The 115,343-nt window shown below is 70.8% G+C and carries 86 protein-coding genes and 1 pseudogene (2 of these 87 only partly in view); 43 read left to right on the forward strand and 44 right to left on the reverse strand.

Features of this window, described 5'->3' with window-relative positions; genetic code table 11:
- Both ptsP and K8638_RS07010 read left to right on the forward strand, forming a co-directional pair.
- On the forward strand, window positions 1–168 hold the 3' end of the coding sequence (gene ptsP, locus K8638_RS07005; RefSeq protein WP_223753641.1) for a phosphoenolpyruvate--protein phosphotransferase. Its footprint begins 1,662 nt before the window's first position; only the last 168 of its 1,830 coding nucleotides appear in the window; its start codon lies off the left edge, out of view; its stop codon occupies window positions 166–168.
- Between the two features lie 134 nt (window positions 169–302).
- Window positions 303–596 carry a hypothetical protein gene (locus K8638_RS07010; RefSeq protein ID WP_223753642.1) on the forward strand — a complete coding sequence of 98 codons (294 nt, stop codon included), beginning with the start codon at window positions 303–305 and terminating at the stop codon, window positions 594–596.
- 79 nt (window positions 597–675) lie between these two features.
- Here the strand turns inward: K8638_RS07010 and zigA are convergent, their stop codons facing one another.
- The 7 genes from zigA to K8638_RS07040 all read right to left on the reverse strand — a co-directional run bounded on the left by zigA (window position 676) and on the right by K8638_RS07040 (window position 9,020).
- Window positions 676–1,920, reverse strand: coding sequence for a zinc metallochaperone GTPase ZigA (zigA, locus tag K8638_RS07015; protein WP_223753643.1), 1,245 nt, complete (start codon window positions 1,918–1,920; stop codon window positions 676–678).
- Window positions 1,917–2,039, reverse strand: coding sequence for a hypothetical protein (locus K8638_RS44500; protein ID WP_255662461.1), 123 nt, complete (start codon window positions 2,037–2,039; stop codon window positions 1,917–1,919). The genes zigA and K8638_RS44500 overlap by 4 nt, the downstream gene beginning before the upstream one ends.
- A 104-nt stretch (window positions 2,040–2,143) precedes the next feature.
- Window positions 2,144–2,656, reverse strand: a complete 513-nt coding sequence (locus tag K8638_RS07020; protein WP_223753644.1) for an MgtC/SapB family protein — start codon at window positions 2,654–2,656, stop codon at window positions 2,144–2,146.
- An 11-nt stretch (window positions 2,657–2,667) separates the two neighbouring features.
- The gene (locus K8638_RS07025; protein ID WP_223753645.1) at window positions 2,668–3,267 is read right to left on the reverse strand and encodes an MXAN_6521/LA_1396 family lipoprotein; all 600 of its coding nucleotides are present in this window, start codon (window positions 3,265–3,267) and stop codon (window positions 2,668–2,670) included.
- 54 nt (window positions 3,268–3,321) lie between these two features.
- Window positions 3,322–6,039 carry an RND family transporter gene (locus K8638_RS07030; protein ID WP_223753646.1) on the reverse strand — a complete coding sequence of 906 codons (2,718 nt, stop codon included), beginning with the start codon at window positions 6,037–6,039 and terminating at the stop codon, window positions 3,322–3,324.
- 155 nt (window positions 6,040–6,194) lie between these two features.
- Entirely contained in the window at window positions 6,195–8,336 is a 2,142-nt protein-coding gene (locus tag K8638_RS07035; RefSeq protein WP_223753647.1) for a site-specific recombinase, read from the reverse strand.
- 105 nt (window positions 8,337–8,441) lie between these two features.
- A complete protein-coding gene (locus K8638_RS07040) occupies window positions 8,442–9,020 on the reverse strand; it encodes an ABC transporter substrate-binding protein (protein ID WP_223753648.1) in 579 nt (192 codons plus the stop codon).
- 232 nt (window positions 9,021–9,252) lie between these two features.
- On the opposite strand from K8638_RS07040, the gene metK reads away from it, so the two are divergent.
- Window positions 9,253–10,437, forward strand: a complete 1,185-nt coding sequence (gene metK / locus K8638_RS07045) for a methionine adenosyltransferase (protein WP_223753649.1) — start codon at window positions 9,253–9,255, stop codon at window positions 10,435–10,437.
- Between the two features lie 159 nt (window positions 10,438–10,596).
- On the opposite strand, the gene K8638_RS07050 is transcribed toward metK, so the two are convergent.
- Window positions 10,597–11,361 (reverse strand): penicillin-binding transpeptidase domain-containing protein, encoded by a 765-nt coding sequence (locus K8638_RS07050; RefSeq protein WP_223753650.1) that lies wholly within the window; start codon window positions 11,359–11,361, stop codon window positions 10,597–10,599.
- Between the two features lie 377 nt (window positions 11,362–11,738).
- Here K8638_RS07050 and K8638_RS45130 point away from each other — a divergent pair, with 377 nt between their 5' ends.
- The 3 genes from K8638_RS45130 to K8638_RS07065 all read left to right on the forward strand — a co-directional run bounded on the left by K8638_RS45130 (window position 11,739) and on the right by K8638_RS07065 (window position 15,658).
- Window positions 11,739–14,495 carry a CHAT domain-containing protein gene (locus K8638_RS45130; RefSeq protein ID WP_223753651.1) on the forward strand — a complete coding sequence of 919 codons (2,757 nt, stop codon included), beginning with the start codon at window positions 11,739–11,741 and terminating at the stop codon, window positions 14,493–14,495.
- Between the two features lie 34 nt (window positions 14,496–14,529).
- On the forward strand, window positions 14,530–15,168 hold the full coding sequence (locus K8638_RS07060; RefSeq protein ID WP_223753652.1) for a hypothetical protein: 639 nt from the start codon (window positions 14,530–14,532) through the stop codon (window positions 15,166–15,168).
- A gap of 136 nt (window positions 15,169–15,304) precedes the next feature.
- Entirely contained in the window at window positions 15,305–15,658 is a 354-nt protein-coding gene (locus tag K8638_RS07065) for a hypothetical protein (RefSeq protein ID WP_223753653.1), read from the forward strand.
- Between the two features lie 134 nt (window positions 15,659–15,792).
- Here the strand turns inward: K8638_RS07065 and K8638_RS07070 are convergent, their stop codons facing one another.
- Window positions 15,793–16,263 carry a YchJ family protein gene (locus tag K8638_RS07070; RefSeq protein ID WP_223753654.1) on the reverse strand — a complete coding sequence of 157 codons (471 nt, stop codon included), beginning with the start codon at window positions 16,261–16,263 and terminating at the stop codon, window positions 15,793–15,795.
- Between the two features lie 114 nt (window positions 16,264–16,377).
- Between K8638_RS07070 and K8638_RS07075 the strand changes: the two genes are divergently transcribed.
- Together K8638_RS07075 and K8638_RS07080 are read left to right on the forward strand one after the other, a co-directional pair.
- Window positions 16,378–17,271, forward strand: coding sequence for an undecaprenyl-diphosphate phosphatase (locus K8638_RS07075; protein ID WP_223753655.1), 894 nt, complete (start codon window positions 16,378–16,380; stop codon window positions 17,269–17,271).
- Window positions 17,272–17,285: 14 nt separating this feature from the next.
- On the forward strand, window positions 17,286–17,897 hold the full coding sequence (locus K8638_RS07080) for a CoA pyrophosphatase (RefSeq protein WP_223753768.1): 612 nt from the start codon (window positions 17,286–17,288) through the stop codon (window positions 17,895–17,897).
- A gap of 50 nt (window positions 17,898–17,947) precedes the next feature.
- Here K8638_RS07080 and K8638_RS07085 read toward each other — a convergent pair whose 3' ends face one another.
- Together K8638_RS07085 and K8638_RS07090 are read right to left on the reverse strand one after the other, a co-directional pair.
- Window positions 17,948–19,363: an MBOAT family protein gene (locus K8638_RS07085; protein ID WP_223753656.1), complete on the reverse strand. Its 1,416-nt coding sequence runs from the start codon at window positions 19,361–19,363 to the stop codon at window positions 17,948–17,950.
- Window position 19,364: 1 nt separating this feature from the next.
- Complete coding sequence (locus tag K8638_RS07090) at window positions 19,365–22,115, reverse strand: GDSL-type esterase/lipase family protein (protein WP_223753657.1); 2,751 nt, start codon at window positions 22,113–22,115, stop codon at window positions 19,365–19,367.
- A 165-nt stretch (window positions 22,116–22,280) separates the two neighbouring features.
- Between K8638_RS07090 and K8638_RS07095 the strand changes: the two genes are divergently transcribed.
- Complete coding sequence (locus K8638_RS07095) at window positions 22,281–23,345, forward strand: mannose-1-phosphate guanylyltransferase (protein ID WP_223753658.1); 1,065 nt, start codon at window positions 22,281–22,283, stop codon at window positions 23,343–23,345.
- A gap of 10 nt (window positions 23,346–23,355) precedes the next feature.
- On the opposite strand, the gene K8638_RS07100 is transcribed toward K8638_RS07095, so the two are convergent.
- Complete coding sequence (locus K8638_RS07100; RefSeq protein ID WP_223753659.1) at window positions 23,356–24,828, reverse strand: Tox-REase-5 domain-containing protein; 1,473 nt, start codon at window positions 24,826–24,828, stop codon at window positions 23,356–23,358.
- Window positions 24,829–25,199: 371 nt separating this feature from the next.
- Here K8638_RS07100 and K8638_RS07105 point away from each other — a divergent pair, with 371 nt between their 5' ends.
- The 4 genes from K8638_RS07105 (at window position 25,200) to K8638_RS07120 (ending at window position 30,402) form a co-directional block, all read left to right on the forward strand.
- Window positions 25,200–27,302 (forward strand): serine/threonine-protein kinase, encoded by a 2,103-nt coding sequence (locus tag K8638_RS07105; RefSeq protein WP_223753660.1) that lies wholly within the window; start codon window positions 25,200–25,202, stop codon window positions 27,300–27,302.
- Window positions 27,303–27,528: 226 nt separating this feature from the next.
- Window positions 27,529–28,899: a phosphomannomutase/phosphoglucomutase gene (locus K8638_RS07110; RefSeq protein WP_223753661.1), complete on the forward strand. Its 1,371-nt coding sequence runs from the start codon at window positions 27,529–27,531 to the stop codon at window positions 28,897–28,899.
- A 3-nt stretch (window positions 28,900–28,902) separates the two neighbouring features.
- The gene (locus tag K8638_RS07115; protein ID WP_223753662.1) at window positions 28,903–29,454 is read left to right on the forward strand and encodes an NADPH-dependent FMN reductase; all 552 of its coding nucleotides are present in this window, start codon (window positions 28,903–28,905) and stop codon (window positions 29,452–29,454) included.
- Window positions 29,455–29,469: 15 nt separating this feature from the next.
- Entirely contained in the window at window positions 29,470–30,402 is a 933-nt protein-coding gene (locus tag K8638_RS07120; RefSeq protein WP_223753663.1) for an ROK family protein, read from the forward strand.
- A 455-nt stretch (window positions 30,403–30,857) separates the two neighbouring features.
- Here K8638_RS07120 and K8638_RS07125 read toward each other — a convergent pair whose 3' ends face one another.
- From K8638_RS07125 to K8638_RS07135, 3 genes are read right to left on the reverse strand one after another with little or no spacing between them, the layout of a single operon-like run.
- Window positions 30,858–31,406, reverse strand: a complete 549-nt coding sequence (locus K8638_RS07125) for a M23 family metallopeptidase (protein WP_223753664.1) — start codon at window positions 31,404–31,406, stop codon at window positions 30,858–30,860.
- A 58-nt stretch (window positions 31,407–31,464) separates the two neighbouring features.
- The gene (locus K8638_RS07130; RefSeq protein ID WP_223753665.1) at window positions 31,465–32,463 is read right to left on the reverse strand and encodes a HEAT repeat domain-containing protein; all 999 of its coding nucleotides are present in this window, start codon (window positions 32,461–32,463) and stop codon (window positions 31,465–31,467) included.
- A complete protein-coding gene (locus K8638_RS07135; protein WP_223753666.1) occupies window positions 32,463–33,638 on the reverse strand; it encodes a HEAT repeat domain-containing protein in 1,176 nt (391 codons plus the stop codon). Before K8638_RS07135 ends, K8638_RS07130 begins: the two co-directional genes overlap by 1 nt.
- Window positions 33,639–33,756: 118 nt before the next feature.
- Between K8638_RS07135 and K8638_RS07140 the strand changes: the two genes are divergently transcribed.
- Window positions 33,757–34,851 carry a Gfo/Idh/MocA family protein gene (locus K8638_RS07140; RefSeq protein WP_223753667.1) on the forward strand — a complete coding sequence of 365 codons (1,095 nt, stop codon included), beginning with the start codon at window positions 33,757–33,759 and terminating at the stop codon, window positions 34,849–34,851.
- Here K8638_RS07140 and K8638_RS07145 read toward each other — a convergent pair.
- Entirely contained in the window at window positions 34,841–35,455 is a 615-nt protein-coding gene (locus tag K8638_RS07145) for a PH domain-containing protein (protein ID WP_223753668.1), read from the reverse strand. The genes K8638_RS07140 and K8638_RS07145 overlap by 11 nt on opposite strands.
- A 123-nt stretch (window positions 35,456–35,578) precedes the next feature.
- The gene (locus K8638_RS07150) at window positions 35,579–36,622 is read right to left on the reverse strand and encodes a pectinacetylesterase family protein (RefSeq protein WP_223753669.1); all 1,044 of its coding nucleotides are present in this window, start codon (window positions 36,620–36,622) and stop codon (window positions 35,579–35,581) included.
- A gap of 252 nt (window positions 36,623–36,874) precedes the next feature.
- On the opposite strand from K8638_RS07150, the gene K8638_RS07155 reads away from it, so the two are divergent.
- Window positions 36,875–38,230, forward strand: coding sequence for a porin (locus K8638_RS07155; protein ID WP_223753670.1), 1,356 nt, complete (start codon window positions 36,875–36,877; stop codon window positions 38,228–38,230).
- Between the two features lie 36 nt (window positions 38,231–38,266).
- On the opposite strand, the gene K8638_RS07160 is transcribed toward K8638_RS07155, so the two are convergent.
- Both K8638_RS07160 and K8638_RS07165 read right to left on the reverse strand, forming a co-directional pair.
- A complete protein-coding gene (locus K8638_RS07160) occupies window positions 38,267–39,784 on the reverse strand; it encodes a class I adenylate-forming enzyme family protein (protein ID WP_223753671.1) in 1,518 nt (505 codons plus the stop codon).
- Entirely contained in the window at window positions 39,784–41,460 is a 1,677-nt protein-coding gene (locus K8638_RS07165; RefSeq protein WP_223753672.1) for an isovaleryl-CoA dehydrogenase, read from the reverse strand. The genes K8638_RS07160 and K8638_RS07165 overlap by 1 nt, the downstream gene beginning before the upstream one ends.
- A 282-nt stretch (window positions 41,461–41,742) precedes the next feature.
- Between K8638_RS07165 and K8638_RS07170 the strand changes: the two genes are divergently transcribed.
- Window positions 41,743–42,777 (forward strand): hypothetical protein, encoded by a 1,035-nt coding sequence (locus K8638_RS07170; RefSeq protein WP_223753673.1) that lies wholly within the window; start codon window positions 41,743–41,745, stop codon window positions 42,775–42,777.
- A gap of 72 nt (window positions 42,778–42,849) precedes the next feature.
- Here K8638_RS07170 and K8638_RS07175 read toward each other — a convergent pair whose 3' ends face one another.
- The gene (locus K8638_RS07175) at window positions 42,850–43,422 is read right to left on the reverse strand and encodes a DUF1801 domain-containing protein (RefSeq protein ID WP_223753674.1); all 573 of its coding nucleotides are present in this window, start codon (window positions 43,420–43,422) and stop codon (window positions 42,850–42,852) included.
- A 215-nt stretch (window positions 43,423–43,637) separates the two neighbouring features.
- Window positions 43,638–44,168 carry a YqhA family protein gene (locus tag K8638_RS07180; RefSeq protein WP_223753675.1) on the reverse strand — a complete coding sequence of 177 codons (531 nt, stop codon included), beginning with the start codon at window positions 44,166–44,168 and terminating at the stop codon, window positions 43,638–43,640.
- Window positions 44,169–44,477: 309 nt separating this feature from the next.
- Here K8638_RS07180 and K8638_RS07185 point away from each other — a divergent pair, with 309 nt between their 5' ends.
- Window positions 44,478–47,291, forward strand: a complete 2,814-nt coding sequence (locus K8638_RS07185) for an HAD-IC family P-type ATPase (protein ID WP_223753676.1) — start codon at window positions 44,478–44,480, stop codon at window positions 47,289–47,291.
- Window positions 47,292–47,307: 16 nt separating this feature from the next.
- Here K8638_RS07185 and K8638_RS07190 read toward each other — a convergent pair whose 3' ends face one another.
- Window positions 47,308–48,204, reverse strand: coding sequence for a DUF547 domain-containing protein (locus K8638_RS07190; protein ID WP_223753677.1), 897 nt, complete (start codon window positions 48,202–48,204; stop codon window positions 47,308–47,310).
- A 98-nt stretch (window positions 48,205–48,302) separates the two neighbouring features.
- Between K8638_RS07190 and K8638_RS07195 the strand changes: the two genes are divergently transcribed.
- The gene (locus tag K8638_RS07195) at window positions 48,303–49,346 is read left to right on the forward strand and encodes a Rieske 2Fe-2S domain-containing protein (protein WP_223753678.1); all 1,044 of its coding nucleotides are present in this window, start codon (window positions 48,303–48,305) and stop codon (window positions 49,344–49,346) included.
- Window positions 49,347–49,373: 27 nt separating this feature from the next.
- Here the strand turns inward: K8638_RS07195 and K8638_RS07200 are convergent, their stop codons facing one another.
- Both K8638_RS07200 and K8638_RS07205 read right to left on the reverse strand, forming a co-directional pair.
- The gene (locus K8638_RS07200) at window positions 49,374–49,592 is read right to left on the reverse strand and encodes a hypothetical protein (protein WP_223753679.1); all 219 of its coding nucleotides are present in this window, start codon (window positions 49,590–49,592) and stop codon (window positions 49,374–49,376) included.
- A 130-nt stretch (window positions 49,593–49,722) separates the two neighbouring features.
- Window positions 49,723–51,162 (reverse strand): TolC family protein, encoded by a 1,440-nt coding sequence (locus K8638_RS07205; protein ID WP_223753680.1) that lies wholly within the window; start codon window positions 51,160–51,162, stop codon window positions 49,723–49,725.
- A 320-nt stretch (window positions 51,163–51,482) separates the two neighbouring features.
- On the opposite strand from K8638_RS07205, the gene K8638_RS07210 reads away from it, so the two are divergent.
- Window positions 51,483–51,974 (forward strand): MarR family winged helix-turn-helix transcriptional regulator, encoded by a 492-nt coding sequence (locus K8638_RS07210; protein ID WP_223753681.1) that lies wholly within the window; start codon window positions 51,483–51,485, stop codon window positions 51,972–51,974.
- Between the two features lie 18 nt (window positions 51,975–51,992).
- On the opposite strand, the gene K8638_RS07215 is transcribed toward K8638_RS07210, so the two are convergent.
- The 10 genes from K8638_RS07215 to K8638_RS44505 all read right to left on the reverse strand — a co-directional run bounded on the left by K8638_RS07215 (window position 51,993) and on the right by K8638_RS44505 (window position 60,312).
- Entirely contained in the window at window positions 51,993–52,799 is an 807-nt protein-coding gene (locus tag K8638_RS07215; RefSeq protein WP_223753682.1) for an energy transducer TonB, read from the reverse strand.
- A gap of 16 nt (window positions 52,800–52,815) precedes the next feature.
- Entirely contained in the window at window positions 52,816–53,253 is a 438-nt protein-coding gene (locus K8638_RS07220; RefSeq protein WP_223753683.1) for a biopolymer transporter ExbD, read from the reverse strand.
- 3 nt (window positions 53,254–53,256) lie between these two features.
- Window positions 53,257–53,967, reverse strand: a complete 711-nt coding sequence (locus tag K8638_RS07225) for a MotA/TolQ/ExbB proton channel family protein (RefSeq protein ID WP_223753684.1) — start codon at window positions 53,965–53,967, stop codon at window positions 53,257–53,259.
- Between the two features lie 141 nt (window positions 53,968–54,108).
- Window positions 54,109–54,591 (reverse strand): universal stress protein, encoded by a 483-nt coding sequence (locus K8638_RS07230; RefSeq protein WP_223753685.1) that lies wholly within the window; start codon window positions 54,589–54,591, stop codon window positions 54,109–54,111.
- Between the two features lie 202 nt (window positions 54,592–54,793).
- Window positions 54,794–55,789 (reverse strand): aldo/keto reductase family protein, encoded by a 996-nt coding sequence (locus tag K8638_RS07235; protein ID WP_223753686.1) that lies wholly within the window; start codon window positions 55,787–55,789, stop codon window positions 54,794–54,796.
- Between the two features lie 12 nt (window positions 55,790–55,801).
- On the reverse strand, window positions 55,802–56,284 hold the full coding sequence (locus K8638_RS07240) for a DoxX family membrane protein (protein ID WP_223753687.1): 483 nt from the start codon (window positions 56,282–56,284) through the stop codon (window positions 55,802–55,804).
- 51 nt (window positions 56,285–56,335) lie between these two features.
- Entirely contained in the window at window positions 56,336–57,109 is a 774-nt protein-coding gene (locus K8638_RS07245; RefSeq protein WP_223753688.1) for an AraC family transcriptional regulator, read from the reverse strand.
- Window positions 57,110–57,174: 65 nt separating this feature from the next.
- Window positions 57,175–57,666: a cytochrome c gene (locus K8638_RS07250; RefSeq protein ID WP_223753689.1), complete on the reverse strand. Its 492-nt coding sequence runs from the start codon at window positions 57,664–57,666 to the stop codon at window positions 57,175–57,177.
- Window positions 57,667–57,675: 9 nt separating this feature from the next.
- Complete coding sequence (locus tag K8638_RS07255; protein WP_223753690.1) at window positions 57,676–59,643, reverse strand: alpha-amylase family glycosyl hydrolase; 1,968 nt, start codon at window positions 59,641–59,643, stop codon at window positions 57,676–57,678.
- 543 nt (window positions 59,644–60,186) lie between these two features.
- Window positions 60,187–60,312, reverse strand: a complete 126-nt coding sequence (locus K8638_RS44505) for a hypothetical protein (RefSeq protein ID WP_255662467.1) — start codon at window positions 60,310–60,312, stop codon at window positions 60,187–60,189.
- Between the two features lie 1,152 nt (window positions 60,313–61,464).
- Between K8638_RS44505 and K8638_RS07260 the strand changes: the two genes are divergently transcribed.
- From K8638_RS07260 to K8638_RS07305, 10 genes are all read left to right on the forward strand, one after another.
- A complete protein-coding gene (locus tag K8638_RS07260) occupies window positions 61,465–61,941 on the forward strand; it encodes a hypothetical protein (RefSeq protein ID WP_223753691.1) in 477 nt (158 codons plus the stop codon).
- A gap of 280 nt (window positions 61,942–62,221) precedes the next feature.
- Entirely contained in the window at window positions 62,222–63,814 is a 1,593-nt protein-coding gene (locus tag K8638_RS07265; protein ID WP_223753692.1) for a hypothetical protein, read from the forward strand.
- Window positions 63,815–63,836: 22 nt separating this feature from the next.
- Window positions 63,837–64,835 (forward strand): AAA family ATPase, encoded by a 999-nt coding sequence (locus K8638_RS07270; protein WP_223753693.1) that lies wholly within the window; start codon window positions 63,837–63,839, stop codon window positions 64,833–64,835.
- Window positions 64,828–66,582: a hypothetical protein gene (locus tag K8638_RS07275; protein ID WP_223753694.1), complete on the forward strand. Its 1,755-nt coding sequence runs from the start codon at window positions 64,828–64,830 to the stop codon at window positions 66,580–66,582. Before K8638_RS07270 ends, K8638_RS07275 begins: the two co-directional genes overlap by 8 nt.
- Window positions 66,579–67,562, forward strand: coding sequence for an ABC transporter ATP-binding protein (locus tag K8638_RS07280; protein WP_223753695.1), 984 nt, complete (start codon window positions 66,579–66,581; stop codon window positions 67,560–67,562). The genes K8638_RS07275 and K8638_RS07280 overlap by 4 nt, the downstream gene beginning before the upstream one ends.
- Window positions 67,559–69,085 carry an ABC transporter permease gene (locus tag K8638_RS07285; protein ID WP_223753696.1) on the forward strand — a complete coding sequence of 509 codons (1,527 nt, stop codon included), beginning with the start codon at window positions 67,559–67,561 and terminating at the stop codon, window positions 69,083–69,085. Before K8638_RS07280 ends, K8638_RS07285 begins: the two co-directional genes overlap by 4 nt.
- Before the next feature lie 8 nt (window positions 69,086–69,093).
- Window positions 69,094–69,942 (forward strand): DUF58 domain-containing protein, encoded by an 849-nt coding sequence (locus K8638_RS07290; RefSeq protein ID WP_223753769.1) that lies wholly within the window; start codon window positions 69,094–69,096, stop codon window positions 69,940–69,942.
- Window positions 69,939–71,681, forward strand: a complete 1,743-nt coding sequence (locus K8638_RS07295; RefSeq protein WP_223753697.1) for a BatA and WFA domain-containing protein — start codon at window positions 69,939–69,941, stop codon at window positions 71,679–71,681. Before K8638_RS07290 ends, K8638_RS07295 begins: the two co-directional genes overlap by 4 nt.
- Window positions 71,682–72,642: 961 nt before the next feature.
- Entirely contained in the window at window positions 72,643–75,420 is a 2,778-nt protein-coding gene (locus tag K8638_RS07300) for a VWA domain-containing protein (RefSeq protein ID WP_223753698.1), read from the forward strand.
- 530 nt (window positions 75,421–75,950) lie between these two features.
- Window positions 75,951–77,651 carry a hypothetical protein gene (locus K8638_RS07305; RefSeq protein ID WP_223753699.1) on the forward strand — a complete coding sequence of 567 codons (1,701 nt, stop codon included), beginning with the start codon at window positions 75,951–75,953 and terminating at the stop codon, window positions 77,649–77,651.
- A gap of 137 nt (window positions 77,652–77,788) precedes the next feature.
- On the opposite strand, the gene K8638_RS07310 is transcribed toward K8638_RS07305, so the two are convergent.
- Window positions 77,789–79,159 carry a hypothetical protein gene (locus K8638_RS07310; protein WP_223753700.1) on the reverse strand — a complete coding sequence of 457 codons (1,371 nt, stop codon included), beginning with the start codon at window positions 79,157–79,159 and terminating at the stop codon, window positions 77,789–77,791.
- A 235-nt stretch (window positions 79,160–79,394) separates the two neighbouring features.
- Between K8638_RS07310 and K8638_RS07315 the strand changes: the two genes are divergently transcribed.
- Complete coding sequence (locus K8638_RS07315) at window positions 79,395–80,441, forward strand: hypothetical protein (RefSeq protein WP_223753701.1); 1,047 nt, start codon at window positions 79,395–79,397, stop codon at window positions 80,439–80,441.
- Window positions 80,442–80,494: 53 nt separating this feature from the next.
- Here the strand turns inward: K8638_RS07315 and K8638_RS07320 are convergent, their stop codons facing one another.
- Entirely contained in the window at window positions 80,495–85,213 is a 4,719-nt protein-coding gene (locus tag K8638_RS07320; protein ID WP_223753702.1) for a translocation/assembly module TamB domain-containing protein, read from the reverse strand.
- Window positions 85,210–87,318 carry a BamA/TamA family outer membrane protein gene (locus K8638_RS07325; protein WP_223753703.1) on the reverse strand — a complete coding sequence of 703 codons (2,109 nt, stop codon included), beginning with the start codon at window positions 87,316–87,318 and terminating at the stop codon, window positions 85,210–85,212. Before K8638_RS07325 ends, K8638_RS07320 begins: the two co-directional genes overlap by 4 nt.
- Window positions 87,319–87,494: 176 nt before the next feature.
- Between K8638_RS07325 and K8638_RS07330 the strand changes: the two genes are divergently transcribed.
- Window positions 87,495–87,803 carry a hypothetical protein gene (locus tag K8638_RS07330; protein ID WP_223753704.1) on the forward strand — a complete coding sequence of 103 codons (309 nt, stop codon included), beginning with the start codon at window positions 87,495–87,497 and terminating at the stop codon, window positions 87,801–87,803.
- A 27-nt stretch (window positions 87,804–87,830) separates the two neighbouring features.
- On the opposite strand, the gene K8638_RS07335 is transcribed toward K8638_RS07330, so the two are convergent.
- Window positions 87,831–89,381 (reverse strand): 4-alpha-glucanotransferase, encoded by a 1,551-nt coding sequence (locus K8638_RS07335; RefSeq protein WP_223753705.1) that lies wholly within the window; start codon window positions 89,379–89,381, stop codon window positions 87,831–87,833.
- Window positions 89,382–89,512: 131 nt separating this feature from the next.
- Between K8638_RS07335 and K8638_RS07340 the strand changes: the two genes are divergently transcribed.
- Genes K8638_RS07340 through K8638_RS07355 form a run of 4 tightly spaced genes read left to right on the forward strand, consistent with a single transcriptional unit; the run spans window position 89,513 to window position 92,125 of the window.
- Window positions 89,513–90,097, forward strand: a complete 585-nt coding sequence (locus K8638_RS07340; RefSeq protein ID WP_223753706.1) for a DNA-3-methyladenine glycosylase — start codon at window positions 89,513–89,515, stop codon at window positions 90,095–90,097.
- 35 nt (window positions 90,098–90,132) lie between these two features.
- Window positions 90,133–90,747: an RNA polymerase sigma factor gene (locus K8638_RS07345; protein WP_223753707.1), complete on the forward strand. Its 615-nt coding sequence runs from the start codon at window positions 90,133–90,135 to the stop codon at window positions 90,745–90,747.
- Complete coding sequence (locus K8638_RS07350; RefSeq protein ID WP_223753708.1) at window positions 90,744–91,052, forward strand: zf-HC2 domain-containing protein; 309 nt, start codon at window positions 90,744–90,746, stop codon at window positions 91,050–91,052. The genes K8638_RS07345 and K8638_RS07350 overlap by 4 nt, the downstream gene beginning before the upstream one ends.
- The gene (locus tag K8638_RS07355) at window positions 91,049–92,125 is read left to right on the forward strand and encodes a radical SAM protein (RefSeq protein WP_223753709.1); all 1,077 of its coding nucleotides are present in this window, start codon (window positions 91,049–91,051) and stop codon (window positions 92,123–92,125) included. The genes K8638_RS07350 and K8638_RS07355 overlap by 4 nt, the downstream gene beginning before the upstream one ends.
- A 354-nt stretch (window positions 92,126–92,479) precedes the next feature.
- Here the strand turns inward: K8638_RS07355 and K8638_RS07360 are convergent, their stop codons facing one another.
- The 3 genes from K8638_RS07360 to K8638_RS07370 all read right to left on the reverse strand — a co-directional run bounded on the left by K8638_RS07360 (window position 92,480) and on the right by K8638_RS07370 (window position 101,754).
- Window positions 92,480–92,761, reverse strand: coding sequence for a hypothetical protein (locus K8638_RS07360; RefSeq protein ID WP_223753710.1), 282 nt, complete (start codon window positions 92,759–92,761; stop codon window positions 92,480–92,482).
- Window positions 92,758–99,534: an RHS repeat-associated core domain-containing protein gene (locus K8638_RS07365; protein ID WP_223753711.1), complete on the reverse strand. Its 6,777-nt coding sequence runs from the start codon at window positions 99,532–99,534 to the stop codon at window positions 92,758–92,760. The genes K8638_RS07360 and K8638_RS07365 overlap by 4 nt, the downstream gene beginning before the upstream one ends.
- 558 nt (window positions 99,535–100,092) lie before the next feature.
- Window positions 100,093–101,754, reverse strand: a complete 1,662-nt coding sequence (locus K8638_RS07370) for a putative metal-binding motif-containing protein (protein WP_223753712.1) — start codon at window positions 101,752–101,754, stop codon at window positions 100,093–100,095.
- Between the two features lie 428 nt (window positions 101,755–102,182).
- Here K8638_RS07370 and K8638_RS45135 point away from each other — a divergent pair.
- Window positions 102,183–102,295 (forward strand): annotated as a pseudogene (locus K8638_RS45135) (rRNA methyltransferase); the annotation flags it as partial.
- Between the two features lie 163 nt (window positions 102,296–102,458).
- Window positions 102,459–103,493 (forward strand): SH3 domain-containing protein, encoded by a 1,035-nt coding sequence (locus K8638_RS07375; protein ID WP_223753713.1) that lies wholly within the window; start codon window positions 102,459–102,461, stop codon window positions 103,491–103,493.
- Window positions 103,494–103,525: 32 nt separating this feature from the next.
- Here K8638_RS07375 and K8638_RS07380 read toward each other — a convergent pair whose 3' ends face one another.
- On the reverse strand, window positions 103,526–104,293 hold the full coding sequence (locus K8638_RS07380; RefSeq protein ID WP_223753714.1) for a DUF1003 domain-containing protein: 768 nt from the start codon (window positions 104,291–104,293) through the stop codon (window positions 103,526–103,528).
- Window positions 104,294–104,524: 231 nt separating this feature from the next.
- On the opposite strand from K8638_RS07380, the gene mscL reads away from it, so the two are divergent.
- The 3 genes from mscL to K8638_RS07395 all read left to right on the forward strand — a co-directional run bounded on the left by mscL (window position 104,525) and on the right by K8638_RS07395 (window position 107,934).
- Window positions 104,525–104,941, forward strand: coding sequence for a large conductance mechanosensitive channel protein MscL (gene mscL / locus K8638_RS07385; protein WP_223753715.1), 417 nt, complete (start codon window positions 104,525–104,527; stop codon window positions 104,939–104,941).
- 101 nt (window positions 104,942–105,042) lie between these two features.
- A complete protein-coding gene (locus K8638_RS07390; protein ID WP_223753716.1) occupies window positions 105,043–105,663 on the forward strand; it encodes a DedA family protein in 621 nt (206 codons plus the stop codon).
- Between the two features lie 81 nt (window positions 105,664–105,744).
- Window positions 105,745–107,934 (forward strand): hypothetical protein, encoded by a 2,190-nt coding sequence (locus K8638_RS07395; RefSeq protein WP_223753717.1) that lies wholly within the window; start codon window positions 105,745–105,747, stop codon window positions 107,932–107,934.
- 1 nt (window position 107,935) lies between these two features.
- Here K8638_RS07395 and K8638_RS07400 read toward each other — a convergent pair whose 3' ends face one another.
- Window positions 107,936–111,079, reverse strand: a complete 3,144-nt coding sequence (locus K8638_RS07400; protein WP_223753718.1) for an ABC transporter substrate-binding protein — start codon at window positions 111,077–111,079, stop codon at window positions 107,936–107,938.
- A gap of 111 nt (window positions 111,080–111,190) precedes the next feature.
- On the opposite strand from K8638_RS07400, the gene K8638_RS07405 reads away from it, so the two are divergent.
- Window positions 111,191–112,372 (forward strand): lasso peptide biosynthesis protein, encoded by a 1,182-nt coding sequence (locus K8638_RS07405; RefSeq protein WP_223753719.1) that lies wholly within the window; start codon window positions 111,191–111,193, stop codon window positions 112,370–112,372.
- A 12-nt stretch (window positions 112,373–112,384) separates the two neighbouring features.
- Here the strand turns inward: K8638_RS07405 and K8638_RS07410 are convergent, their stop codons facing one another.
- Window positions 112,385–113,410, reverse strand: coding sequence for an arginine N-succinyltransferase (locus tag K8638_RS07410; protein WP_223753720.1), 1,026 nt, complete (start codon window positions 113,408–113,410; stop codon window positions 112,385–112,387).
- A 347-nt stretch (window positions 113,411–113,757) separates the two neighbouring features.
- Here K8638_RS07410 and K8638_RS07415 point away from each other — a divergent pair, with 347 nt between their 5' ends.
- Both K8638_RS07415 and K8638_RS07420 read left to right on the forward strand, forming a co-directional pair.
- Complete coding sequence (locus tag K8638_RS07415) at window positions 113,758–114,789, forward strand: polysaccharide lyase (protein WP_223753721.1); 1,032 nt, start codon at window positions 113,758–113,760, stop codon at window positions 114,787–114,789.
- A 242-nt stretch (window positions 114,790–115,031) separates the two neighbouring features.
- Window positions 115,032–115,343, forward strand: partial view of a hypothetical protein gene (locus K8638_RS07420; RefSeq protein WP_223753722.1) — the beginning only. 1,041 nt of this gene lie beyond the right edge of the window; only the first 312 of its 1,353 coding nucleotides appear in the window; its start codon is at window positions 115,032–115,034; the stop codon falls past the right edge of the window.

Raw genomic sequence — 115,343 nt, forward strand, 5'->3', positions numbered from 1 at the left:
GCCGTGGAGTTGCTGAAGGGCGCCATGGAGCTGACCACCGCGGAGGAAATCGAGCGCTTCGTGCGCACGGAGATGGACCGCCGCTTCAGCGACACCCAGGAGCCGGAGCGGCCGGAGTCCGCCGGTTCGGGCGAGGGGCCCCCGCCGTCGGACCGCACCACGGGCTGACGCCGCGCGCCTTCCGGTGAGGAGGGAGGCTGGGGCTTGCTCCCCCGGCCACCCTCCCTCCAGGGCATGCCGCGTGCCGCTCCCCATGCCCAGCTTGTCCTTGCACGGGCATACGGCCGCGGCCGGGAGCGAGCATGTTCAATCCAGCGGACATCCAGAGGGACATGGTGGTGAGGGACCGGGACGGTGAGCGGCTGGGCGCCATCACCACCGTGGACGCGGGGGGCTTCTTCATCGAGAAGGGGCCCTACTTCACGCGTGAGTACCGGGTGGCCTTCTCGGACGTGATGGACCTCGACGGGGACGACGTCTACCTGCGCGCGTCCCTGTCGGACCTGCCGGGCATCAACGTGGGTTCCGTGGCCAGCCCCGAGCGGCCCATGCGCCATGATTTGACGGGGGGCCTGGAGCCCGAGGAGGTGGGGTGAAGGGGTGCCTCCACCCGGGCGCCGCTCCGCTCAGCGCGCGTCGAGGGACGGAAGCAGGCACCGGGGTCCGGCGCCCGTATCAGGCGCCTCCCTCGCTGGCGGCGGCGTCCTCGGTGTGCACGAGCCGCCACTCGGGGAACGGGTCCTTGAGCCGGCTCCACCGCTCGGGTCCGCGCGCGAGCTCCTCGGTGGTCAGCAGGCACGCCTCGAGCAGCCGGGCCATCTCCTCGTGGTCCGCGTCCCGGGTGATGAAGACGATTTCCTGCCGCCGGTCCCCATGCGGGCCCGTCATCTCGCGCTCGATTTCGGCGCGTGCCTCGCTGTCGTCCGGCCACTCGGCGCGGGGCACCGCGTCCCACCACAGGCCGCCGGGCTCGAAGCTGCACGCGCCACCCGCCTGGGCCCAGACGCCGGCGATGTCCGTCCGGGTGGCGAGCCAGAAGAAGCCCTTGGAGCGCAGCACGCCCTTCCAGCTTCCGTGGATGAAGCGCCACAGGCGCGCGGGGTGGAAGGGGACGCGGCCGCGGAAGACGAAGCTGCGGATGCCGTACTCCTCCGTCTCCGGCGTGTGCTCGCCCCGCAACTCCTTGAGCCAGCCGGGAGCGCGGCGGGCCCGCTCGAAGTCGAAGCGGCCGGTGTTCAACACCGCCTCCAGCGGAACACGCCCCCGCTCCGCGGTGACGAGGTGCGCGTCGGGGTTGAGCTTGCGCAGCACCTCGCGCAGCCGGGCCACGTCCTCCGCGGAGACCAGGTCCGTCTTGTTGAGCACGAGCACGTCGGCGAACTCGACCTGCTCCACCAGCAGGTCCACCACCGTGCGCTCGTCCTCCTCCGCCGCCGCGAGCCCGCGCTCCGCGAGCCCATCCGCCGCCTCCCAGTCCTTGAGGAAGTTGAAGGCGTCCACCACCGTCACCATGGTGTCCAGCCGGGCCACGTCCGACAGCCCCTGGCCCGACTCATCCGCGAAGGTGAAGGTCTCCGCCACGGGCAGCGGCTCGGAGATGCCGGTGGACTCGATGAGGAGGTAGTCGAACCGTCCCTCCCGCGCGAGCCGGGCGACCTCCTTCAGCAGGTCCTCCCGCAGCGTGCAGCAGATGCAGCCGTTGGACAGCTCCACGAGCTTCTCGTCCACGCGGCTCAGCGCGGCGGCATCTCCCACGAGCTTCGCGTCGATGTTCACCTCGCTCATGTCGTTGACGATGACCGCCACCCGCAGCCCCTCGCGGTTGTGGAGGACATGGTTGAGCAGGGTGGTCTTCCCCGCGCCGAGGAAGCCCGAGAGGACGGTGACGGGCAGCCGCGCGGAAGGCACCTGCGCCGTCATGGCTTGCCCTCCTCGAAGAGGACGTGCGCGCACACGCGCGGGCCGTCCTGCTCGAGCTGGAGCTTCCCGGTATTCGCCGGGGGGACGAGGGGGATGTGGGGGCGGTTGCCCTTGGGCATGGCGCTGCTCCGGGTGCTGCCGGTGCGATGGGGATTCGAGATTGAGATGTAACTGAGTTGCATTTATCAGGCAAGCAAAGGCGCTCGCCCATCGAAGGGGCGGCTCAGCGGGCGTCGCGTGAGTCGTCTCGGGACGCGGCCACGTCCCGGTCCGCCGTCAGGCCGCGCTTCTCGCGGTAGCGGGCGATGGCGCGCTCCAGGGGGCGCAGCCCCACGAGGCTCAGCAGGGCGACGACCACGGTGCCGCCGGCCGCCACGTAGAAGCCCAGGCCCGCCGCGAGCCCCACGGACGCGGTGAGCCACAGGTTGGCCGCCGTCGTCAGCCCCTTCACCTGCCCGCCGTGGCGAAGAATCACGCCCGCGCCCAGGAAGCCGATGCCCACCACCACCTGGCTGGCGATGCGGCTGATGTCCCCCCGTGCCCCCTCGAGGGCGTCAGAGGTGGACAGCAGCACCTCGATGTAGACGCTGGCCAGCGTGAAGCAGCACGCCCCCAGGGACACGAGGATGTGGGTGCGCAGGCCGGCGTCCTGCCCGCGCACCTCACGCTCCAGGCCCAGCACGCCGCCCAGCAGCGCCGCCACGGCCAGCCTCAGGGCAATGGTCTTCTCGTCCACGAGGGACGAGCCTACTCGCCCAGCTCAATCTTCTCGTCGGTGTCCGCTTCGTTCAGTTCGGGATTGGGCAGCGTGCCCAGCGTGGCGGACAGCAGCTTGGCGGTGGGCACCACGTAGGGGGCCACCTCCTCGCCCAGCTCCTGGACGTACTGGGCCACGCGCTGCTCGTAGTCCTCGTCCCTGGAGCCCCAGCTCCCGGCGGCCTCCGCGGCCCAGACCTCCTCACCGTCCCGGCACCGGGTGAGGCGCGCCTTCACCTCGGTCTCCGCGCCGTCGCCCTTGAGCGTGATGTTCGGGTCCAGCCAGAGCACGCCCTCGATGCCCTCCACGCACAGGCCCTTGAAGGACGTGTCCTCCGGCCGCTCGGGCAGCGCCAGGTTGCTCTTCGCGAGGTAGTTGCGGTTCTGGTTCACCCACTGGCGGGCGATGAGGCTCCACAGCTCACCCACCGCCGGCTTGCCGTCCGGCAGGGGTTGCGTCACCACCACCAGCCGCTTCACCTGGTGCTTGTCCACCTGCTCGTAGTCACCGCGCACGCGCTGGCTCTTCACCGTGGCGCACGCGGACAGCAGGCCCAGCCCGAGCACGGGCAACAGTCGCTTTGTCGTCATGTCCCTCTCCCGGCCCCCTTCATGCGGAAGGGGGCCTCCTTCAGTGGCCGCCGCTCAGGCCGCCTTCACGTCGCTGCTCTCGGTGGACGGAGCGCCGCCCGCCCCGGAAGTGCCGCCCGCCTCACGCTGCCGGCGGTCATGCATGAGCTGCATCACCGCGGCCAGCACCGTGAAGGACACCACCAGCGTGGTGATGAGGCCGATGCACGCCACCAGGCCCATGGACCGCAGGCCGTTGTGGGCGGCGGCCAGCAGCGCCGCGAAGCCCGCCACCGCCGTCAGCGTGGAGGACGCCACCGCCGCGCCCACGCTGCGCAGCGCGACGAGCGGTGACGTGCCTTCCAGGAAGCGGTGCAGCAGGTACAGGCCGTGGCTCACCCCGAAGCCCAGCAGGATGGGCAGGATGATGATGTTCATGAAGTTCAGCCGCAGGTCCGTCAGCGACATGATGCCCAGCATCATCGCCAGGCCCACGCCGAGCGGAATCACGGAGGCCAGCGCCAGCTTCACGTTGCGGAAGTCCAGGAAGTGCATGGCCAGAATCCACAGCGCGGTGAGCACCACCGTGAGCTTCCCGTCCCAGAGGACGATTCGCGCCAGCCGCGCGTAGAGCTGCGTGGCGCCCGCGGCGCGGAACTCCTTCTGCGCGGTGGGGCCCGCCGGGTCCCACGCGTCCTTGTCGAACGCGCCCGGCTTGTACGTCGCGGGGATGGAGCGCGTCTCGTCGGCGAACTTCAGCATCTTCTTGCCGTCCATCAGGTCCACGCCCGCGTAGATGTACGTGAGGTAGCCCTGGTTCTCCGGCAGCGCGGTGGGCAGGTTCTTGAACTGGGCGGTGTAGTTGGCCGGCACGCCGTGGACGTCGAAGGGCTTGGCGTCCAGCACCTTCTTGAAGAACTCGGCCTTGTCCTGCATCTCCGGCGGCAGCGCGGCGGTGGTGAAGCCCTCCGCCTCGAGCTGCGCCATCTCCTCCTTCCACTCCGCCAGCACCTTGGCGTTGGCCTGGGCCGTCGCCTCCGGGGGGACGAAGGTGAAGATGCTCACCACCTGGTCGATGGACGGGTACTTCTCCGGGTGCTGCGTCAGCTCCCGGTAGACACCCTCGGCCTCGTCCAGGTCCTTGGTGTAGATGGCCATCGGGTCGCTGGAGATGTTGAAGCGCTCGTTGATTTCATCCTGGAGCACGACGGAGGACATGCCGTCCGGGATGAGCGCGCGGGTGTTGTAGTTGAAGCCCACGCCGTACTTGAGGCGCTCGAAGAAGCCCAGCTTGACGCCCTTGGGCAGCTCCGCGTCCAGGCCGGCCCAGGGCACCGCGGCGGCGCAGATGAGGGCCACGATGGCGGTGCTGACGCCCAGCACCAGGCCCGGGCGGGGGATGCGCAGCTCCTTGCCGGTGGCGGCGGAGTTGGTGGGCGGCGGCTTCATGACGCCGATGAGCTTCTGCGGCAGGGCCGGGTTGATGCGGCCGGCCAGCGCCAGCAGCGACGCGCTCCACAGGAAGAGGGTGAGGCCGAGGATGAGCGTGCCGCAGCCGGCCAGGAAGCCGAACTGGCTGAAGCCGCGGAACTCGCTCACCATCAGCACGAAGAACGAGCCGCCCGTCACCACCGCGGCCACCGCCGCCGGGCGGCCCGCGTTGACGAAGGCGTCGCGGATGGCCACGTCGTACGGCTTGCCCGCGCCCAGCTCCAGCCGGGTGCGGAAGATGAAGTGGATGCCGTAGTCGATGCCGAACCCCATCAGGATGCCGCCCAGGATGGACGTAATCATGTTGAGCTCACCCACCGTCGCGTAGGTGAAGCCCAGCGTGTAGAGCGTGCCAATGACGGTGCCGCTGACCACGATGAACGTGGGCGCCACCTTGCGGAAGAAGACGATGGTGATGAGGAAGATGGTCACCAGCGCGATGATGGTCACCGGCTCCAGCGACTCCTCAATCGCGTACGAGTCGTCCACCGTCGTCTTGTAGGAGCCGGTGAAGCCGTAGGCGATGCTCTTCGCCTTGCCGCCGTTCTCCTGCGCGCCGTCCTTCAGGAAGGAGTCGTGGTGGTAGTCCTCCTCCAGCTTCACCGCGCCGGGGCGCTCGGAGTAGGCCTTCAGGTCGCCCCGGAGCTTCTCCAGGTACGCCTTCGTCTTGCCAATCTCCGTGTTGTCCCACATCGGCTTGATGAGGATGAGCAACATCTTCTTGTCATTGGAGATGTTGTAGTCGTCGCGGATGCTCTTCTTGCCGACGGAGGAGTACTTGTCGACCAGGTCCTGCATGTCCAGCTCGACGGGCTTGGAGCCGCCCAGGTCGATGAAGAACGGGTTGCTGCGCTTCAGCTTGTCGCGCAGGAACGCCATGATGCGGCGCTTGCCCTCGACGAGGTCCTCCGTCTTCACGAAGAGGACCATGTTCTGCTGGATGAACTCGACGGGCAGCTTGTAGGAGACGTTGCGGACGTTCTCCTTGTCCGCCTCCAGCATCTTCGCGATGTCGTCCGCGGTGGCCTTCATGCTGGCCTCGTCGGACGAGCGCAGCGCGAGCATGAGGAAGCCGCTGCCTCCCACCATGTCGATGACCTGCTTGACGTCCTTCACCTCCTGCAGGTCCTGGGAGATGAGGTCGAGCTGGTTGGAGTTGATGCGCAGCTTCGACGTGCCCCAGAGCGACAGGCCCAGCAGGGCGAGCAGCAGCAGGAGGATGGTCCCCGGCCGGCGGACCAGCAGGCCGGCGAAGGCGTAGGCGAAGCGGGAGTGGGAGTTCGGGTTTCGGGCGCCGCTCATGCGGCGGGGACCCTAGCGGCAAACGTCCCTGCCAGGAAGCAGCGCAAGAGTGCCCGGCCGCTCCCCGGCCGCCCGGCACCTGCCGGGCCGTGTCAGGCCCGTGTCACGGCGGGCATTTTCCTGGGGCACAAAGGATGCGGGGAGGCGGCCCGCGCTCAGGGTGCGGGTGGGGGGGAGACCCGGAGCACGTCGCTGGAGGTGTCCCGGGGCGGCAGGAGGAACGAGCGCGGCTCCTTCACCAGGTGGGTGAGGACGGCGCGCAGGAAGGGCAGCGCCTCGCGGGTGGGCACGTCGCGCGCGCGCACGGCCACGCCCAGGGCCAGGGAGAAGGAGACGGCGAAGTTGAGCAGGCCGGTGAGGGCCACGCCCGCCAGCGCGGCGAGGAAGTCCGGCCGGAGCACCGCGTCAGCGCCCAGCGAGCCGCCGGCCAGGGCGAGCTGGCCGAGCGCGAAGGTGACGTGCCGCACGTCCAGCGCCAGCCCGAAGAAGCCGCCCAGCACCGGCACCAGGCCCAGGAGGAAGCCCAGCGTCACGTTTCCGCCCAGGCCGGAGACGGCGTGCTGGAACCCGGAGGCCAGCCGGGCCGCGCCGGCGTCTCCCAGGAGCCGGCGCGGCACGCGGTGGTGCGCGAGCGCCTCCGGCAGCCGCCGGTACACCACGAAGTTCTCCAGCCACCCACCCGCCACGCTGCTCAGCCACAGCAGCACGCCGGTGAGGGCCGCGAAAACCAGGGTGCCGCTCTTCCACGGGTGCAGCGAGGCCACCGTGGCCTGGGCCTTCGCCGGCGTGAGGAAGCCGTGGCCCGTCACCCACTGGTAGCCCACCGCCACCGCCAGCGCCGCGGGCGCCACCACGCCCAGGTTGCCCGCGAAGGCCGCGAGCTGCGAGCGGGTGATGCGGGGGATGAGCTCCACCAGGCTCGCCAGCCGCTCGCCCCGGGCGCCCTCGCCCACCGCGCCCGCCAGCGTGGCCGCCGTCACGGACGGCTGCTTGGTGGCCAGCGTGAAGCCCAACAGCTGGATGAGGACGAAGGCCACCGCGTAGTTGAGCCCCACGCTCAGCGCGACGAAGAAGGGCGCCAGCGTCAGCCCGGACAGGACGAACTTCAGCGCCACCGCCCCGGCCGTCACCAGCCCGCCGCCGGCCGCCGAGTGCACCATGTCGTGGAACTCGGCGCGGGTGCTGGTGATGTAGTGCTCACCCGAGTGGCCGGCGCGCTCGATGATTTTGCGCGCCAGCATCCGCACGTTGCGCTTCACCAGCTCCCGGACGGAGCGGTCCGCGTGCGCCCGCCGCAGCAGGTCCGCCAGCAGCGCCAGCGCCTCGCGCCAGCGGGGCTCGCCGCGGGGCGCGCCCAGCACCCGGGCAATGGCCTCCATGCGCTCCAGGCTCCGGCGGATGCGCTCCAGCCGGTACACCAGGTCCACGCTGACGCCCGCCTCCTCCAGGTGCCGGGACACGCTGCCCACCACCTGCCGGCAGTCCGCCACGCAGGTGGACAAATCCTTCAGCGTGTCCGGCGCCGCGTCGCGCGCGAGCACCGCGTCACACACCAGACGCAGCCGCAGGAAGGGTGAGCCCCGGAAGGCCGTCTCCGGGCTGCGCTCCCTCACGTCCTCGGCCATGCCGAGCGCGGCCGTCTGCACGGCCAATAGCAGCAGCGCGTCCATCAGGTCCGCGCGCACGCGGGCGGCGGGCACCGGCTCGGGTGGACGTGCGTCACCCACCAGCGAGGCCAGCTTCGCCAGCAGCGCCGGGGACAGCGCGGCCAGCCAGTCCGCGTCCCCCGGCACGGGGAACAGCCGCAAGAGCAGCTCGGACAGCTTGTTGGGCTCGGGAGGCGCCGGGAGCAGCGCGCGCGCCAGCCGGTCGGAGGCCTCGGAGAGGAAGCCCTGGCCCGCGGGCAGCCCCACCTGGGCGAAGAGCTTCAGGCCGCGGCTGCCGTCGCACACCGCGGAGACCAGCCGGGTGACGGCGGCGCGCATCCCGGGCTCGCCCTCCATGACGCGCACCATGAGCCGCAGGCGGCTGTCGGCGGGGGACAGCTCGGGCTCGGCGGGGTCCACCAGCGCGTGCGCGGGGATTCGCTCGCGCAGCCACGCCGTCCACCGCTCCACCCACTCCAGCCGCGCCTCCAGGCCGCCCTCGGGCACGTCGCACAAGAGCCGGTACAAGTCCCGGACGGCGGGGTTGCCGGGCGCGCGGGGCGCGTACTGCACGCAGAAGGCGTCCACCTCCCGGGCGGACGGGCCGATGACGCGCGAGGGCGGAGGCTGGGAGGGGGCGGGGGCGGTCATCGTCCAGGCGCTCGGGGGAGAGAGAGCCTATGCGATGACGCGGCGCCCCCCAAACCCATCCGGCGGCCGGGAGCCTGGTGGCCCGGCCGCCCTGCACGGCCAGGGCTACTTCTTCTTCACCTTCGCCAGCTCCGTCCGCATGCGGTTCAGCAGCAGGTCCCACCCGCCCTGGGCGAGCAGCGGCTGCACCTGCGAGTCGCGGATGTCCTGGAGCATGGAGGAGCCGAGCACCGTCACGTCCACCACCTTCCACGCGGCGGTGTCCTTCATGAGGCGGTACTTCAGCTTCATCTCCTGCGTCTTCAGCGGGTGCTTGATGAAGATGGTGGAGGCGACCGTCGCCTCGTTGCCCGTCACCTGGGCGGGCTCGTAGGTGATGGAGTCCAGGTTCTTGAAGTTCTCGCGCACCCGGGGGAAGGCGATGGCGGCGAAGAGGTCCTGGAACAGCTGCACGAACTCCTTGCGCTGCGCGTCGGTGCCCTTGGCCCACGCGTCACCGAGCAGGAACTTCCCCTGCTCCTCGCTGCCGAAGTGCTTCAGGGCGGCCGCGTCGCGCTCGTAGCGCACGGACTGCACCACCGTCTTCACCGGCTTGGCGACGGCGTCGTCCTTCGGCGCGGCGAGCGCGGGGACGGCGAAGGCCATGGCGGCCAGGAAGGTGATGGTACGGAAGCGGGCGTTCATGTCGGGTGGTCCTCCAGCAGGGGGAATTCGTGCCCCATCTGTTAGCGCAAGGGAACGGCTGGGGGCTTGCGAAATTCACGCTCCGAAGGAGGGCAGCCATGCGGCGGGGCACGCCCGCCCGCCGGGCGTCACAGACGAATGAAACAGCCCCTCATGGAGGTTTGACTCCCCTAGGACCGCACGTCTAGTGTCCGTCCCCTCGCGCACTGTCAAGCGCCCCTTTAGAGACGACATGCCTACCGACTTTTTGTTCACGTCCGAATCCGTCACCGAAGGCCACCCGGACAAGATCGCCGACCAGATCTCCGACGGTGTCCTCGATGCCATCATCGCCAAGGACCCGCAGGCTCGCGTCGCGGTGGAGACGCTCGTCAAGACGGGCCTCGCCATCGTCGCCGGTGAGGTGACGACGAACTGCTACGTCGACATCCCGCGCATCGTCCGCAGCACCATCTGCCGCATCGGCTACACCGACAGCTCCATGGGCTATGACGGCAACACCTGCGGCGTCATGGTGGCCATCGAGGGCCAGAGCCAGGACATCGCCCGCGGCGTCGACAACAAGAAGGACCAGGGCGCCGGCGACCAGGGCATGATGTTCGGCTTCGCCTGCGACGAGACGGCGGAGCTGATGCCGGCCCCCCTGCACTACGCCCACGCGCTCACCCGCCGGCTGGCGGACGTGCGCCGCAAGCAGCACGACTGGATCCGCCCGGACGGCAAGAGCCAGGTGACGGTGGAGTACCGCGACGGCCGCCCCGCCCGCATCGACGCGGTGGTGGTGTCCACGCAGCACGCCGAGGAGGTCTCCAACAAGAAGATCCAGGAGGCCATCCGCGAGGACGTCATCGCGAAGGCGCTGCCCAAGAAGCTCATCGACAACAAGACCAAGTTCTTCATCAACCCCACGGGCCGCTTCGTGGTGGGTGGCCCCATGGGCGACTCGGGCGTGACGGGCCGGAAGATCATCGTCGACACCTACGGCGGCATGGGCCGTCACGGTGGCGGCGCGTTCAGCGGCAAGGACCCGTCCAAGGTGGACCGCTCCGCCGCGTACATGGGGCGCTACATCGCCAAGAACGTGGTGGCCGCCGGTCTGGCGCGCCGCTGCGAGGTGCAGGTGTCCTACGCCATCGGCGTGGCCGAGCCGGTCAGCGTGATGGTGGAGACCTTCGGCACCGCCACCGTCCCGGAGGCGCGCATCGCCAAGGCCGTGCGCCAGGTCTTCGGCCTGCGCCCGCGCGAAATCACCGAGCACCTGGACCTGCTGCGGCCCATCTACCAGAAGACCGCCGCGTACGGCCATTTCGGCCGCACGGAGAAGGAGTTCACCTGGGAGCGCACCGACAAGAAGGACGCCCTGCGTGACGCCGCCGGTGGCAACGCCGCCGCGGGTGGCCGCCTGAAGGCGGTCTGAAGAAGGCCCTCGCTCTCGTGAGTGGAAAGCGCGCGCCGGTCCCGACGAGGGGCGGCGCGCGTTTTTCATTTCAGGGGCTCACAGGAGTCCGTGCGCCTTCAGCGCGTCGATGGCGGAGGCGAGCGCGGGGTGCGGCGCCTGTGACTTGCCGGGAGGCGACTACACGGCGCTGACGAAGACGAAGCCTCCACGCGGTGAGGCGACGTGGCCCACCAGCCAGGTGAGTTCCCCGCTGGCATCGGGGTACGTGCCCGTCTTGGCGCTCAGCACCGCGCCGTCCTTCCACGGGCCGCCCATGTTGATGCCGTCGCGGGTGTTGGCCACGGTGTCCGGGCCCTGCACCAGCGTGGCCTTCACAATCTCCAGCGTCTTCGGGCTCACCGGCAGCTCGCCCCGGTACAAACGGGCGAGGAAGTCGAGCTGCTCGTCCGGGGAGACGCGCAGCGGGCCGCCCAGCCAGGAGCGGGTGATGTCGCCGGAGGCGTCCGCGTTGCCGTAGCGGAAGCGCTTCAGCCACTCCTCCATGCGCTGCTGGCCAAGCTGCTTCGCCGTGCCCTGGAAGAACCAGAGGGCGGAGCGGCGCATGGCCGTGTCCAGCGTCTGGTCCTGGTTCCACATCTCCACGCGGTGCTTCGTGCCGTCCCACTTGCGCACTTCGTCCGGGCCGGAGAGGACGCCCGTTTCGAGCGCGATGAGCGCGTGGGGCACCTTGAAGGTCGAGGCGGGCACCATGCGCTTCGCGCACTTCTTCGCGTCGTTGCGTGTCACCTCGCCCGTCTTCAGGTCCATGAGGAGGAAGCAGCCCGGGTGGGCGGGGGCGGGTTTCGGGGCCGGTGGCTTCGCGGCGGCGCAGACGGTGGTGGCGAGGGCGGTGAGCACGAACAGTACGGCTCGTGTGTGCGGGATGCGGAGGCGCTGACGCATGCGGTGGCTCCTGGAACGGTGTGGTCGGCGGACCTCGGTTCCGTCGTGGAGGGTGGGGCCAGAGCAAGGCGTGGGCCAGCGCCGGTGAGGGGGCGGGAGGCAAGGGCCGTGGTCTTCCGGACACGGGCGTGTGGGCCTTCACCCTCACGGGTGTGCGGGCGTGCCCTGGTGCGAGGTGAAGCGCGCGAGGTCTCCGAGGTCGCTCAGGTCCGGTGCGCCCGTGCCTCCAGGAATGGCTCGCGAAAGTGAAACTGCTTGCCGGGCAAGTGAATCTCGCGGCTTCCACTGAAGCGGCGTAGCGTCGCGCGGGGAAGAATCATGGGCGCCGTCGTTGGGTGGGCGTGGGGAGCCACGACACACAGGCAGGGAGCTCGGCAGTGGCGGAGGACAAGCCTCGTTCCTGGAGTCCGCGGCTGCGCTGGGCCGCGCTCATGGTGCTGGCGGCGGCGGCGGGAGTCATCGCGGCCACGGTGGGACTGCCGGCCTGGCGGAGCACGGTGGCGGAGCCGGTGTCCCCGGCCCTGTTCCTGGCCGACGCTCCCACGCGCACGATTGAGGCCCGGGTGAGCTATCCGGGGGCGGACCTCCATCGTCCGTATGGGCCGCTGCGCTCGGGAGATGCGGGGCGTGCGCTGCCGCCTCCGGCGCCCCTGGCGGAGCTGGCGCGGATGGAGGCGGCGGGCGATGTGCATGGGCTCGCGGCGGCGTACCTGGTGCGCGGCAACACGGAGATGGCGGCGCCGTACCTGGCGAAGGCGGGGGATTCGCCGGACGTGGCCAGCGACAAGGCGGTGCTCGCGCTGGACCGGAAGGACCATGCCGAGGCGCTGGAGCTGCTGGAGGGGGTGCTCCGTGTGCAGCCGAAGCATGCGCAGGCGCTGTGGAACCGGGGGCTGGTGCTGACGGAGTTGGAGCTGTGGGCCCTGGCCGCGCAGTCCTTCGAAGCCGCCGCCGCGCTGGGGGAGCATGGCTGGGCGGGGGAGGCGAGGTCCCGGGCGGAGGCGCTGCGGGGGCGGCTGGTGGACCGGTGGAAGGAGACGATGGATGCCGCCAAGGCCCTGGTCACCGACACGAGCACCGTCCCTCCGGAGATGCTCCAGTCCAGACCGGGAGTCTTCCGCGCGTTTCTGTATGAAGCCATTCGCGCGGCGGGCTCGGTGGAGCGGCTCGATGCGCTGATGCCATTGGCCGAGGCGCTCGACACGAGATACGGGGGCTCGGCCGTGCGCGATGCCGTCCGTTGGGCCCGGTCACGAGACTTCCGGCGCCGGGGGCCGCTGGCCGCGCGCTACCTGGAGCTGTATCGCACGCACAAGGTCGCAGGGGGCCTGCCGCGATACCTGGACGAGGTGCTGCGGGCCGGAGAGCGCGACTTGTACATGGGCGCACTCGTCCTCGAGCGAAAGGTGGGCGAGCATCTGGACACCTTCGAGGAACTGGCCACCCAGGCGGGGGACCCCTGGCTCCTGCTGTTGGCCGACCATGAGAAGGCTCTCGCGGCCATCCAGCGCGGCGAGTTCCTTCGGGCCGAGCAGCTCCTGCTGGGCGCTGTGGACCGCTGCGAGGCACAGCCGATTGGCTATCGCTGCATCCTCATCCAGGAGGCGCTGGCCAACCTCTACCGCCAGCTCCACCGCCTGCCCGAATCCAATCGGCACGCGCAGGCAGCGCTCACGGGCTATCGCAACGACAGCCGATGGAGCGAGGGGAGGCAGTTGCTGCAGCTCGGGCAGAACGCGCGCTTCCTGGGGAAGGCCGCACTGGCGAGGGCTTATCTGGAAGAGCCCCTCGCTCGGGCTCCGAAGGACTGCAACATCCGTCACTTCGTCCGGGCGAACGAAGCCCTGGCACGGCTGCAGGAGTTCTTTCTGGTGGAAGCTCGGGCGAGCATGGCGGACGCGCTGTCGTGCGACGCCCCGTTGTCTCTGCCGGGCGCCAAGACGCTGGTGGACCTCGCGCGGATGCATCCCGACCCAGAGCAGGACCGCAAACTGCAGGAGGGGCTTGAGGCTCTGCGAAAGCGAGGAGGCCTCACCCCAGGAGAGCGGGCACTCGCCACGCATATCGAGGGACGATTCCACGTGGAGCGAGAGCGGGCACGGGGCGAGGAATTGCTCCGGCTCGCCATTGCCGAGGCGCGGCAGCTTCCCTCCTATGACGTGAACGCGCGCAAGGCCCAGGCCTATAGCTACACCTCGCTCCTGTTCGCTGCCGGGAAAGCGGGTGAGTCCGAGGGCGCGCTGGCGCTTTTCGGAGAGGAGCTGGGGGGGGCCCTTCCCAGGCAGTGCCTGCTCGCGGTGACGGTGGATGACGAGCGGACGCTGGCCATTAGTCTCGGTCCGGACGGCGGCATGCTCGGTCACTATGACGCGAGCCGCACCGCGCCACTGGGGGAAGAGCTTCGGGGGCTTGTTTCCGAGTCCCTGGTGGCACGGTTGCGTGCGTGCCAGCAGGTAGCCGTCGTGGCGCGTCCGCCGCTGCATGGCCGGGCGGGTCTGTTGCCCGCCGATATGGCCTGGGCCTACTACGTGCCACGGCCGCCTTCCGAATCGCCCGTCTCCGGTCCCTCGAGGCGCCTGGTGGTGGCGGATGTCGTGGCGCCGCGCGCCCTGGGCTTGCCGTCGCTGAATGCGTGGGAAGGCTCGACGGAGCCGGGAACCACGCTCCTCTCCGGGCAGGCGGCCACGCCTTCCCGGGTGTTGGAGGCGATGACGGAAGCCACGGAGGTCGAGGTCCATGCGCACGGACTGGTGAACCCGAACCTCTCCGAGGCGTCACTGCTGGTGCTTTCCCAGGAAGATGGCGGTCGCTATGCGTTGACAGTGGGAGAAGTTCAAGCGCGTCGGCTCCAGGGACAACCCCTGGTCATTTTGGCGGCCTGCCGTGCCGCGCATGGGGCGCCGTGGACGTATGAGCGATTCAGCCTGCCGGTCGCATTCATCAATGCGGGAGCTCGCGCGGTGATCGCCGCCACGGTTGACGTGCCGGATGCGGAGGCGGGCGCGTTCTTCAATGCCGTGCGGGAGCGTATCCGACGCGGCGAGCATGCGGCGGTCGCGCTTCGCGACGTGCGCATGGAGTGGCTCGCGCGCGACTCGGAGAGTTGGGTGCGCTCGGTACTTGTATTCGATTGAGGATGGGGTGGTCCCGTCCTGAGCGTGGAGGGGGATGTCGATGATGAAGAGATTCGTGTTGTGTGTGCTGTTGGCGGGCTCGCTATCGGGATGCCGTATTTTTGGAGAGCCCCGGCCCACGCCGGACACCTGCCCCGAGCCGGGGCCGGTGCCCACGGCCCCACCCGTTGTGGAGTTGCCTCCGGGCGCAACCCCTCCTCCAGGGGCGACGCACGTTGTCGGGCTGCTCTGCCAGGAGACCGGGGCGTTCCATGCGGCGGGCGTCAACACGAAGACCCGGTCCTTCACCTACCTCGTGTCGGGAACCCGGGCCGCGCGGGATTCTTTTCTTGCCGATGCCTACAAGGCGGGCGTGCCGGTCGTGCTCTACACCGCTCCCGTGAAAGTGCCGGGTGGCAAGCGCGTGAGCGGAAGTGCCGCCATGGCCTCCGGAGCCACGACCACGGGAACGACTTCGGGGGAGGATGATGAGACGCTCGACCCCTGCTTCGATGGAACAGAGATTGGCGAAGATCCTCCGCCCGACCCCAAGGACCCGGGCAACGCGAGTCCGAAGCCGATTGACACCTTCACCCGGTTGGCCTGGCTCTCGGCGAATGCGGTCGATGGGGTCAGTGACCCGGCGGCGCTGTCCACTTCACGGCCCGCGCCCGGTACGACCGTGCCCCGGTAGGGCCCACGAAGAGCCGCCCGCAGTGGAGCCATTGAATGATGGCTTCATCATGTCGGGCGGCACGCGTGATGTCAGAGCCCCTCGATATGGTGCATTCGAGACGGAATGGGCCGGCGCGTCTCGTATCGAGGGGGATGTGATGAAGCAACTGCGGATGTTCGTGGTGATGGCGCTGGGCCTGGCGCCGGTGGTGGGGGCCACCGGGCCGCTGGGTCCCATCGTGGTGCCCACGGGGCCCTGGGAGGGCCCAGACTCGACGGAGATTGGCGACGATCCGCCTGACTCCCCGAAGGACCCGGGCAACATCCAGCCTCAGGGGCGGCTGTTGACGCCCGCGGTGCTGACCGTGGGCTCTGCCGGATTCTTCGGGCCCATCCTGTGGCCCACGGGGCCCTGGGAGGATCCGGACTCGACGGAGATTGGCGAGGATCCTCCAGACTTCCCGAAGGACCCGGGCGACATCTGCCCGCAGCCTTCCGGCATGGTCTGACCTCGGGTCCGGAGCACGGGTGAAGTCCCGGGCGCGCTGAGCAACTCACTCCGTGCGCCAGGGCCCAAGCCCTGATGAACCAATGGCCGCCTTCCTCCTCCGAGGCGGGCGGCCACCGCCCCTCGTCCCGCGCGCTACTCCGGGAACGTGGCGAGCGTGAGGGACTCCGGAGGGACGGGCAGCTCCTTCGGCAGCCGCGTCACTCCGGACAGGTAGCGCCAGCCCGTGCCGTCGTGCCGGAAGTCGGAGCGCTCCACGAAGGAGCGGTCCTTCCCCTTCTCGAACACCTTGGCGAAGAAGAGCACCTGCGCCGTGCCGCTCGCATCCGGTGGCAGCGAGCCCATCACCACCAGCTTCGGGAACTGGTGTCCCTGCGCGTAGGCGCGCAAGTCCCGCAGGTACTCGTCCCGGGGCCGCGCGCGGTCCGGGTGGTCCGGGTGCAGCGTCTTCCACAGGTACGCCACGTCGCGCAGGGCGAAGGCGCTGTAACGGCTGCGCATGAGGCGCTCGGCGTCGGGGGGCTCGGCCTCGCCTCGGTGGTAGGGGGCACAGCACTCCCGGTAGCGGAGGCCGGAGCAGCAGGGGCACGGTGGGGCAGGGGGCATGGCGCGGTGTCCAGCCTACCCGGACCCGTGGGCGGTGCGTGCGCGCGCGCACAGAGGTGGACGAACACCCTTGCTGGCGGGGGAGTCCGGGCATACATCCGGGGGCCGCGCCCTATGAGCCTCCTCGAAGCCATCGTCCTGGGCCTGGTCCAGGGTCTCACCGAGTTCCTCCCCATCAGTTCCACCGCGCACCTGCGCATCGCGCCGGAGCTGTTCGGCTGGAAGGACCCGGGGGCCGCGTACTCGGCGGTCATCCAGCTGGGCACCGTGGCCGCCGTGCTCATCTACTTCCGCAAGGACATCGTCGCGCTGACGGCCGCCTTCTTCCGGGGGCTGGCGCGGCGCGAGCCCTTCGGCACGCTGGAGTCCCGGCTGGCGTGGTTCGTCCTGGTGGGCACGCTGCCCATCGGCGTGTGCGGCCTGGCCTTCAAGAAGCTCATCGAGAACGAGTTCCGCTCGCTCTACGTCATCGCCGGCAGCCTCATCGTCCTGGCGCTCATCCTCTTCGTGGTGGAGCGGGCCGCCTCACACAAGCGGACGCTGGCGGACATGACGTGGAAGGACGGCATCCTCATCGGGCTGTTCCAGGCGCTGGCGCTGATTCCCGGCTCGTCCCGCTCGGGCACGACGATGACGGGCGGGCTGGCGCTGGGCCTCAAGCGCGAGGACGCGGCGCGCTACTCCTTCCTGCTGTCCATCCCCGCCACGACGCTGGCGGGCATCTTCGAGCTCAAGCACCTGCTGGAGGCCACCGAGCGGCCGTCCGCCCTCTCGCTGTGGGTGGGCACCCTGGTGGCGTTCGGCTCGGGCATGGCGGCCATCGCCTGGCTGTTGAGCTACCTGCGCTCCCGCACCATGCTGGTGTTCGTCGTGTACCGCGTGGCGCTGGGCGTGCTGCTGCTGGTGCTGCTCCAGATGGGGAAGCTGAGCCCGCGGTCGGGCCTGGAGAACATCGACGTGCAGCCCGAGCCGGGCAAGCAGCAGATTGAGAAGCAGGTGACGGACTAGAGAGGGACGTGGCCGTGAGCGTGGAGGCGCTGTTCCAATCGCTGGAGTCGCGGCTGTCGTCGCGGCCGGCGCGCGTGGTGGACCTGCCGGGGCTGGTGCTGCGGGAGGCCGCGGTGCTGGTGCCGGTGTTCGAGCGGGACGGTGTGCCTCACGTGCTCTTCACGCGGAGGCCGCCCACGCTGCGCACCCACGCGGACCAGTACAGCTTCCCCGGAGGCGGGCGGGACGCGGAGGACGCCACGCCGCTGCACACGGCGCTGCGGGAGACGGAGGAGGAGCTGGGAGTCGACCGGCGGCGCGTGCGGGTGCTCGGCATGCTGGACGAGGTGCCCACCATCTCGCAGTACCGCGTCAGTCCCTTCGTGGGCGTCATCCCCGGAGACGGCCAGTACCGCCCGAGCGCGGACGAGGTGGCCTTCATCCTCGAGGTGCCGCTGGTGAACCTGCTGGACCCGGCCATCCTCCGCGTGGAGCGCAAGGAGGTCTTCGGGGCCGAGCGCGAGCTGTACTTCTATACGTACGGCACGCACGTCATCTGGGGCGCCACGGCGCGCATCCTCCGGGACTTCCTCAACCACGTGACGCAGGTGCCGGGCATGGCCGCGGCGCTGGGGTTGAGGAACTGAGCCCCTTCGCTCGGGGTAACAAAGCGGCGTGGCACGCCCGTCCGCTCCGCCTAGAACTGCAGGTACACGTACGGGCGCGTCTCCACGGCGGACAGGTGGCGGATGCCCAGGCCGAGCAGCACCAGCGCCGCGGCGCGCACCGGCACGGGCAGCCGCACGAACAGCTCCGACGACACGGTGTAGAGCTTCATCGGCACGGCGTGGAAGAACACCGCCGCCGCCAGCATGCCCCACACCAGCGGGCTGACGTTGGCGATGCCGGGCACGCCCGCCATCATGCGCGCGTAGAACTCCCCCGCGTGCGTCATGTCCGGCGCCCGGAAGACGACGCGGGTGAGCACGACGATGACGAACGTCGCCAGCATGCCCGTCGCGACGCGGGGAATGCCCGGTGACTGCGGCTTGCCCACCGTCCACTCCCAGCAACGGGAGATGCCCAGCGCCACGCCGTGCACCGCGCCCCAGACGGCGAAGCGCCAGTCCGCCCCGTGCCACAGGCCGCCCAGCACCATCACCGTCATCAGGTTGAACAGCACGCGCGGCTTCGACACGCGGTTGCCGCCCAGCGGCCGGTACAGGTAGTCCCGCAGCCACGTGGACAGGCTCATGTGCCAGCGGTTCCAGAACTCGCCGAGGTTCTTCGCCAGGTACGGCCGGTTGAAGTTCTCCGGGAACTTGAAGCCGAACAGCGCCGCCACGCCAATCGCGATGTCCGAGTACCCCGAGAAGTCGTAGTAGAGCTCGAAGGTGTAGGCCACCGCGGCGACGATGCACTCGGCGGAGGCGTACTTCTCCGGCGCGCCGAACACCGGGTCCACGATTCCGCTGCCCAGCACGTCCGCGATGACCAGCTTCTTCACCAGGCCCACCGCGATGCGGAACAGCGCGTGGCCGCCCTGCTCGGGCGTGAGGCTCGGCACCTCCCGGAAGTGCGCCATCAGCTCCGACGCGCGGACGATGGGGCCGCTCACCACGCGCGGGAAGAAGAGCATGTACAGCAGGTGCTCGAGGAACGAGTGCTCCGAGCTCGCCTTCCCCCGGTACACGTCCACCGTGTAGCTGATGGCCTGGAAGACGTAGAAGGACAGCCCCACCGGCAACAGCAGGTTGAAGGGCTCCGTGCGCACCGCGACGCCCAGCGGCGCCAGCAGCGACACCGCCGTCTGCCGCAGCAGCTCCAGGTACTTGAAGCCCGCCAGCAGCCCCAGGTTGGAGACGATGGACAGCGTGACGAGCGCCTTGCGCACGCCCTGTGATTGCGCGCGGGCCATGCCCTTCACCAGCAGGTGGTCCACCGTGACGCCCACCAGGAAGATGATGAGCGGGAAGGGCGTGAAGGCCGCGTAGAAGAAGAGGCTCGCCACCAGCAGCACGGCCATGCGGGCCCAATACTGGCGGTGCCCCGCCCAGTAGAGGGCGAACACCGCGATGACGAAGACCAGGTACTGGAGGCTGTGGGACAGCACGTCAGTTGTCCTCCACGCGCGCGGTGGGCTGGCCCTTCTTGTGGGCCTCGTAGGCACCGAGGAAGTCGCGCGCGAAGGCGCCCGCCAGCCGCGCGTAGCCTTCCGGCGTCAGGTGTACGCCGTCCGGGTGGCCCAGCGCCGGCTGAGCGCGCTGCCAGCGCAGCATGGCGCGCTCGCCGCCCATGGCCGCGCGCGGAGACCAGTACGCGCAGCCCGCGTCCTTCGCCACCCGGGGCAGCGTGTCCAGCACCGACGCCAGCGCGGGCGCCTCCTGCCACCGGCCCTCCGCGTCCCGGGCCAGCCGGTCCGTGGGGCCCAGCAGCAGGCACTCGGCGTTGGTGGCCTTGCGCAGGCGGGTGATGAGCGCGGTGTAGTCGCGGCGCAGCTCCGCCGCGTCCAGGTCCGCCCGGTGGGCCTCGTTGGTGCCGTACCAGAAGACGAGCAGGTCCGGCCGCCGCGAGGCGAGCTGCGTGTCCACCGCCGCCGCGTCCATGTCCCCCAGCGTGAAGGCGGTGGCGCCGGGCAGGCCCAGCGCGTCCAGCACGACGCCGGGCGTCTCGTGCTCCAGCGAGGCGCCCAGCACGGTGACGCCGCCGCCCTCCGGCGCGGCCACCTGCACGGTGTGCGCGGGGCCGGTGACGGGGAAGGAGCGCACGCGCACCGTGGGCGCGGCGAGCGGCTCGGGCAGCGGCGCGTCCGGCGGCATGGGCTCGCCGTCCACGGTGATGTCCGGCCCGCTCACGCCCGGCATGTCCAGCGTGTACAGGTCCAGCCGTCCCGGCGGCGTCTTCGCGTCCGGGCAGCCCTTGCAGAACTGGATGCGCAGCTTCGCGCCGGGCCCTCCCACCGCGCGGATGCCGGTGAGACCCCAGAGACCGCCGGGAGCCGCCTCCAGCGCGTCCTCCACCGTCCACTCGCCCTCCAGCTCGCGGGCCACGCGCGCCGCCTCCAGGCGCGGGGACGGCTTGCCCGCGGCGATGAAGCCCCGGCCCGCGTCGCCGAAGCGCTTCACCAGCACCTCGCGCACCGCGTCCGTGAAGTAGTGCGAGGCCGTGTGCGACGCGCCGAGCTGGGAGATGCCCACGCGCAGGGACTCGCCGGCCTCGCGGCGGCCCAGCCGGGCGAAGGTCTTCACCAGCGCCGCGTCCGCGCCCTGGAGGCCCGGCGGGTCATGGAGGTTCAGCAGCGGCGAGTGGGCCTTCGCGAAGGCGCGCTGCATCGCCAGGTCGAAGAGGTGGCCCAGCAGGTCCGAGCCCTTCGCGCGCGGGTGGACGAGGTCCTCCAGCATCAGCCCCTCGTCCAGCCAGCGCAGCGCGGAGCCCTCGCCGCCCATGGCGGTGAAGGCGTCCCAGAAGGCGCAGCCGCCCGCGCGGGCCTCCTCGCGGAAGATGTCGCCCACTTCCTTGGAGCCCCGGCGCGGAATCGCCTCGCCGCTCATGGTGCGCACGCCCGCGTCGATGGGGGACATCACGAGGCACGCGGAGTCCGGCACGTTGGCGCGCACGCGGGCCACCAGCTCCTTCATCTGCTTGCGCACCTCGTCCAGGGTGGTGCGCTCGCGTGAGTAGAAGAACGCCTCGTTGCCGCCCACCATCAGCACCACCAGCGACGGCTTGCGCTGGCGGAGCTGCGCGCGGAACGCGGCGGGCTGGGCGCGCAGGTACACCTCCGCCATGCCGCCCAGCAGGCCCACCGCGTCGTAGACGACGCCGGGCGTGCCCGTCTCCAGCGACACGCCGTGCAGCTCCACCTTGCCGGACGTGGTGAGGGACAGCGTCTTCGCGCCCTCGGGGAGGGACACGCGGGCGAAGGCGGCCTCGGACTTCGTCTTGGAGAAGCCGCGCGTCTGGACGCGCTGCAGCGCCTTGCCGTCCACGGAGAGCAGCACGGAGCCGCTGGTGGGCTGGGCCAGGAAGAACAGCTCCGCCACCCGCGAGCCCTCCACGTCGTAGCGCGTGCTCTGCGAGCCGCCGCCCGGGGTGAAGGCCACGCCCGTCCAGCCCACCCTGTCGCGGGGCCACTTCGTGTCCACCAGCCGCTCAATCACCCACCCGTCGGAGCCACGCCCGGAGCGCGTCCAGCGGCCGGCGCTGGCCGGGCGGGTGATGAAGAGGAAGCCCTTGCCGCCCGTGCCGAAGCGCTCCTGGAGCCGCTCACGCACCGTGTCGGTGATGTAGTCGGACGCGATGAGCGAGTCGCCCAGGTGCACCACCCGCACTGGCGTGCGCCGGGTGTCCGCGCGCAATTCGGCCAGGGCGCGGGTGAAGGGGGCGAGCCCGTCCTCCAGGCAGGTGCCGTCCGCGGCGGCCTTCCGGCAGTTGAGCTCGATGTCCACGTGCTGGGCGCCCATGCGCTCACGCAGGGCCTCCAGCTCCAGCGCGCGGGCCAGGGTGGGGGCGCTCAGCTCCTCCAGGCCGATGCCGGGCTTCGTGGGCACGGCGGGGAGGGCGGGCACGGTGTCCGCCACGGCGGAGCCGGCGTCGGGGGACTCCTCCTCTTCCTCCGGGGGAAGGGTGGGCGAGCCGGGGGCGTCCGCCACCATCGTGTCCGAGGGCGGGCGCGCGGGGCGCTTTCCCGTCAGCGAGGCCGGCAGCACCAGCGCCGTCAGCTTGGGGCCGAGGGGGCCGCTCCGCTGAAGGCTCGGGATGGGGCGCAGCGATTCGGGGACACCCGGGGCAAGCGAGAGCCCCAACGCCAGCGCGACGGTGAGGAGGAGCGTCAGCCCGGTGGATCTGGCCTTGAGGAAGTCCAACAGCGCGGCATGAGACTGGCTTTTTGGGGGCGGGTCAAAACTCTCACCCGTCTTCGGCGGCTCCCCGGGCGAAGGGCGGGCGGGCGGCCTGGAGCCGGAGGGTCCTATGCCCCCCAAGCAAGCCCCCCCTTCCCCGAAAAAAGCGAGGCGGTATGGTGCGCCGCCATGCCCCTCTACCCCGTCATCATGGCCGGTGGTTCCGGCACCCGCTTCTGGCCGCTGTCCCGCCAGGCGCGCCCCAAGCAGTTCCTGCCGCTGGCCTCGAAGCAGCCGCTCATCACCGACACCGCCGCGCGCCTCAAGGGGCTCGCGTCCGTGAAGGACACCTTCATCGTCTGCGGCCCGCTTCACGCGAAGACGGCGGCGAAGCTGGTGAAGGGCCTGCCCAGGGGCAACATCCTGGTGGAGCCGGTGGCGCGCAACACCGCGCCCGCCATCGCCCTGGCCGCCGTGCAGGTGGCCGCGCGCAACCCGAAGGGCATCATGGTGGTGCTGCCCTCCGACCACCACGTGGCCAACGTGCCCGGCTTCAAGGCCACGCTGGCCGAGGCCGCGAAGCTCGCCGAGGCGGGCCACATCGTCACCCTGGGCATCAAGCCCGCCCACCCGGAGACGGGCTACGGCTACATCCAGGTGGGTGAGCCCCTGGAGGGCGGCGGCCGCAAGGTGCGGGCCTTCAAGGAGAAGCCCGACCTGGAGACGGCGCGCAGCTACGTGTCCTCCGGCGACTACCTGTGGAACGGCGGCATCTTCGTCTTCCGCGCGGACGTCATCCTCGAGGCCTTCGACAAGCACATGCCGGAGATGAAGAAGGGCCTGGACGCCCTGCGCAAGGCCGCGGGCAAGCGCACCTTCGCGTCCGTGCTGAAGAAGGTCTTCCCCAAGCTGCCGTCCATCTCCATCGACTACGGCGTCATGGAGAAGGCCGCCAACATCGCGGTGCTGCCCGGTGACTTCGGCTGGTCCGACGTGGGCTCGTTCGCCGCCATCCCCGAGGTGCGCCCCGCCGACGCCAACGGCAACGTGGTGTCCGGTGACTCGGCGGTGGTGGTGGACTGCAAGAACTGCGTGGTGCTCGCCGACAAGCGCCCGCTGTCCGTCGTGGGCCTCACCGACATGGTGGTGGTGGACTCCGGCGACGCCGTCCTCGTGGTGCCCAAGGACAAGAGCCAGGACGTGCGCAAGGTCGTCGAGGCCCTCAAGGCTCGCAAGATGACGAAGTACCTGTAGCCGCGCCGCTTCAGGGCAGCGCCGGCGTCTGGACGACCTCGACGTCGGCGAGCCGCGGGTCCTCGAAGAGCTTCCGGAGGGCCCGGGCCGCCTTCTCCTCCGCGACGTGCCAGCGGACTCGCACCCCGGCCGCCTGGGCGGCCTCGTGCTTTCGCAGGGCCTCGTCGAGGAGCGCTCGCGCTCCGCTCGCGAACCACGGCCTGGGCGTGAGGTCGTCGTTGAACCGGCTCTCGAGGCCGGGGCCCCGGACCTCCAGCAGCACGCCCTCCTCGAAGCCGTCGAACTTCAGGACGTCCGGCTGGCCCGGCTCGCCCAGCCAGTACGCCTCGCTCGCGGGGCGGCCGGAGAGCTGCTCGTGGTAGCGCGCCGCGCGCGGGGACCGGGACTCGCGGGCAGGTCCCCACCGGCCGGGGCCCCTGGCGGTGGACGTGCGGAAGGACTCCGCCTGCGACACCGCCGTGTGCGGGATGACCGTGGCCCCCGCGCCCGTGCCCAGCACCGTGAGCGTGCGGCCCACCGGCACCGCCACGCGCTCCACCGCCAGCGAGCCGTCCGCCGCCAGGGAGAGCACCGGCAGCCGGTTCGGCTCCCAGTCGCGGCCCCGGGCCGCCAGCGTGCGGGAGGTGCCCACCGCCGTGCCCCACGTGGCCAGCAGCGTGGTGGTCAGCCTCGACAGCGCGTGGATGCGCTCACCCCGGGTCATCTGCCGGAAGCGCTCCAGGTACCCGGGCGAGGAGGCGATGAGCGTGGCGAGGCCCTCGGGGAGCCGTGACAGCGTGGTGGCGCTGTCCTCCTCCCCGGTGACGAGCTGCCCCAGCGCCAGCACCAGCTCGATGGACGTCTCCTCGCCGCCGTTCAGCTCGCGGCCGGGGACGCTCGCGTCGCCGCGGACCTCGGCCAGCACCGGGCTGTCGAAGCCGAGCTGGAGCGCCGAGTCCACGGGCCGCCACACGCCCGTCGCGCCCGAGTAGAAGGCGCCCACCTCGAAGGGCCCCGCGTGGAAGGAACCTTCATTCCACCGCACCTCGCCCACGCGCTGTCGCGTCGCCCCCGTGAGCGCCATCGCCAGGTAGCCATCCGGACGCAGCACGGCCAGCCGCTCGAAGCGCTTCAAACGCTCCAGCACCTCCGCGCGCGGCAGCTCCTCGTCCCCCTCCACCACCTCGCGCAGCAGCCGCGAGGCGACGAGCCGGGGGCCGAAGCCCGCCACCGTGACGGGCCGCTCCAGCAGCGCGTCGAACAGGGCCGCCGCATCCTCGGGAGACAGCGGCGCCTCCTCCGGAAGCCGCGTGTGCGCGTCCGCGAGCCCGGCCCGCAGCAGCACCTCCACGAAGGCGTCGCGCTGTGCCAGCGGGCCCTTCACCCGCGTGGCGCCACCGTCTCCCCTCGCGCTCGCACGGGCCTCCCCAGGCGGTGCACTGAAGGACGGCGGTGAGGCGGAGCGGTAGCACATGGAGCCGCTGTCCAGCTCGCTCAGCGGCATCTCCTTGAAGCTCGTGCACGCGGAGGAAAGGACTCCGAGCGCGAGGAAAAAAGCGTGAGGCCGGCCGCTGTGCTTGTGAGTGCTGCAGCCGCGGCGGCCGAGGTGACGGACGGACATGAAGGGACCTCCCCGTCAGACCCGAAGTAGCAGGCGGGGGTGACAGTCCCTGGACGCGCCCGGAAGCCCCAGTGTGAACGGGAGAATCTTCCGAGGGCCGGTCTGGAAGTTTTACGGGTGGGCTCGGACCCGGTTGCGCACGCGCTCGCTCCCCCGGGAGGTTGTGCTGTCCGCTCATGGACGAAGGGCCGCTGCACGGAGGTTGCAGAGCCGATGCCGCCGCCCCAACCCGGGGCGCACGAGGGGTGGCGTCGATGGCATGCAAGCACTGCGCGGTGAACCACGCGGCCGGAGCCTGCCCGGCCGTCCCCCAGGCGCGGGAGCAATCCCTGGAGGGCCAGCGGCACGGGCCGCTCGTCCTCAAGCGCCGCCTGGGCGCGGGGGCGCTGGGCACGGTGTACCTCGCCGAGCATCCGCCCACCGCGCACCGCTTCGCGGTGAAGGTGCTGCACCCGCACCTGGCCGCGCGGCCCGAGATGCGCAAGCGCTTCTACGTGGAGGCCCGTGCCCTGCGCGAGCTGACGCACCGCCACGTGGCCCGCGTGCTCGACGCGCGCGCCGGGCCCGCCGGCCTGCCGTGCCTCCTGATGGAGTACGCCCACGGTGAGCCCCTCTCGCGCCTGCCCATGCCGCTGACGCCGGTGGAGGCGGTGGAGTTGCTCGGACAGGCGCTGGAGGCGGTGGAGGCCGCGCACGCGCGGGGGCTGGTGCACTGCGACCTCTCCGCGGACAACCTCGTCCTCACCCGCGACGCGCGCGGCGAGCGGCGGGTGAAGGTGCTCGACTTCGGCGCCAGCGCCATCCTCAGCGCCAGCCTCTCCGAGGAGGAGCGCGCCTGCGGCATGGTGGTGGGCTCGCCCGCCTTCATCGCGCCCGAGCAGTGGGCGGGCGAGGCCGTGGACGGCCGCGCGGACCTGTATGCGCTGGGCGTGGTGGGCTACCTGCTCGTCACCGGGCGCCTGCCCTTCGGCTTCGGCCGCGTGGGGGAGCTGGCGCCGCCACAGCCGCACGTGCTCAACCCCAGCGTGCCCGGGGCGCTCTCCTGCGTGCTGCTGCGCGCCCTGGCCCAGCGCCCCGAGGACCGCTTCCCGGATGCCCGCGCGTTCCGCGAGGCGCTCGCGGTGAGCCTGGGGCCCGTTGCCCTGGCTGAGTCTCCGCTCGCGCCCTCCGAGGATGCGCAAGAGCCGTTGGAGGACATCGAGGTCGTGGTGGGCGAGCTGGTGGAGGAGGCTCCCGCTCCTGTCGTCACGCCGTCGCCCTCCGTGGCCTTCCCGGGCGGGGGCGTGCCCTGGGACGCCATGCCCCGGCCCATCCCCCTCGTGGGGAATGTCACCATCTTCGGACATGTCGTCCCGGAGGACGGCGCCACGCCGCTGTACCTCGCGCTGAAGGAGGCCGCCCACGAAGCGGCCCCCGCTCCGGTGGTGGAGGTCTCCGCGCCGTGCGTGCCCGCGCCACCGGGCCTGGGCGTGCGGCTGGGGCTCCCCGTGTCGAAGGAGCTGGTGGCCGTGAAGGCCGGCGACGTGACGACGGACGGCTTCTTCGCCGCGTGGGGCGGGGCTCTGCCCCCGCTCGCGGCGCGGCTGCCGGCGGAGCTGTCCTTCGCCGGCCGGACGGTGGCGTGCGAGTGCGACGTCGTCCGCCACGTCACCCAGGACGAGGCGCGCCTGTGGAACGTGGAGGCCGGCGTCTTCGTCCAGTACGCCGAGCCCGGCGAGCCGCTGCGCCAGTTCCTGGCCCAGGCGCTCGCGGGGGAAGCGAAGCCGCGCGGCGCGGAGCCCCGGCCGGATGGGGAGCTGGCCCGCCTGCTGTCCCGCGCCGCCACCGTGGTGGATGACCCGTACACCCTGCTGGGCGCGCCGCCCGGCGCGGGCTTCGACGAGGTCCGCCGCCGCGCCGGCGCCGCGCTGCGCCGGCTGGAGGCCTTCCGCCAGCGCGCGCTGCCCGCCGAGCAGCGCCGCGCGCTGGAGTCGCTGCGCCAGCGCGTGGAGGCCGCCCGGCGCACCCTGGGCGAGCCGCTGAGCCGCGCGGGCTTCGACGCCGTCCGGGGCAACCTCGCCGGGCTGTCGCGCTGCGTGGAGGCGGGCCTCACGGAGGCGTCCGTGGAGCCGCTGCGCCGCGCCTTCCTGTCCGCCCGCCCCGCCGCGGAGGCTCGCGCGCGCACCCTCTTCACGCAGGGCCACGCGCTGGAGGTGCGGCGCGCCCTGCGCGACGCGCTCTCCCGCTACGCCGAGGCGCTCTCGCTGGACCCGCTCAACGTGCCCTGGCTGCGCCACTACGAGGCGCTGCGCCAGCAGGGCCATCACGATGTGGCCCCGGCAACCCGCGCCCTGTCCCCAGAGGCCATGAGCCCGTGACGCTGGCCGGCCCGCGCCCCTCCCGCGGCACCCGGGTACCCTTTGCCCCCCAACTTCCCGCCAGGACGCTGGCACGAGGGGCGGCCTGCCGCCAGCGACCTTGGGGAACAGAGTAGTTCAGCAGTCAGCCCGGCCCATGAGGCGTATGCCGCGCCGCCCCGTGCTCGTGTAGAGTCCGCCGCCCTCTGCCATGCTCCCCGTCATCCCGGGGGGCGGGGACACCTTCATGAACACCCATATCTTTCGCGAGTACGACATCCGGGGTCTGGTCGACAAGGACCTGACCACCGACGTGGTGGAGCTGCTGGGCAAGGGCCTGGGCACCATCATCCGGCGCCAGGGCGGCCGCTCCATCGTGGTGGGCCGGGACTGCCGTGAGTCCTCCACCCGCTTCCGCGACGCGCTCTGCGCCGGCCTCACCTCCACGGGGCTCAACGTGCTCGACGTGGGGGTGGTGCCCACGCCGCTGACCTACTTCGCCGCCAACACCCTGCCGGTGGACGGGCTCGCCATGATTACCGGCAGCCACAACCCGCCCGAGTACAACGGCTTCAAGGTTGGCGCCGGCAAGACGACGTTCCACAGCCACGAAATCCAGGCCCTCCGCAAGCTCATCGAGGCGAAGGACTTCGAGGTGTCCGCGAAGAAGGGCCGCGTGGAGCCCTACGACATCATCACCGCGTACAACCACTTCATCCACCAGACGGTGAAGATGGGCCGCAAGGGGATGCGCATCGTCATCGACGCCGGCAACGGCACGGGCGGCGCGGTGGCGGTGCCGCTGTTCAAGGCCATGGGCTTCGACGTGGTGCCCCTGTTCTGCGAGATGGACGCCAACTTCCCCAACCACCACCCGGACCCGACGGTGGTGGAGAACCTCCAGGACCTCATCGCCGCCGTGAAGCGCGAGAAGGCCGAGGTGGGCATCGCCTATGACGGCGACACGGACCGCATCGGCGTCATCGACGACCAGGGCAACATCCTCTGGGGCGACCAGCTCATGGTGCTCTTCAGCCGCTACGTGCTGAAGGAGAGCCCGGGCGCGGCCATCGTCGGTGAGGTGAAGTGCAGCTACACGCTGTACGACGACATCGCGAAGCACGGCGGCAAGCCCGTGATGTGGAAGGCGGGCCACTCGCTCATCAAGTCGAAGATGAAGGAGGAGCACGCGGAGCTGGCCGGCGAGATGAGCGGCCACATCTTCTTCAAGAACCGCTACTTCGGCTTCGACGACGCCATCTACTCCACGGCGCGCCTGCTCGAGATTCTCACGAACGAGCCGAAGCCGCTGTCTCAGCTCCTGTCGGACGTGCCCAAGACGTACGCCAGCCCGGAGCTGCGCTTCGACACGAAGGAGGAGAAGAAGTTCGAGATGGTCAAGCGCGCCACGGAGACGCTGCGCGCGGCGGGGCACAGCATCATCGACGTGGACGGCGTGCGCGTGACGTTCCCCGACGGCTGGGGCCTCATCCGTGCCTCCAACACGCAGCCCATCCTGGTGCTGCGCTTCGAGGCGAACACCCCGGAGCGGCTGAAGGAAATCCAGACCCTCATCGAGAGCACCGTGGCCAGGGTGCAGAAGGAAGTCGGGGGCTGAGCGATGGCCGGCCCGCGCATCCTCGCCGTGAGCGGAAGCCTCCGGACCGGGGGCTTCAACCGCATGCTCCTGGAGGTCGCCGTGGCCCACGCCCGCTCGCTCGGAGCGGAGGTGGACGTGGTGGACCTGAAGGCGCTGAACCTGCCCTTCTACGATGGAGACGTGGAGGCCCAGGGCGTGCCGCCCCCGGTGGCGGAGTTGCGCGAGCGGCTGGGGAAGGCGCAGGGGCTGCTCATCGCCAGCCCTGAGTACAACTCGTCGATTCCGGGCGGACTGAAGAACGCCATCGACTGGGTGTCCCGCCCGCCGGGCCGCCTGTTCCAGGAGAAGTGGGTGGCGATGATGGGGGCCACGCCCGGCATCTTCGGCACCGCCCGCATGCAGCCCCACCTGCGGCAGGTGATGTCCGCCGTGGGGGCCCATGTGCTCCCCACCCAGGTGCACATCCCGAAGGCCGCGGAGGCCTTCACCCCGGAAGGCAAGCTGAGGGACGAGGCCCGGCGGAAGGAAGTCGAGACGCTGGTCGCGACGTTGGTCTCCAGGCTGAAGGGCTGAGAAAGGACATCGCCGATGCCGACGCTGGGAATCGACCTGGGGGGCACTTTCGCTCGCGCCGCCGTGGTGGACGGGGCGGGGAAGATGCTCGCGTCCGCCAAGGTGGCGCTGGCCGAGCGCAGCCCCGCCGGCGTGGTGGAGACCATTGCCCAGGCGGCCTCCGAGGCCGTGAAGGCCGCCGGAGTCCCGGTGTCCGGGTGTGGCGTCGGCGCGGCCGCGCAGATTCACAAGGACTCGGGCGTGCTGTCGGTCGCTCCCAACCTCGGCTGGCGCAACGTGCCCCTGGGGGCGCTGCTCAAGGAGCGCCTGGGGCAGCCGGTGCGCGTGGTGAACGACTTGTCCGCGGCGGCGTGGGGCGAGCTGCACGCCGGGGCGGGGCGCGGGGCGCAGGACTTGCTGGTGGTGTTCGTGGGCTCGGGCGTGGGCAGCGCCATCATCGCCAACGGGAGGCTGCTGGACGGCGCGGGCGGGGTGGCGGGCGAGCTGGGGCACATCAAGGTGGTGCCCGGCGGGCGGCGCTGCGGCTGCGGCGAGCTGGGGTGCCTGGAGGCGTACGCGGGCGGCCACAACCTCATCGCGCAGACGCGCGAGCTGCTGGCGAGCGGGAACGCCCCGAAGGTGGTGGAGCTGACCGGCGGGGACGCGGCGCGCATCACCCCGGTGACGCTGGAGCAGGCGGCGGAGGCCGGGGACGCCGAGGCGCGCGAGGTGTACGAGCGGGCGGCCCGGTTCCTCGCGGTGGCGGTGGCCAACCAGGTGACGGTGCTCAACCCGGCGCGGCTCCTCCTGGGCGGCGGTGTGCTGACGCACTGCCCCGGCCTGCGGCGCCACGTGGTGGAGGGCGTGCAGGCCTGGGCGTCCCAGACGGCCCGCGAGGGACTGCTCATCACCGAGGCCGAGCTGGGCGACGACAGCGGCCTCATTGGCGCGGCGCTGCTGGCGGGGTAACGACACGGGGGCGTGTGTCGGCCCCGGGCGCGCATGGGCGAGCTGCCTCCAGCCCCTAACTGTTTTTCAGCGAGAGGCACCTTTCCTAAGCGTTTTCACTCAAAGCTAACTGGTCTTGAGGGCGCATGCCCGAGCCAACTTCCAGCGCGTCGACCTCGAAGCCTTCGAGGCAGAGCTCGTCGCCGCCATTCGCGCCCAACCCCTGGGCCAGTACCTCCGCCGCCTCTGGTTCCTGTACGAGTGGCTCACGGAGCGCGTGCTGCCTGTGCCGGACCTGACCCGGGGAAACTACGTCCCGCTACTCGACCCCGAGGCCTATTACACCGGCCCACGGCCGAGCTGCTGCGCAGAATCTCCTCGGAGGGGCAGCCTCCGGATGCGTGAGCGGGACGCCTGAAGAGAAACGACCCCGCCCCGGCGCGTGAAGGGCCGGAGCGGGGCGTGGATACGGTGGATTACAGCGTGGGGGTGCCGACGCGGTTGCTGCAGTAGGCGCTGGAGCCGCAGGTGGTGCCGACGCTCGTGTACCAGGCCGTCTTGCGGGTGCCGTACTGGCGGTTGTCCGCGTGGACGTGGGCGCCGGTGGAGTTACCGGTGGAGCCCACGAGGCCCAGCGCGCAGCGGTCGCACGTCTTGGGGCCGGACGACGCGTTGGAGTTCAGGTGGAGCTGGCGGAAGTCCCAGCCGCTGGCGCCCGTCACCACGTAGTAGTTGCCCGCGCCGCCGTTGCAGGTGGTGCCGCCGCTGCAGTTGTTCGCGCAGCCGCCGTAGTAGGCGTAGTAGCGGCTGACGTTGATCATCCCGCGGTGGTTCCACACGCTGCACGTGCCGTTGCTCATGTCGAGCGCGTTGTGGCTGCTGCCCGAGCACGAGTAGTAGGTGGTGGAGCCCACGCGCGCGGCGGTGTCACAGATGGGACCCACGGCCGTCGCCGCGGCCACCGTGGTGGCCCAGCCGGCCGCCACGAGGGCCACGACGGCCATCGTCAACTTCATCGTCTTCATGAGGACTTCCTTCGTTGGGGGTTACGCTGCGGCACTGCGTACTGCGGTGATGCAGGGGTCACCTCCGCAGCCGCTGCTTCTCCCTCAGCAGCAGCTCCCACTCCTGGAGGTTGAGGCTCAGGGCGGACAGCCACGCATCGATTTCCGGGTCCATGGCGCGGTCCACGCCGCGCAGCGACTCCAGCACCGGCCGCGAGCCGGACATGCCCAGCCGGGCAATGCCCTGCAGCGCCGCCTTGCGCACCGCCGGGTCCTGGTCACTCTTGTAGAGGTCCACGAGCGACTGCATCGCGAGCTGCGACGACGCGCCGGGCACACCGCCCATCGCCGTGGCCGCCGAGGCGCGCAGCGCCGGGTCCTCGGCGCGCAGGTGCTTCATCACCTGCTCCACCGCGCCCGGGCCCACGGCCTCCATGGAGACCTCGCCCAGCAGCTTCGCCGCCACCGCCGGGTCCTCCGCCGCCGTCGCCGTGGCCACCGCCGCCTCGGACACGCGGCGGTCGTGCCCGCTGTAGACGTCCGCGCTCTCCGAGACGAGGTTCTCCGCCACCGCCGCGCGCACCTCGGGGGAGGCGTCCCGCACGAGCTGCTCGTACGTCACCACGCCGCCGTTCTTCTCCATGAACTCCACGGAGGGCACGCCGCGCAGCCCGCGCACCGCCGCCGCACGGATGGCCGGGTCCGAGTCCCCGCTGGCCCGAGCCAATAGCGGCTGCACCAGCGCGGGGGACTCCGCGTTGCTCGCCTTGGTGGCCAGCGCGCCGCCCAGCGCCTCCAGCACCGCCGGGTCGCTCTCACGGGCCAGGGCCGCCTGGAGCGCGTCCGCCGGCATGGCGAGCGCGGCCTCCCGCAGGCGCCACTTCACGTACCGCCGCAGCGCTGGCGAGCCGCCCTTCAGCGCGCCGCGCACGTCATCCAGCATGGACTCCACCGTGCAGGTGGCCGGCTCGAGCACCGTCGCCCGTGGCTCCGTCGCCAGGGCGGAGGAGGGGAGCAGGGAGATGAGCGCGGACACGAGCGCCGCGCGCTTCAGGGCCTTCCTCGTCGTGGAGTGCATCAGTGCGGCGCTCCTTCCTCGACGAGGCACGAGTGGTGCTCCGCCTTGCCGAGCCAGATGCGGGCGAAGTCCACCGTGCCCGACGCGTAGAGGTCCTTGAACTCGGTGTAGTCCTGGACGAAGCGGGGGTCCTTCGCGGCGAACTCCGCCAGCAGCGGCAGCGCGCCCGCGCCGGCCACGCGCACCGCGAAGCGGAAGATGGCCCAGCGCACGCAGACGTCGTGCTCCTTGTCGAAGGCCTCGCGGTAGATGTCGAGCGCCTTGTCCGGCGAGCGGGTGACGCCCAGCCGGAAGGCGGCCATCTCCCGCACGTCCCGCTCGCGGTCGCTGGAGAGGATGCGCTTCAGCTCGTCGAAGGAGTCCTCCTCGAGGAGCGGGTTGGAGTACGACGGCATCTCCAGCGCGAGCAGCCGCACGGCCATGTCGTCCGACCTGCCGCTGACGTCGAGCAGTTCCTTCCAGTAGGGTTTGTAGTTGCCGGTGCGCTCGTAGTCCTCCTTCATCACCCGGCCCAGGGTGCGCGTGGCCACCCAGGCCACCGAGTCCACCGTCTCGTCCAGCGCCACGGCCTTCAGGCGCTTCAGCTCGGACGGGCCCAGGTGCTTCTGCGTCTCCAGCGCGTCCAGCGCGGCGGAGCGGGCCTGCAAGCTGGCGGCCTTGTCCTCGCCCATCTTCAGGAGCTGGCCGGACACCTTCGCGTCATGCACGGCGGGCGCGGCCTTCAGCGCCTCCATGTAGATGCCCAGCTCCGGATGGCTGGTGCCCTTCGACCACTCGAGCACCTGGAGCGCGCGGCTCGCGTCGTTGCCCACCAGCTCCGTGAGGCGCTCCTGGAGATACGCCGCCAGGTACCGGTCCTTGTTGGTGATGGCCGCCAGCAGCGCCGCGCGGAACGTGTCCATGGACACCGTCCGGTCGAACTCCTGGAGCCCGTCCCAGCACCCCGGCATCGGAATCTGCTCCACGGCCGGCGGGGGCTCTCCGGGCACGGGCGTGGCGCCGGCGCCCGTCTCCGAGCCACCCGCCGTGCTCACCTCGGTGGAAGAAGTGGGCTCGGGCGGGGCGCCGTCGCCAGGGGTGGGAGGGGAGGCGCCAAACGGCCACAGCAGCGCCACGGCCGCCGCGAGGAGCAGGGCACCTGACACCGCGGTCCAGCGAAGGTTTCTGGAAGTCATCAGGAGGTCTGTTACCCAGTGAAAGCTGCGAATTCTTGAATACTTGGAATCCAGCACCGCTGGCAATGGGGCCGGGAGGACCTCAGGCTGGTGGGTGCGTCAGCTCCTAGGAGGGCTCATGAGCGCCGGACGTCTCATTCGAATCGGGGTGCTTGGCGCGGGCTTCGCGCGCACCACGCAGGTCCCCGCGTTCCGGGCGCTTCCCGGGGTGGAGGTGGTCTCCATCGCGAGCGCTCGGCGGGAGAAGGCGGAGGAGGTGGCGCGGCAGCTCGGGGTGCCGCACGTGGCGGCGGACTGGCGGGAGGTGGTGGCGCGGCCGGACGTGGACCTGGTGTGCATCGCCACGCCGCCCGCGCTGCACCGGGACATGACGCTGGCGGCCCTGGAGATGGGCAAGGCGGTGCTGTGCGAGAAGCCCACCGCGCTGGACGCGGCGGAGGCGGAGGCGATGTGGCGCGCGGCGCGGCAGCGGGGCGTGCTGGCGCTGCTGGACCACGAGCTACGCTTCCTTCCGGCGCGCGAGCGGATGCGGCAGGTGCTGCACTCGGGCGAGCTGGGCCCGGTGCGGCACGCGCACGTGTACTACCGGAACGACAACCGCGCGCCCGCGGACCGGCCGTGGGACTGGTGGTCGGACGCGGCGCAGGGTGGGGGGCTGCTGGGCGCGCTCGGCTCGCACGCGGTGGACGCGCTGCGCTTCCTGCTGGGGTGCGAGCCGGACGAGGTGCTGGGCGAGCTGGCCACGCACACCACGTCACGGCCGGACCCAATCACCGGGCAGGTGCGGCCGGTGACGAGCGACGACGAGGCGCGGCTGCTCCTGCGCTTCGGGAAGGCGACGGCGTCCATCGACCTGTCCTCGGTGGCGCCGGGCAGGCCGGTGCACGGGCTGGAGGTGTCGTGCGAGCGCGGCGGGCTGCGCGTGGAGGGGCGGGAGCTGTGGCGCTCCACGGTGGGGGGCCGCGCGTGGGAGCGGGTGGAGCTGCCCGCGGAGGAGGTGCTGCCCCACGGGCTGCCGGACAACGAGTGGGCGCGCGGCTTCCTGCGCTACGCCCGCGCGCTCACGGAGGCGCTGCGCGCGGGGCGTACCACCGTGGAGGGCGCGGCCACGCTGGAGGACGGCTGGCGCAACCAGCGGGTGCTGGATGCGGCCCGCCAGTCCCACGCGGCGCGCCGGTGGGTGCGGCTGGACGGGGAGGGGCTCAGTTCTTGATGTACTTCTCGAACACGGAGCCGAAGTCCTTCACGTGGTACTTCTGCTGCGCCCCGGCGAGCCAGGCGAAGGCGGCCTGGTTGAGCTCCTTGAACGCCTCCACCGTGGGCGTGGCGCCCGCCTGACCGCGGCCCAGCGTGGCGGAGGCGACGTCGAGGCTCGCCTTGGCGTGGCCGAGCGCGATTTCGTTCTCCACCATCAGCTCGGAGATGCGGAACAGCGCCTTGTAGAGGTCCTTCACCTGCTCGAGCTGCTTCTTGTGCACGTCGATGGAGAAGTCCCGCGAGCCGAGGCGGAACTTGATCTCCACGTCCATGTCCATGTTGCCGGCCGTCTCCAGCATCACGTTCGAGATGGGATGGGAGCTGTAGCTGTAGCGGCGCAGCATGCGCTTCTTGCTGGCGGCGCTGGTGCCGTCCAGGTGGATGAGCGCCTTGTTGGTGAAGCAGTACTCGTCGGACTTGGACTTGATGAGGAAGAAGATCTTCTCCTGGTCCTCGTGCATCACGTAGTCGTCGGAGTCCACCTTGTCGTAGTCCGCCGGAGCGATGACAGTCCCGATGTCGCTGAGCCCGAGGGCGTCCGCGGCGAGCTTCCCGAACATTTCGTTCTCCCTGGAGGGTGCTGTACCCGTTGTGGTGGGCCCGAGGCCCACACCCGCATAGGCGGGGCAGGCCCTTCATAAGCGCGCCCCCGGAGCGGCGAAAGTGGCCGGAGCGCCCCCGGCTCAGGGCTCCAGCACGTTGTTCAAGGCCGGCGCCGCCTCGACCCACTGCGTCAGCCAGTCATCCAGGGCCACGCCCGTGGTGCTGGTGACGGTGTCGAGGCTGCCCAGGAACGTGTGCTGCGTCCCCGCCTTCAGGAAGTACCGCGCGTTGCCCCGCCCGTCGTACGCGGAGGTGAGGAGCTCGCGCGTCAGCGTGTCGTACGTCTGCGCGGGGTGCGCGAAGAAGGTGCTGAGCACGGCGTCCTGGTCCCAGGCGAGCAGGGCGAACCGCGAGCCCGGATATGTGTCCGCGAGGGATGCGGGGATGCGCGAGAAGTCGCTCTCGCAGCCGGTGCACGCGGGCGGAACCGCCACTCCCCAGCTCGTGAGCCAGGTGCCGTAGAGCGTGCCGGCGGGGTTGACCATCTGCCCCGAGTCCGCGAGGACGTGCACCTCCGCCCCGGGGAACGCGGCGGCGACCCGCTCGTAGTTGAGCTGCGCCCCGAACGCGCCCGCGCTGCTCCCCGCGAGGAACACGCGCTTCACGGCCGGGAAGGTCGCCACCAGCCGGGGCAGCCAGGCCGCCACGTTGCTCGCGCCCTTGTGGTGCACCTGCTTGGAGCCGTAGGTCCGCACCGCGTCGCCCGCGTGCACGTCGCCCGTGCAGTAGGGGACGAAGACGAAGGACATGTCCCGGAAGGGGTTCGTGGCCAGACTCCGGGTGAACATGGCGGAGCTCCGGACGGTGTCCGCCTGGAACTCGGCCGCCTGGTAGCCCGTGCTCAGGTTGTTCGCGGTCCGCAGGGTGAAGCACGTCCGCTCGTCCCAGCAGGCGCCGCCGCCTTGCAGGTAGATGTAGAGGTCCGTGCTCGCGTCGGTGGGGTTGACCCCGATGCCCGTCTGCTCGCCGTTGCCGCACGCCGTGCCGGCGACGTCGACCCAGGTCCAGGCGCCGAGGTCCGCGTCGATGTCCGGCCCCTCGTTGGAGGGCGGGTCGTCGTCACCGCACGCGGCCAGCCCGAGCGGGACCGCGGCGAGGAGGAGCATCAGCAGGGACTTGCGCATGGTGACGGGAGTGTCACCTCGGCCGGCTGCTCCGGCAATGGCCCGTTGCCGGAAGGCCCATGGGGCCGACATCGCCGTGTTTCGACCTTGTCACCCACATGTGACAGTGGATTCGTTTCGGAAATGTGACTCAGGGGCCGCTTGCAATGGCGGAGTTGCTGCACAGCGTGCGCTCCGCTCACCGACCGAGTGGGTCGAGCCTGCCCGAGGTACGTAACCGTGACGAACCAGACATCCCAACGCACTGTTCCCGTGACGCAGCGTCCACTCCCGGCCCTCCGGCGGTGGACGGCGGTGGTGCCGGCGCTCCTGCTGCTCGGCGCCGCTCCGGAGGTGGCCGCCGCGGAGCAGGCGCCGGAAGCGGAGCAGGGGAGCGCGGGCGGCGCGGAGGCCCCCAAGCCCCCCGCGCCGGAGAAGCCGAAGGCTGATTCCGACAGCCCGGCCTCGAAGGTGCGCTGGCGGCCCGGCAAGGGGCTGGAGGTCAACAGCGAGGATGGCCGCTTCCAGCTGGTGACGCGCCTGCGCGGGCAGTTCCTGTACCAGGCCGACGACAACTTCGTGTCGGAGGACGAGCGCGAGTTCGTGCACGGGTTCATGCTCCGCCGCGCCCGCGTGGCCTTCTCCGGCCACCTGTTCGGCAAGCACAACAAGTACAAGATGGAGCTGGCCTTCGCGCCCCGGGACCAGGCCTTCACGGACCTCTCCGGCGACACCAGCCCGCCGGTGACGGACCGTGACAACGTCCCGACGCTGTCCGCGCTGCTCGACCTGTACATGGAGTTCGACTACCTGCGCGACCTGACGCTCCGGGTGGGTCAGTACAAGGTCCCCTTCAACCGGCAGCGGGTCATCTCGTCGGGTGACCTGATGATGGTGGACCGCTCCATCGCGAACGCCGAGTTCAACCTGGACCGAGACCTCGGCCTGGACCTGCGCTCCAAGGACCTCTTCGGCCTGGACCTGCTGCGCTACTCCGCCGGCGTCTACATTGGCGGAGGCCACAGCTACAACGCGCTCGCCGCCCCGAGCCTGATGACGCTGGCTCGCGTGGACGTGCTCCCCTTCGGCACCTTCGATGACTACAGCGAGGTGGACTTCAAGCGCTCCACGAAGCCGGGCCTGGCCGTGGGCGTGGCCTTCGCGCACCTGGAGAACGCCCGGGGCACCCGGGGCATCCTCGGGCGCACGCCTCGCGACGGGGGCACGACGGACTTCAACGTCCTCACCGCCGACGCGATGTTCAAGTGGCAGGGGTTCTCCGCCCAGACGGAGTTCTTCCTCCGCGACGGCTCCCGCAACCCCGGGGACGCGGTGGATGACGAGGGCGTGCCCGTTCCCACCGAGGCCGCCCGCAACGGCTATGGCGCGTTCCTCCAGGCGGGCTACCTGCTGCCCACCACGGACCTGGAGGTCTCCGGCCGCTACTCCATCATCCGCGGGGATGACGACGACACCAGCCTCTCCGACTCGAACGAGGCGGGCCTGGGCCTGAGCTACTACTTCCACGAGCACGCCTTCAAGCTGCAGGGCGACTTCTTCCGGCTCTGGGGTGAGGAGTTCGACGAGGGCGACAACCAGTTCCGCATCCAGCTCCAGACGGCGTTCTGAGGACCCGGCCGAGAGGGGACTCGCCGGGTCCCCTCTTCACGGCCGCGCCGCGTACTGCTTCCGCAGCTCCACCTTGATGACCTTGCCCGAGGGCGTGCGCGGCAGGGACTCCACCACGTGGAAGATGCGCGGCGACTTGTATTTCGCCAGGCGGGCCTCGCAGTGGGCCCGGACGCCGGCCTCGTCGAAGGTGGCCCCCTTCTTCAGGACGAGGATGGCGGCGACCGTCTCGCCCCAGTCCTTGTGCGGAATCCCGATGACCGCCGACTCGGCGAGGTCCGGGTGGCTGGCGAGCGCGTCCTCGACCTCCTTCGAGTAGACGTTCTCTCCGCCGGTGATGATCATGTCCTTGATGCGGTCGACGATGAACAGGTAGCCGTCCTCGTCGATGCGGGCGACATCCCCCGTGCGGTACCAGCCGTCATGGAACGCGGCGGCGGTCGCCTCCGGGTCGCGGTGGTAGCCCAGCATCATCGACTGGCACCGCATCCAGATTTCGCCCACCTCGCCCGGCTTCGCCTCGGTCCGCGTGTCGCGCATCACCTTCACGTCGCAGCCGCTGACGCCGTACCGGCCGATGGAGCCCGCCTTGGCGACCTGCTCCTCCGGGCGCAGCAGCGTGCCCGTGGGGCCCGTCTCCGTCATGCCGAAAATCTGGAAGAAGCGCTCGGTGCGGTACCGCTTCGCGAGCAGGCGCGAGGTGTCCGCGTCGATGGGGCCACCGCCATACAGCCACGTCCTCATGCTGCTGAGGTCATAACGCTCGAAGTCCGGCACCACGCGCAGCGGCATGAGGAAGGCCACCGGCGCGCCGAAGAAGAGCGTGCACCGCTCGCGCTGAATCGTCTCCAGCATGCCGAGCGGGTGGTACTCCGGCATCATCACCACCGTGGCGCCGACGTAGAGGCTGCCGAGCAGCAGGTTGTTGAGCGGGAAGCTGTGCCACACCGGCATCGCCAGGAGGACGCGGTCGGTGGGGTCCAGCCCGTAGGCCAGGCTGCTGGCGATGCCCGCGAGCAGCACGTTGGCGTGCGAGTGCAGGCAGCCCTTGGGCAGCCCCGTCGTGCCCGACGTGTAGAGAATCTCCGCGACGTCGCCGGAAGAAGAGGCGCGCGTGGAGGGGGCTGGAGCACCGGCGCCGAACAGCGTCACCCCGTCGAGGGTGTCATCACCCCCGAGCAGGAGCACGCCGCACTTCTCGCGGCTGCTGTCGGGCACACCGGCGGCCAGGTCCGCGTCCGCCAGCACGGCGCGGCTCTCGCTGTGCCCGAGGATGAAGGCCAGCTCCGGCGGGGCCAGCTTGTGGTTGAGCGGAACCGTCGTTCCTCCCAGCCGCAGCGTGGCCAGGAAGCCCACCACCCATGAAACCGTGTTGCGGCCGAGGACGGCGACCTTGTCGCCCGGCCCCACGCCACGCTCCCGCAGGTGGGCGGCCATCCGGGTGACGGCCGCGTCCAGCTCGGCGAAGCTCACCCGCCGGTTCGCGGTGACGAGCGCCTCGCGAGCGCCGAACTTCCGCGCCGCCGTCGTCAGCACCTCGTCGAGGGTCCACATCACTTCGTCTCCTCGGCGAAGGCGCGCTCGATGAGCGCCTGCATCGGCGCGTGGGCCGGCAGCGTGCCGAGCATCTGCCCGTGGGCGCCGCCCAGGCGCGACTCGCAGAAGGCGTCCGACACCATCGTGTTGCCCGCGCGGATGAGGAGGGACGCCTGCAGCGCCAGGGCGAGCCCCTCGACGATGAAGCGCGAGCGCGTCTCCAGCGCGTCCGTGTTGGCCAGCTCCTGGTGCAGGCGCGCCGTCGCCGCGTCGAAGGCCGCGTGGCCGCCCTTCGCCGCGAGCAGCTCCTCGAAGAGGGCCTCGCGGCTGGCCGGCTCGCGCGAGGCCGCGCGCAGCACGTCCAGGCACTGGATGTTGCCGCTGCCCTCCCAGATGGAGTTCAGCGGGGCCTGCCGGTACAGGCGCGCGAGGTTGGCCTCCTCGACGTAGCCGACGCCGCCCAGGCACTCCTGCGCCTCGTTGACGAAGACGGGCGTGCGCTTGCACACCCAGTACTTGCCCACGGAGGTGGCGATGCGTCCGAAGGCCGCCTCCTTCGTGTCGCGCTTCGCGGCGTCCACGGCCCGGGACACGCGCGCGGTGAGCGCCACGTGGGCCTCCAGCTCCAGCGCCAGGTCGGCGAGCACGTTGCGCATCAGCGGCTGGTCGATGATGCGCTTGCCGAACGCGGTGCGGTGGCGGGTGAAGTGGATGGCCTGCACCAGCGCCTGCCGCATCTGCCCGCTGGAGCCAATCATGCAGTCCTGGCGCGTCATCGCGACCATCTCCAGGATGGTGGCCACGCCGCGGCCCTCCTCGCCCACCATCCACGCGAAGGCGCCTTCCAGCTCCACCTCGGAGGAGGCGTTGCTCCAGTCGCCCAGCTTGTCCTTGAGCCGCTGGACGCGGATGGCGTTCAGCTCGCCGTCCGGCGTGAAGCGCGGCATCAGGAAGCACGACAGCCCGCCCTCGGCCTGCGCGAGCACGAGGAACGCGTCGCTCATGGGCGCGGAGAAGAACCACTTGTGGCCCACCAGCGCGTACGGCTGCCCGGGCCCGCGCGCGCTTCCCAGGCGCTGCGCCCGCGTGGAGTTGGTGCGCACGTCCGAGCCGCCCTGCTTCTCCGTCATGCCCATGCCGACGGTGATGCCCGCCTTCTGGGACGCGGGGACGAAGCGGCCGTCGTAGGTGGCGGAGATGACGCGCGGCAGCCACTCGCGCGCCAGCTCCGGCTGGTGGCGCAGCGCGGGCACGCACGCGTACGTCATGGTGAGCGGGCAGCTCGTGCCCTGGTCGGCCTGGTTGTGCAGGTAGAAGAGGCCCAGGCGGGCCACGTGGGCGCCGGGCTTCTCCTCGTTGCGCCAGGCGAAGCCGGACACGCCGTGGGAGACGCCCAGCTCCATCAGCCGGTGATAGGAGGGGTGGAACTCGACCTCGTCGCGGCGGTGGCCATAGCGGTCGAACGGCTTGAACTTCGGCCGGTTCTCGTTGGCGAGCACCGCGAGCTGCATCATCTCTCCGGACACCACGGAGCCGTACTTCGCCAGCTCGGCCTCCGCCCAGCCGCCGCCCTCGCGGGCCACGGTCTCCCGGAGCACGGTGTCCGTCTTCCAGGCGTCGTAGACGAGCGGCGGGGGCTGGTTGGTGACTTCGTGGGTCACGAAGCCAGCGGCGATGGCGTTGCGTTCAGTCATGGTGAAGGTCCTCCCGCGGGCCCGGGGCCCATGCACGCCCCCAGGATTACCGTGAATGGACGGACCAGACCACCGGCCCGGTGTGGGGCCGGGCGGGCGCGGAGCAGCCGCTTGGGAACCTTCCGCGCACGCGGAAACGGCCGCGGGGCCGCGCGAAAAATATGCGCGTGGTTTCGCCCGCAACCATTCTCCGCGGAGGGTGTTGAGGCCACCGGCGCCTCATGCGGGCGCCCGTGCCGGAGGGGGAATCCGCCGGCTGACGCACATCAAGGAGATGTCCGCTTGAGCAGGCCGAGCATGTGGATGAAGTGGTGTGCCCCGTTCGCACTGGGGCTGGGACTGGCCGTGATGGGTTGTGGAGCCGGGCAGGAGCCCGCCGGGGAGGCCGGGACGGCTCCACCGGCCCAGACGGTCGAGCAGGGCGTGAGCGCGTGTGCCGGCCCCTCGGGCGCCATCTGCCGCTACGTCACACCCGCGGAAGCGGGGACACCGGGCTCGGGGCAGTACGCCGACCCGCACGTCGTCATCCGTCCCAATACTCCGACGAAGGCGGAGCTCGTCGTCTTCCTGCCCGGCACCGGCGGCCGGCCGCAGAACCTGCTCAGCACCGCCTTCGCCGATGCCGACCACAGCCTGTACGCCAGCGCCTCCTCCAAGGGCTACCGCGTCATCGGCCTCACGTACCAGAACGAGCCCGCCATCGCTCAGCTCTGCGGCGGTGATGACGCATGTTATCTCGCCACTCGCCGGACGCTCATCACCGGCGACGTGCAGCCGGGGAGCGCGGTGACGAGCATGGCCCGGGGCGACGCCATCCTCCCCCGGCTCACCCGGTTGCTCGTGTATCTGCGGGACACGGTGGACCCCGCGGGCGGCTGGGGCAGCTACTTCGTCAATCCCTCGTGCAACCTGGACTGCCGCCTCAACCCGCTGAAGATCATCATCTCCGGTCACTCGCAGGGCGGTGGCCATGCGGGCGTCATCGGCAAGGACTACCGCGTGCGCCGCGTCGTCACGTTCGCCTCTCCCTGCGACTCGCTCGGCACCCTGGGGCCCGTGGCGAGCTGGACGCTGCCGCCGCTCACCACGCCTCCGGGCGCGGACACGTACCGCGGCCTCATCGCGCGCGGGTGGAGCGCGAGCGGCTTCACGCTGGACATCTGTGACTCGGAGGCCGTCCAGCACTGGGCCCCGGACCGGCTGAATGCGCAGTGGAATCGCATCACGAGCGCCACCGGCCTGTGCCCCTCGGACCCGCACGCCTGCGTGGTGAAGGACGCGCAGTTCTTCGCGAACTGGCAGGCCCTGTGGCCGTGAGGCACGGGTGACACGGGGCTCGAGGATGGCGGTGCCGTCGTCCTCGGGCCCGTGACCTCCGGGCGGGCGGAGCTACTGCCGCCCGGTCTTCCCCTTCGCGGGAGCCTTCCTGTTCGGGGATTTGCGCGTCGCCGGCGCCTTCCTGGCCGCGCTCTTCCGGGCCGGAGCCTGCTTCGCCGCGCGCCGCGTGCGCGCGGAGCCCTTCACCCGCTCGTATTGCGCGATGTATTCGTCGACGTCCACCTTGGAGACGGCCTCGCCGATGAGCTCCACGGGCAGGGTGTCCAGCGACTTGAACCGCACGCACGACTTGCCCATATCGAGCTTCTTCCCCGCCGCCGCATACGCCTTCTGGAACCAGGCGGCGAGCTTCGGGTCGCCGTAGACGGTCATCAGGTACACGCTCATGTACTGCTTCTGCGATGCGAGCGCCGCGAGCATCAGCGGCTGGCCGTTGTACGTGTCGGGATAGCGGGACAGCGGGATGCAATAGCCAATCATCCCGAAGTGGATTCCCTCCTCGTACCCCGCGGGGAGGTTCCTCAGGATTTCGCGCCGCACCGTCTCCAGGGCCGTGCGGCGGTCGGCGGGGAGGGAGGCGAGGTACTCGGCGACGGTGTTGGCGGGCATGGCGCCGCACAGCATGCCATGTGAGTCTCCGTGAGCAGGCCGCGCCGCCGATGGGCTTTTCGGGAGACCCAGGAAGGGAATTACAGCCAGAACCGATGATGCAGTGCATCCACGGCCGAGGACTTCGAGGCGTATGCGAGCTTCCCGGCGGGAGGGTGGACGAACGCCAGCGGAAACGGGAACTGGGCCGTCGTCACGGACGGACGCGGGCGGCCCGGCAGCAGTCCTCCTCAGGCGCCCTTTCCAGGAGGCTTGCGCTTGCCCAGCCAGAGCGTCACGCCGATGAGGAGGATGCCCACGCTCAGGTAGAGCAGGTCCAGTGGACGGTCGACGTCCTGGAGCAGGGCGCGCTGGAAGAACTCGATGACCAGCACCAGCAGCAGCAGGTTGGCGATGCGTCCCTTGAGGTCTTCCAGGTCCGCCAGCGGCAGCCACTGCGAGGCAACGGGCGAGTCTCGCGCCACCTCCAGCCGGCCCATGACGAGCTGGTACAACCCCAGCGCGAAGATGATGAGGACGGCGGTGATGATGTAGCCGTCCACCGCCTTGACGATGAGCGTCAGCACCCGGTTACGCAGGTCCGTCCGCGCCTCGACGGTGAGGTCCGGGTCCATGTAGCTGGCGAGGTAGCGCGGGAGCTGCAGCGCATCCAGCGTGGCCAGGAGGAAGGCCCCCAGCGCCATCAGCATGCTGGACACCACCCCCAGCACCAGCAGGAAGCGGCTGCCCCACAGGGTGTGTTCGAAGAGCCTGCGCAGCATCCGCCCTCCACCCGGCCGGACTCGCGCTCAATCTCCGTTCCTCCGCCCGCGCCCGCCAGGGCCCCGCGAGTGCGACACCCACCGTGGCACACCCGCCCGCCCGCTCCTCCCCTGGCCAACCTGTGCTCCCCGCGCCGGGTGTCGCTCATTCCAGGACGGAAGGAACCCCATCCTCACCCCAGAGGGCGGTGATTCTGTTTTCTCTGGGAAATGCGACGTAATTTTCGTGTTTCGGGAGTCGGTTTTCCTCCTTGAGAAGCGTGGATGCGGACGCATCCATCACCAGATTCCTCGCGGAGGAAGAGAACCATGAGTGCCCAGCCACCCAGTGACTCCCTGGCGGCCGCGCCGCCGCCCGCCGGCACGCCCGCCAGCCCGGCGCCTGCCTGGCATGCGCTGCCGCCGGAGACGGTGCTGTCACGCATCGGAAGCCGTGAGGAGGGGCTTACCGTCGAGGAGGCGGGCGAGCGGCTGGCCCGCTACGGGCCCAACGTCATCCAGCGCGAGAAGGCCGAGGGCCCGCTGAAGCTGCTCTGGCGGCAGATCAACAACCCCCTCATCTGGGTGCTCATCGCCTCCGCGGTGCTGGCCATCGCCATGGGCAAGGTGACGGACGGCCTGGTGGTGGCGGCGGTGGTGGTGCTCAACACGCTCATCGGCTTCGTGCAGGAGTACCGCGCGGGCAAGGCGATTGAGGCGCTCAGCGCCATGGTGCCGGAGATCGCCACCGTGATGCGCGGAGGGCACAAGGTGTCGGTGCCGGCCGCGAGCCTGGTGCCGGGAGACGTGGTGCAGCTCGCCTCCGGGGACAGGGTGCCCGCGGACATGCGGCTGCTCGTCTCCCGCAACCTCCACGTGGAGGAGGCCGCGCTCACCGGCGAGTCCGTGCCGTCCCACAAGTACGTGGCGGCGGTGGCCGAGGACGCCGAGCTGGGAGACCGGGCGAGCCTCGTCTTCGGCGGCACGCTGGTGACGTCCGGCACGGGCTCCGCGGTGGTGGTGGCCACCGGCGGCGCCTCGGAGCTGGGCCGCATCTCCACGCTGCTCAGCGAGGCCACGGACCTGCAGACACCGCTGACGAAGGCGCTGGCCACCATTGGCAAGTACATCACCATCGCCATCCTGGTGGTGTCCGCGGTGCTGCTGGGCGTGGGGCTGTGGCGTGGCTACGAGGGGAGCGAGGCCATCCTGGTGGCGATTACGCTCGCGGTGGCCGCCATTCCCGAGGGCCTGCCCGCCATCGTCACCATCGCCCTGGCCATTGGCGTGCAGCGCATGGCGGCCCGCCGCGCCGTCATCCGCAAGCTGCCGGCGGTGGAGACGCTGGGGAGCACCACCGTCATCTGCTCCGACAAGACGGGCACCCTCACGCGCAACGAGATGACGGTGCAGGCGCTGTGGACGCCCGCGGGCCGCTACGCCTTCAGCGGCGTGGGCTATGCGCCCCGGGGCGAGCTGCGGCGCGAGGGACAGGTGCTGGACGAGCCGCCCGAGGACGTGCGCGAGCTGCTGCTGGCCGGCGCGCTGTGCAACGACGCCGCGCTCCAGGGCCGGGACGGGAAGTGGGAGATGACCGGGGACCCCACCGAGGGCGCGCTGGTGGTGTCGGCGGAGAAGGCCGGCCTGCGCGTGGAGGAGGTGCGCCGGCGGCACGCGCGCGTGGACGCCATCCCCTTCGAGTCCGAGCACCAGTACATGGCCACCCTGCACGAGGCCGGGCCGGGCCGGCGGCGCATCGTCCTCAAGGGCGCGCCGGAGGTCGTCCTGCGGCGCTGTGCCATGGGCGGTGACCACGAGGTGGAGGCCGTGCTGGGCGAGGTGGAGCAGCTGGCGCGGCAGGGCATGCGCGTGCTGGCGGTGGCGCACCGCGAGGTGCCCGCCTCCCACGCCTGCCTGCGCGCGGAGGACGTGGAGGGCGGGCTGGAGCTGCTGGGCCTGCAAGGGATGATTGACCCGCCTCGCGAGGAGGCCATCGCCGCGGTGAAGGCGTGCCACGAGGCCGGCATCATCGTGAAGATGATTACCGGCGACCACCACGCGACGGCGGAGGCCATCGGCGCGCAGCTCGGCCTGCATCCGGAGGGCAGCCGGGGCGTGACGGGAGCGCAGCTCGCGGCCATGGACGACGCGCGGCTGACGGAGGTGGCCGGCACCACGAACGTCTTCGCGCGCGTGGCGCCCGAGCACAAGCTGCGGCTGGTGCGGGCGCTGCAGTCGCGCCAGCACGTGGTGGCCATGACGGGCGACGGGGTGAACGACGCGCCCGCGCTCAAGCAGGCCAACATCGGCGTGGCCATGGGCATTACCGGCACGGCGGTGTCCAAGGAGGCGGCGGACATCGTGCTGGCGGACGACAACTTCGCCTCCATCGCCGCGGCGGTGGAGGAGGGGCGGCGCGTCTACGACAACCTCATCAAGTCGCTGGCCTTCGTGCTGCCCACCAACCTGGGCCTGGCGCTCATCCTCATGTTCGGCGTGGCCTTCTTCCCCATCCAGGACATCAACGGGGACCTGGTGCCGCTGATGGCCATGCTGCCCACGCAGCTGCTCTGGATAAACCTGGTGGCCACGGTGTCGCTGGCGCTGCCACTGGCCTTCGAGGCGCGCGAGGCGGACATCATGCGCAGGGCGCCCCGGGCCCCGGACGCGCCGGTGCTCAACCGCTTCGTGGTGATGCGCACCGCCCTGGTGGCGGTGCTGATGGCGGCGGGCGCCATCGGCCTGTTCCTCCACGAGTACCGGCTCGAGCTGCCGCGCGTGGGCCACGAGGTGGCGCTGGCCGAGGCCCAGACGATGGCCGTCAACACCGTCATCAGCTTCCAGATTTTCTACATGCTGATGTGCCGCACCCTCACCGGCTCGCTGTGGAAGGTGGGGCTCTTCAGCAACCGCACCGTCTTCGTGGGCGTGGGCGCGCTGGTGGCCTTGCAGGCGGCCTTCATGTACGTGCCCTTCATGCAGCGGGTGTTCGACACCGCGCCGCTGGGCGTGCGGGCCATCGGCCTGTCCGTGCTGGTGGGCGCGGTGGTGCTGCCGGTGGTGGGGGTGGAGAAGTGGCTGCTCCAGCGCAGCGGCTACTCGGTGGTGACCCAGGTGCGGCGCCAGGGGCGGCTTCCGGCGTGACGGCGGGCGCGGGACTTCAGGGACGGGGCTCCCGGGCGGCGGCGTCCGGGAGCGTCCAGTCCTCCTCCGTGTAGACGACGCGGCAGCGGTCCAGCCTGGGGCCGCAGGCGCGGTCCAAATCACTCCGCGTGGCGCAGCCGGGCCGCTCCTCGCAGGTGTCCGGCAGGAAGGCCCAGACGAACTGGAGCACGTTGCCGCCGCGCCCCTCCGGCAGCGCCGCGAGGAAGTCGTCGCGGTAGGTGTCGAACAGGCGGGACAGGTGGACGGTGCTCCCGTCCACCTCCACGTGGCGCTGGTCCCCCACGAAGCGGCGGCCGGCCTCGTTGAGCTGGGCGTCCAGGAACTCCGGCTGGTAGTGGGCGCCGTCCAGCCGGGGCCCTCCGCGCGCGGCCTGGAAGAGGGCGAAGTGGATGCGCGGGTCCGCGAACTCGGTGCGCAGCACGCGGTGCCGCAGCGCCCACAGCGTCAGCCGCTCGCCTCCCACCGGCCACGCGCGGCCCCAGAAGAAGCGCCCCAGCCAGGGCTGCTGGACGGACTCCAGGTAGGGATAGCCGTCCACCACCTGCTGGAGGACGAGCGCGTTGTAGGCGTTGAGCCAGTAGGCGAGCGCGTCCTCCGGGGTGGGGAAGACGTCCGGCCTGTTGTGCGGGGAGAAGGACGCCAGGGACTGCACGAAGGCATCCAGTTCCTGGCGCTCGCGGCCCACGGAGGCGAAGTCCACGTCGCCGCCGGAGCGCACGTGCCGCAGCACCTTCGCGTAGCCGTGGTAGTGGAAGGGCTCCGAGGCGGACGGCACCGTCGCGGGCAGCATCCCCCGCACGTGCAGCACCCCGGCGGTGGCCAGCAGGGCCGTCACGGCCAGGAGCACGGCGGGCAGCCGGAAGCGGCGGAGGGGCGAAGGGGGCGCGTCCACGGAAGCGGCCATCCTAGCCCAGGGCGGCGGGGTTCACCCGTCGTGACGGCGACCCCACTGGTGGGGCCCCGGTGGAGCGCCGCTATACTCGGTGTGTCATGGAGCCTACGCCCGACGTCATCCGTCACTTCCATCCGGTGCTCCCCTCCCGCTCGCTCGGCAAGCAGCCGGTGCGCGTGGAGGTGGCCGGACGCGCCTATGTCCTCTTCCGGGATGCCGCGGACCGGCCCGCGGCGCTCCTGGACGCCTGCCCCCACCGCTTCGCGCCGCTGTCCAAGGGCCGGGTGCGCCCGGACGGGCGGCTCGAGTGCCCGTACCACGGCTGGCGCTTCGACTCGGAGGGGCGCGGCGCCAACCCCGCCCAGCCGGAGCTGCGCCACTGCGACACGCGCAGCTTCCAGGTGGTGGAGCGCTATGGCTACCTCTGGCTGGCCGAGCGCGACACGCCGCTGTCCGCCTTCCCCGACATGGGAGGCGACGGGTATGTCTTCGGCGGGGCCTTCTCCACGCTGTTCGAGGCGCCGCTGCACGTGGCGCTCGACAACTTCAGCGAGGACGAGCACACGCCCTACGTCCACACCCGCCTGGGCTGGGACGACCCGCACGCGCACGTGGTGGAGTTCGAGGCGCGCAACCTGGAGGACCGCACGGAGGTGAGCTACCGCGCGCCCCAGCGGCCCGCGGCCCTCATGAAGGTGCTGGGCGTGCGCAATGGCGACATCTTCCACAACAACTGGGTGATGCGCTTCGACCCGGTGCGCGGCCAGTACACGGTGAGCTGGGCGGCCCCCACCGGCGAGCTGCGCCCCTTCATCACCCAGGCCAACATCTTCTTCGTGCCGGAGACGGCGCGGACCACGCGGCTGCACTCCTTCTCGTTCCTCAAGTGCACCGTGCCGGCGATGCGTCCGCTGCTCTCCGTGGCGGCCCGGGCCGCCGCCGCGCTGACGTGGTGGGAGGTGCGTGACGACTCGCGCTTCATCCCCACCGTCGCGGACACGCCCTACAGCCACAAGGGCATGCGCCTGGACCGCTTCGACAAGCCGCTCGTCCACCAGCGCAGGCTCATGGAGCGCATCTACTACCGCATGGGCGCGGACGCGGCTCCGGTGCCGCTCGCCCGCGAGGCCGCGGGGGGCTGAAGGGCTCTTCGGTGATGGCGCCCCCGCTCAGTGCACGGAGGGGGCGGGCTCCTGGTAGGGGCTCACCGTGCCCGAGACGCCGGTGCGCGTCTCCCAGGCGTTACAGCCGCTGTCGCCGGAGACCTGGAGCTCGTACTTGCTCAGCTCCGGCTGCCTGCACCGGCTCTTCTCGTCGCCGCTCGGCTGGGGATTCTGGCTGCCGAAGTACTTGCAGCCCTTGCAGTTGCCCCACTTTCCGTCCGCCATGACGTGCTCCTCTCTCTCTTTCGAGGGTGGGGCTGGTGGTGGGGGCTCACAAGCGCCGCTCGCCACCCGCGCTCCCGGGCGGGCGGCCCGGCGCCTGGGAAGACAGGCGCCGGGTCCGTGAAGCCACCGGCTACTGCTGGGGCGCCGGCGCCGGCTGCTCCGGAGCCGGGGACTGCTGCGCCGGGGGCGCCGGCTGGAACGGCGCTTCCTGCTGCGAGGCCGGCTGGCCCGGCAGCGGCTGGAGGTGCGGCGGCACCACGCTCTCGTCCTTCAGGTCCGAGTCCAGCGGGCGGGCCTCGAAGGAGCCCACGGCGCGCAGCAGGCGCAGCGCGGCCACGGCGGCCTGGAGGCGCTCGCTCACGAAGCCAATCTCCGCGCTGGTGAGCGCGGTGTTGGCGTCGGCGACCTCCAGGTAGGTGGCCACGCCGGCCTTGAAGGAGACGTCGGTGAGGCGCTGGGACTCGCGCGCCAGCTCCACCGTCTGCTCCGCCTTGAGGCGGTTGGCCAGGGCGCTCTGCAGGTCGAGCTGCGCGCGCTTCACTTCCTCACGCGCCACCAGCTCGGCCTTGCGGGCGCTGGCCACGCTCTCCGCGATGCGGGCGGAGGCCTCGGTCAGGTTGGCCTCGCGCAGGCCGCCGTCCCAGAGGGTCCAGCTCGCCGCGAAGGTGACGGCCCAGGTGTCGTTCTGCCCGGTGAAGCCGGCCGCGTTGGCGATGCGCCAGGCGGCGGAGACACCCAGCGTGGGCAGATAGCTGAACCACACCCCGCGCTTGTTGATGCGCGCCAGCTCCACCGTCTCACGCGCGGCGGCCACGTCCGCCCGCTGCTCGAGCGAGCGCTGCAGGAGCAGCTCCGTATCCGTCTTCGGGGAGACCTCCGGCTCGGGGGGCGGGGCCAGCTCGAAGTTCGCGTCCTCGAGCGCCAGCAGGGTGGCGAGCACCAGCTTGGCGGAGGCCGCCGCGTTCTGCGCGCGGATGAGGTCCTGCTCCGCGCGGGACAGGTCCTGCTCGGCGCGCAGCAGCGCCACGCGCGTCACCGTGCCCGCATCGAAGCGCGCCCGGGTGTCCTTCTCGCGGGCCCGGTTCAGCTCCACCAGCCGCTCCTGGACGGTGACGGCCTGGGCCTGCGCGGCCGCGCCGTAGTACGCCTGCGCCACGCCGAAGAGGATTTCGCGCCGCGCCTGCTCCACGTTCAGCTCCGCCACGCGCTCCGAGGAGTAGGCGGCCTGGATGGCGGCCCAGAGCTGCGGGGCGATGATGGCCTGGCGCGCCTCGATTTGCGCCTGCCGCTGCACCAGCGGCTGGATGGTGATGGACACCGGGGCGAGGGTGCCGGGCGGAATGACGGCCGAGTTCGAGTTGCGGATGATGGCGCCGCTGGCGGTGATGGTGGGCAGGTACCCCGCCCACGCCTTGCGCGAGGCCGTGTCCGCCTGCCTCAGGCGGGCCTGCGCGGCCTGAAGGTCCAGGTTCTCCTTGCGGGCCCGGGAGAGCGCGTCCTCCAGGGTCAGTACGGGCGGCGGTGCCGCGGCCAGGGTGGCCGCCAGGGTCAGCGCCAGAAGTGAGCTCATACCGCCTCTACCTCCTCAAGGGCCCGCGCCGGCGCGGGCCCACGACGTCCAAGATGGACTTGCTACGGGTTGTCTCTGCACTCCGAGGGCCCGGGCTACTCACCCCGAGGCTCGGGAAACGACACGAAAAAGGCGCCGCGCGTCATGCCGGGGCTAATAGGACTCATCCACCACACGTTGCTCATCCACCCGCCGCCGTCCTCCCGGCCCCGGAGGCACATAGGCCATGTCGTGCGAAATTGGAAGCTCCGGAATGTATTAGTCATCAAAGGTTGATGAAGTCAATTGTTTAGGTCCTCCGGAGGAATTACAGTAGGGGTATGAGCGGCGAGCACCTGGAGCGAAAGACGAAGTCGACGGACCCGCGACGACGGGGCGACGCGGCCACGGAGCCGGAGGCGAGGGACCTGCCCAGGCAGGCGTGGGCGCTCCTCTTCGAGCTGATGCACGCGCACATGCGCAACTTCCCCGCGCTGGCGGCGGAGTTCGAGCTGTCGCCGGTACAGGCGCACGTGTTGAGGCAGCTCGGGGAGGCTCCGCTGGCGATGAGCACCCTGGCGGGCTACCTGTCGTGCGACGCGTCCAACGTGACGGGCCTGGTGGACCGGATGGAGGCGCGGGGGCTGGTGGCGCGGCGCAGCTCCGAGCAGGACCGGCGGGTGAAGATGCTGGTGCTGACGGACGCGGGCGCGGCGCTGCGCGAGCGGCTGCTGGAGCGCATGGCGGAGCCCCCGGAGGCCATCGCCGGCCTGGCCGACGAGGACCTGCGGGCCCTGCGCGACATCATGCGCCGGGCGCTGAAGCCGCAGTGAGCGTGGCGGGCGGCCCGCTCAGTCCAGGAGGAAGGTGTACGAGTACTTCATCTCCGTGGAGACGGGCTCGCCACCCTTGATTGCGGGCTTGAAGCGGAAGCGTTTGATGGCGTCGCGCGCCGCCTCGTTGAGGCCGTAGCCCGGCCCGTTGAGCACCTTGACGGAGACCACCTTGCCCTCGTGGTCGATGGTGATGGAGAGCGTCACCGTGCCCTCGATGCCGGCGCGGCGCGCCTCCTCCGGGTACGGAATCTTCACCTCGGAGGCCACGGTGGGCTCGGAGTCCACCTGGTAGATGGGCGTGTACTTCGGCGCCGAGTACCCCTTCACCTCCTTGGGGTCCTTCGCGGTGCGGTCCACCTTGCCGTAGGACGTGTTGCCCACGGGCGCGGCGAAGGTGCCGGCGCTGGTGGTGGACGACATCGTCATGCCCACCACGAGCGGCGGCGGTTTGGCCTGCGGCTCCGGCGGGGGCGGCTCGTTGGGCGGAGGCGGGGCCTGCTCGGGCGGAGGCGGCTGGGGCTTGGGGGCCTCGGCGACCTTGATGGGCGGAGGCTTCACCGGCTTCGGCTTGGGCGGAGGTGGCTTGGGCTCCTCCTTCTTCTCCTCGGGCGGGGGCGGCGGAGGCGGCTTCTGGACCTCCACCATGACCAGCTCCACCGGGCGCTGCGCCACGGGACGGGGCCGGTCGGCCATGCGGCCGAGCATCCAGAAGCCTCCGCCGTGAATCACCAGCGACACGAGCAGGAAGACGCCCACCACGACCAGGGAGCGCTCTCTGCGGTGGGGAGGCAATGACGAGCTGTCGAGGACCGCCTGGCTCATGTGCTGACGCCTCGCTTCAGGGCGCGGCGGGCGCGGCCGCGGGGGCCACGTCCTTCTCGATGTTGAGGGCGAACTTGGCGATGCCCTGCCCCTTCACCACGTCGATGAGGCGCATGACGCGGCCGTAGGGCAGCGACTGGTCGGCGCTGATGATGGCGCGGGTGTCCTTGTCCTTGGCCACCATCTCCGCGACCCTGGCAATCAGGTCCGCCTCGCTCATCTCGGTGCCGTCGAAGAAGAGCTTGCCGTTCTTGTCCAGCACCACGTTGACCAGGCCCTGCACCGTCTCACCGCCGTTGGCGGCGCGGGGCAGGTCCACCTCCACCGTCTCGCGGACGATGAAGTTGGCCGTCACCATGAAGATGATGAGCAGCACCAGCACGATGTCCACCAGCGGCGTGACGTTGATGCCGGTGATTTCTTCCTCGTTGTCCTGCTGGGCGCCTCCCGCCATGACCTAGCGGCCCTCCGCGGCGCGGGCGGCCGTCTCGGAAGCCGGGCGCTCGGCGCGCATGCTGCCCACCAGGGCGTAGCCCAGGGCGTTGGCGCGGCTGGTGAGCGTCTTGAGCTGGCGGTTGAAGATGTTGAAGGCCACCACCGCCGGAATCGCGACGGCCAGACCCACCGCCGTGGCGACGAGCGCCTCGGAGATGCCGGCCATGACGGTCTGCTGAATCGCCGCGCCCTTCACGTTGGCGGCGCCCAGGTCGTGGAAGGCCTTGATGATGCCGAGCACCGTGCCGAACAGACCGATGAACGGCGCGTTGTTGCCCAGCGTGCCCAGGAAGGACAGGAAGCGCTCGTACTGGGGACGCTCGCGGGACATGGTGGAGGCAATCACCTGCTCCACGGTGTCCGCGCCCTGCGCGGTGGACGCCAGCGCCTCGCGGACGACGGCGGCCTCCATGCCGCTCCTGCCTTCCACCGCCTTGCGGGCCGCCTCGAAGTCACCCCGGGCCAGGCGCACCGCCAGGCCTTCCGAGTCCGGCAGCCGGTTGCGGGCGAAGTACACCGTGCGCTCCAGCATGATGGCGATGGAGAGCACCGAGAGGATGACGAGAATCCAGAGCACCCACTCGGCGGAGGTGAGCGTCACGCCGAGCAGCTTGCTGCTGAGCCAGCCAAGCTCGGGTTGGCTCGTCTGGGAGAGGAGGAGGATGGGCGTCATGAAGGGAAGCCTGGGTAAAGGTGGGTTACGGGTCACACGTAACCCGATTACCAACTTGCGCGCCCATCTCTTGTTCCCCTGGCCCGGAAAGTCAAATGGAACGGCTGTTTGGGAACTGCTCCGCCCGCTTGGAGACAGGCGTCAGCGGACGGCGGGCTCCGCGGTGTCCCGCGGCTTCACCGATTCGTGGTTTCCGGCGGGTGCGTGCCTGTGTGGCACCACCAGCACCGGCTTGCTGCACTGGCTCACCAGCCGCATCGCGACGCTGCCGAGCAGCGCGCGGGCCAGGGGGCCGCGCTCCCGGGTGCCCGTCATCACCAGGTCCACGTCCTCGGCCAGGGCGGCGGCGCAGAGGACCTCCACCGGGTCTCCGTGTCGCACCTGCAGGTCGGCCTGGGGGTGGGGGATGCCGGTGAGCTGGCAGGCTTCTTCCAGGAGCTGGGCCGCGCGGGCCTCGCAGGCGCGCTCGAAGTCGGCGAACTCGGGGACTTCCAGCGAGCTGTCGGGAGGCAGCACGTGGACGAAGGTCAGGCGGGCGCCCAGGCGCTCCGCATACTCGACCGCCATTCGCGCCGCGTCGCGCGAGGCCTCGGTCTCGTCCACCGCCACCAGGATTCGTCGCATCAGGTGCTCCTCCACACCTGGGGCATCCATCTCCCATGCCAAACATGGTGACGCTGGAAGCGGCGTGAGCAGGCCCCGCAACGGGTGCGCGGGGACGGGCCCGGCGCGCAGTGGATGCGCGGCCGGGAGGTGACCGAGGCGGGGGGCTCATCCCCGAGGGCAGGCCAATGCATCCTGGATGCCGGAGGCATGGCGGGTGGGCTCAGGGGCGCTTGCTGGGGCTCTCGGTGAGGGCCGCGTCACTCTGGACGACGGGGCCGAGCACCGCGTCGATGCGGCGCAGCAGCTCCGCCTCGAGCTTCACGCCCGCGGCCTTGACGTTGTCGTGCACCTGCTCCGGCCGGGTGGCGCCGATGATGGCGGAGGAGACGCTCTTGTTCTGGAGCACCCAGGCGATGGCGAGCTGGGCCATGCTCAGGCCCGCCTCCTTCGCCAGCGGCTGGAGCTGCTGCACGCGGGTGAGCACCTCGTCCGCCAGAAGGCGCGTCATGAAGCGCGAGCCCATGGGGTCCGTGGCGCGGCTTCCCGCGGGCGGCGGCTTGCCGGGGAGGTACTTGCCGGTGAGCACGCCCTGGGCGAGGGGAGACCAGACAATCTGCCCGAGGCCCTCGGTGTCCGAGGCGGGGATGACCTTGGACTCGATGACCCGCCACAGCATGGAGTACTGCGGCTGGTTGGAGATGAAGGGCACGCGCAGCTCGCGGGCCAGCGCGGCGCCCTGGCGAATCTGCTCCGCCGTCCACTCGGAGACGCCGATGTAGAGCGCCTTGCCCTGGCGGACGAGGTCGGCGAAGGCCAGCATCGTCTCCTCCAGCGGCGTCTCGAAGTCGAAGCGGTGGGCCTGGTACAGGTCCACGTAGTCCGTCTGGAGCCTGCGCAGCGAGCCGTCGATGGACTCCAGGATGTGCTTGCGGGACAGGCCCCGGTCGTTCTTCCCCGGGCCGGTGGGCCAGTACACCTTGGTGAACAGCTCGTAGCCGGCGCGGCGCTGGCCCTTCAGCGCGCGCCCGAGCACCTCCTCGGCCTTCGTGCCCGCGTAGACGTCCGCGGTGTCGAAGGTGGTGATGCCCACGTCCAGCGCCGCGCGCACGCAGGCGAGCGCGGCCTCCTCCTCGACCTGCGAGCCGTGGGTAATCCAGTTACCGTAGGAGATTTCGCTGACGACCAGACCACTGCGACCGAGATGGCGGAAGTGCATGGGACGGCGAGACTAACCGTGGGCCTCCTGCCTCGCACGGCCCATGACGCGCCAGAGTCCACCGGCCCACGCCACCCAGGCGACGTAGACGAGCTGGAAGGGGATGCGCAGCCAGAAGTACCAGTCCGGGAAGGGCAGCACGTGCGAGGCGGAGTTGGAGGCTGCCTCGTGGATGTTGGCCGGGAGGATGGCCAGGAGCAGGGCGATGAGCCCCCACGCGGCGGGCCGCCGGGTGCGCCGGAGCAGCATCCCCAGCCCGCCCGCGACCTCGAACACGCCGGAGAGGAGGACCCAGAAGCGCGGAGACGGCAGCTGCGGGGGAATCATCGCGTCGTAGCGCGCGGGCATGAAGAAGTGCATGAGGCCGGCGCCGATGAAGAAGAGGCCGGCGGCCACTGCGGCGCGGTCCACGGACGTGGCGAGCGCGGGGAGACGGCGCAGCGGCGGCAGGTGCAGCAGCGCGAAGAGGGTGAGCAGGACGAGGGCGAAGGACATGACGGCGCTCCTTGAGGGCGGGGGCGGGGCGGGGTGCCCGCCGTGTTGCCTTCAAGATGCGGCGCCGGGCCGGGCCTTCGCTTGAACGAACTGGCTACGGCGTTGGAGCGACGAGGGCGTGGTGCCGAACATGCGGCGGAAGGTGCGCGTGAGGTGCGCCGCGTCCGAGAAGCCCGCCGCGTGCGCCGCCTCTCCCAGGGTGCGGCCCGCGGCGATGGCCCCCGCCGCGCGCTGGAGCCGGAGCCAGAGGAGGTAGGGCCGCAGCGGGACACCGAGGGACTCGGTGAAGGCGTGCATCAGGCGTCCGGGGGACAGGCCGGCCACCTGGGACAGCGCTTCGAGCGAGGTGTCCTCCGGGGCGGGCTCCGAGCGCAGGTGGCGCAGGAGCTTGCGTACGCGCGGGTGGACGCGCCGGGGCGGCTCGGGCGTGCCGGAGAGGGACTCCAGCGTGGCCTCCATCCACGGGCCCACGGCGTCGTGGGGAATGGGGCCGGTGTCTGGCAGGGAGGCGAGCAGGGCGTCGCGCTGGGGCTCGTCGAAGAGGCGGACGGGGCCTTCCAGGGAGGCCTGGAGGCGGGCGCCGTCGTGGCTCTCCGGCTCGATGAAGAGGAGGAGGACCTCGCGGCCTCGCGCATCAAGGGCGTGGGGGACGTCCGGGCCCACCAGGGCGGCCGCCGCGTGCTCGGTGGCCTTCATGCCCTGGGCCCGGACGGCGAGGGTGCCCCGGCGGCAGAGCACCAGGTGCATGGCGTGGTGGGCGTGCTTCGTGGACTGGTCGCCCGGGCCCCACATGGCGAGCGCGGCGGGCCAGACCACCAGCGGCATGTCCGGCCACGGTGCGCGCGGCGCGAGGTCTGGAGGACGGGCGAGGAGCACGCGCTCGAAGGTAGTTACTTGCGGTGGCTGAGGTAGGCGGAGTGGCAGCCGACGCACGTCTCCGTCAGGCGGCCGAAGGACTCCGCGAGCGCCGCGTCGTCTCGCTTCTGGGCCGCCGTCTGCACGGCCTGGGCGCGGGAGCGCGCCTCGTCCTGGTATGTGAAGAAGCGCTCGGGCAGCAGCGTGTTCAGCTCGTCCGCGCCGTCGGGCACGGGGCGGGAGAGCCGGGGCTCGTTGACGATGCGGCCGGCCGCCGCGCTGGCCACGTCGTACTGGAGCAGCGTCACGCCGAGCATCAGGTCCGTCATCGCCTGCCCGTGGCGGGCCATCTTCTTGCGCAGCGCCGCCCGGGCCTCGGCCGGGAGGTAGTCCGGCGCGGGCAGCGACGTGGCGGGCTTGGGAGCCTTCTTGGGCTTGGGGCTCGCGGGCTCGGAGGCCTGGGCGTGCATGACGAGGCCCAGGGACAGGAGCAGCACGGGAAGGCCGATGCGGAGCGTCTTCATCATGGGTTCGTTCTACCACCGGTCCTTGGAGAGGATGACCGCGCTGTAGCTTCCCAGGGCCAGGCCACCACGCGCGGGCATTCCGTCGCGCCCGCCCCACGAGGCCCAGACGTCATGCGTGGGCGTGTTGCCGAAGTCCGGCGCGTAGCCCTGCCAGTCGCTGTTGAAGCGCACCCGCCAGAGGCCGTCCGAGGGCAGGCCCAGCTCGTACCAGGAGAAGGCGCGGTGGCCGAGGTTCACCACCACGACCACGTCGTCCCCGGGGCCGCCGTGCTGCCAGCGGTGGAAGGCCAGCACCTTGTCGGCGTGGTTGAGGTGGAAGACGTGGACGTGCTCGCCCCGGAGGCCCGCGCTGGTGTCGAACCAGTTGCGGCGCAGGCGGATGAGGTCCCGGTACGCCTGACGGATGCCGCTGAACCAGCCCGCCCGGTTCCAGTCGAGCGGGCGGCCGTCGTCGAAGTGGCCGTCCTGCATGAACTCCTGTCCCATGAAGAGCATGGGGATGCCGGGCGCGGTGAGCGTGAGCGCCGCGCCCAGCAGGGACTTCTTCTTGGCGAGCCGGCCGCCGGTGTCGTGCGGCGCCACCTCCGAGGGGATGCGGCTGCGGCCGTTGGCCACCTCGTCATGGCTCTCGGTGTAGATGACGCGCTGGGTGGCCTGGCCGTTGTAGCGGGCGTACAGCGCGTCCCGGATGGCGTTCAGGTCTCGTGACTCGTCGAAGGGCGTGGTGAGCGCGGCGCGCACGGGGTGGACGAAGGACGGGTCCCACTGCGAGTCGAGTCCGGCGCCGTGCGGGTGGGTGAGGGCGGGGTCTCCGCCCATGTCCTCGGCGATGATGAGCTTCCAGGGGAACTCGCGCTTCACCGCCTCGGTGATGGAGCGGAGCAGTTCCCAGCCGGCGGGGTTGTCCACGCCGTTGGCCGTGCGGATTTCCTTCGTGGCGTCCAGGCGCAGGCCGTCCATGTGGTACTCGCGCAGCCACATGAGTGCGTTGTCGCGCAGGTAGTCGCGCACCTCGTGGCGGCCGTAGTCGGGGCGCGTGTCGCCCCATGGCGTGCTCGCGCGGGCGTCCGGGTAGAAGTAGACGCCGCCCTTGCCGAAGGTCTCTCCGTCGAAGTCCCAGTGGGGCAGGTCGCTGGGGCCCAGGTGGTTGTAGACGACGTCGAGGATGACGCCGATGCCTCTGCGGTGGGCCTCGTCCACGAAGCGCTTGAGGTCGTTCGGCGTGCCGTAGGAGCTCTCGGGCGCGAAGGGGTAGGTGGGGTTGTAGCCCCAGGAGAAGTCCCCGGCGAACTCGGAGGAGGGCATCAGCTCCACCAGGTTGACGCCCAGGTCGCGCAGGTCATCGAGCTTGTCGATGGCGCTCAGCCAGTGGCCCGGGCCCCAGCCCGGCGCGTCGTGGAAGGTGCCGATGTGCAGCTCGTACAGCACCACCTCGTTGAAGGGCGGCATGCGGAAGTGGTGGTCGTAGCGCCAGAGGAAGTCCCGGTGGTCGACGATGACGCTGTTGCCGGTGGAGCTGGTGACGTCCGCGGCGCGCGGGTCGTTGCGCCAGCGCCAGTCGCCGTACTTGCCCTGGATGATGAACTGGTACTGCTGGCCGTTACGGGCGCCGGGGACGTCACGGGAGAAGTTGCCGGACGGTTCGCGGGCGAGCTCCACGGCGTGCCAGTGGCTGAACTCGCCGACGACCTGGACACGCTGGGCGTTGGGGGCCCAGACGCGGAAGGTGGTGCCGCCGTCGTAGGGAATGGCGCCCATGCCGGCGCGCCAGGAGGGCTGCGGCCAGGGCTCTGCGGGGACGAAGGCCGTGAGGTTGGAGGGGGCCTGGAGCTGCTCCGCGGGGCCGAACAGCTCCGGCGCCGAGCGGGCCCGGGGACGGCGCTGGAGGACTTCGTTGCCGCGTGCCTTGCAGACCGATTCGAAGAAGTCCTTGCGCGGCTGTCGCACCTCGTTCGGCTTCACCGTCTTCGTCGTCATGGCGCCCCCCGGGGTCCTGCCTGCTCTCCGTGGGGCGGCATTCCGACAGCGGGGCGGGCGGGAGGGCAAACCGCCACCGTGGAGCCGCGTTCAGTTCAGGGCAGTGGGAGTGGGCTTCTTGGTGGCCCCCGGCCCAGGGGGCCCGCACATGAAGAAGGGCGGTTCGCCTTTCACTCACTGCCGGCACGCAGCCCCTCGAAGGCTTCCCATCCTCCTGGAGGCACCGGGACTCCCAGCGCGTCCAAGCACTCGCGGGCCTGGGCGCTCCATCCGGGATCCATGAGGTTACCGGAAGGAGCGGCTGCCAGGGACTCAGCGAGAGTCTGCACCCTGGGGGCTGCTGACCGGAAGCGCTCCGCATCCGGGCTCCCCCACGCCTTCGCACAGAAAACCGAGAGCGCCGCCATGCGAGACTGGAGCACTGTACGCAATTCCTCCGCCGGGGCTTGGGTGCACCACCGCTCGTAGAGCCGAGGTGCGGCCAGTACGGTCAGGAGGTTGAGCGCCTCGACCACCAGGGTCGCCTCCTGCTCCCACGAATCCTCAGCCACAGATGGGCCCCAGGCGAGCGTTGATGGGCAGCGTGTTGAACAGCAGCGCCTTCCCCGTCACGGCGTCGCCGCTCATGCACGTGTAGACCGCCCATCCCGTGAAGACGAGGTTCTCCATGCCCTCAATGAAGCAGTAGGGACACTTTCCTTCGCCACAGCTCGAAACGAAGCACGCCGTGCCTCCGCATGTGACGGTCGCAGGCCATCCACGCTTGATGCACCCGGGGGCCTTCGTCAGGGGAGGCTCCGCATGGGCTGTCGGTAGCTGCAAGGAGCCCAGCATTCCGAGTCCCAGCAGCAGGCTCGTCAGCGTCTTTCGCGCATGTCGCGGCACGCAGCATTCCTTCGCGCAAGCAAGCGTCAGGAGACTACCCCATCCCTGCATTGGGCCTACCGCTCGGAGGCAGGGGCATTTGGGGGTCTTGACGTCACCAACATGGGAAGGGCCGGCCGACCGCATCTCACGTCCACAGCGCGTCGGGTACGAGTCCGCGAGCATCCACTGGACTCAAGCCAGGCGCCCCGCTCTTCCTCCTTCTGGGCGGATGCGCTGGCTTCCACTCCACCCTCTATCACCGCTCCCGACGCGGAGATTGCGCTAGGGCCGTGGACGGAAGTGCCCGCCGTGGAGATGCCCGCAGGGGATGCTTCCATCCCCATAGGCATCCTGCGGGATGTGGCGGAGGCGCTGCTGAAGCTTCCCGGGGCGAAGGCGTGTGACCCGGGGACGCGGCGCCCCATCGTGGGGTTGTCCACGGAGTACTGCTCGACTGTGCACGTGGCGGGCAGCCGTGACTCCCTGTTCTGGCGGGTGGCGGAGCCCGTCCGGGGTAGCCACGAGGCCCGCAAGCCGCTCTTCGCGGTGAAGGATGATGACTTCCCGTCTTCGCAGGTGTGGGTTGTAGGCTACGTCCACAATCATCCGTGTGCCGCGGCTTCCTCGTCGCAGGTCCTCAGCGTGTGGCCTACAGACGCGATCAAACCCTTCGTGGCCATGGCGGAAGTGCGCCTGATACCTGGCAACCCCGCTCCAGCAGTCTTCAAGAGGTCTGCCATCGAGATGGCATCGGCGCTGGTGGCGGAGCGTCAGGATGGGACGCGCCTCTTCCTGCGCTACTTTCCAACGGGAGAGGTCCAGCAGTGGAGCGAAGCCTGGGCTTGCTGGGTCCCGCTGGGCGTCTGTGCTCCACGCAGTCCGCGCCCGCCTTTCCGGAACATGGCGCCCCAATGTAGCGCCGGGGGGCAGTTACTCGGTGATTAGGTGTGGGAAATGATCAAGGCATTGACGCTGGCAGGGGCTATCGCGGTACTGCATGGATGTGCTGCACCTGCCGCGGCCTGGAAGGGCGAGGTGACGTGGCCGGACGAGCATTCGGCCAGAACCGTTGTCGAGCCCATGGAGGCCGGTGCCGCGCTCGCCGCAGCGGGCGCGATTCGCGAGGTGGTGAGAACCAACCCGTTTCCGAACCTGTTCGCGGGTTGCTCCAGCCCGGAGCAGGGGCTAGATGTTGCCGTCTTTGCAGGCCCGACGCCGGGCTTGTACTTCGTGATCGTGGACCAGCGCTTTCACCGCTGCGGCGGCCCAAGCGGACGTGTCCTCGATTGGTGGGAGGTGTATGCGGTGACGTCGCAGGGAGATGTGGTCGCGAAGGCCCCGCCTCCGGCTGATGAGGACCCTTCGGCGTCACCCGCCGCCCCGGAGCCGGTGCCACCGGCGCCAGCGCAGCCCCACCCGGAAGGCCCGTGAGGGTTTGCTCCTCTCAGGGCGGGCATCCAATGCTCACCCGCTGCCGGTAGGCCACTCCTCGAGGTTTTCCCATCCTCGGCCACGAGGTTGCGCATCTCGGCGACCAGGGCCGCTCTCTAGTCCCACGCGGCTTCAGTCATGGGAGGGGGCGAGCGTTGGAGGTCATCGTCCGGAATCGTAGCTTCAGGCCCCGGCTTCGACCGTTCGCGGTGGGTCCGCGACGCATCCGCCGGGCGTCGCTTGTAGGCGTGGGCGGAGTATCCGACACTGTCCCCCCTACATGGCTGCCAGCGAAGAACGCCGCTTCCAGGCCCTGGTGCTCGCGCCCGTCCGGCGCGTGCAGCGGCGTCTCAATGCCGTGGCCTGGGCCGAGGCCGGCATCGCCCCGGTGTGGGCCACCGCCACCGCCTGTGTGCTCGCGCGCCTGCTCCTGCGCGGCGCCGTGGTATGGGCCCTGCCCCCGCTGCTGGCCGCCGGCCTCGGCTGGTGGTTCTGGCGCGCCCGTTCCAAGGGCGTGTCGCTGGAGCAGGCCGCGGTGCTCGCGGACCGCTCGGCCAATGCCGGGGGCCTGTTGCTCACGCGACTGGAGCGCCCCGTCGGTGAGTGGGAGCTCACCGTCAACCAGCTCGCCCGCGCGGTGAAGCCTCCCGAGGTGAAGTGGCGCCGCCCCGTGGGAGCGCTGCTCGGGGCGCTGCTCTTCCTGGTGGCCGGCTTCCTCCTGCCGCTGCCGGCCCCGCGCGTCCGCCCCTCGAATGCCGCCGCCGCCGCGAAGGTGGCCACCGTGCAGGCCCAGGCCGAGGCGCTCGCGAAGGAGGAGGTGCTGGAGGAGTCCGTCGAGGACGAGCTGCGCCGGCTGGCCGAGGAGGTCGCCGAGGGACGCTTCGACTCCGGGGACTGGGAGGCCGCCGATGCGATGGAGAAGCGGCTCGCCGAGAAGGCCGCCGAGGCCGCCGCCGAGCTGTCCCGCGCTGCCGAGGCCGCGCGCGAACTGGAGGACGCACTGGGCGCCGCCGGTGGCGCCGAGGCCGCCTCCCGCGAACGCGAGGAGCTGGAGCGCGCGCTGATGGCGCTGAGCGAGGGCGACCCCAACGCAGCGGAGGAGGGCGACGGCGACTCCGAGCAAGGCTCGGGCGAACAGGGCCAGGGCGGCGAGAACGGTGCGTCCCAGCAGGGCGAAGGGCAGCAGGGGCAGCAGGGGCAACAGGCCCAGGGACAGCAGGGACAACAAGGTCAGCAAGGCCAACAGCAGGGACAACAGGGCCAGGGGCAGCAAGGTCAGCAGGGCCAACAGTCCGGCTCCGCCCAGGCGCGGGCTCGTTCGCAGGCCTCGGGTTCTCCGGAGCAAATCGCCAGCCTTCGTGAGTCGCTGGAGCGCCGGCGTCAATCCCTGGAGAACCGCTTCGACCCGCAGAAGGCCCAGGCCCGGCAGCAGCGCTCGGGCGAGGGCCGCAACGGTGGCAACCGCTCGGGACAGGGCAGGTCCGGCCAGGGGCGCAACGGTTCGGGCAACGGCGAGCAGGGCGATGGGCAAGGCCAGCAGGGCTCCCAGGGCCATGCGAGCCGGAACGTCCGGCAGGGCTCGGGTGCCGAAGCAGGGCGAGGGGGCGAGAGCCAGCCGCTCGTGTTCGGTGACGAGGCGGAGATGGACCCGGAGCGGCTCGCGTTCGAGCCTCTTCCTCCGGGCCAGGGCGGCGACGAGGCCGAGGAGTTGTGGGGCCTCAAGGCCGCGAACCCGCGGCGGCGCGCGGGGCCGGCGGGGCCGGTGGATGCGCAGGGCACCCAGGCACGAGGGGATGCGACGGCGGGGCCCGGTGCGGCGCCGCTGCTGCCTCGCAACCGCGACCTGGTGAAACGGTATTTCGGGGGCGAGTAGTCGTCCGGAAGGGGAGAAACACGTGGCAGCAGAGCTTCTCAGTCCCGTGGAAGCACAGGGCGCGGCGGAGGTGGCGGCACGGCTCAAGGACGGGCTGAACACCGTGCTGCTCGACCAGGAAGCCGTCGTCGAGCAGGTGGTGGTGGCGGTGCTCGCGCGCGGCCACGTGCTCCTCGAGGGCCTGCCCGGCCTGGGCAAGACGGAGCTGTGCAAGTCACTGGCGAAGCTGCTGTCGCTGCCCTTCCGCCGCATCCAGTTCACTCCCGACCTGCTCCCCGGCGACATCACCGGCACCTACGTCCTGGAGGGCGAGGGCCGCCGCGACTTCGTCTTCCGCGAGGGCCCCCTCTTCGCCAGCCTCGTGCTCGCGGACGAAATCAACCGCTCCAGCCCCAAGACGCAGTCCGCGCTGCTGGAGGCCATGCAGGAGCGCAGCGTGACGGTGCTCGGGCAGACGCGCCCGCTGCCGGACCCCTTCTTCGTGCTGGCCACGCAGAACCCCATCGAGCTGGAGGGCACCTACCCCCTCCCCGAGGCCCAGCTCGACCGCTTCCTCTTCCGCATCCAGGTCCCCCCCGTGGGCGCGAAGACGCTGCGCACCCTGCTCACCACGCGCGTGCGCGGCGCTCCTCCGGAGCTGTCCCCCGTGCTGGACGCGGGCGGCCTGTCACGCCTGTTCGCCGCGGTGGACCGCGTTCACCTGCCCGGCCCCGTCGCCGACTTCATCGGCCGGCTGGTGGAGGCCAGCGACCCGCGGCAGCCCTCCGCTCCCGACGCCGTGCGCCGCTTCGTGCGTTATGGCGCCAGCCCTCGCGCGGCGCTCGCGCTCGCCGCCTCCGGGCGTGCCCTGGCGCTGCTGCGCGGCCGTCCCAACGTGGGCTTCGATGACGTGGTTGCCACCGCGCCCGCCGCACTCAACCACCGGCTGGTGCTCGCCTACGAGGCGTCGCTGGAGAAGGTCACCGCCCCTGACGTGGTGCGCGCCCTCCTCCAGGCCGTGCCCGAGGTGCCCCGTGCGTAGTGTGCTCGCGGCCGCGGTGCTGCTCCTGCTGCTCGGGGCTCCGCGCGCCTTCGCCACCTCTCCCGCCGCCGCCGTCGCGGAGAGAGCGCCGGACGAGCGGCCCCGCTCCGGCTATCGCGAGTCCTCGGGGAAGAGCGAGGTCTTGAAGGAGGGAGACCTGCGCGTCTCCATCCGCACCGGACTGCTGAAGCCTCCGCGTGGCTACACACCGCTGGAGGTGGTGCTCCAGAACAGCGGCCCGGCGCCGCTCCAGGCCCGGCTGTCCTTCCAGGGGCACTACGGCGCGGGCACGCGCGTCACGGAGCGTCTCGTGGAGGTGGGGCCGCGCCAGCGCGTCGTCGCCTGGCTGCCGGTGCCCGCGACGCTCCCCGCCGGCAACGTCGAGGTGCAGGTGCTCGGGCTGCCTCGGGTCGTCCAGCCCGTGTACCTGGACCACGCGCAGTACGGAGCCGTGCTGGTGCTCGGCACGACGGATGACTTCGAGGCCGGCACCGGGCTCCAGGAGGCGGAGGAGAACCAGGAGCCCCTCTTCGCCGCCCGCTTCCTCGAGGAACGCGAGGCCCCTCGCGAGCTGGCCTCCTACGTGGGCTACCCCGTGGTGCTCGTCTCCGATGTGGCCGCCGTGCCCGCGGACGTGTGGGCCATCCTGGAGGCCTACGCCGTCTCCGGGGGCCGGCTCGTCCTCACCCGCCCTCCGCGCGACCTGGGCGAGCGCCTGCCGCTGCTCGCCGCGGGCGACACCCGCTCGGAGGTGCTCTACGGCTTCGGTCACGTGCGGCGGTGTGGCCAGCCGGCCGAGTGCGCGCAGGCCGTGACGTCCCTGCTTGCGGAGGCCACCTCGGGGCCGGTGAGTCCCATCGGTCCGCCGCCTCGCTGGGAGCGGGGCAACACGCTCCAGGGGGGAGAGCTGCCCCTGCTGGAGAGCGCCCGCGCTCCGGTGGGCCGCTTCCTCATGCTCATCTTCGCCTTCGCGCTGGCGGTGGGCCCGGGCGGGTTGGTGCTGGCGCGGCGCAGGGGGCCGGTGGCGGTGCTGGTGGCGGTGCCGGTGGTGTCGCTCATCACGTGCGTGGCCCTCATCGCCTGGTCGGTGCTGGTGGACGGCTTCGCCGTGCACGCCGCGCGCTACAGCCTCACGTGGCTGGACGGGCAGCGCTCCCGCGCGGTGACGCTCGGCGTGGCGGCCTGGTACGCGAACCTGTCTCCGGGAGAGGTGAAGTTCCCCGCCTCCAGCGCGCTGCTGCCGCCCGACGAGCAGGACGAGTCGCTGGTGGACCTCGACTGGACGAATGGCCTCACCGTGACGCGGGGCTTCCTGCCGCCGCGCACCTACCGCGAGTGGGGCGAGGTGGCCGTGCTGCCCACGCGCGCGCGGCTGGTGCTGAGGGACGAAGGGGGCACCGTGCGTGTGCAGAACGCGCTGGGCGCTCGGGTGGAGAAGGGCTACCTGCGGCGGGGCGGCGCGCATTACCGGCTGCCCGCGCTGGAGGACGGGGCGGAGGCCGTGCTGGACGCGCCGGTGCCGGAGGCGGAGCTGCCCCATCCCGTGGGGGACCTGCTCCAGGACATGGGGCCCACGCTGGACGAGCGGCTCGTGCGGGGCAATCCGGGCTTCCAGTCGGACCTGCCCGACGGTGGCTTCGTGGTGCGCGTCGGAGGGCCGGGCCTGGCGCCCAGCGCGGCGCTGCCGGTGGAGTTGGAGGCCGGCGTGCACGTGGTGCGCGGCCAGGTGGAAGAGGTGAGGCCATGAGCCTGCTGCGGGTGAACGGGCTGCGGCGCGACTTCGGCGCGCTGCGCGCGGTGGATGACGTGTCCTTCACGCTGGAGGCCGGCAGCATCCTCGGCTTCATCGGGCCCAACGGCGCGGGGAAGAGCACCACGCTGCGCATCCTCGCCACGCTGGACGTGCCCACTTCCGGCGAGGTGTTGCTGGACGGGCATTCACTGGTGGACGCGCCGGACAAGGCCCGGCCGCTCATCGGCTACATGCCGGACCGGTACGGCACCTACGACGACGTCACCGTCTTCGAGTTCCTGGACTTCTTCGCGCGTGCCTACGGGCTGAAGGGCGCCCAGCGGCGGCAGCGGGTGGAGTCCGTCATGGAGTTCACCGGCCTCACCCCGCTGGCGCAGAAGCTCACCACGGCGCTGTCCAAGGGCATGCGGCAGCGCGTGGCGCTGGGCCGCACGCTGCTGCACGACCCGCGGCTGCTCTTGCTGGACGAGCCCGCGGACGGACTGGACCCGCGCGCCCGCATCGAGCTGCGCGAATTGCTGCGTGCCCTGGCGGACCAGGGCAAGGCCGTCATCATCTCCAGCCACATCCTCACGGAGCTGGCCGAGATTTGCGACACGTGCGCCATCATCGAGCAGGGCCGCCTGCTGGCCACGGGCAAGGTGCAGGACATCCTCCAGCAGGGCGGTGGCCTCGCCGTGGCTCCGGAGCTGACGGTGCGGCTGGCCACCGGCGCGGAAGGAGAGGCACTGTGGGCTCGCGCGGAGCGGTTGCTCCTGGAGCAGCCCCGGGTGGCGCACGTGGCTCGCGAGGGTGAGTCGCTGCGCGTGCGGCTGGAGCTGGAGACCGGGGCGGGGCCCGCGCAGGTGGACGCGGCGGCGGCGGTGCTGCTGACGGCGCTGGTGTCCTCGGGCCTGCCGGTGTGCTCGTTCAGCGCCCGGGAGCGGAACCTCGAGGATGCGTTCATGACGGTGACGAAGGGGAGGGTGGCGTGAGCTCGCCCGTGGACACGGCCGCGAGCGCGGCCCCGGAGACGGCGGCGCCTTCCGCCGGAAGCGTGACGGCCGGCGCGGCCCCGTGGTGGGAGCGGTGGGGAGACCGGCTCAACCCGCTGGTGGTGAAGGAGGTCCGCCAGGGCCTGCGCACGCGCATCTTCTGGGTGTGCTTCGGACTGATGCTGCTGGCGTGCGTGGTGCTGTCGCTCATCGCCTACGTGGACACGCGTGAGGCCGCGTACGCGCGCAGCGGGCGGACGTTCTTCTTCGCCTTCTTCGTCTGCCTGGGTCTGGTGCACTTCTTCGTCATTCCCTACAACGCGTACCGCTCCCTCGCGCGAGAGCGGGAGGACGAGACGTGGGTGCTGCTGGTGCTCACCGGCCTGGGGCCTCGCCGCATCCTCCGTGGCAAGGTGGCCTCCTACCTGGTGCAGGCGGCCCTGTACGCCTCCGCGGTGGGGCCCTTCCTCCTCTTCAGCTACTTCCTCAACGGCATCGCCCTGCCCACCATCCTCGCCGTGCTGACGCTGGGGGGGATGTGGCTCGTCTTCCTCACGGTGGTGGGCGTGTGCGCGGCGACGCTGGCGGACGGGCGCCTGGCCCGCGCCTTCGTCCACTTCGTGCTGCTGGGCGGGCTGGGCCTGTCGGTGATGTACGGGCTGGTGGCCGCGTTCGCGATGACGGAGTCGGGCGACCGGATGCTGGGCGACAACGACTTCCTCTACGCCGCGGGCGTGGCGCTGGCGCTGATGCTCACGGACGGCTGGCTGTTGTTCGAAGCAGCCGCGTCCCGGCTCGCGCTGCCCACGGAGGACTACACCCGAGGCCCCCGGCGCGCGCTGGTGGTGCAGGTGCTGCTCGCCATGCTGGGCGGCGTGGGCGTGTGGTGGGCCGAGGGCAAGGACCACACCGTGCCGGAGGTGTTCGGCATCGTGGGCGCGCTGCACCTCATCGCGGTGGGGCTCTTCGTGGCCACGGACGTGGACGGGCTCGCGAGGCCGCTGCGTGCGGCCCCCCGGTCCTGGTCGCTGCTGCGGCCGGGCGCGGTGCGGGGCTTCCGGCTGGTGGTGCTCCTGCTGGCGGCCTGGGCCCTGCTGTGGGTGGGGCTGGAGCTCGTGTCCTCGGACCTCCCGATGCGCGGGCAGTCGATGCGGATGGCGACGGTGGCGATGCCGACGTACGGCATCCTCTTCCTGTCGGTGGCGGTGCTGCTGGGGCGGATGTCTCGCTCGGACCGGCTGGCGTCTCCCGCCGCGCTGCGCCTGCTCTTCGTGGCCGCGGTGGGGTTGGCGTCCGCGCTGCCTCCGCTGCTGGCCGTGCTGGTGGACCTGGAGGCGGATGACGGCCTCTTCAACCTCCTCAACCCGATTGTGGGCCTCGTGAACTTCGCCACGCACGAGTACGACACGGGGGCGAAGATGTCGTGGGAGCTGCTGTCCTTCGTGGTGGGCGTGACGGTGCTGGCCGCGTTCGCCGCGGACCGGGTGCTCGTCGAGCGCGAGAAGCGGGTCCACGCCTCGTGAGCACGGGGATGGACGAGGCGGCCGTCGCGCGGCTGGTGCCGGGGCTGGGCCTGGCGCTGCCGCGGGTGCCCCACCGGGGCCGCGTGGGCGAGGTGCGCGCCACGTCCGCCGGCAGCTCTCTGGAGCTGCACGACTTCCGCGTGTACCAGCCGGGCGATGACCTGCGGCAGGTGGACTGGAACGCGGTGGCTCGCACGGGGGAGCTGATTCTGCGCATCCGGCAGGATGAGGTGTCTCCGCGCGTGGAGGTGGTGCTGGACGGCTCGCGCTCCATGGCGCTGTCCCCGCGCAAGGCGGCGTGCGCGCGCGAGCTGGCGCTGCTCACGGCGGAGGTGGCCTCGAGGCAGGGACTGTCGCCCACGCTGCTGGTGGCGGGCGCACGGCCGGAGCGGGCGCAGGGGGCGGCGTGCCGGGCGGCGCTGCAGGCCACGGCGTTCGATGCCCGTGATGACCTGTCGGCCTCGCTGGCGAGGTTGCCTCCACCGCGGCCCTGTGGACTGCGGGTGGTGGTGAGCGACTTCCTGTTCGAGGCGGACCTGCCGGCGCTGTGCTCGCGGCTGTCGCGCGGGGCGGCGGGGCTGTTCCTGGTGCAGGTGCTGGACGCGGAGGATTTGGACCCGTCGGGGGGAGAGGGCGCGCGGCTGGTGGACGCGGAGAGCGGCGCGGCGCTGGAGGAGCTGCTGACGGAGGACGTGCTGGCGGCGTACTCGCGCCGCTTCGAGGAGCACCAGCGCGCCTTGAGGGCCGCGGCGGTGCGGGCTCGGGGGGCGTTGCTCACGGCTCCGGCGTACGAGGCGCTGGCCGGGTTGGTGGCGGGGCCGCTGCGGCCGCTGTTCGTCGCGGGAGGTGGGGCGTGAGCTTCGGCTTCCCTTGGGGGTTGCTGGCGCTGGGGGCTCTCGCGCCGCTGGTGGCGGCGTATTTCCTGCGGCGTCGGCAGAAGCCGGTGGTGGTGAGCGCGCTGTTCCTGTGGCGCACGCCGCGACCTCGCGCGGAGGCGGGGCCGCGATGGGAGCGCTTCACGCGGGAGGCCTCGCTGCTGCTGGAGGCGCTGGCTGTCATTGCCGCGGCGCTTTTCCTCGCGGACGCGCGGCTGGGCGAGGCGGCGCGGACCCGGCACCTGGTGCTGGTGGTGGACGGCAGCCTCTCCATGTCCGCTCGCGGACCGGATGGAGTCACGGTCCTGGAGAAGGTGCGCCAGGAGGCCGCGAAGCGGGTGGAGGAGGCGGAGGCGACGCAGGTGACGGTGCTGGCGTCGGGCATCGCGCCGCGTGTGCTCGCGGGGCCCGAGGCGGAGCCGTCCCGGGCGCTCGCGGCGCTGGAGTCCTTCCAGGCGCTGGGCGCGGACCATGACGTCATGCCCACGCTCATCTGGGCGCAGGAGCTGGCCGGCTCTGGCCGCAGGGTGGTCTTCCTCACGGACGCGCCTCCGGAGATCGCGGCGCTCGTGCCTGCCTCGGTGCGGTGGATGGCATTCGGGACGGGGCGCGACAACGTGGCGCTCGTCTCCGCGCAGCGGCGGGACGAGGGCGCCACGGCCACGGTGACGCTACGGGTGGCCCGCTTCGGCGCGGGGCCGCAAGAGGTGGAGGCGCGGGTGCGCGCACAGCCCGGCCCTGGTGCGAAGGAGGGCACCGAGCGCGTGGAGCGGGTGCGTCTGCCGGACGAGGGCACCGCCACGGTGCGCCTCACCTTCCAGGGCGCCGGAACTGTGGAGGTGTCCCTGCCGGAGGATGCGCTGCCCGAGGACGGCCGCGTGCGACTGCCGCCCTCGCCTGTCCGCCCGGTAGCGGTGGGGCTGGCTGAGGGACTCGCGCCTCCCGAGCGGCAGTCCTTGGAGCGCTTCCTCGCGGTGGCGCCCGAGGTGGCGCGCGACGGCGCGAAGGAGGGCACGGCTCCCGCGGAGGTGCTGCTCGTGGGGCCTCGGGGGACGGATGCGCGCGTCACGGTGGGGGCGCCGGGGACGCTGCGCACCTTCGTGGGGCCGTTCTTCTCGGAGAAGGGGCATCCACTGCTGGACGACGTGCAGTTCGCGGGCGTGCGGTGGACGGCGGGAGACAATCCTCCCGGGCGTCCGCTGGTGACCGCGGGCGAGGCGGTGCTGGTGTCCGAGGAGGAGGGCGGCCGGGTGCACCTCAACGTGGACCTGACGCGCTCCAACGTGCAGCGCGTGGCGGCGTGGCCGGTGCTGCTGGGCAACGTGGTGCGCGAGGCGCGGCGCACGCGGGAGGGATTTCCTCGACGGCAGCTCACCCTGGGCGAGCCCCTGCCCGTGGTGACGGTGTCCGGCGCGCGCTACACGCTGGTGGGCCCGGGAGGAAGCCGCCCGGTGTTTGGTGCCGGAGCGGTGGACCTGCCGCCGCCTGCCGGGCCCGGGCGGTACGTGCTGGAGCGCGACGGAGACGAGGTGGACGCGGCGGAGGTGCTGGCGCTGGATGCTCGCGAGTCGGACCTGCGCGGGCGTGGCGCCGCGGACGTGCCGGCGCGTGAGTCCTCTGAAGATGATGAGCGTGGCACCGCACCGAGCAGGGCACGTTGGCCTCTGGTGCTGCTGTTGGTTGCGCTCGTGGCAGACTTTTACGTCACGCGGCGGGCCTGACAAGCGCGAGCGCCAGCATGCTGAATGCGCTCTTTCTGTGCGCCTGAATTGCAGTTGCCAATGGACTTCATGGGGTTGGAGTGAAAATATTTGTAGATGCGGCGCGAGCGCTGTGTCCGCATGTCTGAGCTCCACTGATTGAGAGGATTCTGTGTCTGTAGAATATTTTGCAAGGACTGCTGTCGTTGTGAGCGCTTTCTTCCTCGCGGCGTGCGGAGCCGAAGAAGAGCAGCACCTGGAAACACTCGGCTCCGAACTGGAGTCCTCGCATCAGGATGATGTGACCACCGCGAGCGCGCTCGATTGCGAGAACCGGATTATCGGCCCCGGTACGATCTGTTATGAATGGTCGACGCTCAGAGCGAATGAGGAGGCGAGCTGTGTCGCAGCAGGGGGAACCGTTGCGGCTTGGTCGGCGGATTCTTGGTGTGAGGAGGTCAATACCTACTGTGACGTTGGTTTCGTTTGCTACTACGGACTCAGATGCTGCCTTTAGCGCCTCAACACCCTTCCGGGAGCTGTCTTGAGGCTTCACGTTTCGAATCACTGAAGGCTCATCGCTAGATTGCTGGTCAATGTTTCTCCGGTCAGCATCCCCGTCCGGAGGGATCGTCAGAACTCTCCGGACGGGAGGACCTGCGCTGGCAGCTCAATGGAGGTCTTGAGGCCGCCTTCATTGCCACGTGCTATCCTCCGTGCTCGGACGGCGGGCCGCTTTCTTTCCGAGCGGGGACGCCGGGAGATTCTGGGGGCATCGCCGAGCCAGAACGTCCCATCTCACAGGTTTCCAGAGAGACCTGACCATGTCCCTGTCTCCGTCCAACGGTTTGTAGACCAGTTCCTGCCGGGGAGAATCAGCAGCACCACGGGCGCGTCCTCCCCCTCTGACCGGCAGTGAAAGCTGGCAGTGTCGGTGAGCGCTCCGGAAATCGATCGCACAAGGCGCTAGGCTCCGGGAGTGATGTCCTTCTCCCTCCCCCAGGCGTGGGTGCTGCTGCTTCCGCTGGGCCTCTTCCTCTGGAAGTACGGCCGGCGGCCGGGCCCGCCCATGTGGCTGCGCGCCGCGCTGCTGGTGCTCATCGTGGGTGCGCTGTCCGGGCCCGAGCTGCGGCTAGCCGATGCGGGCAGTGACGTGGTGGTCGTCGTCGATCGTTCCGCCTCCATGCCCCGCGACGTGGACCGCACCGCGCAGGAGCTCGTCACCCTGCTGGAGAACCAGCGGCGGCCGGGTGACCGCGTGGGTGTCATCACCTTCGGGCGCGAGCCCCGCGTGGAGCAGCCGCTGACCGCCACCGGCCGCTTCGGTGGCTTCACGCGTCCCGTGGACGCGGAGGCCTCCGACTTATCGGCCGCGCTGGACGCGGCGGGCGCCCTCATTCCCGATGAGCGCACCGGCCGCGTGTTGGTGCTGTCCGATGGACGGGCCACGGGCGTGGACGCGCGCGGCGCGGCGCGGCGGCTGGCGGCACGGGGCCTCGCGGTGGACTGGCGCCACGTCGCCCGTCCCGAGCCGCCGCTGGACGTGGCCGTCGTCTCGCTGGACGTGCCCGCCTCCGTGGCCGTGCGCGAGCCCTTCCAGTTCTCCGCCGTGGTGCAGGCCTCCGCGCCCGTCACCGGCACGGTGCGCCTGGAGCGCAACGGCCGCGTACTGGTGAAGGGGCCCTTCGACTTCGCGCCCGGTCCCAACGTGCTGCCGCTGCGCGACCTGGTGGAGGAGCCAGGCCTCGTGCGCTACCAGCTCGTCGTGGAGACACCGGGTGATGGCGTGGTGGAGAACGACAAGGGCCTCGCGGTGCTGCGCGTGGAGGGCCCGCCGCGCGTGCTGCTGCTGACGAACCAGCCCCGGGGCACGCTCGCGAAGGCGCTCGGGGACACGGGCATGCAGGTCGATGTGCGCGCGCCCTTCCGGCTCTCGCTGGACGAGCTGGACGGCGTGGGCTCGGTGGTGCTGGAGAACGTGGACGCCAACGCGCTGGGCGAGCCGGGCCTCAACGCGCTGGCGGCGTACGTGGAGCAGGCTGGCGGCGGGCTCGTGATGACGGGCGGGCGCTCCAGCTTCGGCGAGGGCGGCTACCGGAGCTCACCGGTGGAGCCCTTGCTGCCGGTGTCGCTGGAGATGCGCGAGGAACAGCGCCGCGCGGCCGTGGCGCTCAGCGTGCTGATGGACTGCTCGTGCTCCATGGGCGCCACCGTGCCTGACGGGCGCACGAAGATGGAGCTGGCCGCCGAGGGCGTCGTCGCCGCGCTCACGCTGCTCAACCCGAAGGACGAGGCCTCCGTCCACATGGTGGACACGAAGGCCCATGAAATCTTCCCGCTGAGCCCCGTGGAGTCCGGGCTGCCGCTGGACGAGGTGGCGCGCGGCTTCAGCGGAGGCGGCGGCATCTACGTGGGCGAGGCGCTGCGCGTGGGACGCGGCGAAATCCTCCGCAGCGAGAAGCCCACCCGCCATGTCCTGCTCTTCTCCGACGCGGCGGATTCCGAGGAGCCGGACGACTACCAGCGCACGCTGTCCGAGCTGCGCGGCAAGGACGTGACGGTGTCCGTCATCGGCCTGGGCACGCCGAAGGACCCGGACGCGGACCTGCTGAAGGAGGTGGCCGCGCGCGGCGGCGGGCGCGTCTACTTCGCCGAGGATGCGATGAGCCTGCCGCGCATCTTCAGCCAGGAGACGCTCACGGTGGCGCGCGCCACCTTCGTGGACGAGCCCGCGTCCGTGGAGGCCGCGCCCGACCTGCCGCTGCTGGGGCGGCTGCCCTCGGAGGGGCTTCCGCAAGTGGGCGGCTACAACCTCACGTACCTCAAGCCCCAGGCCAGCGTGGCGCTGCGCACGCTCGATACCAACGCCGCGCCGCTGCTGGCGATGTGGCCGCGCGGCGCGGGGCGCACGGTGGCCTTCACCGCGGAGGTGGACGGGCCGTACACGGGCGAGCTTCGCCAGTGGAGCGCGCTGCGCGCCGCGCTGGAGGCCATGGTGCGCTGGACGCTGGCGGGCTCGGCGCCCATGGGTGAGGCGGTGGTGCGCTCCGAGCGGCGGGGGCACCTGCTGCGCGTGACGCTGGACCTGCCCCCGGGCGAGCCGCTTCCGGGCGCGCTGCCCACGCTGGTGCTGCTGCCCGGGAATGGAAGCTCCGTTCCGCTGGAGCGGCCCATGCGCTGGGAGGACGAGGACCGGCTGGTGGCCGAGTACCCGCTGGAGGGCAGCGGCACGTGGCACCCCGTGGTGCGCCTGGGCTCGCGGGCGCTGCGCGCTCCGCCGGTGACGCTTCCGTACGCGCCGGAGTTCGAGCCGGGCAGCGCGAAGGAGGGACTGGAGTTGCTGCGCGCCGTGGCGGCGGTGGGGGGCGGCGTGGAGCGCCTGTCCATGACGGGCCTCTTCATGGAGGCCCCCGAGTCCGAGGGCCGGTGGCCCCTGGCCCCCTGGCTGGTGGGACTGGTCCTGGCCGTGTTGCTGGCGGAGGTGGCCGTGCGCCGCTTCCTCTCCGCGCCCCGGGTGCGGAAGGTGAGCACGGCGGTGGCTGGGGCTCAGGCTCCGGCGGTGGGTGTGGCTCCCTCTCGTACGGCTTCGCAGGTGAGTGCACCTCGGGGACCCGAGCCTCGGAGCGACGCGAAGGGAGCTCCGGAGCAGGGCACGGCGGCTCCCACCGCGGAAGCCGAGGCCGCGAAGCCACGAGAGGGTGGCGTGGACTCCGCACTGGAGGCTGCGCGCGCCCGCTCACGCCGGCGGCTGGACCGGTGAGAGCGCGCGCTGATGCGGTCGGGCAGTGGCGACCCGATAGGGATGTAGCGAGCGGAAGGTGAAGGTGCGGGCCGCCGCGGTCTCGGATGTGGAATCACGGCTGAGCGGCGGCCCGCGGGTGAAGAAATGCGGGTCGCCTCGAACTTGGATGTGCAGTCACGGCTGAGAGGCGGCCCGCGAATGAGGAAGTGCGAGCCGCCTCGGTCTTGGATGTGCAGTCACGGCTGAGAGGCGGCCCGCGGTGAAAAGTGCAGGCCCGCCCCGGAGTCGGGATGAAGAATCGCTGCTGAAGGGGCGGCCCGCGGTGAAAGTGCAGACCCGCCCCGGACTCAGGATGGAGAGCTCAGGTGAGGGGGCGGTCTGCGGTGATGCACGGGTCACTCCTGACTCGGAGGGGAGAGCACAGATGAGAGGCGCGGCCCGTTGCCCGTGAGTGTCACAAGGCGAAGGGAAATATACACCGCAACTGTGGCGAATGCAACAAAGCCGGAAAGTTTCCCGTATATGGAAATATGGGAGGGAGTGGGGGGATGAGCAGCCCCTGGAGGGGACGTATCGCGAGGTGGGGGCTGGTCCTGGCCCTTGGGGCCCTGTCCATCCAGGCCCTGCGCCTGGCGCTGCACAAGGCGTTCAGCATCGACGAGTTCCAGTACGCGCACGCCGCATGGCTCGTGGCCCAGGGGCAGGTGCCCTACCGGGACTTCTTCGAGGTCCACTTCCCACTCGTCTACCAGGTGCTGGCGCCTCTGTTCGGCGTGCTGGGGGACGACCCGCTCAACGTGCTCGCGCTGCGTGCGGCCATGCTCGTTCCGCTCGCCGGAGCCTGCGCGGCGGTGGCGCTCATCAACCGTCGTGAGGGCCGGGCCACCGCGCTGCTGGCTCCCGTGCTGCTGCTGGCGCAGCCTTCCTTCGTGCGCTTCGCGACCGAGGTGCGTCCGGACGCGCTGGCCATCGCGCTCTTCCTGGGGGCGCTCGCCGCGCTGTGGGGCCGTCCCGCCACGCCGGCGCGAGGCTTCGTGGCGGGGGCGCTGCTCGTGGCCTCCGCGTGGGGCTCGCAGAAGGTGCTGTTCCACGGAGGCGCGGTGGGCGCCGTGCTCGCGGTGGACCTCGCCCTGCGGCGGGGGAGGGCGCCCGCGCTGGTGCCCTCGCCGCGCGCCTTCCTCTCCGGCGCTGGCGCGGTGCTCGCGGCCGTGGCGGCGTATCTCACGGTGAGCCGCTCCTGGGCCGCGTGGTGGCAGTGGTGCTTCGTCTGGGCCGCCGGGCACCAGCGCGGCTATCCCGGCTTCTCCCCGGGCAAGTACCTGCTGCCGGTGCTGGAGGAGCAGCCGTGGCTCTTCACCCTGGCGGCGCTGGGGTACTCGGTCTCGGTGCGGCGGTGGTGGCAATCCGGCCGTGCTCGCTGGAGCGACGCGGAGTTGCTGTTGCTGCTCGCGGTGCCGGTGACGTTCGGCTCGTACGCGCTCCAGCGGGCGCCGTATCCCTACAGCCTGCTGCCCTTCCTCGGCGTGCTCGCTCCCTTCATGGCGCGCGGCGTGGCGGAGGTGTTCGGGTGGGTGGGTTCGCCGCTCGCGCGCATGGCGGGGGCCGTGGCGCTGGCGGTGCTGCTGGCCGTGCAGGGCATGCGCCTGGAGGCGCTGCTCGACGGAGGCGGCAACACGCGGCAGCGGGAGGTGCTCGCGCGCATCGCCACGCTCACCGGGCCGGAGGACGTGGCCTACGACAACTCCGGCGGTTACGTGAGCCGCCCGCACGCGCACTTCTACTTCTACACGGACGCGTACCTGCGCGGCGCCATCGCGAGCACGCTGGCTCGCGAGATTCCCGAGGCCCTGGTGGCCAGCGGGTGCGTGCTGCGCGTGGAGGACCTGCGCACCTCCGGCCTGCCCCCGGCGCTGCGGCGCTTCCTCGACGAGCACTACCAGCCCCTGGACGGCGACATCTCACTCTGGGGCCAGCGCTACGAAGCCCCCGAGGGCCGCGCGCTGGAAGGCCGCTTCCTCGCCGTGCGCGACGGCCGCTACTTCGTCGAGCCCGAGGCCGTGCTCACCCGGGGCGCGCTGTTCATCGACGGCACACGCGTGACGGAGCCTGAATTCACGCTGCCGAAGGGCGAGCACTCCGTGCGCTACGAGGGGCCGGGTGGCCCCTTCCACCTGCTCTGGCTGCCGCGTGACGGACGGCGGTGGACGCCCCGGCCGGGATTGCCTCCCACCTACTCGCGCCTCTTCTGAGGAGGGAGGCCCCGGGGCAGGGCGCGCGCGGAGCTTCCGCACGCGTTGGCCGCGCACGCCGACGCTGTTGGCGCCGCCCGGCCGCTCACCGCGACGTCATGTCCCCGGCCGGACGGGCCGGGGCGCGGGCCCGAAAATCACTGCGCGCACAGCCGCTGGCCGCCGGCCTGCTTGTAGGCCCGCACGCGGTTGACGAGGTTGCCGTTGTCGGACTCCGGCGTGGTCGTCTCGCCATTGCCGGCGCCGAACGCGAAGCCCACGGAGTGGGCCGCGGCCAGCTCGGAGGTGTGCGTGAAGTAGTAGTCCACGCGGTTGTCGCGCCAGCTCGTGCCCGAGTTCGGCAGGTTCGGATTGCCCACCGGGAGCTGCCACCAGAAGTTCGGCTTGTTGAGCCGCTCGGAGATGGCGCGGACCCAGGTGAAGGCCTGCTGGAAGTTGGGTCGGGTGGCGTTGGTGGCATCCCACCACGTGTCTTCGCCCCGCATGACCTCATACCAACCCGCGTCCCGGTCCGATGCCTCCACCACGATGAAGTCCGTGTCGGCCGCCCCCAGCTTCAGGAGGAAGTCGGCCACCTTCCGTGCCTCGCCCGCTACGTCGAAGGAGGCCTGCGTGTTGAGGTACACGTCGATGCGCGTGGACCAGGGGCTGGCGTGCAGGCCCACCTTCGCGTTGGGCGCGTACTTGCGCGCCATGGCAACCATGCAGCGCGCGAAGCCCGAGGCGTTGTTCTCCTGCCCGGCGCAGTCCGTGGCGTTGGCGGTGGCCACCTGCGCCGGCACCGTGCGCGGGTCTCCGTTCGAGTTGAACTGCAGGTAGCCCCAGAGGTCCGGCTCGAGGTGGAGCAGCGCCTGCGCGGTGCCCACCTGCTGCAAGGCGTAGCGCCAGTCACTCAGGTAGCGCCGCATGAAGTTCACGTCGTTGAGCGCCTGGAGCTGCTGCGCGCCCTCCCCAAGCCCGCTCCCCAGGAGCTGCATGTAGTAGGTGATGAAGGGGAGCTGGCCGCGCCCCCGGGTGCTCGTCACGAAGCCCCGCACGTAGTCTCCCGGCGTCCGGGACAGGTCCTGCCAGCAGCCCCACCAGTTGCAGGCGCCGTTCGCGCATGACACGCCCCCCGAGCTGCAGCCCGAGGTGCACGAGGTGCAGACGTTGGTCGAGTCGACCATCCCGCTCGCCAGGTACAGGTAGTGGACGTCGAAGGGCGCGCTGCCCGCGGTGGCGCTCTCCATCTGCGCGCCCACCAGCAGCCGGTCCTTCCCCAGGGATTTCAGGAACGCATCGCCCAGGCACGCCTCGGGTTGCGTGCCCGCATCCGTGTTGCCGCCGGTGCCCGCATCCGGGTTGCCGCCGGTGCCCGCATCCGAGCCCGGAGTCGTTCCGGCATCCGTGCCCGCGTCCGCGCCGGGTTGCTGTTCGTCATCGTCCGAGCTGGAGCATCCCGCCAGCACCAGCAGGCCGAGGGTGAGAGGAAGGAGTCGCGTCATCCGCTTCAGAGGGAAGGTCCGCATGGCACTCCGGACGCTACTCCCGGGCCGCGCGGTGGCCTCAAGCGGAGGGCTCCCCAGGTCATCAGTCCGCCTGCTGGCCCTCCCCAGCGCCGGGTCCAGTCAGAGGCCAACAGTCCGTCATTCTTCAAAACCAAGAAATTCTTGAGTATCGCGCGGCGTCCCGGCTACACGCACGGGCTCCCCCCAGGCCGCACACCGTCCCACCGGCGCGCGGCCTCATCCCCCCGAGGACGTGATGAAGACGCGATTGTGGTTGCTCCTGGTGCCCGCGCTGCTGGCGGCCGGCTGTGGCCCCGTCGAGGACACCGAGGCCCCCGTCATCGACGAGCTGACCGGACAGGTGCTGCTGGAGGCCACGACGAAGTACGACATGCACCGGCTGATGGAGGACGCGGACATCATCGGCGGCCAGTGGATTACCACCGCGCAGGTGCAGGCCTTCCTGCAGCAGTACAACTCGTACCTGGCCACCTACAAGGACCCGGCCTGGGGCAACAAGACGGCCGCCGCGCTCATCGTCGAGCGCTCCAGGGCGTACAGCATCAGCCCGCTGTACATGCTGGCGCGCATCCAGGTGGAGTCCAGCCTCGTGCAGAGCGGCACCTCCAACAACCTGAGCAAGGCCACCGGCTGCGGCTGCCCGGACGGCAGCGGCTGCGACGCGCAGTACACGGGCTTCGGCAACCAGATTGAGTGCTCGGCGAAGAAGATGCGCGGCTACTTCACCGACCTGGACGCGGGCCGGACCACCATCGCCGGGTGGAAGGTGGGGCTGGCGAAGTCCACGCTGGACCCGTGCTCGGTGACGCCCGTCACCAAGGCCACGGCGGCGCTCTACACGTACACGCCCTGGGTGGGCGCGTACGCCACCCAGTGCGGCCGCACCACGGTGGGCGGCTCGTCGCTGGTGCGCGTCATCTTCGAGCGCTACAAGGCGGCCTACGCGTGGGGCTCCGGCGGCTGCTTCTCCGAGACGGCCGGCGCCACGCTGCCGGTGGACGGCTGCGTGCAGAGCTCGTCGGACGCGCTGTGGCGGCAGTGCCTGTCCACCGGCGCCTTCACCGCGGGCAGCACGGCGAAGCCCTCCACGTGCACCGTGTCCTATCCGTGGTGCTCCTCCGCCACGCTGGGCCGCTCCGTGCCCGCGCGCACCTGCGTGCAGTCCGCGGGTGACTCGCAGTGGCACCAGTGCGCCGTGGAGGGTGCGTGGCAGAGCGCGCCCTCGGCGCCCACCACCGGCTCGGGCCCCGCCGGCACCTGCTACGCGATGTACGCGCTGTAGCCCGCGCGCGCCCAGGCTCCCGTCCCGCGTGCGCGCCGGACGGGAGCCCTGGGTCAGTACTCGTTGCTCCAGATGAGGTCCAGGCCGCCCGAGCGCGCATCGCCGTACTGGCCTTCCAGGCTCCAGCGCGGGCCGAACTGGTACTCGAAGCGCACGGCGTTGGCGTTCTCCCCCTGCTGGAGGTTGGCGCCGACGCGGCCGGTGTAGCCCACGTAGATTTTGTCCGTCACGTACGTGCCCACCTCCAGCTTGGCGCCGGCGATTCCCGACTCGCCGGCCTCGATGGAGAGCACGTCCAGCGGCAGCTTCTCCGATAGCGCCTTGCGCGCCTCGTTGGCGACCAGCGAGCCCACCACGGAGGCCGCCTGCGCGCTGGCCGTCATGGACGCGCCCGAGCCGCGCTCCAGCGTGCGGCGGCCGGTGGCGAGCAGCGTGTAGATTTCCGACTCCGGCAGCGGCGGCTCGCTGGTGGGCTTGAGGGTGATGTCCCGTCCCTGGCCGCGGATGGTGACGTAGACGGTGACCTGGGCGCTCTCGTTGCGGTGCTCGGCGGTGACGTTGATGTACGGCACGGCCGGCGGCCCGGTGAAGCGCACCTGGCTGTCGCGCTGGACGTCGAAGCGGCGGCCCAGCACGTCCACCCGCCCGCGCAGCACGCGCACCTCGCCGAACATGCGCGCCACGTCCGAGTACTCCACGCGGAAGTCCTCGGACAGCCCCAGCTCGACATTCACATCCGTGCCCTTCACCCAGAGGTTGCGCGGCGCGTTCACGTTTATCCAGTACGCGCGCGGCGGCTCTTCCTCGTCCCCCTCCACGGCCGCCTCGTCCGGGCGGGCCTCCGTGCCGCTGCCGTCCGTGGCGGTGCGGGTGGGGACGCTGGCGGTGGGCTCGGGAGCGGCGGGAGAGGGTTGCTGTTGCTGCTTGCGGCGGCGCCGCTCCACGGGCACGCCGTTGCGCACCAGGACGACGTCGTCGGGCCGCTCCAGCGGCTGCAGGTCCTTCCGCTTCAGCTCCGGCAGGACGATGGTGGCCTGGGGGATGGAGACGTTGCGCAGGTTGACGAGCCGCTCGGACAGCGTGCCCTCCACCTTCCCGCGCAGGCTCACCAGCGCCAGGAGCTGGTCGTCGTAGATGATGGGGAAGTCGGTCGTCACCAGCGGGTGCTCGGCGCCCTGGGGGCTGGACAGCTCGTACTCGCCGTCGCGGGTGCGCACGGCGGTGAGCGGCGCCTCCAGCCGCAGCGAGCCGTTGCCGGCCTTCGCCGACAGCGTCCGCAGCGCGATGGTCTCTCGGGTGGCCTCCAGGCCGAGCTGGATGTCGCGGTACTCGCCCAGGCCCATCAGCCCCAGCCGTCCGTCCTTCCACGCCAGCGTGCCCTGGAAGGTGGGCGCCCCCAGCGTGCCGGCGAGGTTGGCGTCCGCCTGCACCAGGCCACCCAGGGTGCGCACCATCTCCGTGGCGCCGGAGAGGAAGGACGGGTCGAAGTTGCGCGCCTTGAGGGCCACCTCCAGGGGCGCGCGCGACGTCTGGAGGCCCTGGCGAATCGCGGGCAGCGACACGTCCAGGTCCACGCGGCCGCTCACCACCAGGGTGCCGCCCGCGGGCGCGGTGAGCAGGGCGTCGAAGCTGGAGCGCGCATCATTATATGTGTAGTGCAGGCGCACCTGGCCGAGCCCCAGGTCGCCCACGCCCAGCTTCTGCACGCCGGCGGTGAGGTCCACCTGGGGCGTGTCCAGCGTGCCGCGCGCGGCCACCTCCACCGCCAGCACGCCATTGAGGTCCTCTCGGCGGGTGCCGGGAGGCGGTGGCGCGCCCGACTCGGTGGCGCGCGCCAGGAGGGGCAGCTCCTGGAGTGCCACCGGCATCAGCCGGCCGCGAATCCGGAAGGGGATGTGGCCGTAGACCTCGCGGTCCTGCAGCGCGCCCAGCGGCGCCAGCAGCAACGCCTCGAGCTGCGCCAGCGGGCCCTGCTCGCGCTGCACCGCCAGCGTCACCCGCACGTCCTTCTCTCCGCCCACCACGGTGAGCTGGCCGTTCTGTGGCGGCACTCCGTTGATGGTGGCGCCCTTCGCCTGCACGCCCAGCCTGCCCTGGGGCACCAGCACCGAGCCGCTCAAGTCGAGCTGCGCGGACACCGTGCCGCCCGGCTGCTCCACCCCGCTCAGGCCCTCCAGCAGCGTGAGGGGCAGCTCGGCCACGCGGGCCTCCACCTGCATCACCGCCGCGAAGAGCTCGTCCGCCGTGGGAGGCTTCGCCACCAGCCGGCCTGGCGTGAAGGGCGTGCGCAGCGCCACGTACGCCTCCGACGCGAGCCCCTGCACCTCCAGGCGCGCGCCCAGCGTGCCGTCGTCCTCCTTCGATGCCGCGCGCAGCTCGAAGCCCAGCGGCTGGTTCAGGGAGAAGCCGGGCTTCGGCACCTGGTAGCGCAGCTCGCGGCCGCGCAGGGTGAGGTCCAGCCGGGGCTCGCGCGCGGGGCCCACCAGCTCCAGCGTGCCCGCGAGGTGGCCGCTCGCGCCCTCCGGCTGCTTCGCGAGCTTCAGGGCCCCGGCGATGTCCAGCTCCTCCAGCTTCACCTTGAGGGACATCGCGTCCCGGCGGCGCTTCAGCACGCCCTGCACCGGCACGTCGAAGTCCGCGGCGAGCCGCGCCACGGGCAGGCTGGCGGACAGTGTCCCGGTGGCGCGGTCCTTCACGTAGCGCCCGTCCAGGGCCGCGTGGAGGCCTTCGTAGCCCTGCGCGCGGCCGTTGTCCCAGCGGAGGTTGGCCTCCGCCTCCGGCCGGGGCAGCCGCCCGCGCGCGGCCACGTGGCCCGTCACCGTGCCACCCAGGCCCAGCGACTCGGGGACGAAGACGCGTGGCAGCTTCGCCAGGTCGAACGCGCCCAGCTCCACGCGCGCGGCCACCTGCTCGCCCTTCATGGCACCGCGCACGGACAGCGACTGCGGCCCGGAGGCCAGCGCCAGCGCGGGCTCCACCTCCACCCGGCCTCCGCCGAAGCCCACGTGCGTGGGGCGCTGGAGCGTCCAGGTGGCCTCCGGCCAGGACAGCGTCAGCGCGTCGACGGCCAGCCCCTGGCCGTCCTCGTCCACCAGGCCCCCCAGCTCGAGGCCGAGCTGGGCGTCGCCCTGCGCGCGCACGGTGGCGTCCAGCCTCCGCTCCCGCGTGGCGACGGTGGCCGCCAGGTCCTTGAAGGTGCGCCCGCCCGTGCGCAGCTCGGCCACCACCAGCGAGGCGTCCGTGTCGAGCGGCCGGGTGACGTCCGGCAACTCCACCCTCAAGGTGAGGTCCTTCAGCGCCAGGTCCGCGCCGTACGCCAGCGAGGCGAAGCCGCCGTGCGCCTCCAGGCCCGGCGTGCGCAGCGGCCCCTCCACGATGAAGTCCAGCGAGCCGCTGCCGGCCATGGGCGGCACCGTGCCCGGCAGCAGCCTCGACAGGGCCCGGGACAGCAGCGCGAGGTTGCCCGCGGTGAGGCCGCCATCCACGCGCATCCGCTCCCGGGTGCCCTGGCCCTTGGCGCGCAGCGAGGCGCCCGGCAGCAGCACCTGGAGCCGCGACAGCGCGTATTGGCCATTCTTCGCGCTCGCCTCCAGCTCCACCGGGCCCAGCGGCTGGCCGAGGTACTCGGACGGGGAGACGGTGAGGTCCACCTCGCCCTCCAGCGTCTCCAGGCTCGTGCCTCCTCCTCGCGCGACGAGGTCGGCGTGGAGGTTCGTCCTCGGCCCCTCCGCCACCAGCTTCGACAGGTCCACGCCGCGCGCCTTCGCCGTGAGGCCGGTGGTGCGCAGGTGCTCCAGGTCCAGGTCGCCTTCCACGTCCAGCGTGGCCTCCGCCGCCTTCGCCAGCGCGTCCACGCGCACCACGTCCCCGTCCAGGCCCGCGGTGCCCTCCAGCGACACGGGCACCACCAGCGGCCACGTGGGCACGAAGCCCTTCAGCAGGTCCGGCGGCGCGACGAGGCGCCGCACCGCGACCTGCGTCCGCAGGTTCCCCTCGGGCTGGCCCGGAGGCACTTCCGGCGGCAGCTTCAGGTCGCCGCTGGCGTCCAGCACCAGCCCCGCGGCCTCGAGGTCCACGTCCGCCTGGAGCGCGCCCTCCTCGCCGCCGCCCTTCAGCGACAGGCGCACCGGCCCGGCCACGGGCAGGGCCAGTCCACCGGTGGCCTCCAGCGTCGCTCCGAAGCCCTGCGTCGCCGCCGCGTAATGCCCGGAGCCGCGGGCGTCGAAGTCCTCCAGCCGGGCGTGGCGCCCGGGGCCGTCGTCCTCCACCTCCTGACGGAAGTCGACGTAGCCGTCCTCGAGCACCAGCTCGCGCAAGTCCAGCCGCAGCTTGCCCCGCTCCTGGGGCGGCTCCTCCGGCTTGGGGGTGCGCGGCTCCAGCGCGCGGGACAGGTTGAGGCCGCGCTCGTCCTGCGCGAGGTACAGCCGGGGCCGCTCCACCTTCGCGGAGGTGATGTCCACGTGCTGGCTCGCCAGCGGGCCCAGGCGCACGCGCGCCTCCACCCGGGCCACCTCCGCCACCAGCTCGCCCTCCGGGTCATACAGCTTCAGGTCCGTGACGACGGCGCCGCCCGGCCACAGGTCCAGGCCGCCCACCTCGAGCCGCCCGGAGAGCTGCTCGTTCGCCAGCCCCACGCCCTTGCGGACGAGCCACGACTCTCCGCCGGAGCTGGTGAGGTAGAGGAGCGCACCCACGACCACCAGCACCAGCACGCACACCAGCCCGAGCAGCCCCCACAGCAGTCGGCGACCCCAGCGTGCGGGATGACTCAAAACGCCTCTCCAATCGACAGGTGAATCGCGCACAGCCCTTCCGGGGAGCCCGCGTAGGTGGCCCCCGGCGTCGTCGGACCGGCAGGCGTCCACCTCCTGCCAATGCCAAAGCAGCCCCCGGATTCGGGGTAGATGTACCCCGGCGTGAGGACGGGCAATCCCCGGCCGATGTTCAACCGGCGCGTGATGTCCAGCCGGATGGGGCCCACCACCGTGAGGTAGCGCAGCCCCAGCCCCACGGCGTGGTAGTGGTCGGGGCCGAACAGCCTGGGGCCCTTCGCGGAGAAGTTCTCGATGCCCACCAGCCCCGAATCATAGAAGGCCGCCGCCATCACGCTCTCCGTGAACTGGTAGCGCAGCTCCACCGAGCTCTCGAAGAGGCTGTTGCCGCCCACCGGCACCGTGTCCCACTGCTCGTCCTGGACGTCGCCGGCGTCCTCGGGGGGCACGGCTGTCATCGGGGACAGGCGCTGGCCGTTGAAGCCGCGCATGGAGGTGGCGCCGCCGGAGAAGAAGCGGGTGACGATGGAGGTCTGGGTGTCGTGCACCGGGTTCAGCGTGCCCATCCGGACCTTGACCGCCAGGACGAGCTGCCGGTCCTGGTCCAGGGCCTGGTAGTAGCGCACGTCCGGCAGCAGGCGCACGTACTCGTACCCGCCGCCGAAGAGGGGGCCGCCGCCCTTCTGCACCGACAGGGCCAGGTAGTAGCCCTCGCGGGGCTCGATGGGGTCGTCCCGGCGGTCCCATGCGATGGCCACCTCCAGGTAGCTCAGCGCCGTGTCGCACCGCGTGGCCTCGCCCGCGCAGCCCAGGACGATGGGGGGCACACGCGCGTCCGCGCTGACGCGGCCCGTGAGCCGGTACAGCTCCAGGTTGTAGGAGGGGAAGATGGAGAGGTTGCGGTGCGGCTGCCAGATGACGCCGGCCTGGAGCCTTCCGCCCCAGAAGTCATAGGCCTGCTCCAGGCCCCGCTCCGCGGTGAGCGACGTCTGCAGGCGCAAGTCACGGAAGAGGAAGCGCGGCTGCTCGAACTCGGTGGTGATTTCGAAGACCGGGCCGTGTTTGTCCCGGCTGAAGACGCTGGGGATGAAGGCGTAGCCCGCCCGGCCGCGCACGGTGAAGCGCCGCAGGCCGCCGCGAAAGTTGCGGTGCGTCCACTCGCCCAGCACGCGCACCTCCTGGCGCGCGGCGTCCACGCCCACGCCGCCGCCCAGCCGCACCGAGCGGAAGGGCGCCTCGCGCACGTCCACCACCACCGGCACCGTGCCGGACTCCCGGTCCGGCGCCCCGCGGTTGACCTTCACCGCGCCGAACACGCCCATGCGGAAGACGCGCGCCTGGGCCTCCGCCAGCGCCGTCTCGGTGTACCAGTCCCCCTTCTGGATGGAGCCCTGCACCTGCTCGATGATGCGCCGCGGAGGCACCTGCGGCCTGGCGTCCGTGGCCACGAAGATGTTGCCGAAGCGGTAGCGGCGGCCCGGCCGGATGCGCAGGGCCACCCGGGCCTCCTTCGTGGCCAGGTCCACCTGGACCTCGCCGCCCACCTCCGCCTCGGCGTAGCCCAGCTCGTGCAGCCGGTCCGCGACGAGGGCCTTCGTCTCCTCCCAGGCCGCCTCGCGGAAGATGTCCCCCTTCTTCAGGGGCAGGTCCGCCATCACCTTCTCGCTGTGCGCCTTCCGGAACTCCGCCGGCAGCGCGTCCAGGCCGGAGTCCTGGAGGTCGGCGATGCGGGTGGGCTCACCCTCCTTCACGTTGACCTGGAGGGACACCTCGTTGGTGCCCTCCGGCTTCACCTCGGCGGAGACGACCTCCGCGTCGTAGTAGCCCTGCGCCTGGTAGTAGCGCTGGATGCGGCGCAGGTCCGCCTGCCAGGCGTTGGGGTCGAAGTAGTGCGGGCCGCCAAAGGGCCAGAAGCCCCACCAGGGCGTCTCCGAGGTGAGGATGCGCTCCTTGATGTCGCCCTCGCTCACCTTGTCGGTACCCTGGATTTCGAGGTCGTTGACCTTGGGGCCCGGTGGACGCTCCTGGGTGGTGGCGCAGGCGGCGGCCAGCAGGAGCGCGGCGGTGGTGGCGAGGCGGAAGGTTCGGGGAAGGGCGGCGGCCACGGGGTGTTCATAGCCGGAAGGCCGGCGGCTGACTCCCTCCTTGCAGGGGGAGCGGACACCAATGTCGCATTCAGGGAGTTGCGCGAAGTCAACAGTGTCGGGTGCCTCGCGCCCGTCATCCCTCGAAATCCGCCCGCGCGTGCAAGCCGGCCCGAGGTGCGCCAGATTGGGCCTCTATGTCCCTGTCCTGGCGAAAGAGAATCCTGGTGTTCTCCGCGCTGGCGGTGCTCGGCTCCGCATGCGGCGTGGATGATGACGAGGTGGTGCGGCTGAAGGAGGGCGAGAGCTTCGCGGACGCGCCCTACTGCGGCTCCTTCGGCTGCGAGGACGTGTACCAGTTCTGCGCCGAGGTCTTCCTCGAGTTCGGCCGCTCTCCGCCCATCTGCGTCAGCGACAACATCTGCGAGCGGCTGGAGTGCGCCAACCCCAACCGCCAGTGCGCCGTGTTCGACGGCTTCCCCGGCCAGGTGAAGTGCATCGACTGACCGGGGAGCGGGGAGGGGCCGGGACGTCTACCGGCGCGCGGAGGCGGTGAGCCAGGCGAGGCGCTGGGCGGCTTCCTTCGTCTGCGGGTCCGTGAGCAATTCGTTCGCGTTCTGGGTGATGCGGTAGGCCCAGTTCGCGTCGCTCATGGAGCCCGGCAGGTTGATGCGGTCCCTCGTGCCGAGGATGTCCTGCCAGGGCAGCACGCACAAATCACTGCCGGAGTTGAGCGCCGAGGCCAGCATGCCCCGGTGGACCTCCGGGGTGAACTCGCGCGTGACGGGCACGCCGTTCATCTCCGGCCAGGCACGGGCCGCCGCGTGGCGCTCGTCATCGCGGGCGCCCTCCCACCACTCGGCGACGGTGTCCGTGTCATGGGTGCCGGTGGTGACGAGGGACACCGCGGGGAACTGGTGCGGGTCTCGGTAGGTGTTGCCGTCGCGCTCCCAGCGCATCACCCGGTAGCCGGGCAGCTTGAGGTCCGCGAGGATGTGGCGCACGAAGGGCGGAATCACGCCCAGGTCCTCGGCGACGATGCCGGCGCCCTCCGACAGCAGGCGGAAGTGCTTCTCGCCCAGGCGCTTGTGGCTCTCCTCGTCCGGGGGGATGAAGCGCCCGGTGGGCGTGTGCTCGTCGCGAATCCACTGGCGGAAGTAGCCCACCGCGTGGTCCACGCGGCGCAAGTCATAGTAGCTGGCCGCCTTCTTCGCGCGCTTCTTGAGCCACGCGTAGTCGTCCTTCTCCATGGCGGCGAAGTCGAAGTAGGGCAGGCCCCAGTCCTGGCCGGTGGCGGAGAAGTCGTCCGGGGGCACGCCCAGGCGCGCATCGCGCCGGAGGATGTCCGGGTGGGCCCAGCAGTCCGCGCTGTCCTGGCCGATGATGAAGGGCTCGTCGCCGCACAGCAGCACGCCGTGCGCCCGGGCCTGCTCGCGCACCGCGTCCCACTGCTGCTCCGCCACCCACTGCAGCCACGCGTGGTAGCGCACGCGGCGCTCCAGCTCCATGGACTTGGCGGCCAGCGCCTCCGGGTGGCGCTCCTTCAGCCCCTGGGGCCACTCCCACCAGGCCCGGCGCTGCTCCTGCTCGCTGATGGCGGTGAAGCGGGCGTAGCTCTCCAGCCACTCGCCCTGGGCGTCACGCCACTGGCGGAAGGCCCTGGCCCGCTCGGACTGGGGGCCCCAGTGCTGGGCCTCGAAGGTGTCGAAGGCGCGCGCGAAGGCGGCGTCCTTGAGCGGGAAGACGAGGTCGTAGCGCACGCGCGGGGCGGCGCGGGCCTCGGCGAGCTGCTGGCGCTGCTCCTCGGAGAGGGCGGCCTCGCCCCCGGAGGCGGTGAACTCCGGCAGCCGCTGCAGGTCGATGAAGAGCGGATTCAGCCCGAAGGCCGAGCGCGTGGAGTAGGGAGACGGGTCGCCCGGCGCGGTGGGCAGCAGCGGCAGCAGCATCAGCAGGCGCTGGCGCGCGGCCTTCATCCAATCGAAGAGGCCGTCCAGGGCGCCGAAGTCGCCGATGCCGAAGTCCGTCTGGGAGCGGAGCGAGAAGAGCGGGAGCAGGAGACCGGAGAGCCGGCCGGGGGTGGACATGGTGCGCGCAATCTGCCCCAGCCCCGCCCCGGTGTGAACTGCTCCGACACCTGGAATGGCTCGGGGGCTCCGCTGCCTGACGGAAGGGACTCCAGGCGGCGATGTCAGCCGTCCGTGGGTACAATCCCCGCGTGAACTGTTTGCAGGAAGCGTTCTACGCGCGCCCCGCGCTGACCGTGGCCCGGGAGCTGCTCGGCACCCTGTTGGTGGTGCAAGAAGGCGGGGACCGGCGGGTGGGCCGCATCGTCGAGACGGAGGCCTACATCGGCGAGCACGACCTGGCGTGTCATGCCGCCAAGGGCGTCACGCCCCGCACGGAGGTCATGTTCGGCCCCCCGGGGCGGGCCTACGTCTACCTCATCTACGGCATGCACAATTGCTTCAACGTCGTCACGGACACGGCCGGGGTGGGGGCCGCGGTGCTGATTCGGGCCGTGGAGCCCGTGGAGGGCCTGCCCGAGAGGGAGCGCACGGACGGGCCCGGGCGGGTGTGCAAGGCCCTGGGCATCACCCGGGAGCACAACCGGCTGGAGCTCTTCTCGCCGGGGCTGCACCTCCTGCCGGGGACGCCGGTGCCCGAGTCCCGGGTGGCCCGGGGGCCGCGGATTGGCGTGGACTACGCCGGGGTGTGGGCGGCGGAGCCCTTCCGGTTGTGGGACAGGGAGAGTCAACACGTCAGCAGGCCGCCGTCCGGACGGGGACGCAAGTTGCCTTGACGGATGCGCTCCCGGCTGGTTGGGTGCGCCCCGCCATGTCCGACGAGGCCGCCAGGGAAGAGGACCGCCAGCTCCTCGCTCGCGCACAGGATGGGGATGTTTCCGCTTTCGAGGCCCTGGTGGATGCCCACCGGGACAAGGTGTACGGCCTGGCCCTGCGGATGACCCGCTCGGAGGCCGACGCGGCGGAAATCACCCAGGATACCTTCCTGTCCGCCTACCAACACCTGAAGGACTTCCGGGGCGACGCCGCCTTCGGCTCCTGGGTGCACCGCATCGCCGCCAACCATGCCCTCATGCGCCTGCGCCACCGGCGGGTGGCCCAGGCGGCCGAGCAGGAGCTCCAGGGGCCGGAGTTCACCGAGCGGGGCTCCCTGGCCGAGTACCCCCAGACGGACTGGAGCCGCGACGCCGAGGGCAAGGCCCTGGACGCCGAGCTGGGCATGGCCATCCAGCAGGCGACCGACCGGCTTCCGGAAGGGTACCGGGAGGTCTTCCTCTTGAAAGACGTGGACGGCCTCAGTTACGAACAGATTGCAGAGGTGACGGGGGACTCCATCCCCGCCATCAAGAGCCGCCTGCACCGGGCCCGGCTCGCGCTCCGTGAAGCCATCGATGATTTCTACAACCGGGATAGCCACGGGGCGTGAAACGCGACGGGGCGCTCGGCATCTTCGACAAGGACGAGGGCGCGCCGCAGTCAGCCGAGGTTCGGATGTACAACTGTAAAGATTCCATCAACCTCCTGCTGGAGTTCCTCGACGGCGAGATGTCACCCGAGGAGGCTCAGCACCTCAAGGAGCACCTGCGCGGGTGTAGCCCCTGCGTGGACTTCCTGCGCACGTACCGGGCCACGCCCGGCCTGTGCAAGAAGGCCCTGGCGGCGAAGATGCCGAAGGAAGTCTCCGAGAAGCTGACCGAGTACCTTCGCTCCAAGATCAAGTCCGCCTCGTGAACCTGAAGCAACTGTCGCTCCCCGAGCTGGAGGCGGTGCTCTCCCCGCTCGGTGCTTCTCCCACCGTCGTCCGCAAGGTGTTCGCGGCCGTCTTCGCCCACGGCGCGCGGAGCGTGGACGAGGTCGCCAGCGCCCCACAGGTGCCTCGCCGCGTGGGGGACTACCTCAAGGCCCACGCGGAGCTTCCGAGCCTCCAGGTGGTGGAGCGGCGGAAGGCCGACGACGGCTTCGTGAAGTACCTCTTCGACTCGCCCCTGGGCGGGCGCGTGGAGGCCGTCCGCATCCCCATCTTCGACGAGAAGTACGTCATCTGCGTCTCCAGCCAGGTGGGCTGTGCGCTGGCCTGCGACTTCTGCATGACGGGGAAGCTGGGGTTCAAACGGAATCTCCAGACGTGGGAGATTCTGGACCAGGTCCTCCAGGTCAGGGCGGAGGCGGACCGGCCGGTGCGGGGCGTGGTGTTCATGGGGATGGGCGAGCCGCTCCTCAACTACAAGGAGACGCTGCGCGCGGCGGACGTGCTGCGCAATCCGTCCGGGTTCTCGATTGCGGGTGACGCGATTACGTTCTCCACGGCGGGGCACGTGCCGGCGATTCGGCGGTACACGCGCGAGGGGCACCCGTACCGGCTGGCCTTCTCCGTGACGAGCGCAATTCCGGAGAAGCGGGCTCAGGTGCTGCCGATTGAGAAGACGCACCCGCTGCCGGAGCTGATTGAAGCCATCCGCGAGTACAGCACCGTGCGGCGCGAGCGGGCGATGATTGCCTACGTGGCCATCAGCGGCTTCAACCTGGGCCGGGAGGACGCGGAGGCGCTGAAGGCGGCGTTCGAGGGCATCCCCATCAAGGTGGACCTCATCGACGTGACGGACCCGACGGGGAAGTACCTGCCGCCCACGCCCGAGGAGCTGAGCGCGTTCCGGGACCACTTGCAGATTCTCAAGTCGCCGGTGGCGCGGCGGTACTCGGGCGGCAAGGAGATTGGAGCGGCGTGCGGCACGCTGGCGGCCACGCAGTACGGGGGCACGGTGGTGCCGGGGCCGGCTCGCGAGCCGTCTCTGTCCGGCACGTAGGAACGGCTCCGGGCCGGGGCGGCTGAGCCGTCAGCGCGCGGTCCACTCCCTGTGAGCGGTCCCGGGTCATTTCCCGGGAGCACCCAGGTTCCGGGGCTGCCGAGTTGGGGGCCCGGCTGGCGCACCTGCACGACCGCAGCCTCGACTCGCGTCTGCGCACCCGGCTGTGAAGGGGGAGCCAGGTGTCATGTGGCCTGGAGACATGGGGTCGTGAGGCATTCCGTGAGTTCACGGGCGACCGCTGTTTCCAGCCCGGGCGGCCAATGGTCTACCTCCTCCCTCCCTGGTACCCATTCCTGGCTCGGAGTCGGCCACCCAGTCCGCCCCTGCGCGCTGAACGGCTACCTTCTGGTGTCACGAGTTTTTCCTGTCTGGCTCGTCACACCACCGCTCTGGATACACATCTACTTGTCCCACCTCGCCAGTGATGCTGTTGACCGCGACCCGGGCAAGAACAATGGCGTTCTCAGGCCTCTCTGCCGGGACATAGAGCTCAAAAATCCTCACTTCGCCGGAGAACTGGACTCCCAAGGTCAAGTTCTGACGAATTCGATCCGGAATCGGAGGATGCCGCGCAAGTGCCTCGCGCGTAGCCGCACGTGCCTTCTCTTTTAGAGTATCCAAGTGGATTGTCATGGTAGCCAACCTGCCAAGTTGTCACCGGCCGCCGAGAACAAACGTCGCTCGCCCAGCGAGTTCAGGATTGCACTTTGGGATCCATCCATGGCCTCCAGAACCGCACGATCACCAACTGACGAGCGAAGTACATTGGTAGAGATCCCAGGATGTGTATGTGCAGACCACCTCCACCCTTTTGCTCGTAGCTGTGCCGCGATGGCTGGACTGATGGGGACGGAGTCAGCTGTACCACGCACGAGCAGGCGTCTGCCACCCGTTGTGAACATTGCGAACTCATCCCCGGTTGCAGCCGTGAGTGCCGCAAGGTCGTTGCTCCCGAACAGTCGTTTGCTGATGAGCGTTTGCGTCCCAGCATCATTCAACTGAGTGAGGACCGAGTGTTGTATCGGACTCAACTCGCCCATTCCGCGCACGATGGCTGCTGGGTTCCCTGTGGTGCTGGCCGAAATGTTCTTTGCGGTACTGAGGCGCTTCCTCAATCGACCGAACTGCTCGCCAGCGAACTCCAAGGCGCGAGTTCCCGCCTGTGCCCCCCAGCGCCACGGCCTGGTCCCCGCCAGCGCCCGGGCTCCCAGCTTCAGCCCCTGTGCGAGCGCGAACTCCCCCGCAGGCCCTGTCACCCAGAGTTCTAGCGTGAGATCCCGGCTTTCGCACGCCTCCTGGCTGCCCGCCATGCACGCGCGGTTGATGGTGGTGAACTCCCTGATGCGGCGGTCCATTGCGGGGCTGTCACCGCCACCCCAGGAGTCACGGAACGGCACCGTGGCGCCATCCTGCCCGAGGTTGGGTTGCGGCCCCGGTGAGGAGGAGGCGCTGCTGCCGGAGTCGTCCTTGTACTGGTTGGGAAGGTGGGTGCCGTCATCCACCGCCCAAGCAGGAGCCTGGGGGATGGCGCTCGCGTCGAGGACCGGGTCGCGTCGGGAGGTGCTCGGAGACGAGCCTGTGGGGAAGACGTGGGCCGTCCATCCGCCGCCGTAGTCGTAGGTGGAACTGACGTTACCGACAGGCAGACCGTCGCCCTCGGGCGTCAATCCGCTCGGGTCCGTGTACTTCAGGGGGTTGTTGAGGACGTACGCGTAGGGGTGGAAGGCCTGGCTGCGCGAGGTGTCCACGACCACTGGATCCGGACTGAGGAAGCGCGCCAGACGCGCATCGTACAGTCGGCCGCCCATGTGGGTGAGGCCGCCTTCCACCTCCTCATGGCCCGTGAAGCCCGTGCGCACCGTAGCCCTCCCAGCGGGGCGCTGCAGCAGGTTGGAGGCGCTTCGGCGCTCACCAAAGGGCTCGTACTTGATGCGCTCGACGACCGCGCCCTCCTGGCTCACCACGGTGTCGGGGCTGCCCTGCCTGTCGGACAGCAGGAACAGGGAGGAGAGTGGCGTATCCGACTTCCATGTCACCTCCGCGACGGTGCCGGTGGGACCCTGGACGCTCAGCAGGTGTGTCACCTCGCTGCCCTGGCGGCGGCGCTGATAGACACGGTCGACGAAGACGACCTCCTCGGTGCCGTCATTCACGGAGGTGCGCACCCGGGTGCCAAAGGCATCGTAGTCGTAGGTCCAGGTTCGGCCCGTAGCCACCTCGTGAATCGCCGTGGGCAGGTCGAAGGACGTGTAGTCCACGCTACGCAGGGGCGAGCCGTTACTGTTTCGCGTCCCCACCTGATTGCCGCGGGCGTCGTACTCGTAATGAAAGAGGGTGCCGTCCAGGAAGGCCGAGGCGACGGCATTGCGAGGGAAGGTGCCGACGGGCGTGGGCAAGTACGAAGCCCAGACCTGGCCGGCGCTGGTGCGCGTCTTCAGGTTGCCCGCGTCGTCATAGGTGTAGTCAACGGCGGTGGACGTGCCGCAAGTGCCCTGGGTCACCTCCCAGCGCTTGAGCCTGTCGAGCGCATCGTAGGTGAAGGACTCGGAGGCGGGGGTAGGGCCCAGCACGTCATGGCGCGCGGTGAGATTGCCGCCGGGAGAGTACTCGTAGGCCAGACGCTGCACGGGCGTCGTGCCACGTCGGGCGTCGAGGAAGCGCAGCCGCCCCAGGCTGTCATAGCGATGCGTGCGCTCCACCGCGGCGCCAAATCGCTCCCGCGTCAGCTGGCCCGCGCCGTTGTAGGCAAGGGCCGTCCAGTACGTCTCCCCGGTGTGGGCGTTGCGCAGCGCTTGGACGCCGCCCTCGGGCGCATACTCGTAGGCGACAGTGAAGCGCGGCAGGCCCGGCACCTCGGGGTACAGCAACCGCGAGGGGCGCCCGAGCGTGTCGTACTGCTGCTCCGTGGTGAAGCTCTCCTCCCCCACCATCAGGGTGGTGGTGGCCATGCGCCCCAGGCCGTCATAGGTGTAGCGTGTCTCGACAACGGGGTGAGCCGGTTGGGCCGCCTCGGAACCCACCTCGCGCCGGGCCGCCGCCAGCAGGCCCCGTGCCTTGCTGCCGGTGGTCCCCAGGTCCGCGGTATCCCAATCGAAGGTGACGCGCTCGCGGAATGCGTCCCCTGTGTGGTGGGGAGCCCGCACCACCTGCTGGGTGACGCGTCCCAGAACATCGCGCATGAAGACCGTCTTCGAGGTGTACGTCGCTGGCGGGAGCGTTTCGGGCAGCGGCTGGGCCAGCGGCCTCCACGCCCCTTCCGCCTGCCACTTCACCTCGCCGAAGGCGTTGTACGCCAGGAAGCGCTCACCCGCGGACTCGTCCGACGTCCATTCGGTGCGGCCCAGCACGTCATGTCGCTGCTGGGTGCGCGCGCCGTCCGGTGCCACCGTTGACGTCAGCCGGCCGAAGGGGCCGTACTCGTAACGGGTGGTGAGGCGTTGTCCGCCGTCGCCCACCTCGCTGCTCTCCGCCAGCAAGCCACGCCTGTCCGTCAACTGCTCGCGCCGTCGGCCGTCCGCGTCCGTTACCGAGGTGCGCACGCCCTCGGGAGTTGCCACATAGTCATACGTCGTGGCACTGCCATCCGGTTGCGTCTGCCGCACCAGCCTGTCGAGACCGTCATACAGGAAGGTGACATGGCGCGGCATCTCCTCTGCCTTCCTGGGGAGCGATTGGGTTTTCACCCGGCCCAGTTCGTCATACGTCGTGTCGACGAAGATGCGCGCGCCTCCGAAGCCGCTTCTCTCCAACTGCACCACGCGTCCATGGGCGTCATAACGGATGTGGCTGTCTCCACCGCCCTGCTCCTGCGAGTGCACCACCGGCAGCCGCTCCGCCCAGGCGTACTCCACCGACTGTCCGCCTCCGGCGGCCGTGGTCTCCCCTCGCGGACGGCCGAAGCCGTCGTACTGCATGTGCTTCCACGCGCCATTGGCATCCTCCACCGCCGCCAGCACCCCCAGGCCCGGCACGAACGCATAGCGCGCCCCGTTGCCCAGGCTGTCGTAGGTGTGACGCAGGGTGGTGGCGTCGAAGTCGTCGTAGACGTACGACTCCGCGCGCACGGCGCCCAGGCCGTCCGTGCGCACCACGCGCGTCACCAGTCCGCGTACGTCGTACTCGTATGTGGTCTTCAGGTAGAGCGCCGACGTCTTCTCGTCGGACCCCTCTCCCGCCCTGCCCGGCATCAGCTCGGTAGCGGTGACTTCGCCCCCGCTGCCATACGTCGTGTGGGACACCTGACTCAGGAGGGCAGAGGGCTGCACGCCGTCGCACGCTCCCATCGTCGTGCGCGCACACTCCACCCAGCCCGTCCGCGTCACCCAGGTGCCACGAGGCAACCACAGGGTGATGTCGAACAGGGGCCCATCCCCCTCGAGCGGCTCTACCGTCTTTCTCACCTCCTCCACCTTGGTGCCGGTGAAGAGGCGCGAGAAGGTCGCGGTGACGACGCCGTCCGCGTTCCGGGTCTGTCCCGTCTCCCTGTCCGAGAGCGTGACAGTCTGACCGTCCGGGCGGCTCTCTGTCACCACCTCGCGAGTGCTGGAAACGTACTGTTGGTAGCTGCCCGGGCGCTCAGAAGACGTGGCTGGTGTTCTCGGCGTCTCCCGGTAGGTCCACGTCACCTCGCGCTTGCGCACGGTGCCGTTCCCCGCCTGCACCGTCTCCACCTGAGACGTCGGTCGATGCGCCCGTGCCGCCCAGGATTGTCCCTGCTTGCCCGCCTCGGAGAAGACGAGGTAGTTGCCATTGTCCCTTCCTTCCTCGTCGTGGTGTTCGTTGTTGAAGCGAGTGACCGTCGTGGCATTCGTCAGAGCGTCCGTCACGGTGCGCTCCGCGAAGCCCAGCCATCCCCGGCCGTGCACGTCCACGCGCCCATCCTTGTAGGAGTACGTCCACGCGCGCTGCGACAGGCCGTCATCAAGGCGCTTGACGACGAGCATCGTCTCCGAGGCGCGTCGCAAGTGCTGCAGCGCTGCATCGAAGCTCTCAACGAAGCGCGTCGTGTAGACCGACGGGTCCGCGAGCGGTGCATAGGTGAAGCGGACCTCTGGCCCCGTCCTGCCCTGCGCGTCAGGGAGTTGCGTGCCCGGCCTCACGGACCGAAGTACGTCGAGCCTGTTTTTCCGGAAGGCCACGTGCAGCAGGTTGCCCTTCCGGTGTGTCACGTCCAGCATCCCGTCATTGTCGACGTCCGCCACCTGTACCCAGGCCGGGTCACTGCCAGCGGGCACATCCAGCTCCTCCACGCGTGAGAAGGTGCCCTCCGCATCCGCCAGCAGGACGCGCATGGGCATGTCCGGCGTTACCAGCAGTACGTCCTGACGACCATCCCCGTTGAAGTCACCGCTGCGCACCTCGCTGCCTATCCGCGTGTACGGGTTGAGCCAGGTGAAGCGCTGCACCTGGGCGGGCAGGAAGGAACTCTCACCCACCGCTCGCCCCTCCTGGGTCGCATCCTCCTTGAGGCCCGAGTTCACCTGGAAGTCCAGGCGGGTTGCGTTCTGCTCGTAATCATACCCGAAGGTCACCGCATCGCTGAGCCCGTCTCCATTCACATCCGCGAAGAAGAATTCGTGCGGGTGAGTAATCAGCGACAGGCTCGACTGCGTGTGCCAGAAGGGGCGCTGAATGCTGGTCTTCACCGGCACCAGCGCGTGCCCCCGGTAGCCATCATATGCGGACCAGAGTTCGTACCGGTACGCGTAGAGGGGAGGCTGCTCGACGATCGGTGTTCCGGGCGCTGGCGGGGGTAGGCGTGCCTCGCCAACGACCGCCATCTTCCCGTCGCCATACAGGTCGACGACTCGGGCGCCGAACTTGGTTTCGGTCAGGCCGGGACTCACTGTCAGGTGCGTTCTGGGGGTGATGAGATGGAGCTCGCGCCCACCGCCCGGCGTGGCGAGGTTGTATGCGAAGTCGTTCAGGTGGTCCCCGTCCATGTCCAGCCACAGGGCCATCTTGGAGACTGTTCCGATGTTGATACTCCGGTTCGGAAGGCCCCGGATGGCTCCAATGAACAGGTGGGTCCAACCTGTCAGCTGCTCTGGAGTTGCGTACGCGATGCAAGACAATGCTGCCAGCGACGACTTCCCGTAGCCGTCCCAGTCCACCACCTGCGGGTGGTAGTCGCGCCACTCCATTGCCTGGCAGTTGGGGTGGTCCTCGTCCCAGATGGAGGTTCCGCTGCTGACGTGGTAGGTGCTCTCGAAGATGCCTCCTGGCCTGAAGGTCAGGAGCCGGTGCCAATACTGGCGCCAGAACTCGCACGGCACGGGCTGGTTCGGGTCGCACGCGTCTTCGGCGGCACTGGTGTGTGTGAAGAACGAGAGCCCGGTGCGGCCGGCACCGAGACCGAAGGCGTGCACTCCCACACCCGATCGAGCGTCGAAGAGTTCCGTCACGGGCTTGTCGATGAATTCCCAACTCCCCAGCTCCCAGTCGAAACGTACTGGCGGCTTGCATACAGCGTGAATGTCGCACTCCTGCACAGAGGACAGGAGGCTGCGTCCACTCACGCTCGTGTTGATGTACGAGAGGAGGTAGCGCCGCAGGACAGCTGTCGTCTTCGAGAGCCCCGTGCCATACGCAGGGCCAGACATGACTATCTGCGACAGACGGTGGGCGCGCCCGATGCGCGCTCCCTTCTGGTAACCCAGGAACGTGTCAGGACGCACCTCGTAGATGAAGTTCACGGAGCGTTGAGCCGCCATGCCCGAACCCCACATGTCATCCCGCACAAGGCGCGTGTAAGTGATCCGCGCCGGCCGATGCCAGGAACTGTATCCGTCCTCCAGGGGCGAGGACTCATAGAAGACGTCCATCCGGTTATTCCAACTGTCGCGCACGCTGGAGAGGCGCCAGGCAAGCACCGTCTGTTCGTAGGTCGGGTACTTGCGAGCACGCCAGATGGCATCCTCGCGTGTCCCGTCCTGTCCGTACGTGAGGATGCGACCGTCCGGTGTGCGTACCTCGAAGCCCGACGGTGTCGAGCGCACCTGGGTGTGGGAGTCCACCTCGAGGCGGTACTCCCCTGTCGCTACCGGCACCAGGCGCATGCCGTCCAGGCACAAGGGCGTGGCAGGGTGGGCGTTGATTCCGTCCTGCGCGGTCGTCTGCGGGCAGCCAGCAATTTGGGACAGGCCCGTCAATTGGAAGCCCACGCCCAGCCAGCCGTCCCCACCTCGGCTGTTGTAGGCAAGGGAGAGGCTCGGCTGGAGGCCTCCGCGCCCAGGCGGTACCCATAGAGGGAGCACCACGGAGGCGGCTCCATCCGCTGTCACGTCCGTTTGAACAGGGGTGGTGCCCGCCGCCAAGCTTTCGGCGGGTGCGGAGGGTAGCAGCGTTTCGGATGGCACCGACAGCATGGGAGAAGTCGCGTCGAGCGCGCCGAGACTGCGACCCATCTCATTTCCGCCTGGTTCCTCTTCGGCGTGTGTCATTACGCCGCTGGGGCCACAACTCACGAGCTGCATCCAGTACACCAGGGCCATTATTCCCGCAGGCCACCTGCGCCGGGCCTTTCTCATGTCCGAGCAAAGAGAACTATTCAAGAGCGACACTGATGCGTACCTCATGAGAGAGATTTGAAAAGAAAGGAGGAGGGGGCGTGTGCTCCCAGCGAGGGTCCGCCTCGTACCCCCCATGGCACTGCCGTCCGCTTCTCGTTGCCCCCACCGGTGCACTCCATGTGGTTGCACCCGGGGGCAGTTGTCGTTCCACGCGACGCAGAGGCAATTGCCTGCGGCGCCACGCGGGCTGTCATCGGACTGCGACAGACAAATCTGGTTCGCTGCGCCGTTACATTGCGCCGACACCACCGGGGTGCCATTGGCCATGCCGGCCCCTGAATCGACGGCAAGCCATGTGTCCCCACTGCCCTCCGTCCGCATGGAGCGACCAGCGCTGGCCGGTGCCTCCGTGACAGTCCCTCAGCAGGAATGGGCGTGCCGTCGACCAGGCCGTCATTGCTGACGTTCAGGCACTTGATCGCGCCCCCCCGCAGTTACGCCAACTGGTTCGCCACACGCCACGGCGGCACGGCATACAGCCTCTTCGTCCACCTGCCCGTCGCAGTCATTGTCCTGGCCGTCGCACACGTCGGACAGCCCTGGCCCTACGTCCGCTGCCGCGTCGTCGCAGTCCCCTGTTGCCAGCGACGAGCCCGGGGGACGCGAGCATGCGCGTTGAGACTCCCAGGAGGCACCATGACCGTCACCATCCCGATCGGCGAAGAAGGTGCGCCATGCCAGGGGGTTCATCGAGTCATCCACGACGCCGGTACAGTCCTCGTCAATGCCGTTGCCGCAGATTTCGGAGACCGGCTCTCCCGGGATGCAGACGCCGTATTCCCCCCACTCGCAGCGCTCGACGGGTGGCTTGCCATCCCTGGTCTCCTCCAGCCAGCAGAGTTCAGCGCATACGGGGGCGGTGCGTGCGCAAGCGCCTGTTCCGCAATGAAGGGGGGGAGGATCGTCGACCTGGTTGTTACAGTCGTTGTCGACTCGGTCGCACGTTTCGGCTGTGGGGAGGCCGGGCTTACACGGTTGTTCTGCCCCATCGATACAGGCGGGAACACTGGTGGTGCATGCACCCACTCCGCATGTCTTCATCACGCCCGGTTTCACAGCCGCGTCGCTGTCATTGCAATCCTGGTTGTTGGGGGCCTGACCCGCAGGGGGGCTGCAGCCAAGGCCCAATGCGGAGCCTTTGCCGTAGCCATCGCCGTCTCCGTCTCGGTAGAACGTCAGGAGAGCGCCGTCATCCACGGCACCGTTGCAATTGTCGTCAATGGAGTTGCAGGTCTCGGACTTGGGCGTGCCAGGAATGCACTGGTTGGGTCCCCACTCGCAGACTGTTCTTGGTGGCTTGCCGTCTTGCGTCTCTTCCTCCCAGCAGATGTTCGTGCATGCAGGGACCACGCGTACGCAGGCACCCACACCGCATTGAAGATCCGCGAGTTCGTCGATTTGCCCGTTGCAGTTGTTGTCACGATTGTCGCACACCTCGGACGTGGGAGTTCCCGGTACGCACGGTTGCTCAATGCCGTTGATGCAGGCAGAGATGCTGGTGGTGCAGTCTCCAATCCCACATGTCTTCATTGCGCCCGGCTTCACTGCTGCGTTGAGGTCGTTGCAGTCGGAAGCATTCGTGACGAAGCCGGCGGGCTGGCTGCAGGCGTCCGTCGAGAACGCGGCATTTCCGTAGCCGTCGGCGTCCGCGTCCCTGTAGTAGCGGACCCACTGCCACAAGGACGCGTCGTTGTCGTTGCAGTCGTCCTTGTTGTAGACATAGCCGATCGGTGCAGCGCAGCCCTTCTTGGCTGCCCCAGCGCCCTTGCCGTCTCCGTCTGCATCCAGGTAGTAGGTGCGCTGAAGGCCTTCGTCGGTCAGTCCATCGCAGTCGTTATCGCGCCCGTCGCACACCTCCAGGATGCAGCCATCCTCTGGCGGTGGCTCGCAGCCGTTGCATACCTGAGGATCCGGTTCTCCCTCCCCTCCCGCATCGTCAAGCAATGCGACCGTGCCAGCTGAGAACGCCAGTGGCGCTGCCACGACGGCTATCAAGATCAGCCAGGGACGGGCTCGATGCCATGGACGCATCGCGACGTTCTTGTTGTGAGGCATAGGAGGCTTTCGTGCTGATGGGGCGACATGCGCCGAGATGCGGGTAAATGCTCATCCCAGAGTGTCGAACTCATCGAAGTGGCCCGCGCGACCGGCTCCGGAGCGAGCGTCCACGGTCGGCATGATGACTTGGAACTTGCTTAGGCGGCGCAGGTGGTCAGGTTGGGAAAGGCGGATGAACCAGTTGGAATGGATGAGAGACTGACGTGTGCAACGGTTGGGCCGTCTGCCGTCGTGCTGTCCAGAGAGGCTGCGAACATTCAACAGTCCGCGCGGCGTCTACGCGTTTGGATGGGAGTCCAACTTTGCGGATGGCGCCCATGCTGTCCGACTGTCCGACCATGGGCGCGGCATCACAGGTTTTTGTGCGCGTCCACGAGCCTTCCTGAGAGGCGTGTGCTAGGGTGGGTTGGTGTGTGTTGTGCGGGCGGGCGATGATTGCCTGCGTGGCCATCAGCGGCTTCAACTTGGGGCGCGAGGACGCGGAGGCGCTGAAGGCGGCGTTCGGGGCATCCCCATCAAGGTGGGCCTCATCGACGTGAACTAGGGTGATGCCGGGGCCCGAGCCTGTCCCGTAGTCCGCCTCCGCGACGCCCGGTCCAACAGACGGATGGTGTCTCCCTGACTCCGGGTGTGAGCTGGGTTCCGCACGCGCCTTGGGGGCGCGTGGACGCGAGGTCCGCGCCTCGCCAGGGGGACACACCATGTCGAAAGTCGGGGGACCGAAGTTCCCGTACATTCCGCCTCCTCCACCTCCGCCGGCGAAGTCCGCGCCACCCGCGGCCAGCCCGTTGCTCCGCCACTCGCGCGGTCCGGGGGGCATGGAAGTGCACGTCAGCACCTTCGAGCCACCCCGGAAGGCGCCCTCCCACCTCCTGGGCGCCTTCGGCGACGTGCCCGACAAGGAGGTGCGGAACCTGGGGGAGGTGAACTCGGGGCTGGAGCAGGAGGCGCCGCCTGACAACCAGCCCTGGGTGGTGCGTGTGACGCCGACCGCGTCCGGGGGCAACGACGCGCTCAACCTTCGCTCCGACGCGGGAACGGGCAACGGCATCGTCACCACGCTGGAGGTCGGCACGGAACTGGAGGTGACGGGCCAGAAGTACATCCAGAACGACGAGGGCCGGCTGGAGCTCTGGTACCAGGTGCAAACGGAGGACGGCCAGACGGGGTACGTCCGCGCGGGCCGCTTCGAGACGGTGAGCGGCGTGGCGGCCTTCGAGCCGTACGTGCTCGCTGATGGGCGCGACGGCAGCTCCGACTCCGCGATGAAGCACGCCAGCGGCCTGGTGGGCGGCGGGACGGAATACGGGGAGCCCGCGGACGGCGGACCGCCGCGATGCCTGGGCTTCGTCAACGACTGCTTCGGCATCACCCAGGCCGCGGACCGCTGCCCGGAGATGTACAACCCCTCGCCCTACGACGAGAGCGCGTGGGGCGCCTTCCAGAAGCTGAGTGACAGTGGCCTCATCCTGAACGAGCGGCCCATTCCCGAGGGGGCCATCGTCTTCTTCGAGCCTTCCGAGCAGAACGAGGGCTACGGCCACGCGGCCATCGTCACGGGAGAGATGGCACCGGACGGGACTCCCTACGTGCTCACGTCCGGGTGGGAGGGCTCGCCGGAGGTGAAGCGGATGTCGCTCGCGGAGCTGGAGGCGGAGACGGGCGCCGTCGTGGGCTACACCACGCCGGAAGTGGCCTTCACGGAGGGCACCTACGGCGGCGGCTCACAGTCCTGATCCTCGCACGCGGGGCCGGGCCCCTTCACGGCTCAGCCCCGCGGCTCGTGCGGCCTTTCGCGGGCGAGCCGCTCGGTGAGCATCTCGAGCTGGAGTTGCTGGAGTTCCAGCATGCGCTCCCACTGCATGTGCATCAGGTGGTCGAGCTTCTCGTGCAGGGTGGCCACCTCGATTTCCGCCTTGAGGTTGACGCGGTAGTCCTGGTCCGCCTGGCGCCTGTCGCGGAGGGCCTGGCGGTTCTGCGACATCATGATGATGGGGGCCTGCAGCGCCGCCACGCACGACAGCACCAGGTTGAGGAGGATGAAGGGATACGGGTCGAAGGGGCGCGCTCCGAGCCAGTGCGAATTGAGGAGGACCCAACCCAGGAGCATGGAGAGCCCGCCCAGCACGAAGCTCCAGGAGCCACCGACTCGGGCCACCGCGTCCGCGGCCCGCTGGCCGAAGGTGAGGGTGCGCGCGAACTCCCGCTCCAGGTCCTCCGCGACGGTGGAGTGCAGGGCGGCGCGCCGTGCCACGTCCGCTTCCACGGCGGTGAGCTGGCCGCGCTCCTCCTCCAGCCGGGCGGTGACGAGGGCCAGGCGCTCGGTGTCGCGGCAGCTCCGGCAGATGAGGGCGCCGGGGGCACCGGCATCCGGGTGGCGCTGGATGATGAAGTGGGACAGCTCGACGCGGATGGCATCGATGCGCAAGCGCTCGCGGACCGGACGCACTCGGTGGCACACGCTGCACGTGAAGGTGGGCGGGTGGCCGTGGTGGTGATTCCGTCCCGTATGCCCGCCTCCGGTGTTCGTCGTCATGGGTTCTCCCGTCAGGGCGGAGTGAGTGTCGGGCCAACGTTACTGGACCGCGAGAACATGATGGGCTCCGAGGCATTTCGCCCTCCGCGCGACGCGGCCTGACCACCACGTGACACCGGCCCTCCGAGGCAGGGCCTCCACCCGGGTGCCCCAGGTAGGGTGCCTCCGCTCGGGGCCGGGCCGCCGGCCTTCGCCGGACGGGACAGGGCCGTCCGCGGCGGAGGGCCTCTCGTGTCCGTGCTCTCGGAGTTCAAGCAGTTCGCGCTGAAGGGCAACGTGGTGGACCTGGCGGTCGCCGTGGTCATCGGCAATGCGTTCACCGCCATCGTCAACGCGGTGGTGTCGGACCTGGTGATGCCAGTGGTGGGGCTGGTGCTGCCCGGGGGCGACTGGCGCGAGGTCACCGTGTCACCCTTGCAACTGCGCATCGGTCACCTCCTGGGCGCGCTGCTCGACTTCATCATCATCGCCCTGGTGCTGTTCCTCGTGGTGGTGAAGGTGGGCGCGCTGTGGCGCCGCAAGGAGGCGGCGCCTCCACCGCCCGCGACGAAGGTGTGCCCGGAGTGCCGGGAAACCGTCCCCATGGAGGCGCGGCGCTGCCGGGCCTGTACGTCCGTGCTGGAGCCCGTGGCCCCCTCGCGCGCCTGACGTGTTCACCTCCTGGAGGCGGGGAGCGGATGTCGCTTTCCCTTCGCGCCGTCCCGGCTTAAGTCTGGTGTGGGCCGGGTCGCCGGAGGTCGCACGCGCGGATGGTGGAATTCATCGACCAGCTCATCTCCACGCTGGGGCCCCTGGGGCTGCTGGTGCTGGGCGTCGCGGCGGCGCTGGAGTACATCGTCCCGCCCTTTCCCGGAGACACCGTCACCCTGCTGGGAGGCGTGTACGCGGTGCGGGGCACGCAGCCGTGGCCGCTCGTCTTCCTGGCGGTGACGGCGGGCAGCGTCCTGGGCGCGGCCATCAACTACGCGGTGGGCCACTGGCTGGCGCACCGCTTCGCCGCCCACCCCGAGTGGAGCTTCTTCGGCATCACCCACGCGCGGCTGGAAGAGGTGCAGGCCCGGATGCGGCGCAACGGGCCCTGGCTGCTGCTGGTCAACCGCTTCATCCCCGGCATCCGCGGGCTCATCTTCGTGGCCGCGGGCGCCGCGCACATGCCCCGCTTCAACGCGATGGTGCTGGGCGCGCTGTCGGCCATGGCCCACACCGGGTTGGTGCTGGGGTTGGGCGCGGCGGTGGGCGGCAACCTGGAGCAGCTGTCGGCGCTCGTCAGCCGCTACCAGTACGCGGTGATGGGGCTGGTGGGGGTGGGTGTGGTGGCGGTGCTGGTGCGCATGCTGGCCCGGCGGCGCGCGCCGGCCCCGGAGCCCTGAGCGACGAGGCCCGAGTCCAGGGCACGACGACACGGCAGGCTGGGATTGCGCGGCCCCGGCCGGCGCGCTTGAGTCCGGCCCATGCTCTCTCCTGTCCGCTCGTGGAGTCCCCTGCTCGTGGCGCTCGTACTCGCCGTCGGCGGGTGCCGGTGCGGTGACGAGCCCGGCCTGGGCGGCACGCGCGAGGGCTTCCGTCCCCAGGAAGACGCCGTGGACTTCGGCCGCGTCCTGGAGGGCGAGCAGGCACGCCGCCAGGTGACACTCCTGGCCACGGCCCGTGGGGGCATCACGGTGAAGGCGGCCGCGGACGCGCCCTTCTCCGTGGCGATGCCCGAGGTGACGGTGCCGGGCAGCGGCACGGCCACGGTGGAGGTGGTGTTCACCGCGGGCAACGGGGAAGCGGAGGGGACGCTGCTGCTGGAGGGCAGCGGCGACACGGAGTCCGTCCGCCTCACCGGCACGGGCGTGCGTCCCAAGCCGTGTCCCGTCCCCCAGTGCCGCCAGGCGCGCTTCGACGTGGAGTCCGGGGAGTGCATCGAGTCGCCCCAGGAGGACGGGGCCGCCTGCATCCCGGAGAGCCGCTGCCAGGAGAACGGACGCTGCGCGTCGGGCGTGTGCGTGGGCACCCCGCGCTCATGTGACGACGACAACCCGTGCACGGTGGACTCGTGCTCGCCCACGGAGGGCTGTGTGACGTCGCCCGTGGCGTGCCCCGCCCCCACGCGCCCGTGCAGGGTGGGCCTGTGCGACCGGGAAGAGGGCTGCACGGAGGTGGACGCGGCCGACTTCACCCCGTGCGGCTCCTTCGACTGCAAGGAGTCCAACGTCTGCTTCAAGGGCTCCTGCATCAAGGCCCCCACGCCGGAAGGCACCGTCTGCGCGCCCGCCACGGCGTGCCAGGGGGAGGGCACCTGCCAGGATGGCGAGTGCGAGCGCCCGGACGCGGGAGACCTCGAGTACGTGTTCCGACAGGAGCTGGGCGGCGAGCCTGTGGCCGAGGACGGCGGGCCCGTGCTGCTCGTCCAGGACGGGGCCCTCTTCGCCTCCGTGTGCGGCGGTGACGCGGGCTGCCGGCTCGTCTCCTTCACGTCCGGTGGATTGCTGCGCTTCGAGTCGCCCTACCCGGACGGCGGCGCGCGCACGCTGCTGGCCGCGTCGGACGCGGGCGTGGTGGTGCTCGCGACGGAGGGACTGGAGGGCTATGCCCCGCGAGGCGACGGCGCGCGGCTGTGGGAGGCGCCATACGCGACGATGCCGCCCCCGCCGGACTCCTTCGCGGACGCGGGCGCGTGGCGTGGAGCGACGGGCGCCGGGCGGGTGGCGCTCACCGGGGAAGGCGATGTCTGGGCGTACGTGGACTGGTGGCCCTTGGAGAGGGGGAATGACGGAGGAGCGGTGTCTCTCCCCGGGCCCCTGGCCGCGCGGCTCGTCCGGCTGGCCGGACTCGGAGACGACGCGGGCACACGCGCGTTCGCCGGCGCGCTGGAGACGCGGGGCGCTGCGGAACCTCTCGGCGAGGGCCGCCTCGGCCTGGACGTCGCGGGCACCGTCGTCAGCTACCGGACGGATGGCTGGCTGGCGTTCCTGGATGCGCCGGATGGCGGAGGCACGCGAATGTGGAGCGCGGACCTGAGTGACGGAGGCGTGTCGCCATTCGGCTCCGCGTCGCTGGCCGTGGCGGGAGGCAGGGCCCTGGTGGGGGCCTGGGCCTTCGTGCCCATGGATGGTGGCTCACAGGCCCGGGTGGACTGGGACGGCGGCGCGCGCACGCTGGTGCCGCTGGCGGAGCCGGCGCTGCTGCCGCCGGAGGGCGCGCCGGGCTACCTCTTCGCGCGTGCGTGTGGCCTCGCGGACGGAGGCACGTGCACGCCCGAGGAGGAGCGCGTGGTGCTGCGCGCGGTGGACGCGGAGACGGGCCGGGTGCGGTGGGAGGTGGACGCGCTGCCGAGCCAGGAGCTGCCGGGCACGCTGCACGACGCGACGCTGGTGCGGGGCGGCGCGGTGGGCGTGCTCGCGACGGCGGCGCAGCCGGACGGGCCGCGGGTGTGGTTCCAGCTCTTCGCCGGGGGCGAGCGGCTGGGCATGTGCCCGCTGCCGGGACACCCGCGGCTGGCGGGCGCGGCCTTTGTCGACGGGCGCCTGCACGTCGTGGTGGAGCGCGGCGGCGCGTGGCTGCTGGAGTCGTACGGCGTGGACGGCCAGGCGGAGACGGGCGGCTGGCCCCAGCGGCACGGCGGCGCGTCCGGGGCACGGCGCGAGTCGCCGCCGTGACTCAGGTGGCGGCGTTCGGGTCCACCCAGAGGTCCTCGAAGCGCACCTGCGGCGGCGTCTGGTGCAGCCTCAGTCCCTGCACGGTGGGGCTGGCCGCCGCGTGGATGCGCTCGTGGTACAGGGGAATGAGCGGGCAGTCCTCGTGGAAGAGCTTCTCCGCGCGCAGGTAGAGCTGGTGGCGCAGCCCCGGGTCGATGGACACGCGCGCCTCCGCGGTGATGCGGTCCAGCTCCGGGTTGCGGTAGCCCAGGGGGAAGACGGTCTGCGCGTTGGAGTTGAGGTGGAAGTAGAGGAAGGTGTCCGGGTCCGGGAAGTCCGCCAGCCACCGGTTGCGGAAGGCGGGCAGCTTCCCCTCGCTGGCCCGGGCCGTGTACTCCTCCTGGGACATCTCCACGTGCCTCAGCTCCAGGAGGCCCGCCTGCACCAGCGGGCGGAAGAGCAGCGCGTCCTCGGCGGAGGTGTCGTGGCCGGTGGGGAAGTGCAGGGTGAGCTTCAGCCGGCGCAGGCCCGCGTCGCGCAGGAGCTGCTCGGCGAGCGCCACGTCCGGAACGGGCACGGGCCCCACCTCCACGTCGTCCAGCAGCTCCGGCGGGGTGAGGGTGCGCGCCACGCGGGCGCCCGGGTGGAACTGGTCCACCAGGCCCTGGATGTCCATGCCCGCGCGCAGGGCCCGGCGGACGCGGACGTCGTCGAAGGGCGCCTCGCGCTGGTTGAGCACCACGAAGGCGGTGGAGGGCGTGGTGCTGGTGACGACCTGGAACGGCTCCAGGCCCGGAATCTCCACGTGCTCGGCGCCGAGGAAGGAGACCAGGTCCAGCGCGCCCTGCCGCAGCCGCGCCACGGCCTCCTGCCGTGAGCGGGTGAGCAGGAACTCCAGCCGGTCCACCAGCGGCCCCCCCGCGCGCCAGTAGGCGGGGTTGCGCTCCAGCACCACGCGCTCCTGCTCCAGGGCGAGCAGGCGGAAGGGGCCGGTGCCCACCAGCCGCCCGCCCGAGTCCACCCGGGCCACCGCCGTGGCGGTGAGCGCCATGATGTGCAGGAAGAAGGCCTTGGGCTCGCGCAGGCGGATTTCGAGCGTGCCGTCGTCCAGCACCTCGAGGCCGGACACGTCGCGCGCCAGGCCGGAGGCGAACTCGGGCGCGCCCTCCACGTCCTCCAGCAGGCTGCGGTCCGGCGAGCGCACCGCCGGGTCCAGCAGCCGCTCCAGGTGGCGCTTCACGTCATGCGCGGTGAGCAGCGTGCCGTCGTGGAAGGTGACGCCGCGGCGCAGATGGAAGCGGTAGCGGCGCGCGGTCGGGTCCGCCTCCCAGCGCTCGGCCAGGTCCGGCTCCAGCCCACCGTCCTCCAGCCGAAGGAGGCTGGAGAAGATGCACGAGGTGAGCTCGGCGGCCTGGTTCTCCACGCTGAAGAGAGGGTCCACCGCCTGCCGGTTGCGCAGCGAGGCCGCCTGGTGCAGCCCCACACGCAGCGTGCCGCCGGAGCGGGGCGTGGGCAGCTTGAAGCGGAACACCTCCGCCTCCAGGCCCACCGCCTCGTGGCCCAACTGGTCCACCGTGCGCGTCAGCCCGTCGCTGATGAGGATGACCCGGCGCGCGTCCTCGCGCACCTGCGCCACCTCCTCGCGGATGGAGGTGTCGGCCCGGGTGAGCACCACGTTGGCGGAGCGCAGCTCTTCAATCGCCGCGCTCAGCCGCACCACGGACTCGGACAAGTCGCGTCCGGTGCGGGCCTGGGCCTCCGCCTTCTGCGAGGCGCCCTGGCCCACGCGCGCCATCTCCTGCGTCTGGCGCAGCAGCTCGCGGGCGTGGCCGGACTGCTCAATCGCCATGCGCGTGACGTCCTCCACGCGCCGGGCCACGCGGCGGCTGGCCTCGACCACCGTGGCGCCCTGGGACTCCAGGCGCTGCGTCTCCGCCACCGTGGCCTCCACGGCGGTGAAGGTGCGCTGGGTAATCGTGCGAATCTCCCCCAGCGCCTCGGCGGCGCGGTCGCCCAGCGCCACGCCCGCGGTGGCCTGCTCCCGGCCCTCCTGCACCAGCGTGACGGCGACCTGCACGGCGTCCACCACGCCGGCCACCATGGCGGCGATTTCCCGCGTGGAGCGCGTGGTGCGCTCGGCCAGGTTGCGAATCTCGTTGGCCACGACGCCGAAGGGGCGCCCGTGCTCGCCCGCCTGCGCGGCGATGATGGCGGCGTTGAGGGCGAGCAGGTTCGTCTGGTCGGCGATTTCCTGGATGACGTCGACGATGCGGCCAATCTCCATGGAGCGCGTGCCGAGCATCTCCATCAGCTCGGAGGCCTTCCGGACCGTCTCCGCCACCCGGTACATGCCCTGCACGCTGTCGCCCACCAGCACCTCGCCGCGCTCGGCGGTGGCCGTCACGGCGATGGCGAGCTGGTTCGTCTCGCTGGCGCGGCGGCGCACGGAGTCGATGCCGCCCTCCACCGCGGCCACGAAGTCCTCGGCCTCGCTGGCGAAGCGGCCCAGCTCGTCACCGGAGGAGGCGATGTTGGCCAGCCGCTCGGCCATGGCCTGCATCAGCGCGCTGGTGTTGTGGGCGAAGGTGTTGACCTGCGTGAGCGCGTCCACCACCTGCTCCAGCCGCTCGGTCATCTCCAGCAGCGCGCCGGTGGTGTCGACGGCGAAGACCTCCAGGTGGTGCACGCGCTTGACGGCCACCTGGAGGCTGCCGCCCATGCCGCTGACGGCCTCCAGCGAGCGCTCCACCGCGCCGCCCTGGCGCCGGGCGGCCTCGAGCAGCATGCGGGCCTGCTCGCTGACCTCGTTGCTGGTGCGGTGGAGGTTGGCCGTCACCCGCTGCACCTGGGACAGCGCGCGGCGCAGGGACAGGATGAGCCGGCGCACGTCCTCGTGGCCCTCGAAGCGGGGGCCCACGGTGGTGGTCAGGTCTCCCTCGGCGAGCCGCCCCATGACCTGCCGGCGCAGGCGGCGGCGGCGCGCCGCCCAGCGGAACCACGCGAGGTAGCCGCCGACGAGGTAGAGCACGGGCGTGGCGAGCAGCACCACCGCCCACGTCGAGGTGGGCAGCGGGCCACTCACGGCGCGCAGCAGTCCCCCCAGGACGAGCGCGGAGATGAGGCCCGCGGCCAGGCCGAACGCGAACAGGTACCGTTTGGCGCCCATGAACGGGTGGAACGCTACCCCGGCTTCTCGCTCCGGTCCTCAAAAGGCCGCAGACTGGGGGCCGTGGCCGCCCTGCTCGCCCTTTTGCTCCTTGCTCTTCCAGCGAAGCCCGTGAACCCTGGCGGGGAGGGCGGGTCAGCGCGGCCTCGCGGGGAGTCCACGCGCTTCGTCTTCGCCTGGCGAGGGGTGCCGGTGGGCACGGTGACGCTGACGCGGGCGCCGGGGCGCTTCACGTACGTCAGCCGGCACCTGCACACGCGCGACGGCCAGCCGGGCGAGCGCCGGCGCGAGGTGACGCTGGAGGTGGATGGGGCGGGGCGGGTGAGGGGGGCGCAGGGCGGCGATAGGGCCAGGCAAGGGGAGACCTCGGACACGGTGGCTCGGGTACCGGGCATGGGGGGCGCGAGAGGGATGGACGCCGCGGCGCGGGGGCGGGGCTCGCGGGAGGCGGATGCGGCGAGGCGCGGGCTGCCCTCGGATGGCTTGGCGGAGGGCTCGCCGGAGGCGGACGCGGCGGGGCAGGGCGCGCGGGGCCCGGGCGTGGTGCCGCAGGCCCTATGGCTGTGGCACGGGCCGCCGCCCGTGGGCTGCATCACCGGCCGGGAGGAGCTCTCCGGCCGCGAGGGCCCACACTGTGTCACCCGGGCCGACGGACGGCAGGTGGAGGGCACGCTCCTCGGGACTCCCTTCCGCGCGCGCTACGGCGAGGCCGGGCGCCTGGAGGTGCTGGAGGTGGGCGACTCGCGCTTCACCGTGGCGGCGCCGGGCGAGCGGCTGCGCGCACCGCCGGAGCTCTTCGCGGAGGGCCTGCCCGTGGAGGGCACGCGCGGGGCCCTGGCGCTGGAACCGCCGCTGGAGGTGCCCGCGCGCCTGGAAGGGATGACCCCCTGGGACGCGGGCCCGGCGCGAGCGCTGGCGGCGAGGGTGCACGCGGCCTTCACCGACAAAGGCCCCGGCGCCGCGGACTGGAACGAGGACGGACAGGGCGAGGCGGGCGGCTGCCTCGCGCACGCGCTTCGCTTCGCGGCGGGAGCGCGGGAGCGCGGCGTGAAGGTCGCGCTGGTGCACGGGCTCCTGGTGGTGGACGGCGGCCCGGCGCGGCCGCATGCGTGGGTGCGCGTGGCGCTGGCGCGGGGCGGGACGCTGGACCTGGACCCCACCTCGCTGGACGCCGTGAGGCCGGACACGCACCTGCCGGTGGCGCTGGAGGACGCGCGAGGCCCCGCGCTGGACGCGGGGGCCCGGTGGCTGTCGCTGCTGCGCGGGGCGCACCGGGTGGTGCGCCGGCCGTGACGTGGGGGCGGGCTACTCGAAGGGGATGATGGACAGCTTCGCGCCGGCCTCCGCGCCCAGCGCCTCCTTGGCGCGGGCGGGCAGGTAGACCACGGTGTTGTCCACCCGCGCCTGGCAGCGCACGGAGCGGAAGCGGTTGCGGCCGGATTCCCGCTCGAAGGCGACGAGCACGTCGTCTCCCTCCAATTCGAAGTCCTCCTCGGCCAGCTTCACCGTGCGGTACTTGCGAATCAGGGTGACGTCGCCGGTGTCGGCCTCGAAGTGGGGGCCGCCGTCGAACGGGTCGATGCGCTCCACGTACCGGAAGCCGATGCGCTCCAGCATGCGCTGCACGCCGCGCGTCTGGGGGCCCACCTCGCCCAGCACCTTCTGCACGCGGTCCGGGAAGAGGGACGCGTAGATGTCCGAGGAGGGGAACAGCTCCTTGATGAACTCCTTGTTCTGCCGGCTGAGGCGGTCCGCCTCCTGGTAGGTGAGGGCGGTGAACTTCTTGCCGCACGCCTCCCACAGCAGGCTGCGCCCGTCCGGCAGCAGCGGCGGCAGCAGCTCCGCCAGCACGCGCGGGCGGAACAGCCGCCGGTGCATGGCGATGAAGAGGAAGCGCACGTAGGACAGCTGCTTGCCGGGCTTGTCCGCCGTGGCGCGGTAGGGCGGGTCCACGACGAGGCCGCCGATTTCGGTGGGGCCCTCGTAGTTGTAGGCGATGGAGAGCACCTTGTGGCGCAGGTGCCGCTCGAGGGACGCGGAGTAGTGCTCGCGCTCGCTCACCTCGTAGTAGATGTGCGGCGCCTCGTACGTCCCATGCTGGGCGATAATCATGGACGTGCCGATGATGAGGTTGTTGCGCACGTCCTCCAGCACGAAGAGGTACTCGCGGTCGAAGGGGTTCTTCACCTTTCCCGCGAAGCTCTTCACCGACTTGTCGATGATGGCCTCGAGCGTCTCCTCGTTGTTCGGCAGGTTCACCGTGTTGAGCACGGCGGCGAGCCGCTTGAGGCCGGCCAGGTCGGTCTTCTGGACGTCACGCAGGACAAGCATGGGTGCACCCGGGACGCTCCCGCCATGGGGGCGCCGGAAGGGGTGTGGACCATACACCACGCCTGCGGGCAGTCAGCCTCCAGGTTGCCCGCTCTGTTGGTGGCGCGACGCGTCAGGGGTGGGTCCGCCGGGCCGGCCGGGGGGTGAAGCCGGCCCTCGCCCGGGGTGAAACATTGTCAAATCCAGCCAGGGGCCCGCATGGCCGGCTGCCCTGTTGTCAGACGGCTGGGAAGGAATTGGCGGGGGAATGAATCACGGAATGTCTTGCGCTACGGTGTGTCAATCGTTGGCTGTCAAACCTTCGCAAGGACACATCATTGAGACCCTTCGTCCCCGTAGCGCTTGCGATGTGGCTGGTTCCCTTCCTGGCCTCGGCCGGAATCGTGTGGCGTGGTGACTTCGAGACGGGGGACCGCTCGCAGTACACCGGCACGCAGATGGTGAGCGCGGACCGGCTGCAGGTGGTGACCTCCCCCGTGGCGGAAGGAAAGTACGCGCTGAAGGCGACGGTGCGGCAGGGCGACGACCCCATCAACTCCAGCGGGAATCGGAACGAGCTGGTGTACCAGGGCCGGGAGGCGGTGGGCTCGGAGTACTACTACCGCTGGAAGGTGATGTTCCCGGCGGACTACCCGAGCGCGGATACGTGGCAGCTCTTCACGCAGTGGCACCACGACGGGTGCTGCGGTTCTCCGCCGGTGGAGTTCTACGTGAAGGGGGAGGAGATCCGCTTCTCGCTGCCGGGCACGGAGGAGGTGCCGTGGCGCACGAAGCTGGTCCGCGGCGTGTGGCACGAGTTCATCCTGCACGCGAAGTGGTCCTCGGACCCGGAGGTGGGCTTCGTCGAGCTGTGGCACAACAAGGAGCTCGTGCTGCCCAAGCGGGGCGCGATGACGATGTACTCGGGGCAGAAGAACTACCTGAAGCTCGGGCTGTATCGGAATGACACCGTGCAGCCGGTGGGCGTCGTCTACCACGATGGTTTCGTGCAGGCGACGACGCTGGCGGACGTGATGACCCCGGAGGAGGAGCCCGCTCCGCCGCCGGTGGATGCGGGGACTCCGCCCGTGGATGCGGGGACTCCTCCTCCCGTGGATGCCGGCACGCCGCCGGTGGACGCGGGGAGCCCGGATGATGGGGACGAGGGCCCGGCGGAGGAGCCTGTCGAGGTAGATGCGGGGACTCCTCCGCCCGTGGTGGTGGAGCCGGAGCCGGGACCGGCGATGCCCGACACGGGCGTGCCGCCGGTGCCGGGCATCTCCTCGGATGAGGAGCTGAGCGCGGGAGTGGGCTGCACGAGCACGGGCGGCGGACCGCTGGCGGCCTTCGCGCTGCTGGGGCTGCTGGGCGTGGTGCGGACGCTGCGGCGGCGGAGCTGAGGCGTGCCGGGGCGCGCGGGCCATGGGGCTCGCGCGCCTTGCTCCCGCGGTCATTCCCGCGCACGGCTCGCGAGCCATGAGTCGCGCGCCTTGCTCCCGCGGTCATGCCCTCGCAGTGCTCGCGGGCCTGCGAGAGGGCGTGGAGCTGGGGCGGTCCGTTGTTGGCTTGACCTGGTGAATGCCTCGGCCTTGAGTGGCGCGGCTCGGGCCCGGGACACGGGCTCCCCGGCTGGAGGGTTCACATGGTGTCGCGTGGCTGGTGGCCCCTGCTGGGGGTGTTGTTGGCCGGGTGCAGCGGCACCACGCAGGTGGTGCGCCTGGAGACCGGACAGGGCGAGCCCATCGTCCACGTTCCGCGCACCGCGGACACCGAGCCGGTCGAGCTGGACGAGGACGATTTCCAGGAGGGAATGGCGGAGGTGGTACGTGGCGTCCGGCCCTCGCCCCGTCCTCAAGAGGCCGCGCGAGTCCTGTTCCAGATGGACGCGCGCGGCGGCACGTATACTTACGATCCGCGCAGCCGCCGCATCACTCCGATAGAGCCGGGCGAGCAC

Source organism: Myxococcus sp. RHSTA-1-4 (genome assembly GCF_020037125.1).
Lineage (GTDB): Bacteria > Myxococcota > Myxococcia > Myxococcales > Myxococcaceae > Myxococcus.

Excerpts from the sequence above, each read along its gene's own strand:
- K8638_RS07260 (WP_223753691.1), top strand. The coding sequence starts at position 61,465 with ATGATCAAGGCATTGACGCTGGCAGGGGCTATCGCGGTACTGCATGGA.
- K8638_RS07225 (WP_223753684.1), bottom strand. The coding sequence starts at position 53,967 with ATGACGCCCATCCTCCTCCTCTCCCAGACGAGCCAACCCGAGCTTGGC.
- K8638_RS07135 (WP_223753666.1), bottom strand. The coding sequence starts at position 33,638 with ATGACTTCCAGAAACCTTCGCTGGACCGCGGTGTCAGGTGCCCTGCTC.
- metK (WP_223753649.1), top strand. The coding sequence starts at position 9,253 with ATGCCTACCGACTTTTTGTTCACGTCCGAATCCGTCACCGAAGGCCAC.
- K8638_RS07125 (WP_223753664.1), bottom strand. The coding sequence starts at position 31,406 with ATGAAGACGATGAAGTTGACGATGGCCGTCGTGGCCCTCGTGGCGGCC.
- K8638_RS07410 (WP_223753720.1), bottom strand. The coding sequence starts at position 113,410 with ATGCTTGTCCTGCGTGACGTCCAGAAGACCGACCTGGCCGGCCTCAAG.
- K8638_RS07030 (WP_223753646.1), bottom strand. The coding sequence starts at position 6,039 with ATGAGCGGCGCCCGAAACCCGAACTCCCACTCCCGCTTCGCCTACGCC.
- K8638_RS07305 (WP_223753699.1), top strand. The coding sequence starts at position 75,951 with ATGAGCAGCCCCTGGAGGGGACGTATCGCGAGGTGGGGGCTGGTCCTG.
- K8638_RS07205 (WP_223753680.1), bottom strand. The coding sequence starts at position 51,162 with ATGAGCTCACTTCTGGCGCTGACCCTGGCGGCCACCCTGGCCGCGGCA.
- K8638_RS07315 (WP_223753701.1), top strand. The coding sequence starts at position 79,395 with ATGAAGACGCGATTGTGGTTGCTCCTGGTGCCCGCGCTGCTGGCGGCC.
- K8638_RS44500 (WP_255662461.1), bottom strand. The coding sequence starts at position 2,039 with ATGCCCAAGGGCAACCGCCCCCACATCCCCCTCGTCCCCCCGGCGAAT.
- K8638_RS07165 (WP_223753672.1), bottom strand. The coding sequence starts at position 41,460 with ATGACTGAACGCAACGCCATCGCCGCTGGCTTCGTGACCCACGAAGTC.
- K8638_RS07160 (WP_223753671.1), bottom strand. The coding sequence starts at position 39,784 with ATGTGGACCCTCGACGAGGTGCTGACGACGGCGGCGCGGAAGTTCGGC.
- K8638_RS07400 (WP_223753718.1), bottom strand. The coding sequence starts at position 111,079 with ATGGGCGCCAAACGGTACCTGTTCGCGTTCGGCCTGGCCGCGGGCCTC.
- K8638_RS07105 (WP_223753660.1), top strand. The coding sequence starts at position 25,200 with ATGGCATGCAAGCACTGCGCGGTGAACCACGCGGCCGGAGCCTGCCCG.
- K8638_RS07290 (WP_223753769.1), top strand. The coding sequence starts at position 69,094 with ATGGACGAGGCGGCCGTCGCGCGGCTGGTGCCGGGGCTGGGCCTGGCG.
- K8638_RS07210 (WP_223753681.1), top strand. The coding sequence starts at position 51,483 with ATGAGCGGCGAGCACCTGGAGCGAAAGACGAAGTCGACGGACCCGCGA.
- K8638_RS07240 (WP_223753687.1), bottom strand. The coding sequence starts at position 56,284 with ATGTCCTTCGCCCTCGTCCTGCTCACCCTCTTCGCGCTGCTGCACCTG.
- K8638_RS07360 (WP_223753710.1), bottom strand. The coding sequence starts at position 92,761 with ATGACAATCCACTTGGATACTCTAAAAGAGAAGGCACGTGCGGCTACG.
- K8638_RS07060 (WP_223753652.1), top strand. The coding sequence starts at position 14,530 with ATGTCGATGATGAAGAGATTCGTGTTGTGTGTGCTGTTGGCGGGCTCG.
- K8638_RS07220 (WP_223753683.1), bottom strand. The coding sequence starts at position 53,253 with ATGGCGGGAGGCGCCCAGCAGGACAACGAGGAAGAAATCACCGGCATC.
- K8638_RS07300 (WP_223753698.1), top strand. The coding sequence starts at position 72,643 with ATGTCCTTCTCCCTCCCCCAGGCGTGGGTGCTGCTGCTTCCGCTGGGC.
- K8638_RS07120 (WP_223753663.1), top strand. The coding sequence starts at position 29,470 with ATGCCGACGCTGGGAATCGACCTGGGGGGCACTTTCGCTCGCGCCGCC.
- K8638_RS07370 (WP_223753712.1), bottom strand. The coding sequence starts at position 101,754 with ATGCCTCACAACAAGAACGTCGCGATGCGTCCATGGCATCGAGCCCGT.
- K8638_RS07195 (WP_223753678.1), top strand. The coding sequence starts at position 48,303 with ATGGAGCCTACGCCCGACGTCATCCGTCACTTCCATCCGGTGCTCCCC.
- K8638_RS07390 (WP_223753716.1), top strand. The coding sequence starts at position 105,043 with ATGGTGGAATTCATCGACCAGCTCATCTCCACGCTGGGGCCCCTGGGG.
- K8638_RS07380 (WP_223753714.1), bottom strand. The coding sequence starts at position 104,293 with ATGACGACGAACACCGGAGGCGGGCATACGGGACGGAATCACCACCAC.
- K8638_RS07145 (WP_223753668.1), bottom strand. The coding sequence starts at position 35,455 with ATGTTCGGGAAGCTCGCCGCGGACGCCCTCGGGCTCAGCGACATCGGG.
- K8638_RS07230 (WP_223753685.1), bottom strand. The coding sequence starts at position 54,591 with ATGCGACGAATCCTGGTGGCGGTGGACGAGACCGAGGCCTCGCGCGAC.
- K8638_RS07040 (WP_223753648.1), bottom strand. The coding sequence starts at position 9,020 with ATGAACGCCCGCTTCCGTACCATCACCTTCCTGGCCGCCATGGCCTTC.
- K8638_RS07365 (WP_223753711.1), bottom strand. The coding sequence starts at position 99,534 with ATGGGTCGCAGTCTCGGCGCGCTCGACGCGACTTCTCCCATGCTGTCG.
- K8638_RS07110 (WP_223753661.1), top strand. The coding sequence starts at position 27,529 with ATGAACACCCATATCTTTCGCGAGTACGACATCCGGGGTCTGGTCGAC.
- K8638_RS07035 (WP_223753647.1), bottom strand. The coding sequence starts at position 8,336 with ATGACCGCCCCCGCCCCCTCCCAGCCTCCGCCCTCGCGCGTCATCGGC.
- K8638_RS07215 (WP_223753682.1), bottom strand. The coding sequence starts at position 52,799 with ATGAGCCAGGCGGTCCTCGACAGCTCGTCATTGCCTCCCCACCGCAGA.
- K8638_RS07335 (WP_223753705.1), bottom strand. The coding sequence starts at position 89,381 with ATGTCCACCCCCGGCCGGCTCTCCGGTCTCCTGCTCCCGCTCTTCTCG.
- K8638_RS07050 (WP_223753650.1), bottom strand. The coding sequence starts at position 11,361 with ATGCGTCAGCGCCTCCGCATCCCGCACACACGAGCCGTACTGTTCGTG.
- K8638_RS07075 (WP_223753655.1), top strand. The coding sequence starts at position 16,378 with ATGAGCCTCCTCGAAGCCATCGTCCTGGGCCTGGTCCAGGGTCTCACC.
- K8638_RS07185 (WP_223753676.1), top strand. The coding sequence starts at position 44,478 with ATGAGTGCCCAGCCACCCAGTGACTCCCTGGCGGCCGCGCCGCCGCCC.
- K8638_RS07010 (WP_223753642.1), top strand. The coding sequence starts at position 303 with ATGTTCAATCCAGCGGACATCCAGAGGGACATGGTGGTGAGGGACCGG.
- K8638_RS07130 (WP_223753665.1), bottom strand. The coding sequence starts at position 32,463 with ATGCACTCCACGACGAGGAAGGCCCTGAAGCGCGCGGCGCTCGTGTCC.
- K8638_RS07175 (WP_223753674.1), bottom strand. The coding sequence starts at position 43,422 with ATGCTGTGCGGCGCCATGCCCGCCAACACCGTCGCCGAGTACCTCGCC.
- K8638_RS07375 (WP_223753713.1), top strand. The coding sequence starts at position 102,459 with ATGTCGAAAGTCGGGGGACCGAAGTTCCCGTACATTCCGCCTCCTCCA.
- K8638_RS07255 (WP_223753690.1), bottom strand. The coding sequence starts at position 59,643 with ATGACGACGAAGACGGTGAAGCCGAACGAGGTGCGACAGCCGCGCAAG.
- K8638_RS07070 (WP_223753654.1), bottom strand. The coding sequence starts at position 16,263 with ATGCCCCCTGCCCCACCGTGCCCCTGCTGCTCCGGCCTCCGCTACCGG.
- K8638_RS07180 (WP_223753675.1), bottom strand. The coding sequence starts at position 44,168 with ATGCTGCGCAGGCTCTTCGAACACACCCTGTGGGGCAGCCGCTTCCTG.
- K8638_RS07100 (WP_223753659.1), bottom strand. The coding sequence starts at position 24,828 with ATGCCGCTGAGCGAGCTGGACAGCGGCTCCATGTGCTACCGCTCCGCC.
- K8638_RS44505 (WP_255662467.1), bottom strand. The coding sequence starts at position 60,312 with ATGGAGAACCTCGTCTTCACGGGATGGGCGGTCTACACGTGCATGAGC.
- K8638_RS07140 (WP_223753667.1), top strand. The coding sequence starts at position 33,757 with ATGAGCGCCGGACGTCTCATTCGAATCGGGGTGCTTGGCGCGGGCTTC.
- K8638_RS07115 (WP_223753662.1), top strand. The coding sequence starts at position 28,903 with ATGGCCGGCCCGCGCATCCTCGCCGTGAGCGGAAGCCTCCGGACCGGG.
- K8638_RS07265 (WP_223753692.1), top strand. The coding sequence starts at position 62,222 with ATGGCTGCCAGCGAAGAACGCCGCTTCCAGGCCCTGGTGCTCGCGCCC.
- K8638_RS07025 (WP_223753645.1), bottom strand. The coding sequence starts at position 3,267 with ATGACGACAAAGCGACTGTTGCCCGTGCTCGGGCTGGGCCTGCTGTCC.
- K8638_RS07345 (WP_223753707.1), top strand. The coding sequence starts at position 90,133 with ATGTCCGACGAGGCCGCCAGGGAAGAGGACCGCCAGCTCCTCGCTCGC.
- K8638_RS07150 (WP_223753669.1), bottom strand. The coding sequence starts at position 36,622 with ATGCGCAAGTCCCTGCTGATGCTCCTCCTCGCCGCGGTCCCGCTCGGG.
- K8638_RS07095 (WP_223753658.1), top strand. The coding sequence starts at position 22,281 with ATGCCCCTCTACCCCGTCATCATGGCCGGTGGTTCCGGCACCCGCTTC.
- K8638_RS07280 (WP_223753695.1), top strand. The coding sequence starts at position 66,579 with ATGAGCCTGCTGCGGGTGAACGGGCTGCGGCGCGACTTCGGCGCGCTG.
- K8638_RS07245 (WP_223753688.1), bottom strand. The coding sequence starts at position 57,109 with ATGCCGCTGGTGGTCTGGCCCGCCGCGCTCGCCATGTGGGGCCCGGGC.
- K8638_RS07200 (WP_223753679.1), bottom strand. The coding sequence starts at position 49,592 with ATGGCGGACGGAAAGTGGGGCAACTGCAAGGGCTGCAAGTACTTCGGC.
- K8638_RS07415 (WP_223753721.1), top strand. The coding sequence starts at position 113,758 with ATGTGGCTGGTTCCCTTCCTGGCCTCGGCCGGAATCGTGTGGCGTGGT.
- K8638_RS07250 (WP_223753689.1), bottom strand. The coding sequence starts at position 57,666 with ATGATGAAGACGCTCCGCATCGGCCTTCCCGTGCTGCTCCTGTCCCTG.
- K8638_RS07235 (WP_223753686.1), bottom strand. The coding sequence starts at position 55,789 with ATGCACTTCCGCCATCTCGGTCGCAGTGGTCTGGTCGTCAGCGAAATC.
- zigA (WP_223753643.1), bottom strand. The coding sequence starts at position 1,920 with ATGACGGCGCAGGTGCCTTCCGCGCGGCTGCCCGTCACCGTCCTCTCG.
- K8638_RS07395 (WP_223753717.1), top strand. The coding sequence starts at position 105,745 with ATGCTCTCTCCTGTCCGCTCGTGGAGTCCCCTGCTCGTGGCGCTCGTA.
- K8638_RS07330 (WP_223753704.1), top strand. The coding sequence starts at position 87,495 with ATGTCCCTGTCCTGGCGAAAGAGAATCCTGGTGTTCTCCGCGCTGGCG.
- K8638_RS07310 (WP_223753700.1), bottom strand. The coding sequence starts at position 79,159 with ATGCGGACCTTCCCTCTGAAGCGGATGACGCGACTCCTTCCTCTCACC.